General features: G+C 43.7%; 99 protein-coding genes, 1 tRNA gene, 1 rRNA gene, 1 other RNA gene and 1 pseudogene. 18 read left to right on the top strand and 85 right to left on the bottom strand.

What is annotated here, in order from left to right; genetic code table 11:
- Positions 1-154: 154 nt before the first annotated feature.
- From hpf to HMPREF9389_RS11180, 3 genes are all read right to left on the bottom strand, one after another.
- Positions 155-697: a ribosome hibernation-promoting factor, HPF/YfiA family gene (gene hpf, locus HMPREF9389_RS11190; protein ID WP_002903257.1), complete on the bottom strand. Its 543-nt coding sequence runs from the start codon at positions 695-697 to the stop codon at positions 155-157.
- Between the two features lie 81 nt (positions 698-778).
- A complete protein-coding gene (locus tag HMPREF9389_RS11185; protein WP_002927463.1) occupies positions 779-1,444 on the bottom strand; it encodes a ComF family protein in 666 nt (221 codons plus the stop codon).
- Positions 1,441-2,739: a DEAD/DEAH box helicase gene (locus tag HMPREF9389_RS11180; RefSeq protein WP_002927465.1), complete on the bottom strand. Its 1,299-nt coding sequence runs from the start codon at positions 2,737-2,739 to the stop codon at positions 1,441-1,443. Before HMPREF9389_RS11180 ends, HMPREF9389_RS11185 begins: the two co-directional genes overlap by 4 nt.
- A gap of 55 nt (positions 2,740-2,794) precedes the next feature.
- Between HMPREF9389_RS11180 and HMPREF9389_RS11175 the strand changes: the two genes are divergently transcribed.
- Both HMPREF9389_RS11175 and cysK read left to right on the top strand, forming a co-directional pair.
- Entirely contained in the window at positions 2,795-3,427 is a 633-nt protein-coding gene (locus HMPREF9389_RS11175) for a YigZ family protein (RefSeq protein ID WP_002927466.1), read from the top strand.
- A gap of 100 nt (positions 3,428-3,527) precedes the next feature.
- Positions 3,528-4,457 carry a cysteine synthase A gene (gene cysK, locus HMPREF9389_RS11170; protein WP_032906094.1) on the top strand — a complete coding sequence of 310 codons (930 nt, stop codon included), beginning with the start codon at positions 3,528-3,530 and terminating at the stop codon, positions 4,455-4,457.
- Between the two features lie 107 nt (positions 4,458-4,564).
- Here the strand turns inward: cysK and HMPREF9389_RS11165 are convergent, their stop codons facing one another.
- From HMPREF9389_RS11165 to HMPREF9389_RS11105, 13 genes are all read right to left on the bottom strand, one after another.
- Positions 4,565-4,927 (bottom strand): S1 RNA-binding domain-containing protein, encoded by a 363-nt coding sequence (locus tag HMPREF9389_RS11165; RefSeq protein ID WP_002927468.1) that lies wholly within the window; start codon positions 4,925-4,927, stop codon positions 4,565-4,567.
- Complete coding sequence (locus HMPREF9389_RS11160; RefSeq protein ID WP_002927469.1) at positions 4,927-6,327, bottom strand: bifunctional Cof-type HAD-IIB family hydrolase/peptidylprolyl isomerase; 1,401 nt, start codon at positions 6,325-6,327, stop codon at positions 4,927-4,929. The genes HMPREF9389_RS11165 and HMPREF9389_RS11160 overlap by 1 nt, the downstream gene beginning before the upstream one ends.
- A 39-nt stretch (positions 6,328-6,366) precedes the next feature.
- A complete protein-coding gene (locus HMPREF9389_RS11155; protein ID WP_002926512.1) occupies positions 6,367-6,999 on the bottom strand; it encodes a response regulator transcription factor in 633 nt (210 codons plus the stop codon).
- Positions 6,977-7,996 carry a sensor histidine kinase gene (locus HMPREF9389_RS11150; protein ID WP_002927470.1) on the bottom strand — a complete coding sequence of 340 codons (1,020 nt, stop codon included), beginning with the start codon at positions 7,994-7,996 and terminating at the stop codon, positions 6,977-6,979. The genes HMPREF9389_RS11155 and HMPREF9389_RS11150 overlap by 23 nt, the downstream gene beginning before the upstream one ends.
- Entirely contained in the window at positions 7,993-8,688 is a 696-nt protein-coding gene (gene liaF, locus HMPREF9389_RS11145; RefSeq protein ID WP_002893496.1) for a cell wall-active antibiotics response protein LiaF, read from the bottom strand. Before liaF ends, HMPREF9389_RS11150 begins: the two co-directional genes overlap by 4 nt.
- A gap of 144 nt (positions 8,689-8,832) precedes the next feature.
- The gene (pknB, locus tag HMPREF9389_RS11140) at positions 8,833-10,686 is read right to left on the bottom strand and encodes a Stk1 family PASTA domain-containing Ser/Thr kinase (RefSeq protein ID WP_002927471.1); all 1,854 of its coding nucleotides are present in this window, start codon (positions 10,684-10,686) and stop codon (positions 8,833-8,835) included.
- Positions 10,683-11,423 carry a Stp1/IreP family PP2C-type Ser/Thr phosphatase gene (locus HMPREF9389_RS11135; RefSeq protein WP_002927472.1) on the bottom strand — a complete coding sequence of 247 codons (741 nt, stop codon included), beginning with the start codon at positions 11,421-11,423 and terminating at the stop codon, positions 10,683-10,685. Before HMPREF9389_RS11135 ends, pknB begins: the two co-directional genes overlap by 4 nt.
- 18 nt (positions 11,424-11,441) lie before the next feature.
- Positions 11,442-12,758, bottom strand: coding sequence for a 16S rRNA (cytosine(967)-C(5))-methyltransferase RsmB (rsmB, locus tag HMPREF9389_RS11130; RefSeq protein WP_002927473.1), 1,317 nt, complete (start codon positions 12,756-12,758; stop codon positions 11,442-11,444).
- A complete protein-coding gene (gene fmt / locus HMPREF9389_RS11125; RefSeq protein ID WP_002927474.1) occupies positions 12,748-13,683 on the bottom strand; it encodes a methionyl-tRNA formyltransferase in 936 nt (311 codons plus the stop codon). Before fmt ends, rsmB begins: the two co-directional genes overlap by 11 nt.
- An 83-nt stretch (positions 13,684-13,766) precedes the next feature.
- The gene (locus HMPREF9389_RS11120; protein WP_002927475.1) at positions 13,767-16,154 is read right to left on the bottom strand and encodes a primosomal protein N'; all 2,388 of its coding nucleotides are present in this window, start codon (positions 16,152-16,154) and stop codon (positions 13,767-13,769) included.
- 60 nt (positions 16,155-16,214) lie between these two features.
- Complete coding sequence (gene rpoZ / locus HMPREF9389_RS11115; RefSeq protein ID WP_002927477.1) at positions 16,215-16,529, bottom strand: DNA-directed RNA polymerase subunit omega; 315 nt, start codon at positions 16,527-16,529, stop codon at positions 16,215-16,217.
- Between the two features lie 25 nt (positions 16,530-16,554).
- Positions 16,555-17,187 (bottom strand): guanylate kinase, encoded by a 633-nt coding sequence (gmk, locus tag HMPREF9389_RS11110; protein ID WP_002893505.1) that lies wholly within the window; start codon positions 17,185-17,187, stop codon positions 16,555-16,557.
- Between the two features lie 187 nt (positions 17,188-17,374).
- Positions 17,375-18,988, bottom strand: a complete 1,614-nt coding sequence (locus HMPREF9389_RS11105) for a ribonuclease Y (protein ID WP_002927478.1) — start codon at positions 18,986-18,988, stop codon at positions 17,375-17,377.
- Between the two features lie 364 nt (positions 18,989-19,352).
- Here HMPREF9389_RS11105 and HMPREF9389_RS11095 point away from each other — a divergent pair, with 364 nt between their 5' ends.
- Entirely contained in the window at positions 19,353-19,835 is a 483-nt protein-coding gene (locus HMPREF9389_RS11095; RefSeq protein WP_002927480.1) for an S-ribosylhomocysteine lyase, read from the top strand.
- Between the two features lie 95 nt (positions 19,836-19,930).
- On the opposite strand, the gene HMPREF9389_RS11090 is transcribed toward HMPREF9389_RS11095, so the two are convergent.
- The 5 genes from HMPREF9389_RS11090 to HMPREF9389_RS11075 form a co-directional block, all read right to left on the bottom strand.
- Positions 19,931-21,379 (bottom strand): cell division site-positioning protein MapZ family protein, encoded by a 1,449-nt coding sequence (locus HMPREF9389_RS11090; RefSeq protein WP_002927482.1) that lies wholly within the window; start codon positions 21,377-21,379, stop codon positions 19,931-19,933.
- A 12-nt stretch (positions 21,380-21,391) separates the two neighbouring features.
- On the bottom strand, positions 21,392-22,546 hold the full coding sequence (locus tag HMPREF9389_RS11085; protein ID WP_002927483.1) for a THUMP domain-containing class I SAM-dependent RNA methyltransferase: 1,155 nt from the start codon (positions 22,544-22,546) through the stop codon (positions 21,392-21,394).
- A gap of 285 nt (positions 22,547-22,831) precedes the next feature.
- Positions 22,832-23,199: RNase P RNA component class B (gene rnpB, locus HMPREF9389_RS11430), an RNA gene on the bottom strand.
- 21 nt (positions 23,200-23,220) lie between these two features.
- Positions 23,221-23,583 carry a cell division regulator GpsB gene (gene gpsB / locus HMPREF9389_RS11080; protein ID WP_050540623.1) on the bottom strand — a complete coding sequence of 121 codons (363 nt, stop codon included), beginning with the start codon at positions 23,581-23,583 and terminating at the stop codon, positions 23,221-23,223.
- A 71-nt stretch (positions 23,584-23,654) separates the two neighbouring features.
- On the bottom strand, positions 23,655-24,182 hold the full coding sequence (locus tag HMPREF9389_RS11075; protein WP_002927487.1) for a DUF1273 domain-containing protein: 528 nt from the start codon (positions 24,180-24,182) through the stop codon (positions 23,655-23,657).
- Between the two features lie 67 nt (positions 24,183-24,249).
- Between HMPREF9389_RS11075 and recU the strand changes: the two genes are divergently transcribed.
- Positions 24,250-24,852 (top strand): Holliday junction resolvase RecU, encoded by a 603-nt coding sequence (recU, locus tag HMPREF9389_RS11070; RefSeq protein WP_002927489.1) that lies wholly within the window; start codon positions 24,250-24,252, stop codon positions 24,850-24,852.
- Positions 24,845-26,986, top strand: a complete 2,142-nt coding sequence (gene pbp1a, locus HMPREF9389_RS11065) for a penicillin-binding protein PBP1A (RefSeq protein WP_002927493.1) — start codon at positions 24,845-24,847, stop codon at positions 26,984-26,986. The genes recU and pbp1a overlap by 8 nt, the downstream gene beginning before the upstream one ends.
- A 77-nt stretch (positions 26,987-27,063) precedes the next feature.
- On the opposite strand, the gene pepC is transcribed toward pbp1a, so the two are convergent.
- The 13 genes from pepC to rsmH all read right to left on the bottom strand — a co-directional run bounded on the left by pepC (position 27,064) and on the right by rsmH (position 40,652).
- Positions 27,064-28,398: an aminopeptidase C gene (pepC, locus tag HMPREF9389_RS11060; RefSeq protein ID WP_032906098.1), complete on the bottom strand. Its 1,335-nt coding sequence runs from the start codon at positions 28,396-28,398 to the stop codon at positions 27,064-27,066.
- Between the two features lie 78 nt (positions 28,399-28,476).
- A complete protein-coding gene (locus tag HMPREF9389_RS11055; RefSeq protein ID WP_002927499.1) occupies positions 28,477-29,037 on the bottom strand; it encodes a GNAT family N-acetyltransferase in 561 nt (186 codons plus the stop codon).
- Positions 29,038-29,084: 47 nt separating this feature from the next.
- Positions 29,085-29,909 carry an ammonia-dependent NAD(+) synthetase gene (gene nadE, locus HMPREF9389_RS11050; RefSeq protein WP_002927506.1) on the bottom strand — a complete coding sequence of 275 codons (825 nt, stop codon included), beginning with the start codon at positions 29,907-29,909 and terminating at the stop codon, positions 29,085-29,087.
- On the bottom strand, positions 29,906-31,366 hold the full coding sequence (locus tag HMPREF9389_RS11045; protein ID WP_002927508.1) for a nicotinate phosphoribosyltransferase: 1,461 nt from the start codon (positions 31,364-31,366) through the stop codon (positions 29,906-29,908). Before HMPREF9389_RS11045 ends, nadE begins: the two co-directional genes overlap by 4 nt.
- Before the next feature lie 107 nt (positions 31,367-31,473).
- The gene (gene trxB / locus HMPREF9389_RS11040) at positions 31,474-32,388 is read right to left on the bottom strand and encodes a thioredoxin-disulfide reductase (protein ID WP_002927510.1); all 915 of its coding nucleotides are present in this window, start codon (positions 32,386-32,388) and stop codon (positions 31,474-31,476) included.
- 65 nt (positions 32,389-32,453) lie between these two features.
- Positions 32,454-32,678: a DUF4059 family protein gene (locus tag HMPREF9389_RS11035; RefSeq protein ID WP_002893522.1), complete on the bottom strand. Its 225-nt coding sequence runs from the start codon at positions 32,676-32,678 to the stop codon at positions 32,454-32,456.
- Between the two features lie 170 nt (positions 32,679-32,848).
- Complete coding sequence (locus HMPREF9389_RS11030) at positions 32,849-33,592, bottom strand: amino acid ABC transporter ATP-binding protein (protein ID WP_002927513.1); 744 nt, start codon at positions 33,590-33,592, stop codon at positions 32,849-32,851.
- Positions 33,592-34,401 carry an amino acid ABC transporter permease gene (locus tag HMPREF9389_RS11025; protein WP_328262158.1) on the bottom strand — a complete coding sequence of 270 codons (810 nt, stop codon included), beginning with the start codon at positions 34,399-34,401 and terminating at the stop codon, positions 33,592-33,594. Before HMPREF9389_RS11025 ends, HMPREF9389_RS11030 begins: the two co-directional genes overlap by 1 nt.
- A 258-nt stretch (positions 34,402-34,659) precedes the next feature.
- Positions 34,660-36,003: a DEAD/DEAH box helicase gene (locus HMPREF9389_RS11020; protein ID WP_002927515.1), complete on the bottom strand. Its 1,344-nt coding sequence runs from the start codon at positions 36,001-36,003 to the stop codon at positions 34,660-34,662.
- Between the two features lie 104 nt (positions 36,004-36,107).
- Positions 36,108-37,091, bottom strand: coding sequence for a phospho-N-acetylmuramoyl-pentapeptide-transferase (gene mraY / locus HMPREF9389_RS11015; RefSeq protein ID WP_002927516.1), 984 nt, complete (start codon positions 37,089-37,091; stop codon positions 36,108-36,110).
- A 1-nt stretch (position 37,092) separates the two neighbouring features.
- Positions 37,093-39,381 (bottom strand): penicillin-binding protein PBP2X, encoded by a 2,289-nt coding sequence (gene pbp2X / locus HMPREF9389_RS11010; RefSeq protein WP_002927517.1) that lies wholly within the window; start codon positions 39,379-39,381, stop codon positions 37,093-37,095.
- Positions 39,371-39,694 (bottom strand): cell division protein FtsL, encoded by a 324-nt coding sequence (gene ftsL, locus HMPREF9389_RS11005; protein WP_002893529.1) that lies wholly within the window; start codon positions 39,692-39,694, stop codon positions 39,371-39,373. The genes pbp2X and ftsL overlap by 11 nt, the downstream gene beginning before the upstream one ends.
- Before the next feature lie 7 nt (positions 39,695-39,701).
- A complete protein-coding gene (gene rsmH, locus HMPREF9389_RS11000; protein WP_002927518.1) occupies positions 39,702-40,652 on the bottom strand; it encodes a 16S rRNA (cytosine(1402)-N(4))-methyltransferase RsmH in 951 nt (316 codons plus the stop codon).
- A 200-nt stretch (positions 40,653-40,852) separates the two neighbouring features.
- Between rsmH and HMPREF9389_RS10995 the strand changes: the two genes are divergently transcribed.
- The 3 genes from HMPREF9389_RS10995 to HMPREF9389_RS12105 are packed head-to-tail and all read left to right on the top strand — an operon-like array spanning position 40,853 to position 41,831.
- Positions 40,853-41,068, top strand: coding sequence for a helix-turn-helix transcriptional regulator (locus tag HMPREF9389_RS10995; protein ID WP_002903294.1), 216 nt, complete (start codon positions 40,853-40,855; stop codon positions 41,066-41,068).
- 47 nt (positions 41,069-41,115) lie between these two features.
- Complete coding sequence (locus HMPREF9389_RS10990) at positions 41,116-41,658, top strand: DUF3278 domain-containing protein (RefSeq protein WP_002927519.1); 543 nt, start codon at positions 41,116-41,118, stop codon at positions 41,656-41,658.
- Positions 41,655-41,831, top strand: a complete 177-nt coding sequence (locus tag HMPREF9389_RS12105) for a hypothetical protein (RefSeq protein WP_002927526.1) — start codon at positions 41,655-41,657, stop codon at positions 41,829-41,831. The genes HMPREF9389_RS10990 and HMPREF9389_RS12105 overlap by 4 nt, the downstream gene beginning before the upstream one ends.
- A 60-nt stretch (positions 41,832-41,891) precedes the next feature.
- Here the strand turns inward: HMPREF9389_RS12105 and HMPREF9389_RS0111200 are convergent.
- The 25 genes and pseudogenes from HMPREF9389_RS0111200 to HMPREF9389_RS10865 all read right to left on the bottom strand — a co-directional run bounded on the left by HMPREF9389_RS0111200 (position 41,892) and on the right by HMPREF9389_RS10865 (position 72,049).
- Positions 41,892-42,148 (bottom strand): annotated as a pseudogene (locus HMPREF9389_RS0111200) (DUF896 family protein).
- A 20-nt stretch (positions 42,149-42,168) separates the two neighbouring features.
- The gene (gene glyS / locus HMPREF9389_RS10980) at positions 42,169-44,208 is read right to left on the bottom strand and encodes a glycine--tRNA ligase subunit beta (RefSeq protein ID WP_002927531.1); all 2,040 of its coding nucleotides are present in this window, start codon (positions 44,206-44,208) and stop codon (positions 42,169-42,171) included.
- Between the two features lie 2 nt (positions 44,209-44,210).
- Positions 44,211-45,128: a glycine--tRNA ligase subunit alpha gene (gene glyQ, locus HMPREF9389_RS10975; protein WP_002893545.1), complete on the bottom strand. Its 918-nt coding sequence runs from the start codon at positions 45,126-45,128 to the stop codon at positions 44,211-44,213.
- Between the two features lie 199 nt (positions 45,129-45,327).
- A complete protein-coding gene (locus HMPREF9389_RS10970; RefSeq protein ID WP_002927532.1) occupies positions 45,328-46,089 on the bottom strand; it encodes a hypothetical protein in 762 nt (253 codons plus the stop codon).
- A 313-nt stretch (positions 46,090-46,402) separates the two neighbouring features.
- On the bottom strand, positions 46,403-50,923 hold the full coding sequence (locus tag HMPREF9389_RS10965) for a S8 family serine peptidase (protein WP_032906108.1): 4,521 nt from the start codon (positions 50,921-50,923) through the stop codon (positions 46,403-46,405).
- A gap of 328 nt (positions 50,924-51,251) precedes the next feature.
- The gene (locus HMPREF9389_RS10960) at positions 51,252-52,337 is read right to left on the bottom strand and encodes a HigA family addiction module antitoxin (protein WP_002927535.1); all 1,086 of its coding nucleotides are present in this window, start codon (positions 52,335-52,337) and stop codon (positions 51,252-51,254) included.
- Positions 52,330-52,668, bottom strand: coding sequence for a type II toxin-antitoxin system RelE/ParE family toxin (locus HMPREF9389_RS10955; RefSeq protein ID WP_002927537.1), 339 nt, complete (start codon positions 52,666-52,668; stop codon positions 52,330-52,332). The genes HMPREF9389_RS10960 and HMPREF9389_RS10955 overlap by 8 nt, the downstream gene beginning before the upstream one ends.
- Positions 52,669-52,822: 154 nt before the next feature.
- The gene (locus tag HMPREF9389_RS10950; RefSeq protein WP_002927540.1) at positions 52,823-53,236 is read right to left on the bottom strand and encodes a hypothetical protein; all 414 of its coding nucleotides are present in this window, start codon (positions 53,234-53,236) and stop codon (positions 52,823-52,825) included.
- On the bottom strand, positions 53,211-54,044 hold the full coding sequence (locus HMPREF9389_RS10945; RefSeq protein WP_002927542.1) for a hypothetical protein: 834 nt from the start codon (positions 54,042-54,044) through the stop codon (positions 53,211-53,213). The genes HMPREF9389_RS10950 and HMPREF9389_RS10945 overlap by 26 nt, the downstream gene beginning before the upstream one ends.
- A 50-nt stretch (positions 54,045-54,094) precedes the next feature.
- Positions 54,095-55,321 carry a restriction endonuclease subunit S gene (locus HMPREF9389_RS10940; RefSeq protein ID WP_002927544.1) on the bottom strand — a complete coding sequence of 409 codons (1,227 nt, stop codon included), beginning with the start codon at positions 55,319-55,321 and terminating at the stop codon, positions 54,095-54,097.
- Positions 55,314-56,918 carry an HsdM family class I SAM-dependent methyltransferase gene (locus HMPREF9389_RS10935; RefSeq protein WP_002927554.1) on the bottom strand — a complete coding sequence of 535 codons (1,605 nt, stop codon included), beginning with the start codon at positions 56,916-56,918 and terminating at the stop codon, positions 55,314-55,316. The genes HMPREF9389_RS10940 and HMPREF9389_RS10935 overlap by 8 nt, the downstream gene beginning before the upstream one ends.
- Positions 56,918-59,989 carry a type I restriction endonuclease gene (locus HMPREF9389_RS10930; RefSeq protein ID WP_002927555.1) on the bottom strand — a complete coding sequence of 1,024 codons (3,072 nt, stop codon included), beginning with the start codon at positions 59,987-59,989 and terminating at the stop codon, positions 56,918-56,920. The genes HMPREF9389_RS10935 and HMPREF9389_RS10930 overlap by 1 nt, the downstream gene beginning before the upstream one ends.
- Positions 59,990-60,193: 204 nt before the next feature.
- Positions 60,194-61,039, bottom strand: coding sequence for an aldo/keto reductase (locus HMPREF9389_RS10925; protein ID WP_002927558.1), 846 nt, complete (start codon positions 61,037-61,039; stop codon positions 60,194-60,196).
- 80 nt (positions 61,040-61,119) lie between these two features.
- Positions 61,120-61,314 carry a hypothetical protein gene (locus tag HMPREF9389_RS10920; RefSeq protein WP_002893553.1) on the bottom strand — a complete coding sequence of 65 codons (195 nt, stop codon included), beginning with the start codon at positions 61,312-61,314 and terminating at the stop codon, positions 61,120-61,122.
- Between the two features lie 158 nt (positions 61,315-61,472).
- The gene (gene nagA, locus HMPREF9389_RS10915) at positions 61,473-62,624 is read right to left on the bottom strand and encodes an N-acetylglucosamine-6-phosphate deacetylase (protein ID WP_002927561.1); all 1,152 of its coding nucleotides are present in this window, start codon (positions 62,622-62,624) and stop codon (positions 61,473-61,475) included.
- A 240-nt stretch (positions 62,625-62,864) separates the two neighbouring features.
- Entirely contained in the window at positions 62,865-63,215 is a 351-nt protein-coding gene (gene rbfA / locus HMPREF9389_RS10910; protein ID WP_002908941.1) for a 30S ribosome-binding factor RbfA, read from the bottom strand.
- A 176-nt stretch (positions 63,216-63,391) separates the two neighbouring features.
- The gene (gene infB / locus HMPREF9389_RS10905) at positions 63,392-66,184 is read right to left on the bottom strand and encodes a translation initiation factor IF-2 (protein WP_002927563.1); all 2,793 of its coding nucleotides are present in this window, start codon (positions 66,182-66,184) and stop codon (positions 63,392-63,394) included.
- 19 nt (positions 66,185-66,203) lie between these two features.
- On the bottom strand, positions 66,204-66,500 hold the full coding sequence (locus tag HMPREF9389_RS10900; protein WP_002918063.1) for a YlxQ-related RNA-binding protein: 297 nt from the start codon (positions 66,498-66,500) through the stop codon (positions 66,204-66,206).
- Positions 66,493-66,789, bottom strand: a complete 297-nt coding sequence (gene rnpM / locus HMPREF9389_RS10895) for an RNase P modulator RnpM (RefSeq protein WP_002923338.1) — start codon at positions 66,787-66,789, stop codon at positions 66,493-66,495. The genes HMPREF9389_RS10900 and rnpM overlap by 8 nt, the downstream gene beginning before the upstream one ends.
- A gap of 10 nt (positions 66,790-66,799) precedes the next feature.
- Positions 66,800-68,047, bottom strand: coding sequence for a transcription termination factor NusA (gene nusA, locus HMPREF9389_RS10890; protein ID WP_173361641.1), 1,248 nt, complete (start codon positions 68,045-68,047; stop codon positions 66,800-66,802).
- A gap of 59 nt (positions 68,048-68,106) precedes the next feature.
- Entirely contained in the window at positions 68,107-68,595 is a 489-nt protein-coding gene (gene rimP / locus HMPREF9389_RS10885) for a ribosome maturation factor RimP (protein WP_032906113.1), read from the bottom strand.
- Between the two features lie 199 nt (positions 68,596-68,794).
- Positions 68,795-69,433, bottom strand: coding sequence for a tRNA (guanosine(46)-N7)-methyltransferase TrmB (trmB, locus tag HMPREF9389_RS10880; protein ID WP_002927567.1), 639 nt, complete (start codon positions 69,431-69,433; stop codon positions 68,795-68,797).
- Positions 69,430-70,224: a cell cycle regulator CcrZ gene (gene ccrZ, locus HMPREF9389_RS10875; protein WP_002893562.1), complete on the bottom strand. Its 795-nt coding sequence runs from the start codon at positions 70,222-70,224 to the stop codon at positions 69,430-69,432. Before ccrZ ends, trmB begins: the two co-directional genes overlap by 4 nt.
- A gap of 50 nt (positions 70,225-70,274) precedes the next feature.
- Positions 70,275-71,321 carry an ABC transporter permease gene (locus tag HMPREF9389_RS10870; RefSeq protein ID WP_002927568.1) on the bottom strand — a complete coding sequence of 349 codons (1,047 nt, stop codon included), beginning with the start codon at positions 71,319-71,321 and terminating at the stop codon, positions 70,275-70,277.
- Positions 71,318-72,049, bottom strand: a complete 732-nt coding sequence (locus tag HMPREF9389_RS10865; RefSeq protein ID WP_032906116.1) for an ABC transporter ATP-binding protein — start codon at positions 72,047-72,049, stop codon at positions 71,318-71,320. Before HMPREF9389_RS10865 ends, HMPREF9389_RS10870 begins: the two co-directional genes overlap by 4 nt.
- Positions 72,050-72,117: 68 nt before the next feature.
- Between HMPREF9389_RS10865 and HMPREF9389_RS10860 the strand changes: the two genes are divergently transcribed.
- Positions 72,118-72,528 carry an HIT family protein gene (locus HMPREF9389_RS10860; protein ID WP_002927571.1) on the top strand — a complete coding sequence of 137 codons (411 nt, stop codon included), beginning with the start codon at positions 72,118-72,120 and terminating at the stop codon, positions 72,526-72,528.
- Positions 72,529-72,537: 9 nt separating this feature from the next.
- On the top strand, positions 72,538-72,825 hold the full coding sequence (locus HMPREF9389_RS10855) for a hypothetical protein (protein WP_002896907.1): 288 nt from the start codon (positions 72,538-72,540) through the stop codon (positions 72,823-72,825).
- 120 nt (positions 72,826-72,945) lie between these two features.
- Here the strand turns inward: HMPREF9389_RS10855 and brpA are convergent, their stop codons facing one another.
- The 5 genes from brpA to HMPREF9389_RS10830 form a co-directional block, all read right to left on the bottom strand.
- Positions 72,946-74,184, bottom strand: coding sequence for a biofilm formation/cell division transcriptional regulator BrpA (gene brpA / locus HMPREF9389_RS10850; protein ID WP_002927574.1), 1,239 nt, complete (start codon positions 74,182-74,184; stop codon positions 72,946-72,948).
- A gap of 7 nt (positions 74,185-74,191) precedes the next feature.
- On the bottom strand, positions 74,192-74,713 hold the full coding sequence (locus HMPREF9389_RS10845; protein WP_002927577.1) for a GNAT family N-acetyltransferase: 522 nt from the start codon (positions 74,711-74,713) through the stop codon (positions 74,192-74,194).
- The gene (gene tsaE / locus HMPREF9389_RS10840; RefSeq protein WP_002927580.1) at positions 74,706-75,146 is read right to left on the bottom strand and encodes a tRNA (adenosine(37)-N6)-threonylcarbamoyltransferase complex ATPase subunit type 1 TsaE; all 441 of its coding nucleotides are present in this window, start codon (positions 75,144-75,146) and stop codon (positions 74,706-74,708) included. The genes HMPREF9389_RS10845 and tsaE overlap by 8 nt, the downstream gene beginning before the upstream one ends.
- Before the next feature lie 139 nt (positions 75,147-75,285).
- Positions 75,286-76,707, bottom strand: a complete 1,422-nt coding sequence (locus tag HMPREF9389_RS10835; protein ID WP_002927584.1) for an NCS2 family permease — start codon at positions 76,705-76,707, stop codon at positions 75,286-75,288.
- A 145-nt stretch (positions 76,708-76,852) separates the two neighbouring features.
- Positions 76,853-77,482 (bottom strand): DUF1361 domain-containing protein, encoded by a 630-nt coding sequence (locus tag HMPREF9389_RS10830; protein WP_002927592.1) that lies wholly within the window; start codon positions 77,480-77,482, stop codon positions 76,853-76,855.
- 96 nt (positions 77,483-77,578) lie between these two features.
- On the opposite strand from HMPREF9389_RS10830, the gene HMPREF9389_RS10825 reads away from it, so the two are divergent.
- The 6 genes from HMPREF9389_RS10825 to HMPREF9389_RS10800 all read left to right on the top strand — a co-directional run bounded on the left by HMPREF9389_RS10825 (position 77,579) and on the right by HMPREF9389_RS10800 (position 83,327).
- A complete protein-coding gene (locus HMPREF9389_RS10825) occupies positions 77,579-78,391 on the top strand; it encodes a Cof-type HAD-IIB family hydrolase (RefSeq protein WP_002927596.1) in 813 nt (270 codons plus the stop codon).
- A gap of 217 nt (positions 78,392-78,608) precedes the next feature.
- Positions 78,609-79,628 (top strand): alcohol dehydrogenase AdhP, encoded by a 1,020-nt coding sequence (gene adhP / locus HMPREF9389_RS10820; protein WP_002927600.1) that lies wholly within the window; start codon positions 78,609-78,611, stop codon positions 79,626-79,628.
- Positions 79,629-80,088: 460 nt separating this feature from the next.
- Positions 80,089-81,084, top strand: coding sequence for a PTS sugar transporter subunit IIB (locus HMPREF9389_RS10815; protein WP_002893577.1), 996 nt, complete (start codon positions 80,089-80,091; stop codon positions 81,082-81,084).
- Positions 81,085-81,128: 44 nt separating this feature from the next.
- Positions 81,129-81,935 carry a PTS mannose/fructose/sorbose transporter subunit IIC gene (locus HMPREF9389_RS10810; protein ID WP_002927603.1) on the top strand — a complete coding sequence of 269 codons (807 nt, stop codon included), beginning with the start codon at positions 81,129-81,131 and terminating at the stop codon, positions 81,933-81,935.
- An 18-nt stretch (positions 81,936-81,953) separates the two neighbouring features.
- Positions 81,954-82,895: a PTS system mannose/fructose/sorbose family transporter subunit IID gene (locus tag HMPREF9389_RS10805; RefSeq protein WP_002893579.1), complete on the top strand. Its 942-nt coding sequence runs from the start codon at positions 81,954-81,956 to the stop codon at positions 82,893-82,895.
- 69 nt (positions 82,896-82,964) lie between these two features.
- Positions 82,965-83,327 (top strand): DUF956 family protein, encoded by a 363-nt coding sequence (locus tag HMPREF9389_RS10800; protein WP_002927605.1) that lies wholly within the window; start codon positions 82,965-82,967, stop codon positions 83,325-83,327.
- Positions 83,328-83,511: 184 nt separating this feature from the next.
- Here the strand turns inward: HMPREF9389_RS10800 and HMPREF9389_RS10795 are convergent, their stop codons facing one another.
- From HMPREF9389_RS10795 to HMPREF9389_RS10785, 3 genes are read right to left on the bottom strand one after another with little or no spacing between them, the layout of a single operon-like run.
- Positions 83,512-84,144, bottom strand: a complete 633-nt coding sequence (locus HMPREF9389_RS10795; protein ID WP_002927606.1) for a GNAT family N-acetyltransferase — start codon at positions 84,142-84,144, stop codon at positions 83,512-83,514.
- 13 nt (positions 84,145-84,157) lie between these two features.
- Positions 84,158-84,736: an NAD(P)H-dependent oxidoreductase gene (locus tag HMPREF9389_RS10790; RefSeq protein WP_002927607.1), complete on the bottom strand. Its 579-nt coding sequence runs from the start codon at positions 84,734-84,736 to the stop codon at positions 84,158-84,160.
- Entirely contained in the window at positions 84,729-85,286 is a 558-nt protein-coding gene (locus HMPREF9389_RS10785; protein WP_002927608.1) for a TetR/AcrR family transcriptional regulator, read from the bottom strand. The genes HMPREF9389_RS10790 and HMPREF9389_RS10785 overlap by 8 nt, the downstream gene beginning before the upstream one ends.
- A gap of 310 nt (positions 85,287-85,596) precedes the next feature.
- Here HMPREF9389_RS10785 and serS point away from each other — a divergent pair, with 310 nt between their 5' ends.
- Positions 85,597-86,874: a serine--tRNA ligase gene (gene serS / locus HMPREF9389_RS10780; RefSeq protein ID WP_002927609.1), complete on the top strand. Its 1,278-nt coding sequence runs from the start codon at positions 85,597-85,599 to the stop codon at positions 86,872-86,874.
- Positions 86,875-86,994: 120 nt separating this feature from the next.
- Here the strand turns inward: serS and HMPREF9389_RS10775 are convergent, their stop codons facing one another.
- From HMPREF9389_RS10775 to HMPREF9389_RS10700, 16 genes are all read right to left on the bottom strand, one after another.
- Positions 86,995-87,912 (bottom strand): TDT family transporter, encoded by a 918-nt coding sequence (locus HMPREF9389_RS10775; RefSeq protein ID WP_002927612.1) that lies wholly within the window; start codon positions 87,910-87,912, stop codon positions 86,995-86,997.
- 72 nt (positions 87,913-87,984) lie between these two features.
- Positions 87,985-89,049 carry an acyl-CoA dehydrogenase family protein gene (locus tag HMPREF9389_RS10770; RefSeq protein WP_002927614.1) on the bottom strand — a complete coding sequence of 355 codons (1,065 nt, stop codon included), beginning with the start codon at positions 89,047-89,049 and terminating at the stop codon, positions 87,985-87,987.
- 18 nt (positions 89,050-89,067) lie between these two features.
- Entirely contained in the window at positions 89,068-89,616 is a 549-nt protein-coding gene (locus HMPREF9389_RS10765) for a carboxymuconolactone decarboxylase family protein (RefSeq protein WP_009659051.1), read from the bottom strand.
- Positions 89,617-89,815: 199 nt separating this feature from the next.
- Entirely contained in the window at positions 89,816-90,586 is a 771-nt protein-coding gene (locus HMPREF9389_RS10760) for an acetyl-CoA carboxylase carboxyl transferase subunit alpha (protein ID WP_002927615.1), read from the bottom strand.
- The gene (accD, locus tag HMPREF9389_RS10755) at positions 90,583-91,446 is read right to left on the bottom strand and encodes an acetyl-CoA carboxylase, carboxyltransferase subunit beta (RefSeq protein ID WP_002901174.1); all 864 of its coding nucleotides are present in this window, start codon (positions 91,444-91,446) and stop codon (positions 90,583-90,585) included. Before accD ends, HMPREF9389_RS10760 begins: the two co-directional genes overlap by 4 nt.
- 99 nt (positions 91,447-91,545) lie before the next feature.
- On the bottom strand, positions 91,546-92,913 hold the full coding sequence (locus HMPREF9389_RS10750) for an acetyl-CoA carboxylase biotin carboxylase subunit (RefSeq protein ID WP_002927617.1): 1,368 nt from the start codon (positions 92,911-92,913) through the stop codon (positions 91,546-91,548).
- A gap of 18 nt (positions 92,914-92,931) precedes the next feature.
- Positions 92,932-93,354, bottom strand: coding sequence for a 3-hydroxyacyl-ACP dehydratase FabZ (fabZ, locus tag HMPREF9389_RS10745; RefSeq protein ID WP_002896886.1), 423 nt, complete (start codon positions 93,352-93,354; stop codon positions 92,932-92,934).
- Positions 93,351-93,839: an acetyl-CoA carboxylase biotin carboxyl carrier protein gene (accB, locus tag HMPREF9389_RS10740; protein WP_002927618.1), complete on the bottom strand. Its 489-nt coding sequence runs from the start codon at positions 93,837-93,839 to the stop codon at positions 93,351-93,353. Before accB ends, fabZ begins: the two co-directional genes overlap by 4 nt.
- A gap of 6 nt (positions 93,840-93,845) precedes the next feature.
- Positions 93,846-95,078 (bottom strand): beta-ketoacyl-ACP synthase II, encoded by a 1,233-nt coding sequence (gene fabF / locus HMPREF9389_RS10735; RefSeq protein ID WP_002927619.1) that lies wholly within the window; start codon positions 95,076-95,078, stop codon positions 93,846-93,848.
- 64 nt (positions 95,079-95,142) lie between these two features.
- Positions 95,143-95,877 (bottom strand): 3-oxoacyl-[acyl-carrier-protein] reductase, encoded by a 735-nt coding sequence (fabG, locus tag HMPREF9389_RS10730; protein WP_002927622.1) that lies wholly within the window; start codon positions 95,875-95,877, stop codon positions 95,143-95,145.
- Between the two features lie 12 nt (positions 95,878-95,889).
- Positions 95,890-96,810, bottom strand: coding sequence for an ACP S-malonyltransferase (gene fabD, locus HMPREF9389_RS10725; RefSeq protein WP_002927624.1), 921 nt, complete (start codon positions 96,808-96,810; stop codon positions 95,890-95,892).
- Positions 96,803-97,777 (bottom strand): enoyl-[acyl-carrier-protein] reductase FabK, encoded by a 975-nt coding sequence (fabK, locus tag HMPREF9389_RS10720; RefSeq protein WP_002896881.1) that lies wholly within the window; start codon positions 97,775-97,777, stop codon positions 96,803-96,805. Before fabK ends, fabD begins: the two co-directional genes overlap by 8 nt.
- A 136-nt stretch (positions 97,778-97,913) precedes the next feature.
- Entirely contained in the window at positions 97,914-98,138 is a 225-nt protein-coding gene (locus HMPREF9389_RS10715) for an acyl carrier protein (protein ID WP_002893611.1), read from the bottom strand.
- 55 nt (positions 98,139-98,193) lie between these two features.
- Positions 98,194-99,168, bottom strand: coding sequence for a beta-ketoacyl-ACP synthase III (locus HMPREF9389_RS10710; RefSeq protein ID WP_002927629.1), 975 nt, complete (start codon positions 99,166-99,168; stop codon positions 98,194-98,196).
- A complete protein-coding gene (locus HMPREF9389_RS10705; RefSeq protein WP_002901186.1) occupies positions 99,168-99,602 on the bottom strand; it encodes a MarR family winged helix-turn-helix transcriptional regulator in 435 nt (144 codons plus the stop codon). The genes HMPREF9389_RS10710 and HMPREF9389_RS10705 overlap by 1 nt, the downstream gene beginning before the upstream one ends.
- Positions 99,603-99,743: 141 nt before the next feature.
- Positions 99,744-100,535 carry an enoyl-CoA hydratase gene (locus HMPREF9389_RS10700; protein WP_002927631.1) on the bottom strand — a complete coding sequence of 264 codons (792 nt, stop codon included), beginning with the start codon at positions 100,533-100,535 and terminating at the stop codon, positions 99,744-99,746.
- Positions 100,536-100,785: 250 nt separating this feature from the next.
- Between HMPREF9389_RS10700 and HMPREF9389_RS10695 the strand changes: the two genes are divergently transcribed.
- Complete coding sequence (locus tag HMPREF9389_RS10695; RefSeq protein WP_002927634.1) at positions 100,786-102,150, top strand: aspartate kinase; 1,365 nt, start codon at positions 100,786-100,788, stop codon at positions 102,148-102,150.
- Positions 102,151-102,378: 228 nt separating this feature from the next.
- Here the strand turns inward: HMPREF9389_RS10695 and HMPREF9389_RS10690 are convergent.
- Positions 102,379-102,452 (bottom strand) — tRNA-Asn (locus HMPREF9389_RS10690).
- A gap of 5 nt (positions 102,453-102,457) precedes the next feature.
- Positions 102,458-102,573, bottom strand: a 5S ribosomal RNA gene (rrf, locus tag HMPREF9389_RS10685).
- Positions 102,574-102,682: the final 109 nt, after the last annotated feature.

The raw sequence follows: 102,682 nt of genomic DNA on the forward strand, positions 1-102,682 counted from the left end.
TAATATTTTTTACATTTTTTTGAGGTTTATCTTTAAACTCTAAGTATAAAGTTAATTTCTTTGTACGTAGGGTGCTTGTGCCATGTCATCTGACAGTATAACTTTCTATAAAATAAAAAGGTTGAGAAACTTGCTCTCAACCCTCTTTTCTTATTTATTTGACTTCTAACAAGCCAATATCTCCATCCTCACGACGGTATATAACATTTGTGCTGCTGTCCTCTGCATCGGAATAGATAAAGAAATCATGTCCCAACAAATCCATCTGTAGAATCGCTTCTTCCAAGTCCATTGGCTTCAAATCTATGTGTTTTGAACGGACAACTTTTGACGGAACTTCTTCTGCTTCTTCAGCAAAGGAATCTGTGAAAAGCTGACTTGTAGCAACTTTATTGCGATTCTTTCTTTCAATCTTGGTCTTATTTTTGCGGATTTGGCGCTCAATCTTATCTGTGACCAAATCAATTGATCCATACATGTCCTGAGAGATATCTTCTGCACGAAGAGTGATGGAGCCTAGCGGAATTGTCACTTCCACTTTCGCAGTCTTTTCACGGTAAACCTTGAGGTTCACACGCGCATCAAGTTCTTGCTCTGCTTGGAAATACTTCTCAATCTTCTCAAGTTTAGAAACTACGTAGTCACGGAGAGCATCTGTTACTTCTAGGTTTTCACCACGGATACTATATTTAAGCATATAAGTACCTTCTTTCTAAACATAAATGTTTTATTTATAATATCATTATAACGCTTTCATTTCTTTTTTGCAAATTTTTTCCTATCTTGCGATTGAAAACGTCAATACTTCTTTCACACCGGCTTCCAATAAGATTTGCTTGGCTAATTGCAAGGTTTTTCCAGTCGTATAGATATCATCAACCAGCAAAATTTTATCCGGCAAATCAACTCCTTTCTTAATTTTAAATGCTTGCTGCGTCTGCAGACGCTCCTCACGTGTCTTGCTCGACTGTGCTAGGGTGTCTTTTTTCTCTAAGATATTTCTATATGCTACTTTTCCTGCATCTAAAATCCCCTGCACTTGATTAAATCCTCGAACTTGAAATTTTTCGACACTGACTGGAATCGGAACAATGGTATGCTCTCTAAACATTCTGACTGCTTTTCTAGCTGCTTTTGCAAATACAAAGCGCAATGCATAGTCTCCCTGAAACTTATATTGACTGAAATAAGCCTTCATTGCTTGATTATAAGTAAATATTGACTGGTGCTGGACTAGATTCCCTTCTTTCTCCCACTTTTTGCAATCTTTGCATAAATCTGATTTCCCGTCGCGAAAACAGCGAGGGCAATGTTCTTCAGATATGCGTTCAAAATTTTGATAACAAGTGGAGCAGCAGCTTGGTCCTTCTTCTTTTAATAGAAAAAGCCGTAAAAAACTACTTTTGTCCTCAATTTGCCCTTTGCATAAAAGACACTCTGTCATAATCCCGCCTCCTTATTCATATCTCTCATTTCCCGAATTGCCTTTTCCATAGCAAGGGTAGTTCCATCATGAAAAAATAGCAACTGTCCCGTCGGTCTATCCATACTACGGCCAACTCGGCCTGAAATCTGAACCAGAGCACTACGAGTGAACAGGCGATGATTTACTTCCAAGACAAAGACATCTACGCCAGGAAAAGTTACCCCACGCTCTAAGATAGTCGTTGTCACCAAAATAGTGATCTCCTTGCGACGAAACTGTTCAACAATCTCCAGACGATTTTCTGTTGTGGAGGCGACAAAAGCTAGCTTTTCATCCGGCAGAGCAATCTGCAGAGCCTGAGCAACATCCTCTCCTCTTTGAATTTCTGCAGCAAATATCAAGAGAGGAAATTGAGTCTCCCTCTGTTTTTGTATATATTTTAAAAGCTTAGGTGCTATTTTCTTCTTCTGAAGATATTTTTGAAAATCAGATAACCAAACTTTCTGAGGGATAGTCAAGGGATTACCATGAAATCTTCTGGGAAGACTCAGGCGTTTCAGCTCACCTTTTTGAACCCTTTTATCCAGTTCATCCGTGGAAGTAGCTGTCAGAAAAATAGTTGTAGCATCCTCTTTAACTGAACGCTCTACAGCGTGATACAGCATGGGATTATCCACATAAGGAAAGGCGTCTACCTCATCAACAATCAGCAAATCAAAAGCTTGATAAAATTTTAATAGCTGGTGAGTGGTAGCAATCACCAAGGGACTGCGAAAATAAGCTTCTGACTCCCCATGCAGAAGGGCTATTTCACAAGAAAAATCTTCTTTAAGGCGCCGATAAAGCTCTAAACAAACATCAATCCGCGGACTTGCCAAGCAAACAGAACCACCTCTATCAATAACTCTTGCAAGCACTTGGTAAATCATTTCTGTTTTTCCAGCGCCAGTAACAGCATGCACTAACGTATTCTGCCTTTTCTCTAGCGCATCAAGTAAGCCTTTGGAGATTTTCCCCTGAAACTCTGTCAGTTGCCCCTGCCATTTAAGCACCTGATTTTTAGGAAAATACTCTTGAGGAAAATAGTAGAGTTGTTGGTCACTCCGTACCCGACCCAAGATTAAGCATTCTCTACAATAATAAGCTCCAACAGGTAGCTGATTTTCTCGTTCAATCAAGCTGTTGCAGCGTCCGCAGCGGAGCTTGCCTTTTTCTTCTCGGATACTGGGAATTTCTTTTGCTTTTGCTCGCAAGCTAGGCTCTAACTGATTTTCTGTAAATATCCGTCCTAAACAATCTTGTAACTCTAACATACTTATATATTCGTAATTTTTTGGCAAAATTCATCTTTTTTTGTAAAATATAGTTATGGAATTTAAGACAATTAAAGAAGATGGCATGGTTCAGGAGGAAATTAAAAAATCCCGCTTTATCTGCCATGTGAAAAGAGTTTACTCCGAGGAAGAGGCTCGCGCTTTTATCACTGCTATAAAAAAAGAACATTACAAGGCCACCCATAACTGCTCTGCTTTTATCATTGGAGAAAAGAGCGATATTAAGCGGACCAGTGATGATGGGGAGCCCAGCGGAACAGCCGGAGTTCCTATGCTGGGAGTTCTAGAAAAGCATGAATTGACCAATCTTTGCGTTGTGGTTACTCGCTATTTTGGCGGTATTAAACTAGGGGCCGGCGGTCTGATTCGAGCTTATGCCGGAAGTGTTGCTCTGGCTATTAAGGAGATTGGACTGGTTGAAATAAAAGAGCAGGCTGGCCTGTGCCTAAAACTGTCTTACAGCCAATATCAGGATTTTGCGAATTTTCTCAAGGCAGAAAATCTTGTTGAATACGATACTGAATTTACAGATACCGTCTCCACTCTTCTTTTCGTTGACAAAGGTGAAAGAGAGCTACTCAAAGATAAACTGACTGAGTTTTTTAAGGGAAAATTGGAGATGATGGATCAAGGACTGCGCCAAGTAGAAGTCCCCTTGATGTTTTGACATAAAGAAAAGCTATGGCTCTCATAGCTTTTTTATATTTTACAAAGCGCTTGTTTCATTTTATACTAATTCTATTAAATTATATTGAGGTATGTATCCTATGTCACGTATTTATCAAAACATTACAGAACTAATTGGGCAAACCCCCATTGTCAAATTGAACAACTTGGTCCCAGAAGGAGCTGCTGAGGTATATGTGAAGTTAGAAGCTTTCAATCCTGGCTCTTCTGTTAAAGACCGGATTGCTCTCAGCATGATTGAGGCGGCTGAACGCGATGGCCTTATCAAGCCTGGCGATACCATCGTTGAAGCAACCAGCGGAAATACCGGTATTGGACTTTCATGGGTTGGAGCAGCCAAAGGCTACAAGGTTGTCATTGTTATGCCAGAGACCATGAGTGTGGAGCGGCGCAAAATTATCCAAGCTTATGGTGCTGAGTTAGTCTTGACTCCGGGTAGCGAGGGAATGAAAGGTGCTATTGCAAAAGCACAAGAAATCGCACAAGAACGAAACGGCTGGCTGCCGCTGCAGTTTAACAATCCGGCCAATCCAGAGGTTCACGAACGAACAACAGGAGCAGAAATCATCGCTGCTTTCGGTGAAACTGGACTGGATGCTTTTGTAGGCGGTGTCGGAACTGGCGGAACTATTTCCGGTGTATCTCACGCTCTCAAAAAAGTTAATCCGGACATCCAAACCTATGCAGTTGAAGCAGACGAATCTGCTATCCTTTCTGGTGAGAAGCCAGGTCCTCACAAAATCCAAGGACTTTCAGCCGGATTCATTCCAGAGACCTTGGATACAGAAGCCTACAACGGTATTGTCCGTGTGACTTCTGATCAAGCACTGGAATTCGGACGCTATATTGGCGGTCAGGAAGGCTTCTTAGTGGGGATTTCATCTGCTGCTGCTATTTTCGCAGCTATTGAAGTAGCGAAAAAACTAGGAGCTGGCAAGAAAGTCCTTGCTCTGGCACCTGATAACGGCGAACGCTACCTGTCTACTGCCCTCTATGAATTTGATGCTTAGTATTTTTTGAAAAACAAGTCCGTTTCAACTTAGTACTCGGCCATGAATTGAATAGCAAGTCTATCTAAAACAAAAATATCCTGTTCTCTTATCGAACAGGATATTTTTTAAATTTTTTCTTCTTTTAAGAATTTTTTTGCCTCTTTAATCCAGATAGGCAGCTGTCTGCCTAAAGGCTCAAAACCAATTTTACAGCGGTCGTTTGAAAAGCGGTGGCGTCTAGGAAGGCGGTGCTTTTCTTCTTCTAAGGTCCGCATGGACAGACTGGACTTCCCAGAAAATTCATCATAGTCCACAACCTGTACTAATACCTGCTGGCCAATCTTTACACTATCATGGATATTTTCAATATAACCCGGACGAATTTCTGAGATATGAATCAGACCAATCGTACCATTTTCCAGCTCAACAAAAGCTCCATAAGGCTGAATCCCTGTGATTTTGCCTTTTAATTTATCACCGATTTTCATCAGTCTTCTACCTCAATTGTCTCAATCACAACATCTTCCACCGGCTTATCCATAGCCCCCGTCTCAACAGCTGCAATCTTGTCCAAAACTTGGTAGGACGCTTCATCAGCCAGCTGACCAAAGACAGTGTGGCGCCGATCCAAATGCGGTGTTCCTCCCTGACTGGCATAGACTTCAGCGATAGCTTCAGGCCAGCCGCCGCGGCTCAATTCCTTAGCTGAATAAGGAAGATTTTTATTTTGAACAATGAAAAATTGACTGCCGTTAGTATTTGGCCCAGCATTTGCCATGGAAAGAGCCCCACGAATATTGTAAAGCTCAGGTGAAAACTCATCTTCAAATTTCTCACCATAGATAGACTGACCGCCCATACCGGTACCAGTAGGATCACCACCCTGAATCATAAAGTCCTGAATAATGCGGTGGAAAATCACACCGTCATAATAACCATCTTTAGCAAGGGCAATAAAGTTGGCTACTGTTTTTGGTGCCTGTTCTGGAAACAGCTGAACTTTCATGTCCCCATGATTAGTCTTGATAGTCGCTTTTGGACCTTCTGCTGCTACAAGTTCTACTTGTGGAAAATGTAATTCTTTTTCTACCATACCTAACTCCTCTAAAGCGGCAAAAATACCGTCTTCTTCTACTGTTTTTGTAATATAATCTGCTCTTTTTCGCAGTTCTTCATGGGAAACGCCCATGGCAATGCCAATTCCTGCATAGTCAAACAATTCCAAATCATTGAGTCCGTCGCCAAAAACCATGACATTTTCAGGTTTAAAGCCCAGATGCTCGACAACCTTGGAAACTCCGGCTGCCTTGGAACCTTCTGTCGGTACCACGTCTGACGAATGAGGATGCCAGCGAACCAAACGCAGATGCTCTTCTAATGTATCTGGAAGCTGTAGGATATCTCCTCTATCTTCAAAGGTCCAGAGCTGATAAATATCCTGCTCTAGATGAAAGTCTGGGTTAACAGGCAAATCTGGATAAACCACATCAATGGCCTCTGAAATCAGAGAATTTCGATTGGATAAGGCTGCTCCATGGCTGCCGACCAGACCATAGTCAATCCCTTCCTCCTGAGCCCAAGCAATATAGGACGTCACTCTATCGGACGGGATAACCGTCTGAGAAATCACCTTTCCTTTGCTATCTTCGACATAGGCTCCATTCAAGGTAACGAAAAAGTCTGGCTGCAAAGCTCTCAGCTCCGGCACAACACCAAACATTCCTCGTCCAGACGCAATACCCGTCAAAATCCCTTTGTCCTTCAACTGCTTGAAAACTGTCTGGATAGAGTCTGGTATAAAACCTGTATCCTTGACTCGTAGGGTATCATCTATATCGAAAAAGACAATTTTTATCTTTTTTGCCTTATACTTTAATTTTGCGTCCATATCTCCCCTTGTCCAATCTTAATCTTTTCTATTATACCATTAAAAGTCTTCTTGTGGGACAAGATGGTGCTGAAAAGCATAAACAACTGCCTGAGTGCGGTCGCTCACCTCCAATTTGGACAGGATATTGGAAACATGAGTCTTGACCGTTTTGAGGGAAATGAAAAGCTCATCCGCAATCCGTTGATTTTCATAACCCTTGGCTAACAGCCCTAAAATATCACGCTCACGAGCTGTCAAATCTTCGTGGAGCTCAATATGGTTACGATGATACTCCACTTTCTTACTGACCTCTGTTTCAATGGCAAATTCTCCCTTGGCCACTTTTTTGACAGCACGGAGAATTTCTTCAGCACTGGAAGTCTTAAGCATATATCCATGAGCGCCTGCATCCAGAACAGGATAAATTTTTTCATTATCCAGATAAGAAGTCAAAATCAGAATCTTTGCTTCCGGCCACTCCTTTAAAATGGCCAGTGTCGCTTCAATCCCATTCATCTCAGGCATGACGATATCCATGATAATCACATCCGGACGACTTGCCAAAGCCTGCTCAACTCCTTCTTTGCCATTGACTGCTTCAGATACTTCAGCTATATCATCTTGCAGTTCCAGGTAACTTTTCAATCCCAATCTGACCATCTGGTGGTCATCCACTAACAATATCTTCATGATCTTCTCCTTCTAGTAAAGGTATCGTGATTTCAATAGAAAGACCTTTTCTAGGGGCTGTCAAAAGCTTAAAAGTGCCCGCCATATCCCGCACACGGTCTTCCATATTTTTCAAGCCGTAGCTAAGTTCATCCTGAGCCAGCGGATCAAAACCAACGCCATTATCAGATACCTTGATTTTAAGTTCATTAGGTGCCTGATAGAGGTAAATATCCAGCCGACTGGCTTGGGCATGCCGCAGTGTGTTGTTGATAATTTCCTGCATAATCCTGAAGACATGCTCCTCCATCTGTTTGGATAGATGCCCAACCTGATGATTGAAATGAACATCAATGTCGCTTTTATCAGTCAGCTCCTTGATAATCACATCCATACCTTCGACCAGAGTCTTATTTTCCAACTCTGTAGGTCGCAGGTGGAGCAGGAGAATCCGCAAATCCTTCTGAGCTGTGTCCAGAATATCTGCAATCCCCTTGAGCTGCTTTTGCAGTTTTTGTCCATCGAGCCGTTCTACATTTCCAGCCACTCCTGAAAGAATCATATTGGCTGCAAATAATTCCTGACTGACAGTATCGTGCAAATCACGCGCAATCCGCCGCCGTTCTTTTTCGATAATTTTCTCTTCTGTCTGCAGGGTTTGGTTTTCAGACTTTTGGAGATTCTCTGTCAGACGGTGCAGCCTTCTCTCAAGCTGATGCAAAGAGCGATCCAGCTCGGGCTGGTCTGTCGGCTCCAGTCTCCGTCCATCTAGCAAATGCCGAAGATTTTTTTGCACATGGGCTACCGACAGATATTGTATCAAGCGGGCCGCAATCACAATCAGAATAGTCAGTGATAAACCGATAATCACAACAAAGAACACAAAAGACTGCAACAGCTCCAAATCATTAAAGAGCTCCTGCCAAGTAAAATCAAAAATATTGAAAATATAATGAAAGATGATAAATAAGACAAAGAAAGTATAGAGGAGAATGAGAAAATAATTTGATTTCTTCACTTTCTGACAACCTCCACATTTCCTAAGAAGCTGACGAGGACAATCTTCACTGTCTTATTGGCCCGTTTATAGTCTGGTGTCGTTAGCGAAATGGTTTCGTTGCGCAGCTTGCGAGATGGATGATGCAGAAAGTTCAGCTCCCCGTAAAGAGTATTGATTTGCAGCTGAATTTCCACATCCAGTGGCACAATGATCTTGGTATCGCCAAATCCCTTTCGAATGACAATGACGTTATCATGGTTGACCAAAATCACGTCTTCCAAATGAATGGTGTCTTTCCCAACAATGCGCAAGAGATTGATGTCGTGGAATTGACAGCTATCCTTAGAAAAATGCTGCAGGTCCCCCAACCAGCGATTCTTTTCACTCTGAATTTCCACATCTTCTTCGTAAACGAGATGGGTTTCTTGATTTTCCTTATAGATATAAGGGTAGGCCACAATCATTCCATAAACAAGCGCAAATAAAAGGGCAGCAATGACGTAGGGATTGAGCATAATAATGAAAAACAGCATAATCATGGAAGCAACCAGCAGAAAATTTCCTTTTTGCTTGCCGAAGTAATAATAGAGCAGCAGCAAAAAAAGGACCAAGATAATGACAACTCGTGAAAAATCAGCTGCCAACATGGTAACCAATGCCATGGATAATAAGACTGTTTCAACAAAAACAAATAATTGAACCTTCCACATAGCCGTTTCCTTTCTCTACCTTCCTATTTTAACAAAATTAAACCAAAAATCCTCCGTCCAAGGCATGAAATGGGGAAATTTGTCCAGCAAAAAGAAAAAAACATCCGTTTTAAGATAAAAAACTTAAAATGGATGGTTTATTAATCAACTATCAGATGAGCTAGAACTAGTTCCATGTCCGCTATCTTCAGACGATGAGCTGCTCTTTGAGTTGCTACTAGACGATGAAGATGACGAGCTAGATGACGATGGTGTTGTTGCTTCTGTCACGTAAAGAGTGATTTTTTCATTGGACTTGAGGTCAATTGTCTGACCTGCCGCAGGTGACTGGGAAGTTACCAAGTCAGCCTGAGTCGAAGTGACTGAACGGTCAACAACTCGCTCAATTCGAGACGAAGAAATTCCCATTTGAATCAAGTAAGAACGGGCATTGGCGTAGGTGTACTGCATGCTGCCAAAGTCAGGCATGGCCACACTAGTCACTGCTTTCGCCACTGTCAGCTTGATCTTATGATTAGAAGTCAAATCATAGGTCGAACCAGCTGCCGGCGACTGGCGAATGACCTGACCTGGCTCGTACTCGTCCGATTCTTCCTCAACAATCTCAATCAATTTCTCAGAAACATTATAGTTTGTTTTCAGATTTTCAACTACGGCTGATTTTGCTTGACCGACATAATCTTCCATCACAAAGGTCTTGGGTCCCTTGGAGATAATCAGGTCAATCTTGCTGCCTTCGCGGCGCTGACTATTGGCCTGTGGATCAGTTTTAATTACTTTGCCGGATTCGACATTGTCGCTGTATTCTTCCTTTTCCTCTCCGACAACCAGCTTCTTAGCTTCAATAGCGGAGCGAGCCTCTGCTACAGTCTGACCAGAAACATCTGGCACGCTGGTGTTAGACGGGCTGTTATAGAGAAGGACGACAAAGGCAGCCAAAACCAATAGGATAGCAAAGAAAAGAACCTTGTAACGCGTTCTCAAACGGCGTTTCTTTGGAGCTTTCTTAACCGCATCAGATGTCTCTTCCTTGACTTCAGCAGCTTCCACTTTAGGCGGCGTTGACTTAACAGGTGGAACTGCCGGCTGAGGTACAGGTGAGATTTTTGGCAAGGTCTTGGTGTCTGCTTTCGCAACATCATCAAAGACTAATTTCTTTTCATTACGGCGCTCGTAGGATAAGCTGCTGGACAAGTCAACATACATCTCTGCAACTGACTGATAACGATCCGTCAGTTTTTTGGCTGTTGCCTTAATGACCACATTTTCCAAGGCTTGAGGCACATTAGGATTTTCAGAAATGATGGATGGCAGCGGCTTTTGGAAATGCTGCAAGGCAATCGTAACGGCACTATCCCCGTCATAAGGGATATGACCAGTCAGCATTTCATAAAAAATAATCCCCATCGCATAAATATCACTCTGAACAGTTGCTTTAGAGCCACGTGCCTGCTCAGGCGATAGATAATGAACTGAACCTAGCATTGAGTTAGTCTGAGTCAGACTTGTCTCCGCAAAGGCCACCGCAATCCCAAAGTCTGTTACCTTGGCATTGCCATCTGGGGTTAAGAGGACATTTTGTGGTTTCAGGTCACGATGGACAATACCGCGTGTATGCGCTAGGCGCATTGCCAGCAAGATTTGTCCCATGATTCTGACTGCTTCTTCATTTGAAATCGGAGAATTCTCTTTGATATAGCGCTTGAGGTCCAGACCCGCCACGTATTCCATAGCCAGATACTGCTGGCCATCTTCTTCCCCAATATCAGTAATCCGAACGATGTGCGGATGGTCCAAGTCAGCCATCGCCTTAGCTTCCCGCTGGAAACGCGCGACAGCGATAGGATCTGTCTGGTAATTGGTCCTAAGAACCTTTACCGCAACTTCCTCACCATCCAAAATCAAGTCCTTGGCCAGATAGACATCTGCCATGCCTCCGCGGCCAATCTGCTTGATGATTTTATATCGCCCGGCAAAGATTTTGCCGATTTGAATCATGCCTTATCCTCCTTGTCAAAGCGAACCAGAGCAACTGTGATGTTATCTAGCCCTCCAGCATTGTTGGCAAAGCGAATTAAGGTTTGTGTTTTTTCAGACAGGCTGATGTCGCTGCTGACAATGTCACAAATTTCACTGTCTGAAATCATATTAGTCAGACCGTCACTGTTGAGCAGAAGGTAGTCACCATCTTCCAAGGTAATCATGCCATAGTCAGGCTGTACTTCGTCTTTTTGACCAATAGACTGGGTAATGATATTCTTCTGCGGATGACGCTCTGCTTCTTCTGGAGTAATCTGTCCAGCTTTCAACAAAGCATTAACAAGCGAGTGATCATTGGTCAGCTGGCGGTATTCATCACCGCGAATCAAGCCGATGCGAGAATCACCGATATGGGCATAGATGGCTTGATTATCAATGATAGCCAAGGCTTCCAAAGTCGTGCCCATGCCCTTGTATTCTTCATCTTGACCAAATTGATGAATGCGCTGATTTTCCTCTTCCAAGTGCTCCGCAAACCATTCACGCACTTGATTCACCGAATCAATCTGTGTATCAACCCAGGCAGCTCCTAAGTCTGTCACAGCCATTTCGCTGGCAATATTTCCAGCTCTGTGGCCGCCCATACCATCTGCCAAGATAATCAGGGTTTTGCCAGCCCGATTCACAAAAAGATTGGCATAATCTTGGTTATTTGTACGCTTTTGACCAACATCTGTTAATAATGAAATTTCCATACTGTCAGTTTCCTCCTCTTATTCCGATATCTTCCTAAATTGACTGATAAAAAATCCGTCGCTTTCATATAATTCCGGCGTAATCAAGATACAGCCGTCTTTGACGATATCTTTTCTTTCATGGTCTAATAAGACTTGCTCAAAATTCGGATGGCTGGCCAGAAATTTTTCGACAACCTCAAAATTCTCTTTAGCCATAATCGTGCAAGTACTATAAGCTATTATACCACCTTTACGTAGACTTTGACAAACGCTGTCTAGTATATCCAGCTGAATTTTTTGTAAATTCTCAAAATCTGCATTTTCTTTATTATATTTTATATCTGGTTTGCGGCGAATTAAGCCAATACCAGAGCAAGGAGCGTCCACCAGGATTTTATCGAAAGCATCTGGGCCAAAAATCTCAAATACCTTGGTCGCGTCTAGCTTTTTAGTAGTGACTTTATCTGCCAAGCCCAGCCTTTTTGCATTTTCTTCTACGAGCTCTAACTTATGATCGTAGAGGTCCAAGGCTGTAATGTGGCCGCTCGTCAGATAGGAAGCCATGTGGACAGTCTTACCGCCCGGTGCACTGCAGGCATCCAGGATCTGCTCCTCTCCTTCGATGGACAAAGTAGGAGCCACCAGCTGGCTAGACTCATCCTGAATCGTAATCACTCCGCTTTCAAAGAGCTGATGCCCAGCAAAATGCCCCTGTCTCTTAACCAAAGCTGACGGAGATAAGGGAGAGTCCTCAGCCCCTAAAAGCTGGCGAAGCTCTGCCTTGCGCGACATATCTGTCACGCGAATACTGGCCTTGCTGCAAACAAAGAGACTGGCAAAGATAGCTAGAGCTCTTTCTTCGCCATACTCTTCTATCAATGCTTTGACCAGCCAGACCGGCAGAGAATACTGGATCGAATAGCGTTTGTTTTTACGCTTGATTGTTTTAAAATCAGCTACATCCTCACGCTCAATCCTACGTAACAAGGCATTGACAAATTTTTCGCTGCCGCGCTTACGGATTTTCGCAATTTCAACAGCCTCATGAACAACTGCGTGCTGAGGGATTTTATCCAGATAGAGCATCTGATACAGACTGAGCTCAAGCAAAATGTAGAGCCAGTTATCTAATTTGTCCCTATCCTCAATCAGATGGGATAAATACCACTCCAGAGTGATTTTCCGAGCAACTGTGCCGTAAACCAGCTCTGTTACCAGACCTTTATCTGCTTGACTCAGTTGGCTTTGACTCAGCGCTCGGTTTATGGCGATATTGGAATAGGCTCCTTCTTCAAAAACTTCTTCCAAAATTTCCAAGGCCTGCCAACGGGCCTTTTTTTGCTTACTTTCCAAAAGTATCTCCTATGGACAGGCTGCGGCCCAGTCCATTCAAAAAATCAACGATAGCCATCTTGGGCTTACCAGCGGGCTGAACTGTCTTCAGCGAGAGAGCTCCCTGACCAGCTGCGACCACCAGTTCTTTTTTGCTAATAGACAATATCTGTCCCGGCTGACCGCTGCCAGCTGCCATATCTGCTTCGTAAATCTTAAAGCGTTGCCCCTGCAGCAAGGTATGAGCTACCGGCCAAGGGTACATGCCGCGAATTTGATTGAAAATTTGGCGGTTTGTTTTGCTCCAGTCTATCCGCTCTTCTTCTGGGCTGATATTCGGAGAGAAAGTGACCTGGCTAGGATCCTGCGGCTGAGGTGTAATCTGCCCTGCCCTATAAGCTGGCAGAACATCCAACAACAAATCTCGCCCGATAAGCGCCAATTTTTCAAAGAGAGTTCCAACGTTGTCCGTCTCTTCAATCGGCGTCGCCTTGCTGGCTATCATATCTCCGGCATCCATTTCCTTGACCATTTCCATAATCGTAACACCCGCCTGCTCATCGCCGTTAATCAAAGCATAGTGAATAGGCGCACCACCTCGGTATTTAGGCAACAAGGAGGCATGAACATTCACCGCAAAGTCAACACTGTCCAGCAAGCAGCTAGGCAAAAACTGTCCGAAAGCAGCTGTGACAATACCATCTGCTTCTAAGTTCATCAACTCCTCTAAATCCGAGCTTTGAGCCAGCTTTTCCGGTTGATAAACCGGCAGCTTGTATTCCAAGGCTAATTCTTTTACTGGAGTCATGCGAATCTCTCTTTTACGGCCAACGGCCCGGTCCGGCTGCGTCACCACGGCTAACACTTGGTATTGACCATTGTCCAGTAGTCCTTTTAGGACAGTCGCTGAGAAGTCCTGTGTTCCCATAAATATTATTTTCATCATTTTTAACTATTGATTCCTTCTTTGTTCCTTCACTTATTATATCAGAAGTCGCCTGCAACAACCTTAATCTCGGCTAAAAAGCTTTACATAAAATTTTGTGGTTCATTATCAATTATCAGGCGTAAATCTTTATTGTCCCGATTCTGTGTCCAGTCTAATACTTGATTTAGTGTCGCCTGCAGCTTGTCTTCAAAGCGATATTTGAGCAAAATCTGATAATGATAGAGATTGTGGGTACGGGCAATGGGCTTCGGCGTTGGACCTAGGATTTGCACTTTTTCTGACAGACTGCTCCGCAGAATATCCATAACCTCATAGGCTTTTCGCACTGCTGTCTCTTCGTTCTTGTGGGACAGGGTTAGACCGACCGTAAAGTAATAAGGCGGATAGCCTAGCTGCCGGCGAATTCCCATTTCATAAGCATAAAAGCCCTCGTAATCCTGCTGCTTAGCAAACTCAATGGCATAATGATGAGGATTGTAGGACTGGATAAAGACCTGACCAGCCTTTTCAGCCCGACCAGCCCGGCCAGCCACCTGAGTCAGCAGCTGGAAAGTCCGCTCTGAAGAGCGAAAGTCCGGTAGATTAAGAGCTGTGTCTGCATTGAGAACACCAACCAGCGTCACGTTTGGAAAATCCAATCCCTTGGCAATCATCTGGGTGCCTAAGAGGATATCGGCCTGCCCCTGGCCAAAGCTTTCTAAAATGGCTTCATGGCTGCCTTTCTTACGGGTCGTATCTACATCCATCCTCAAAATGCGAGCCTGTGGAAAGAGCTGAACCAACTCATCATAAGCTTTCTGCGTCCCAGTCCCATAATAGCGAATGCTGCGGCTGGCACAGTTAGGGCAAGACTGAGGAATATTCTTAGTAAAACCACAGTAGTGGCAGTTCATGGTCTTGGTGTCCATATGCAGGGTCAGAGAAATATCACAGTTAGGACAGCTGTCAACGGTCCCACATTCCCGACACATAACAAAGCTGGAATAACCCCGCCTGTTGAGCATGAGAACCGTCTGCTCCCCCTTATCTAGACGATCTTGAATAGCCTCTAGCAGGACCGGGGTGAAATTACTGGCCTCATGCTGCCCGATATAATCCCGAAAATCCACCACTTCCACTTGAGGAATCTGCGCCAGCGGATTGGCACGCTTACTGAGCAGCTGAAAATCATAGACACCACGGCTTGCTCGGGCACGGCTCTCCAGGCTCGGAGTCGCCGACCCCAATACTAAAACAGCTTGATTGTACTGAGCTCGCAGGAGAGCCACCTCTCTGGCATGATAGCGAGGATTGGAATCCTGCTTGTAGGAGGATTCATGCTCTTCATCAATGATAATGACTCCAATATTTGTCAGCGGAGCAAAAATAGCTGAACGCGCGCCGACAACAACCTGGGCAGCTCCTCGCTCCACCTTGCGCCATTCATCATATTTCTCACCATCAGACAGACCTGAATGCAAAATTGCAACTTGGTCGCCAAATCTAAAAATAAAGCGATCAGTAACCTGCGGAGTCAGAGAAATCTCTGGAACCAGCATAATAGCGGTCTTGCCTTGGGCCAGTGCCTCTGCAATGACCTGTAGGTAAACTTCGGTCTTCCCACTGCCTGTAACCCCTTCTAAGAGGACTGGCTGAGAATGACTCTGACCAATTTTCTGAGTGATTGCTGCAACCGCTACGGCCTGTTCATCGTTTAAGGTCAGACTTTGCTGCTGCCGCTCCTTTTGGAAATAAGCAGCAGAACGGCTGATTTCTCTATCTTCAATGCTAATTAGATTTTCTTTGATAAAGTAATTGATAATATCGCGCGAAAAGTTTTCTCGCAAATCAGCCAAGAGCTGGCTATCTCTCTGTTCCAGCAAGACTTCTTTTAATGCTTGTTTTTTCTTGGCTTGTCGGGGAAGGTCATGATTTTGCAGAGCGGTATGATTGACCTGATACCATTTCTCAGTCTTAATATGCTTCTTGTCCGTCGCCTGATACTCCAGCCGAATACGGCCAGTCTGGGTCAGTCGCATCAGCTTGGCCTGCCTCTTCTTGTCCAAATCAGAAAAGCGAAGACTGTCCTCCTGACCAAAGATAGCTGAGCGTTCCTCATCATTCAGCAACTCTGTCGGATAGAGCAGTTTATCATAACTGGAGTTGAGAAGACTAGGCAGCATGGCCTTTAAAAGGCTAATCTTATAAGAAAAGACTGACTTGCGCAGCTCATCCGCCAGCCAGAGCTGTTCCTGGTTTAGCACTGGCCTGAAATCAAGGACTTCCGCAATTTCCTTCAGCTCTTCTTGGCCTCCCGTCTCATCAAAGCCGACCACAATCCCCTGAATCAGGCGATTTCCCTGCCCAAAAGGGACATGGACCCGCATGCCAGCTGCCAGCATCCCTGCAAACTCTTCTGGAATAGCATAGCTATAGGGCTTGTCCGTCTGCATCAGAGGAACATCTACAATAATCTTTGCTAGCTTCACATTCTCACCCCACTTTCCTAAACGTCATTACAGAAAAAATAAGATTGAGCATCCCCAACCTTAAATCTTCTCACCTTCTTCTTTTTCTTTAGCGATTTGCTCTTTAATCTTGCGTTCTTCTTCTTCTTTACGCAGGCGCTCTTCTTCTGCCCGACGGCGAACTGCCTCGCGTTTGCCTTCTGGATCTGGATGGATAACGACATTGCCGGATTCAATTTCTTCCAAAGCACAAAGAGTGGATTTGACAGACTTGAATTCCTGCGTAGCAGGAGCTCCAGCTTCAAGCTCATGAGCGCGCTTAGCTTCTAAAATAACCAAGGAATATTTTGACGGAACCTTGTCCAGCAAAGTGTCAATAGACGGTTTTAACATCATAATTTTCTACCTAATTTCTAACTTTCTATCGAATAATCGTTTCATTTTTTGGAAGCATGTCCTGATAACGGCCGATAACACGGTCTACTCGGAAATGCTCTGCTTCAATCACGCGCTTGACACGGTCGGCAGCCAGCGGCACCTGATCATTGACAATGGCATAATCATACTCACGCATAAGGGCAATTTCTTCTTTGGCCTTTTCAATGCGCTGAGCGATAATCTCTGCACTGTCTGTCCCACGACCAACCAAGCGGTCTTTGAGTTCTTCTAAGTCTGGAGGAGTCAAAAAAATAAAGACGGCATCTGGAACTTTTTTCTTGACTTGCAAAGCTCCCTGAACTTCAATCTCTAAGAAGACATCAATACCCTTATCCAGCGTTTCATTGACATAAGTCAGAGGCGTCCCGTAGTAGTTTCCCACATACTCTGCATACTCCAGCATCTGTCCCTGACGAATCAGCTCTTCAAACTCCTCGCGAGTTCGGAAGAAATAGTCTACTCCATCCACTTCGCCTGGACGCTGCGGACGAGTCGTCATGGATACCGAGTACTGGAATTGGTTATCAGTGCTTTCAAAAATTTCTCGTCTAACAGTCCCTTTTCCTACACCAGAGGGGCCTGAAAAGACGATTAGTAAGCCTCGTTCCGTCATCATGTCTCCTTCACAGTCTTTCTATCTAGTGTAACAAAATTAGGCTGATATTTCAAGAGGATAGGAAGAAATGTATGTGTCTAGAGTTTTGAGAAAATAGAAAAAATAAGCAAGCAATCATACGGAAAACAAAATAGACCAGCAGATAATTTAAGAAAAAAGCAATCTGTTACCAGACTGCTTTTTTTCTTTATTTTGCGTAGTCGACGGCACGCATCTCACGAATAACCGTTACCTTGATATTGCCTGGATATTCCAAGTTGTTTTCGATCTTTTCACGCACATCGTGCGCCAAAATCGTAATCTTGTCATCCTTAATCTTGTCCGGCTGAACCATAATCCGGATTTCCCGGCCAGCTTGTAAAGCAAAGCTGTTCTTGACACCCTTGAAGCTATTAGCGATTTCTTCCAAATCTTGGAGACGCTTGATATAGCTTTCCAGGGATTCACTACGAGCACCTGGTCGAGCAGCACTGAGAGCGTCTGCTGCAGCTACGATAACGGCAATGACACTTTCTGCTTCCACATCTCCGTGGTGGCTGGCAATCGTATTAACAACGATTGGATGCTCCTTGTACTTACGAGCTAGTTCTGTCCCGATTTCCACGTGGCTGCCTTCAACCTCCCGGTCAATAGACTTGCCAATATCATGGAGAAATCCAGCACGGCGGGCTAAATTGGCATTTTCACCAAGCTCACTAGCGATAATACCGGAAAGTTTGGCCACCTCAATAGAGTGCCGAAGGACGTTCTGACCATAAGAAGTACGGAACTGCAAGCGACCCATGATTTTCATCAAATCAGGATGCAGGTTAGGAGCTCCGATTTCATAAGCTGCGGCTTCCCCGTACTCACGGATGCGATTATCAATTTCCAGACGGTTCTTCTCAACCAACTCCTCAATTCGGGCTGGGTGAATACGGCCGTCTTTCAAGAGTGCTTCCATAGTCATACGAGCGATTTCGCGGCGAATCGGATCAAAACCTGAGAGAGTAACAACCTCTGGCGTATCATCAATGATGACATCAATACCAGTCAGACTCTCAAAAGTCCGAATATTGCGACCTTCCCGGCCAATAATCCGCCCCTTCATACTGTCATCTGGCAGATGCACCGTTGAGTTGGTTTGCTCGGCGACATAATCACCAGCAATCCGCTGCATGGCTTGGACCAAGATATTCTTGGCAACCTTATCAGACCGCTCTTTGATATCTTGCTCCGCATCCCGAATCCTAGTCGCAATCTCTTTAGAAAGCTTGTCTTCGGTCTGCGTCAAAATAATATCACGCGCTTCTGTCTGCGATAGCGAAGCAACTCGCTCCAGCTCTGCTGCCTTCTGCTTTTCAAGTTCCGCTACTTGTTCTTCACGCGCATCAATGTGTTTAGATTTATCTGAGAGACTTTGTTCTTTTTGCTCCAAAGCCTTTTCTTTGTTGCTTAAATTATCGTCTTTGCGGTCAAGGGTAGAAGCGCGCTCTGTCAAGCGGCTTTCGATTTGTTTCAACTCTTGACGTTCAGACTTAAATTCTGCATCAACTTGTTCACGATATTTTCTGGCTTCTTCTTTTGCCTCCAAAAGTGCTTCTTTTTTAAGCGAACTTGTTTCCCGCTTGGCTTCTTTGATAATCAAATCAGCTTCGCGTTCAGCTTGTCCGCGTAAATTGGTTGCTTCTTGTTCAGCATTTAAAAGAGTAAGCTCTGCAGCTTCTTTAGATGATTTCATCTTAGCCGAGACACTTACATATCCAATCACTAAACCAATGATGGCAGCAAAAACAGACATAATTATAGGAAATAGGTCCATGTTTTTACTCCAAATCTATTTAATTGTTGAATTCAAAATTCCATACTATTCTATCACAAATCTAAAAAATTCACAAACCTATTTTTTGAAATTCAAGAAAGCTTTTGTCCAATTTTCACCGTCAAAATCATCAAAGTTTGTAGAAGCCTGTGCACTAAAACTTTTTCAAACCATAAGCAAGATTGTTCAAATTTTTCATTTTTCTAAAACTTAAACTTTATTCCCAAATAAAATTTTTTTATGCTATAATCAGAGAAGAAAAGGTGTATATGAGACAGGCTTTTTCTTCACTAACAAGACAAACCTATGGCTTGATATCACTAGAAAAACCTTCTCGCACTTGCTACATTGTAAAGGAGAAACCATGTCTAAAGAAGTTATCGTTGAAAGCTTTGAGCTGGATCACACCATTGTCAAAGCGCCTTATGTTCGTCTCATCGGAGAGGAAACCGGTCCTAAAGGAGATATCATTTCCAATTTTGATATCCGTTTGGTTCAGCCTAATGAAGATTCAATCCCAACTGCTGGTCTGCATACCATCGAGCATTTGCTGGCCATGCTGATTCGCAAGCGCATTGATGGTATGATTGACTGCTCACCTTTTGGCTGTCGCACTGGTTTTCATATGATTATGTGGGGCCAACACAGTTCCAACCAGATTGCTCAAGTCATCAAATCCTGTCTAGAAGAAATCGCTGAGTCAACTAGCTGGGAAGATGTCCCTGGAACAACCATTGAATCCTGCGGAAACTACAAGGATCACAGCCTTTTCTCAGCTAAAGAATGGGCCAAACTTATTCTTAGCCAAGGAATCTCAGATGATGCCTTTGAACGCCATGTGATTTAAAAAAGTTCTCGAAATCGAGAACTTTTTTTGTGCATGTATAATGAAATCCATCAACAAACTAGAAAGCCAGCTGCTGAAGAAATATTAACAGATGACTAGAAATCAAGCGAGTCAGCATAGCCCGGTCCATTGCCGACGAAGTATCCAGTTTTACAGTTGATACTGAAGAGATAGGTGCCGTCTGGCTTGAAGAGGTTATAGTAGCCGTTTCCTTTGATAATATTGACGCGTTCCAGGATATAGTTATCTCCAGAAATATAGCCACGCTCACGAGAAGTTTGCAAAATCTTCTCCAAAACGCCAGGATTGAATGTCCAAGCCGGATTATTGACATCATCAATGGCCGCTTGATTATAAGGGACACGACTGAGGTCTCTCTGCAGATTTACTCCGTTGCTTGGAAGACCATAGCCAGAGTAAGAGTTAGAAGCTCCTGAACCAGAAGCAGATGCACTTGAACCGCCGTTTGTACCTGTCCCTCCTTGATCAGTAGCAGGAGCTGGAGTTGGCACCTGTTGGCCGCGTCCTTGGGCAATTGCTGCCTTCAGAACTTCATCTAGCTTAGCATTGCCACTTGATACGTCTGAGAAGGTCGCATTTGTATTCGCCTTGGCTTCCTTATTCAAGACGCCGTCAGTGATAGCTCCGCCGTCAAACTGCGAATTGACACTTTGGATAGCTGAAATCTGCTTGACTAAGGAATCATACTTGCTCTTGGCTGCATCATAGTCTTTGCTTCCTTTTAGTTTTTCAAGTAAGGATTTTAATTTTTCCAAGTCTCCGAATTTACTGTTTTTGACAGCTGTCTGATTGCTATCTGTGAAAAATGCAGCATATTCATCATTAAAGGACTTCAGATTCTTGGCAGTATTATCAGAGCTAGAGGAAGACGAACTCTTTTTGCTGGACTGCGATGTTGAAGAGCTGGAGCTTGTAACGGTCTTGTGACCCCAATTATGCCCCAGAGCAAAGTAGAGCCCTGTTCCCGCTACAGCAATCCCTAGAAGTCCCAAGACAGGATAAAGGAAAGCTTTTTTCTTGTAGAAAGGTGTCTTAGGAACCTCTAATTCCTTCTCATCAAGCGGCTCCGGAATAGGACCGTAAGATGTCTTTTGAACGGGAGCAGCAATCGAATCCGCCTGCTCTGAGCGTTGACTGCGAGATCCTAAGGGGTTTGGAGCTGCTTCTGGCTCACTTGCAGTCTCAGTGGCTGTCGACTGAGCTGTTTGAATCTCCTGTTCACTTTCAACCTCTTGCCGTCTTTCTTTGATGAAGTCGGTCAAATCAGAAGAGGCTTGCTCAGCCTGAGCCGTTTCCTGCTCCTGCAGCTTTCTGATTTTCTGGGTTTCAAATTTTCCAGCTTCGATTTCCTGACGGTGCTGCTTGATATACTTATCCAGCACATTGTCGCTTTCATTCACACCGGCTTCCAGCTCCTCTTTCTTACGAGTAGCTTGACCGACTGTCATTTCCTTGGCCTCTTCAAAATCAAGGACCGACTCTTTCTTTTCTTCTTCCGGTGAGTAGTTTTCTTCTTTCGTCACGGCAAATCCTTTCTAATCTAACTGACGTTTGACTCGCTGGCCAAAATACTGATATAAATCAACTTTTAAAGTACCATTATAAAGTTTGCGTTTTTTATCGGCCTGACTGCCGTATTTGCTTTCAAAAGCTTCATCGCTAGTCAGGATAAATTTGCTCCAGGTTTTGAGCGGAGCAAAGGTTTCTCCCATCTCCTGATAAAGCCGAGTCACAGCCTCATCATCTAGGAGGCGCTCCCCGTATGGCGGATTAGAGATAATCACACCATTGATCTTATCTGTATGCAAATCTTGCAGACGCATCTGCTTAAAGTGAATCTGCTCTGCTACTCCTGCTTGCTCAGCGTTTTTTCGAGCTAGCTCTATCATACGGCCATCGATATCCGAGCCAGAAATATCTAGCTGGATGGTCTGATCAATCTGACTGAGTGCAGTTGAACGAGCCTGGGCTACCAGGTCTTTATCCACCCAATTCCAGTCTTCAAAGGCAAAGGAACGATGGAGTCCCGGCGCCATCTTCATCCCAATCATGGCTGCCTCGATACAAAAAGTACCAGAGCCGCAAGTCGGGTCAATCAAAGGCTTATCTGGATACCAATTGGACAGGAGTAAAATGGCCGCTGCCATATTCTCCTTGATCGGTGCACCGCCTTTATCAGCCCGATAACCACGTTTGAAGAGGCTGGACCCTGTTGTATCAATCATGACTGTCACTACATCTTTTAGGATAGAAACCTCTATCCTAAACTCAGCTCCATTTTCCTGCAGGGGCACCCCTTCCGGACGTGCATAATGCTTCTGCAGCTTCTTGACAACTGCCTTTTTAGAAATAGCCTGAACACTAGGCTCATTGTGAAGTTTTGACTTGACGCATTTGGCCTTAGCAATAGGAAACTTGGCCCCGAGAGGCAGATAATTCTCCCAATCTAGAGCAAAAACTCCCTGAAAGAGCTCTTCGAAAGTCTTAGCTGGAAAACTGCCAACTACAATCTTAATCCGATCGGCCGCGCGCAGCCAGAGATTGGTTTGAATAATGGTACTGACATCACCCTCGAAGCGAACACGACCATTTTCAACCTGACAATCAAGCCCCAGCTCTCTGATTTCACGGCCGACGACAGCTTCTAGTCCTGCCGCAGCGGTCGCAATTAAATTAAATTTTTCTTTCATCTCGGCTTTTTAAATGGATTCCAATCTATACGAACAAAGGGGGTGAGACAAAAATCGTGATTTCGTCACATCGATTTTCCTCACTCTCCCTTTTTAAATTTTGGGCTGAGAAGGTTTCGCTGCCATTTGTCAGCTAGCTCATTACTTGAAATGTCCATCAGACAAATGAAGCAACAGCTAGTTGGACTTGGCAGAGAATAGAGCGCTCAGCCACTCTCTTGCTATTCTATTATAAAATTTAAAGAGGACAGGACTTGCCGTCCCAGCCTCAGCCTATATGCAATTTTCTGTAAGCCATGTTTTGTTCCAGAAATGACTAGGTACCATTTCCTTCGATAATCATCTGTCTACTGTTTCCAGTCAGAGTGCTATGTTCGCTTCCACGCACTCCATGCCCCGACCAAAGTTTGGGTTGCTAGCTTGAGGGGTTTACCGCGTTCCACTTCTTCTGTTTCCAAAAGAACTACGTCACTGTGGCACTTTCAGACCTAATCAGACATATCCAAAGACTTAGCCCTTTCAGTCGCCGTAACGGAAAAATCCGTCCCTAGGCTTATTTCTTCGCCTAGCACAAACACTACCGGCATCACAGCCAGTGCTAGCATGGACTTTCCTCATGAAAATCTAAAATTTCCACGCAATTATCCAAAAATTGCACTGTTTTAAAAGAACCATTATTCACGATCCAAAATTTGTTTCCCAAATACTTCCTTTTCAAGACGGTTCAAGCGCTTCAAGATATCAAAGTTAGTCGCAGAAGTCATCTGAGGAAAGCTTTCCACAGTCGGCTGAGTCGCTTGTGTTGATTGGACGGGCTGAGTCGGCTGAACCGGTGCTTTTTCAACCGGCTTCGCAGCCAACTCTTCCTTGAGACGGCGATTTTCCTCACGCAGCTCCTTTACCAAGGCTGCATAAGTCTCATAATCCTTGATAATATCGTCCAAAAACTCATCCACTTCGGACTTGCTGTAGCCGCGTACTTCGCGTTTAAAATCCTGATCAAAAATATCTTTTGCTGTAAAAATAATACTTGCCATCTTCTCTCTCCAATCTAGTTTGTCATATTCAATTATAAACAAAATGCATTATAAAAATCAAGATTTATCATCTAATTTCCCGAAAAATTTTCGGCCACTTCATTCAGGTCATCAAATGTTAATTTTTTGATAAAATATTGTTCTTGTTTTTTCATTTCTTGGTAAAGATATTTCAGTTTTGTCTCCTGTTCTTCATCGTAAAACAGGTAGGCTCCGTCCGTATTTTGAATGATGAATTGATTGTAATCACGAAACTGACCAGGATTTTGGTAGGTCGGATAAGCATACTTGACGAAATCGGTTTGCTTAAAAGCAGCTAATTTGGCTTGATTGGCTTCGTTCCAATTTTCACCTTGATTCTCAAAGAGAAAGATGGTTGCCGTCTGAAATTCATAGTCCTTTTTCAGGTCATTAGCTAGCTCCAAGACCCAAGACTCAAAGCCCAGATTGCCCATAAAAACCAGCCAGTCCACTCCATCTTCCAAAAAACGGATTAAGTCCCTTTTAGCGGCTTCTTTTATGATGTTTATTCTCATATCTTTTTCCGTTGAAATGCCGATTTCAAAGGCTTTGTAGCCTGTTATTAGTAGACTTGTCATTTATTCTCCCTTAAAAAAGTTTTTTGTGGTATAATAGAGTGATGCTATTGTACCAATAAGGAGTTTTATGGTCAACTATCCGCATAAGCTAAAGGCAAAAAGCAGTATCAATAGGCCAGCTTCCGGCATGATTAACTTTGCCAATCGTGGGATGTCTTTTGAAAAGATGATCAACGAATCCAACAACTACTATCTTAGCAGAGGACTCGCTGTCATTCATAAAAAGCCCACCCCCATTCAGATTGTCAAGGTTGATTATCCGCACCGTAGCCGAGCCAAGATTGTAGAGGCTTACTTTCGGCAAGCTTCCACAACAGACTATTCTGGTGTCTACAAGGGCCATTATATTGACTTTGAAGCCAAGGAAACCCGACAGAAAAAATCGATGCCCATGAAAAATTTTCATTCGCATCAGATTGAGCACATGGAGGCTGTCCTTGAGCAAAAGGGCATCTGCTTTGTCTTACTGCATTTTTCCAGCTTAAGGGAGACTTACCTGCTTCCCGCTTCTTATTTAATTGAGTTTTACAAGATCGACAAGGGAGGGAAGTCCATGCCCTTAAGCTATATTCAAGAGCATGGTTATTTGATTGAAATGCAGCAGCTTCCCAGCATCCCTTATCTTGAAATTATCGAACAAAAACTACTAGGTGGTATTATAAATGAATAAACAAACTCTTATGCAGGCTTTAAAATATCTTGCAAGTGCACTTATAACCCTGCTTATGATTGGATTCGTGATTGGCTGTTTGGTATTTACCTACTATGCTGTCAAGGCTCCCAAGCTTTCTGAAAAAGACCTGATCGCGACCACATCCAGTAAGATTTTTGACAGCAATAACAATTTGATTGCGGATCTAGGCGCTGAAAAGCGGGTCAATGCTGAAACAAGTGAAATACCTACGGATTTGGTTAACGCCATTGTCGCCATCGAAGACCATCGCTTCTTCAACCACCGCGGAGTGGACTTTATTCGGATTGCAGGTGCCCTTATCAGTAACATCCGTGGCGGGGGCCGTCAAGGGGGATCAACTCTGACCCAGCAGTTGATTAAGTTGTCCTATTTCTCAACTTCTTCTTCGGACGCGACCCTTTCACGAAAAATCCAAGAAGCTTGGCTGGCCGCTCAGCTTGAGCGTAAAGCGACCAAGCAACAAATCTTGACCTATTATGTCAATAAAGTCTACATGTCTAACAGTAACTACGGTATGCAGACAGCAGCCCGAAGCTACTATGGCAAGGATTTAAAAGATTTAAGCTTACACCAAACGGCTCTGCTGGCAGGTATGCCTCAGGCACCGAATCAATACGATCCCTACACCCATCCAGAGGCTGCAACCAATCGCCGTAATCTGGTACTTCGTGAGATGCACGATCTCAAATACATCACAGATGAACAATATGAGCAAGCCAAAAACACACCTGTAACTGACGGACTTCAAAGTCTGAAAGCTTCTACTAGCTACCCAGCTTACATGGATAACTATATTAAAGAAGCAATTGAACAGGTTGAAGAAGAAACTGGTTACAATGTCCTGACAACTGGTATGGAAGTCTATACAAACGTCAACACAGAGGCTCAGCAGAAACTCTGGGATATTTACAATACTGAAGACTATGTAGCTTATCCAGATGATGAAATGCAGGTTGCCTCCACCGTTATGGATGTCCAAACTGGTAAAGTCATTGCCCAACTCGGTGCCCGTCACCAGTCTACCAACGTATCCTTTGGTACCAACCAAGCTGTTGAAACCAACCGTGACTTCGGTTCAACTATGAAGCCAATCACAGATTACGCTCCAGCTCTTGAAAATGAAGTCTATACTTCAACTGCTGCTCCTATCACAGATGCTCCATATAACTTCCCGTATTCCAGCACACCAGTTTATAACTGGGATAAGAAATACTATGGCGGGATGACGATTCAATACGCGATTCAGGAATCCCGTAACGTTCCTGCTGTGAAAACGCTGGAAGCCGTTGGTCTGGATGAATCCCTCAAGTTCCTGAATCGTATAGGGATTAACTATCCTGAAATGTTCTATGTTAATGCCTTTTCAAGTAATACCAGCAAATCCGGCAACGAGTACGGAGCCAGCAGTGAAAAAATGGCTGCTGCCTATGCTGCTTTTGCCAATGGCGGTACTTACTACAAACCTCAGTATGTCAATCGCGTCGTTTTCAGTGACGGAACGGAGAAGACCTTCTCCAACAATGGTTCCAAGGCTATGAAGGAAACGACAGCCTACATGATGACCGATATGATGAAAACAGTCTTGCAGTCTGGTACAGGTACAAACGCTGCCATTTCTGGTGTTTATCAGGCTGGTAAGACTGGAACCTCCAACTATGCTGATGATGAATTAGCCAAACTGACCAAGCCTTACTACTACTCTAGCATTGTCACGCCAGACGAGCTCTTCGTTGGTTACACACCTAAGTATTCAATGGCTGTTTGGACTGGCTACTCTAACCGCCTGACACCAATCCTTGATGACGGGGTTAAGGTTGCAACAGATGTCTACCGCGAAATGATGCTTTACCTAGCTCAAGATGGCTCTGCTTCAGAAGATTGGGAAATGCCAGATGGTCTCTACCGCAGTGGCTCTTATGTCTACCTCAATAGTGGTACTGGCTATAACCGTTACTACAATAACCAGCAGTATTATAACTATTCTAGCTATAGCAGTTACAGTACAGAAGCTAGCTCTGACACATCAGCTTCTAGTGAGCATTCTGGCGATTCAAACAATAGCTCTTCTAGCCACAATGACTCATCTTCCGGTGACGGTGGAAATGACTAAAGAGACGAAGATTAGAATACAAACTAAAAGAGTAAGAATGAAAAATTCTTACTCTTTTCTTATTCTCTCATCAAAGCTTACTTTGCCAAAGCCCCCATGGGATCCCAAGGAGCCAAGACAATAGGCTCTGCTTCATAAGCAGCTAATTCTGCGGCTGTCAGAAATTCTTTACGAACGACGATTTGATAGGTATATTCGTCCATCCAAGCGTCAGAGGCTACGAAATAGCCCTTGTTCCCAACCTTTTCACCCCAGGAGTTTTCGACCTTCCATTTCTTAGCCTTGCCATTTTCATCCAAGTCTACCCCTGTCAAGACCATGGCGTGGGTCATGAGGCTTTCGCTATAGTCCAAGCGACCAGCCTTATCCTGAGTTAGTCGAATATCCATGCTGGCAGTGAAATCGTGCATCCCTTCTGCCATAACACCTGCCTTGCGATTGCTAGACTGACCTACATCCGAGCCAAACCAAACGGTCTCGCCAGCCTGCATTTGGGCGATAGCCAGATCTTTTAGTCGGTCCATTTCAACATTCAAATAACGGACTGGCTTGTTGCCAACGACATTGCCCAACATCTCAACTGTATAGGACCGACCATAAGGCTTGTCTGCAGTCGGCGCATTGATGATAGAAACATAGTCATCTAGCTTGAAGTCGACATATTTTTGATAGAAAGTCAGAGGTGTCAATCCGCTCTCGCTATGGAAATGATTTTCCTTATCTCGATAGGCAAAGTCAAACTGGCGAGGCGGCAAGCCTAAATTCATAGCTAGAAAGTTAAAGACTTCCTGTAGGAGTTCTTCTTTCTTGGCCTGAAGTTCAGCCGATTCCGCCCCTTCCGCTCTTAATTCTCGCAAAATCTGCGCATCTTGACGCAGGAGTTTATTGAGAATCTGATTGAGCTCGCGACTGTCACTGGACGAGATCGACTCTGGATAGACAGACTTAGGCACAACTCCGTATTTCTCAAAGAGGGAAACAACCATATCCCATTGACCGCCATCCTGCTGAGGCGTGTCTAAGAGAAACTTAACCTTGCGACTGGTCAATTCTTGGTTAGCCGTTGCCAGTACCTGCTCTAAGAACCAGTTGGATTTTTCATATTTATCCCAAAAGAAGGTATGGGCCTGAGATAGCTCAAAATCTTCCAATTGGAAACCAGCAATCATCTTGTGGCGGAAGGTATTAAGAGCTGCAAACATCCAACAGCGTCCTGAAGCTTTCTGGTCACTGACCTTGTCCTTCGTGAGATCCAGTGAAAAGACAGGTGTATTTTCCACGGCAGCGCTTCGCTTCTCTAAGGAAGCCAAAAGGCCATTGTGACTGATGGCATTTTCCATTGCTGCAAACTTGGGATTTGCCTCATAAGCAGCGTACAGCTTATCTGTAAAATCTTGTTCTAACGAATGCATAGAACCCTCCTTTTCATTATACATCTATTATAGAACTTTAAAAAAGGAGCGCAAGTAAAAAGGCTAGACAAAAGAGTCTTAGCCTTTTTCTAAATCGGATCTTAGGATTCCATAGACGGAAAAATCTTTGACTTGTCCTTTATGAAATACAGCCTGACGGAAAGTGCCTTCGTAGCTCATGCCGGCTTTGGCCATGACACGCCCAGAAGCTGGATTGACTGTTACAAATTTTGCTGTGACACGATTGAATCCTGCGTCTTGCAAGAGATAGATTAAAACAGCTTTCAAAGCTTCTGTCATTATCCCTTGCCCCCAATAGTCTTTACTTAAAATATAGCCGACCTCGCAAGCATTGACTGCCTCATCCATGTCCACCACACTAATATCACCAAGCACATGTTCGGGATTTTCTTTCAGGCAGATGGCCCACTTGTAAAAATCCATGTTTTGATAGTTCTCAACCCAGCGAGCAATGGATTGTTGGGTGACTTCAGGACTCTCGTGAGCATCCCAGGTCACATGCAGCAAATTATCCGGACTAGAAGCCCAGTTGTCATACATAGCTTGTGCATCCGATTCCAGAAAAGGTCTTAGCAAAAGACGTTTGGTTTCAACGGACTGTGTACCTATCTTTTTCATGGCTTCCTCGTTTCTTGGCCCAGACTAAAAAGTTTCGATAGAGATTTTCACTTCCAAAATTCGTCAAAAATCGTAATCGGCAAATGGCGTTTGTGCTGACCTTTATGCCACCAAGATTCGATAGTTTCTTGAGCTTGAGCTGAAATGGACTTACCTTCTAAATAGTCGTCAATTTCATTATAGGTCACGCCCAGAGCGACTTCATCAGCAATTCCAGGTTTTTCTTCTTCCAAGTCAGCCGTCGGTACCTTTTCATAGAGAGCCGGATCCGCCCCTAAGGCGGCCAAAAGCTGCTTGCCTTGACGCTTATTGAGACGGTAAAGTGGTAAGATGTCTGCTCCGCCATCCCCAAACTTGGTGAAAAAGGCCGTGACATTTTCTGCAGCATGATCCGTCCCAATGACAGCCCCACTGTATGAACCAGCCAAAGCATACTGGGCAATCATACGGCTGCGGGCCTTGATATTACCCTTGTTAAAATCAGAGACTTTAGCACCTGTTGCCTCCACAGCCTTTGTCATGGCATCAGCAGATTCCTTGATATTGACTGTCAGACTGACATCAGGCTGGATAAAAGCCAGAGCCTTTTGTGCATCATCTTCATCGGCTTGAACACCGTAAGGCAGGCGGACGGCGATAAAACGGTAGCTATCATCTCCAGTTTCAGAGCGCATTTCTTCTACAGCCAGCTGAGCTAAGCGGCCAGCCAAAGTAGAATCCTGACCACCAGAAATTCCCAGAACATAACTTTTCAAAAAAGGATGCTTCCTCAGATAGGCCTTGAGAAAGTCCACCGACTTGCGGATTTCTTCCTCCGGATCAATGATTGGTTTGACGCCCAGTTGAGCGATGATTTCTTCTTGTAGGCTCATTTTTCTGCTCCTGTCTGGTAGGCTTTCTTGCGCATCTGGTCAATCAAGTCCATCTTATCCTGCCAAATATCTCTAGCCAGGTCAACTGGATAATCCTGTGGATTGAGAACTCGTTTATACTCGTCCCAAAGTTTATCAAATTCCTTACGGGCATAGGTCTGAATCTCAGTCAGACTTGGCTGATTATAGACCAAATTCCCTTCTTGGAAAATCTCCACCAAAAGCGGTACGGCATCAAAATTTTTGACCGTTTTATTGATGTAGGTATAGGTTGGATGGAACATTTCCAGCTCTTCCAAGCCATTGACATCAATGCCATCATAGGTAATGTAGTCTCCCTCAGACTTCCCTTTTTCGCGACTGGTAATACGCCAAACCTGCTTCTTACCTGGGGTAGAAACTTTTTCAGCATTATTGGACAGCTTGATGGTATTGCGCAATTCTCCATTCTCATCTTCAATAGCAACAATCTTATAAACTGCTCCTAAAGCCGGCTGGTCGTAAGCCGTAATGAGCTTGGTTCCCACGCCCCAGACATCAATCTTAGCCTTTTGCATTTTCAAGTTGAGAATGGTATTTTCATCCAGATCATTGGACGCATAAATCTTAGCATCAGGGAAGCCAGCTTCATCTAATTGCTGCCGAACTTTCTTAGAAATATAGGCAAGGTCTCCCGAATCAATGCGGACACCCAGAAACTTAATCTTGTCTCCTAGCTCACGCGCCACCCGAATGGCTGCCGGAACACCTAGACGCAATGTATCGTAGGTATCTACTAGGAAAACACAGTTATGATGAGTCTCAGCATAAGCTTTAAAGGCCTCATAATCATTTCCATAGACTTGAACGAGAGCATGAGCATGCGTTCCCAAGACTGGAATGTCAAAGAGCTTACCTGCCCGAACATTGCTGGTTCCGTTGGCTCCGCCAATCACAGCTGCCCTAGTCCCCCAAATAGCAGCATCCATTTCTTGGGCACGGCGAGTTCCAAACTCCATCAAAGGCTCATCTTCGATAACAGAGCGGATACGAGCTGCCTTGGTGGCAATCAGCGTCTGAAAATTAACGATATTGAGAATAGCAGTCTCAACCAGCTGACACTGAGCCAGTGGACCTTCCACCTGCACTATTGGCTCATTGGCAAAAACCAAATCACCTTCCTGAACAGACCTTACGGTCAGGCTCATTTTGAGATTTCGCAAATAATCCAGAAACTCTCCGTGATAGCCCAAGGTTTGCAAATAATCTAAATCGCTCTGGCTGAACGTCAGATTATTGAGATAGGAAATAATTCTTTCCAAGCCCGCAAAGACTGCGTAGCCGTTATTAAAAGGATTCTTACGGAAAAAAACTTCAAAAACCGCATGCTTGTTGTGAATATTTTGCTTGAAATAAACCTGCATCATGTTGATTTGGTACAAATCAGTGTGTAGAGTTAAACTATCATCTGGGTACATCTTCTTGCTCCTTTACGCTAGATACCTTTTATTATATCATAATTCCAAAAAAGCTAAGCAAATCCTGTCAACTCACTTGAATAGACACACTTGCTTAGCTTATATTTTTATGCTTGCTCTGTAAGATATTTGTAGGCTTCCTGACTGGCAATGGCACCATCGCCAACAGCCGTCGTAATCTGGCGCAGGTCTTTCTGGCGAACATCACCAACAGCGTAAATACCGGCTACTGACGTTTTCATCTGATGATCCGTCAGAATCCAGCCAGCCTCATCAGTGATACCCAAGTCCTTAGCAAATTCACTAACCGGATCCAGGCCGACATAGATAAAGATGCCACCAAAATCTGCTTGACTAGTTTCACCTGTCTTGACATTCTTGAAGGTTACTCCAGTCACCTTACGCTCATTACCATGGATGCTTTCCACCACAGAGTCCCAGACAAAGCGAATCTTTTCGTTGGCAAAGGCGCGATCCTGCAGCACTTTTTGTGCTCGCAGCTCATCACGGCGGTGAACAATGGTCACACTTTTTGCAAAGCGCGTCAGGAAAATAGCTTCCTCTACCGCCGAGTCGCCACCACCGACAACCAGCAAATCTTCATCACGGAAGAAGGCACCATCACAGACCGCACAATAGGAAACTCCGCGGCTGTTGTAGTCTTCCTCGCCAGGAACCCCCAGATGACGATGATTAGCACCAGAAGCAATGATGACTGTTTTAGCTTCAAAACGCTCATCTTCTGTGATGATTTCCTTAAAATCGCCCCGATCTTCAATTTTTTCTACTAGGCCAAAGAGATGTTCTACCCCTAGATTCTCAAGAGGCTCAAACATTTTCTCTGCTAGCTCTGGACCGCTGATATTGGCATAGCCCGGGTAGTTTTCAATGTCAGCAGTATTGTTCATCTGGCCGCCAGGAATACCACGCTCCAGCAGGGCAACTTTTAGGTTGCTGCGGGCTGCATAGAGGGCAGCTGTCATGCCGGCAGGCCCAGCTCCAATAATAATTGTATCGTACATAACTCTTCTTTCTCCTTGTTGTAACTAGAATTATTCTAACAACTTTTCTACAATTTTACAAGCATTTAAGCTTTTAGAACAATGAGCAAGCCCAGTGTCGCAAAAGACAGGACTGGAATCGTCATAATGACAATCAGAAGAACATCGTACAGATGACTCTGGCGCTCCTTAGCTGTCTTGTCCTTGCGGCGAATCATCCGCAGTCCAATCCATAAACCCGCAATGATCCCTACACCGACTGCTGTATAAAGCAAGCTCTCGATATAAAGTGCAAATATTTGATCTAACATGTCAACTCCTCAAAGGTCAATCAGCCTTATTCTACAAAAATAAGAACAACTCCAAACCTAACCGTTAGCATAAAACACCAACTAGATAAGAAGGCCTGCTCCACTGCACGCCAAGACTGAAAACAAACTCAGCTGGTCTAGCCAACTGAGCCTTCACTGTCTCTATTATATCAAATATAGGTCCGTTTGTAACTAGCAAAAAATTCCTTGGTTCTTTCTTCCTTTGGATGATGGATAATCTCATCTGGTGTCCCAGACTCTATGATTTTCCCCTTGTCCAAAAAGAGCACCCTGTCAGCCACCTGAGCGACAAAGGACATATCATGACTGACCAGAATCATGGTTTGGCCAGACTTGGCTGCATCAGCGATTGATTTCTCTACTTCTCCGACTAACTCAGGATCCAAGGCTGAGGTCGGCTCGTCTAGCAAAAGAACATCTGGATTCATAGCCAAAGCCCTTGCCAAAGCCACCCGCTGCTTCTGACCGCCTGACAAATATCTAGGATAGTGATTTTCTCGGTCTGACAAGCCAACCTTTGCTAATTCTTCCTTGGCTATCTTGGTCGCTTCTTGGTCTGACAGTTTCTTAACAACCAGCAGTCCCTCCTTGACATTTTCCAGAGCAGTCCGGCGGGAAAAGAGGTTAAACTGCTGAAAGACCATGGCTAGCTTGCGACGCAGCAGCAAAATCTCATCTTTGGAAATCCTCGAAAAATCTACTTTGAAGCCATCGATGGTGATTTTTCCACTGTCTGGCTGTTCCAGATAGTTGAGGCTACGGAGAAAGGTTGACTTCCCAGCACCAGAAGAGCCAATCAAAGCTACCACTTCGCCTTTTTGAATTTCCAAACTAAGATTATCCAGAACCTTTTGACCTGAAAAAGTCTTACTTAAATGTGAAATATTAATCATCAGATTCCTTCTCCTTCTGCTTGCTGAAGCGATTCAAATTTATCCGGCTGCTTGATATCCATCATCTTTTCGATCCAGCGGCCAAGTTGCTCAATGAGAATATTGACTGCCCAATAAATAAGCGACACTGAGATAAAGCGCTCAAAATAGCGGTAGTCCGCCCCCGCGATAGCCTGTGCCTTGGCAAAAATTTCCACTACACCAGCACTAAAGGCCAGAGAAGTACCCTTGGTCAAGCCAATCAGGGAATTAATCAGACTAGGCGTCGCTACCACTGCTGCATTGGGGATAATGACACGCATATAAACCTGCTTGTTGGTCATCCCTAAGCTGCGAGCAGCCTCGATTTCTCCCGGATCCACGGACAAGATTGCTGCCCGGATGGTCTCACTGGCATAAGCCGCTTCGTTGAAAGCAAAAGCAACAATCGCAAAGACAGATGCTGGAATATCATTGATATTAAAACTTGTGCCATACTGCTGATTGATAGCCTTCAGCAACAAAGGAATTCCAAAATAAGTCAGCATGAGCTGGACCAGCAGCGGTGTTCCTCTCAGAAAGCTGACAAAGAAAGCCTGAATCGGATACAGGACTTTAACCCGATTAATCTTGACGATAGCAAAAACCATGGCAAGCAGAATACCAAAGACTGCACCACCCGCTGTCAAGAGGAGGGTGATCGGCAGATTTTGCAAAATGCCCGGAATGGCCTCAAAAACAGCCCTTAAACTAAATAATTTACCATCTGGAATGATCTTGAGAAACTCCTCATACCAACCAGTTGTCAGAAGATAAGTTGTAACCACTATTATTACTTCCTTTTCTTGATAATGAAATATTTTAACATAAATCTGGAACAAAACAAAGAATTTGCTTCGCTTTGACTAGCAAGCTACGGCCATTTTGACAGTTAAAATATGAGCAGTCTGTGCAAATATTATGTATCCAAATACCAAACAGACCGCACTAAGCCCAATATAAAAATAGACTAGTTTCACTAGTCTATCATATCTATCTCACAAAGACTAATATATTTTTCTTATCACAGCCATAAGAAAAGCATATCACTAAAATGTTTGGCGCTTAGCCTTACGCTCTGCCCGACCACGTGCACGATTCTCTGCTCGCTTAGTCTTGCGGCGCTTCTCGTTCACCGCCCACTGGATTTTTTTCTTGTAGCCTGGTTTGATTTTTTTCTTTTTCTTCTTGACCAGCCCCAGCATTTCCGTATCCAGCTTCTCCCGACTCTTTTCCCGATTGGCCCGGCGGTCTCGGTCGTAGGTATCCTGGAACTCGTCATCTTTTATCATCTTGGGAATGAACTTAATCCCCATCTTTTCCAGCTCCCGAATATCTGAGTCGTCACTCGGCTGGTAGAGGGTAATGGCTGTGCCGGGAAGACCATTACGGCCGGTGCGGCCTACCCGATGGACAAAGAAAGACAAGTCCTGAGGAATGGCATCGTTGATAACATGGCTGACACCTTCAATATCAATCCCCCGCGCGGCCAAGTCAGTAGCGACAATGTACTCAAAATCCAGATTTTTGACCTGATTCATGATACGCTTGCGCTCCCGCGGAGCGATATCCCCATGAATCTTAGCAACCTTGAGTCCTTGGGCTGTCAGATAGCTGTGCAGCTCGTCTGCCCTCGTCTTGGTATTAACGAAAATCATAGCCAGATAAGGCTGCAGGAGCTGACTGATTTGATAAATCTGGGCATTCTTGTCTCGTCCCTTGGTTGATAGGAGCCAGTTTTCAATGGTGTCGGCAATGACCGTCTTGGTCTTAATCTGCTCAATCACTGGATTAGACAGGTATTTTTTCAAAAAAGGCTGAAGTTTCTGTGGAATGGTCGCTGAAAAAACGAGAAACTGCAGGTCTTTTGGCAGCCGGCCTGCAATCTTATCAACCGTCGCCAAAAAACCCATGTCCAGTGTCATATCTGCCTCGTCAACGACAAAGGTCTTGGCCTTGTGAATGGCCAAGTCGCCAGACTCTACCAAGTCATAAATCCGCCCAGGCGTTCCGATGACGATATGAGGCTGACTGGACTCTAACTTCCCAATCTGACGAGCCTTGTCAGTTCCACCGACATAATTGGCCACCCGAATCTCTCTTTCAGAAAAACTAGCCAACTGCCGAGCAGCCTGATAAATCTGCGCTGCCAGCTCTCGACTTGGGGCTGTAATAACAGCCTGCACGCTGTCTGCTTCCTCATCCAGCATTTGAAAGATTGGCAGCAAAAACGTGTGGGTCTTTCCAGAGCCTGTCTTGGACTCACCGACCAAATCCCGACCTGACAATACCACAGGAATCAGCTTTTCTTGGACTGGAGTCGCTTCAACGAAGTTCAAATCCCTAAGCGCTTCCTGAATATAATCTTTAATCTTAAATTCTGTAAATTTCATCTTGTCCTCTATTCTATTATCCTAACTATTATACCAAAAAAATAACCATCCTGCTTACCCTCAAATCTAAGAAGCAGAAAAGCGAGCCAGAGACTCGCTTCTTGCTATAAATATAGGATAGCTAGGGTCAAGAGACTGCTCACGATACCGATTCCCCAGAAGAAGAAATCGACCTTCCACTCGCTCCACTCCTTGCCGTGACCAGTTAGACCTCCCAGCTCAAAGTGGTGGTGAACTGGAGTCATTCGGAAAATCCGCTTGCCGCCGGTCAGCTTGAAGTAGGTCACCTGCATCATGACAGAGGTCGTCTCAAACACATAGACGATACCAATCAAGAGCAGGGTCCACTCTTGGTGAAGGGAAATGGAGATAGCAGCCAGCATACCGCCTAAAGCCAGGCTTCCCACATCTCCCATGAAAATTTTAGCGGGCTTGTGGTTAAAGACAAAGAAGCCTAGCAAGCCGCCAATCATGCTAATGATGACAATCAGAATATCAAAGCGCTTCTGCTCAACAGCAATCACAGCATAGGCTACCAAGCTGATGACCACCGAAATGCTGGCCAAACCATCAATTCCATCCGTCAGATTGACAGCATTGGAGAAGCCAATCAGCCAAAAAAGGACGAAAAAGATGTAAAGGAAGCCCAGCTGGACAGGAACAGTGAAGACATTGAGAGAGTCCCCTGCCCCATGCTGATTATAGAAGAAGTAAAAGACAACTCCGCCGACTAGCTGCAGAAACAGTTTCTGCTTGGGATTAAGGCCCTCGTTGATCTTACGAAACACCTTGAGGAAGTCATCCAAAAAGCCGACAACACCATACAGAACCAAGATAAAAAGAATCATGATTAAGCCGTTGGACAGCTGATGCGAAAACAGACCGATAACAAAGCTAGCCAGAACGGATGTCAAGAGAAAGACTGTGCCACCCATAGTTGGCGTTCCGGCCTTGGCCTGATGCTGCTTGACATCTTCGTGCATCTGTTGGCCTGTGATGCGAGCCTTATGGTAAAAACGAATAAAGGCAGGAATGCCGATGATAGTTAGGATAAAAGTTACGATTCCTGCAATAAGAGCAATAAGCATATTAGTCTCCCATTGTAATTGTTATTTTCTTGAGATTTTTCAGCGAAGTATTGGTCTTCTCGCTCTGCTTGACGACCTTGGAGCCCTCTCCCTTGAAAGTGACTTCAATGTCCTGCCACTTGGCAAAACGTTCGACATTTGCCTTGGTCCAGCCGTACATATCAGGCAGACTTTCTAAATCATCTGACAAGATCAAAACCTGCTGGTTGGCCTTGAGATTTTTGCCCTCTTTGACAGATACTTTTTTAATCTTGCCACCTGTTCCCAGTACAATTGGCTGGACTAGGTTTCGGCGCAATTCATCTGCCAGACCGCCAGGACTGATTTGATTTTTCAGACCTAGTTGCTTGGTCAGTTTTTCTACGGACGGCATTTTATAACTGGTTTCTTCAGTGACTGTCTCAAGAGCCGGAGTCGCTTCCGTTGTCAGATTAAGGCTGTCTTTGAGAGCGACAGCTTCTTCCAAGACCGGATTGACCACTTCTTGCCAGAATATTGGCTGGAATTTTTCCTCAGGCTGCTGAACTGTCACATACATGATAAATTCAGGATTTTCTGCCGGCGTCATGGCAACAACTGAATAGATATAATCGTTCTCGCCCTCTAGATAACCATTTTCAGAAGCGATCTGAGCGGTCCCTGATTTGACGGCGACATTCTGACCAGCCACTTGAATGACGGGTTCTCCACCAACATTCAGGGTTCCTTTGTAGGGGTCTGTTCCGACTTGAACCATATAATCCCGAGTGGTTTGAGCTGCTTTTTCTGAGACAGGATTTCCGATAATTTCCGTCGCAGTCTTACGAGCTGTATTGGTTTTAGGATCATGGATAGCATTGATAAACTTAGGCTCCACCATGACACCATCATTGGCTACAGATGAGAAAGCACGCAGCATCTGCACCTGTGTCACACCAATCCCTTGACCGAAAGAACTCATGGCAATCGTAACATAGTTATCACCTGGTAGGGAGCCATAGGTTTCATTGCCCATCCCAAAGCGGGTCGGCAGGCCAAACTTAAACTTACTCAAGTAGTCCAGCCACTTGTCATTGCCCATCTTCTGCTCCAAAATGGTCATACCGACGTTACTGGAATAGGTAAATCCTTGGGCAAAGGTCAGCGTTTCCCCTTCCGAAATCCCCATGTTGACATTCCAGTCCCGAATGGTCGCATCCATGACCTTATACTCTCTGCTGTCATAGGTATCGTTAGGATTAAAGCTACCATTATCAATAGCTGAAGCCAGAGTCATGACCTTCATGGTAGATCCAGGCTCGTACTGACCTTGATAGAGCATGGTGTTCCAGTTGCCCAGATTCTTCTCATTCAAGCCTTCCTTGGTATCTGCATTATAGGTCGGCCTTTGAGAAGTAGCTAGGATTTCGCCGGTCTTGGCACTGACCAAGGTTGCATTGACAAACTTACCTTTGACTTTTTCCTGAAAGGCGTTCATCCGCGTTTCTAGGTAGGTTTGCAAATCAGCCGACAGCGTTGTATAGACGTCCTTGCCGTCTTCTGCCTGTACAGAGACCTTTTCTGATCCAGGCACAACATTACCATTTCGGTCTTTTTCATAGGTCACAATCCCATTCTGACCAGCAAGAATCCTATCCAGTGCCTGCTCCATGCCAGAAGTCCCTTTCAGCGTCTTATTGCCTTCCTTATCCTCCTGCAGCTGTGCAAGACCAATAAACTGGGAGGCAAACACACCGTTGCTATAACTGCGGTTAGGACTGGTAGTAAAGTCAATTCCTTCAATACCAGCAGCTTCAAAGGCTTCCCGCATAGCATTCATATTACTGTAGGTAATGCCATTGCCCTGTGCCCCGAAGGAAACCTGCTTGAGATTTTTCTGCGACAGCTGGGTTTTGACATAGTCCTTATCCAGCTCTAGGTATTGATTGAAAATCTCTGCCACCTTATCGTACTGGGATTCTTCCACATAGAGAATCTTGCCGGTAGCTGACTTGTAACTCTTGTCAATAATGGCATAAACATTATAAGTCGTGGCATCCTCTGCAATGGGAACACCATTTCGGTCATAGATTGTTCCCCGCCGGGCAGCGACTGTAACCGTCTTTTGATGGACTACTTCTGCTCCCTTTGATAGATTAACACCGAACTTCTGGTCTGTCCCGATAATGATGGCAAAATTAATCAAGAAAACGAAAAAGAGAAAGATAGCTAAGATACTCATGCTCTTTCCCACTTGCCGCCGATTGTATTCAGGGGTTTGCCTATTTTTCAGGGCGTATTTTTTAATTTTTTCAAAAATTCTATTCTTCATCCGTTGAACTCACTGTTTTACGATTTCCCTTCTGGAGTTTCATATCCTGAGAGCTGGCTAGCTGGGACAGTCTTTCATAGCGGGTCAGTTCATTGACTTCCTGCTTGATGTCGGCCAGCTCTGTCTGCTCCGCTTCAATCTGTGTATTGACTTCCGTCAAATCCCGATCTACCTGCAATAGCTTGGTCTGCATAAAGACGATGCTGACTGCTAAAATAATGGCAGTCAAAACGATAGAGCCATAAAAGGCCTTCTCAACTCGGGAAAATTTTCTCATCTGATCTTGAAGCGGGTTTGGTCTTTTTTCTGACATTTCTTCCTCACTTGTGTATCTTACGGGCCACGCGCAGCTTGGCGGAATGAGCCCGGTTATTGCTTTCTAATTCTTCTTTGCTTGGTAAAATTGGTTTGCGGCTGACCAGCTCCAGCTTAGGCTGCAGTTCATCTGGGATGAAGGGCAAGCCTTTTGGAACATCCACTGTTGACGCCTCCTTGAAAAGCTGCTTGGTCAGACGGTCTTCCAGCGAATGAAAAGTAATGACCGCAATCCGGCCGTCCACCGCCAGCAAATCAATAGCTTGCTGAATAGACTCATCCGCCGCTCCCAACTCATCATTGACCTCAATCCGAATGGCCTGAAAAATCTGCTTGGCTGGATGACCTTTCTTCTTCAGCTCCTTAGCTGGCTTAGCCGACTTGATAATTTCAGCCAGTTCTGTCGTTGTTTCAATGGGCTTGACACTTCTAGCCTGCTCAATCTTGCGAGCAATCTGCTTAGAAAACTTATCTTCGCCGTATTTAAAAAAGATTCGTACTAAATCCTGATAGCTATAATGATTGACAACCTCAAAAGCTGTCAAGGCTGCATCGCGGTTCATGCGCATATCCAAAGGCGCATCCTGTTTATAGGAAAAACCACGCTCACGCTGATCCAGCTGAGGGCTGGAAACGCCTAAGTCATAACAAATCCCATCAATTTCTTCCACACCGGCTTCTTGCAAACGGCTCTTGAGGTGGCGGAAATTGTCCTTGATAAAGGTCACCATCCCCCGCTCTACATAAGGAGCCAGGCGCTTTTTAGCATTGTCAATAGCTGTCTGGTCCTGATCAAAGGCATAAAGATGCCCCTCATCTCCGAGCTGACTCAAAAGATATTCGCTGTGACCAGCACCGCCAAGGGTCGCATCGACATAGATGCCATCAGGCTTAACCGCCAACTGGTCAACCGTTTCATGAAGAAGAACAGTAATGTGATGAAATTCGTTTGTCATATCTTACTTATTATATCACATTCAAAAGCAAAAAAAAATTTAAAAGAAAAAGTAAGCGGATGAAATCCTTTTTAAAATTTTTTGTCAGATATACTTGACACTTTTTTCAAAAAGTATTATACTAGCATAAAATAAAAGTCAAATATAACTGACAAACTTACTAAAAGTTATCAGTTATAGAATTAGAAAGGAAGGGTGTAATGAATCGTGTCAAAGAATTTCGAAAAGAAAAAAAGATGTCTCAGCTAGAGTTGGCCAAGTCTATCGGGGTATCGCGGCAAACTATCAATATGATTGAAAACAACAAATACAACCCCACTCTCGAGCTCTGTATCAATCTGGCTAGAGCGCTGGATACTGACCTCAACGCCCTCTTTTGGGAACCCCAGCTGACAGATGAAGAATCAGATGACTAAGAGTTTTTCCCTGCAGCAACATTCATACCTAAAGAAAGGACACAAACATGAAAAAAGAAACATTCTCAGACAAGATGATTAAACGATTTTACGGCATTACTGGACCTTTGGACGAGCAAAAACGCCAACAGGCTGAGCACTTAGGAAATATAGGCTTTATTTGGCTTTTCTTTATCCTGATTTTTGGCAATGCCATCGCCTTTCCCTTAGCCTTTCGCTGGCCCAAAATTATCGCTCTAGCCTATCCTATCCTGCTAGAAATCCTTATCCTCGGCTTCTGTGTCTATATAATCATCCAAGCACGCCGCAAAGGAATTGATGACCTAGAGCTAGGACTTCAGGATGAAAAAGAAGAAAAAGCTATGAAACATGCTGGTCTCAAAGCAGGATTCTCTTATTGGCTGCTCTTTTATCCTCTCTTCGGCATCATGATAGCTGTCATGGAAAAGAAAGATATCCTGCAAATTTTGCTTCAGCCTAAACTCATTATAACTGGATTAGCCGCAGGCCTTGGATTTGGACTGATGATGCATTTCATTGCCAAAGGAAAGATTCGCCAAGCACAAAAAAAGGAGGAAGAAGACCTATGAGACTCAATCTCAAAGAAAAAATGGATCTAGGCATTCTGTCCCTCATTATTGCCATCGCTGCTTATTTCTTTTTCCGTATCACGGAGCCTTGGATTTTCTGGCTGGATGTAGCAATCATCGTTAGCTGCATCTATGTAGCCCTCCGCATTTTGAAAAAACGTAAACAAGAATAAAAGAATCCCTCGACAGGAACTTTCTAGCTTCCTAGCGAGGGATTTTTTATTTATATCTACTTAAGACTCTGGGTCATCCAGACTTCGGCCATGAAGACCTTTCTCGCGCTGAACTTGACGCAACTTCTCAGGTGTCACATCATTGCCATCCTCATCAACAATCTTGATGCCTTCGATGTGATGACGAACAGAGCGACGGTAGCCTTCGATATACTCTTCACGAAGCTTGGCTTGTTCCACTTTTTCCTCAGCAGTTAGGCCTTCCGTTTTTTCTTTTTAGCCAGTTCGTTGATGCGTTCAATTTTTTTAGGATCCATGATTCTACCTCTCTTACCTTTTATTTGGTATTAATCTGATTAAACTGGGCCAGCTGTCCCGCCTTAGCCGTCAATGAAGCTAGGAGAGCTAGGCGGTTGTTACGCACAGCTTCATCTTCTGCCATGACCATGGTATGATCAAAGAAAGCATCGATAACTGGACTGAGAGCAAAGAGTTGGTCCAGATTGGCAGCTAAGTCTGCCGTCAGCTCCACTGCTTCAATAGCAGCTGCCAAATCTTTTTCCTCTTGATTTTCAAAGAGAGCTGGATTGACAGCTGTCTGCCCTTGGGCTTTCTCAGCTAGATTGAAGACCCGAGACAGGCTTTCGACTGCTGACTTGAAGTTGGCTTCCTGAGCTTTTTCTGCTAGAAGCGCAGCTGTTTCTACCAAATCGCGTACAACGAAGTGAGTGCTTTGAAGAACAGCTGTCACGATATCTTTCGGAATACTGCGATCCATCATCTTCTCAACACGGGCACGGAAGAAGTCCAGCACCGCCTCTTGATTGTCATAGCTTAGGCTATCAAACTTGAGTTCGTAAAGTCGACCAAGAAGCTGAGCCAAGTCAATGTTCCAGCCAAACTTGTCCAAGATACGCACGACACCCTGAGTCGCACGGCGCAGTGCATAAGGGTCATTGGAACCGCTCGGAATCAGTCCAACTGAGAAGAAGGACAGAATGGTATCCAGCTTATCAGCCAGAGCCAAGACTGCTCCGACCTTGGTGTCAGGCAATTCGCCATCGGCTGAAGTCGGCATATAGTGCTCCCGAATGGCAGCTGCAACCGCAGCATTCTCACCAGCCAGAAGAGCATACTTCTCTCCCATGATACCTTGCAGCTCATCAAATTCCCCAACCATGCCAGTCAGCAGGTCAAACTTATAAATAGCCGCTGCACGAGCCAAGTCAGCTGTTTCATCAGCATCCAATCCTGCCTCTTGTGCCAAGAGAGCAGCAATCTTGCCAGTCCGCTCCATGTGCTCTGCCAGAGAACCAATCTTTTCGTGGAAGGTCACATTGTTCAGCTTTTCAACCAAGTCAGCAATAGCCAGTTTTTGGTCTTCCCGCCAGAAGAATTCCCCATCTTCCAGACGAGCCACCAAGACTTTTTCATTTCCCTTGATGACATTTTCTAAGTGCTCTGCATTTCCGTTGCGAACAGAGATAAAGTGCGGCAAAAGTTTGCCTTCAGCATCGCGCACAACAAAATAACGCTGGTGCTCTTTCATGGAAGTCACCAAGACTTCTTCTGGCACCTCTAAATATTTAGCATCAAAATTACCTAGGAAAGCAGTTGGATATTCTACCAGATTCAAGACTTCATTGAGCAGGTCTTCGTCAATTTCGATAGAAACACCGTGCTCCTCTTCCAGTGCTCGAATCTGCTCGACAATCATATCACCCCGCTCAAGAGGACTGGCAATGACAAACTGAGCCCGTAGGTCATCTTCATAGGAATCCGCTGAAACAATCTCCGTTTCTTTCCCTAAGAAACGATGGCCACGGCTGGTACGACCGCTCTTGATGTCCAAGAAATCCAAATCAAAGGCCTGCTCATCTAGGAGCACAGTCAAGGTATGAACTGGGCGGATGTATTCAAAGGTGTTGTTGGCCCAGTGCATGCTGACAGGGAAGGTCAGAGCTTGCAGAACTTCCGTCACCGCTGGGATGATTTCCTCTACCGGGCGGCCGATTTCTTCCTTGGTCACATAGACGTATTCTTCTCCCTTGATTTCACGGAAAGTAATGTCCTCAACCGTCAAGCCCTTGCCACGGACAAAGCCTTCGGCAGCCTTGGTAAAGTTGCCATCTGCGTCCAGAGCAATTTTCTTAGAAGGGCCTTTGAAATCTTCGGTCAAGTCGGACTGCTTGTCCGCCAATCCAACCACGCGCACGGCTAAACGGCGAGGCGTGGAGAACATTTCGATTTTCTCAAAGCTCAGACGATGGTCTGTTAGGAAGGCCCCCATCTTGTCGCGCAGCTGCTTCATGCTCGGTGTCACGACATAGGCTGGCATTTCCTCCAAGCCTAATTCAACTAATAAATTTTTCACCATGATTATTCTCCCTCCTCTGCCAAGAGTTTCTCGCGAGTCTCTGCATCCAAAAGCGGGTAGCCCAGACGCTTGCGCTCAGCTACAAAGGTCTTGGCCACAACACGCGCCAGATTACGAATACGAGCAATATAACCAGCCCGCTCTGTCACAGATACAGCGCCACGCGCATCCAAGAGATTAAAGGTATGCGAGCATTTGAGAACATAGTCATAGGCCGGGTGCACCAGATGCTCGTCCAGACAGCGCTTAGCTTCTGCTTCAAACTTCTCAAAATTCCCCAAGAGCAAGTCTTGGTCACTGACCTCAAAGCTGTACTTGGAATGCTCATACTCAGGATGCGTGAAAATTTCGCCGTACTTAACTCCATCAGCCCACTCAATGTCGTAGACTGAGTCTACTTCCTGGATATAAGAAGCCAGACGCTCCAGACCATAAGTCACCTCAGCAGTCACCGGCTGAGTTGGCAGACCTCCGACCTGCTGGAAGTATGTGAACTGAGTGATTTCCATACCATCCAGCCAGACTTCCCAGCCCAGACCAGCCGAGCCAGTTGAAGGATTTTCCCAGTTATCCTCGACAAAGCGGATGTCGTGCTCCAGCGGATTGATACCCAAGAGCTCCAAAGACTGCAAGTAAAGTTCTTGGATATTGCTTGGAGACGGCTTCATAACCACTTGAAATTGGTGGTGTTGATAAAGGCGGTTAGGATTTTCCCCATAACGACCATCTGCTGGTCGGCGAGACGGCTCTACATAGGCCGCATTCCACGGCTCTGGCCCAATAGCCCGCAGGAAGGTATAGGGACTCATCGTTCCCGCCCCCTTCTCGTTATCATAAGCCTGCATGAGCATACACCCCTGGTCATTCCAGAACTGCTGCAAAGTCAAGATAATTTCTTGAAAGGTAAGTTTCTTAGACATTAGTTACTCCTTTAGTTTCTTGAGATTCTTGCGAAGCGTTCAAAAGGGAACAATTACTTCCCTTTTGAAAAGCTAGTACATCGCTTAGACAAACCTCCCCATAGCGGTTGTCGTTAGTCAATCGAACCTTTAGGTTCGCAATTGACTTTAGCGAGGTGAAACGTTAACTTCTTAGACATTTTTTACTCCTTTAGTTTGTTTATATCTCTTTGTCTATTATTTTCTGCTGTATGAACCAATCCAACAAGGGAAGTGTTTTATCTGTATTTTCCCAATGATGATAAGAATTAAAGACCGCTTGCACACTGCCTAGATTTTCTACTAACTTGTCAACTGTCAAAAAACTGCGCCAGTATTCGTAAAAAATACTATCATAATTCCCTTTATAAGTCGAAGTACCGAAATCATTCAATGAGTACCAACCGTGCTTTTTCTGAAAGAGCTCAACAAGAGACTGATTACAAGCTTTTTCCACTCGAAATTCCTCATCTGTAAAGAAATACTTGCGACTAATATACTCAGCCATACCTTCTTCAAACCAGATATAGGCACCGTATCCATCAAAGTCATCTAAAAAATGCTCCGACCAATGAGCTAACTCATGGCCCACAATCTGCAAGAGAGAATTTTCAGACAAAGACTGATAGTTGCTTTCTATTGCTCGAGTTTGGTGAGAGGTCTCGTAATTCTCCAACTGAAGGAGATACAAATCTTTCCAAACCGGCAACTCGGGAGTCATAACCATCCGCTTATCATTTGTATAAGCTGGCACAGGAATTTCACGAATGATCTGCGTAGCAGAATCAAAATCGGACCAAATGATGGCTTGCGGCAAGTCATAAACCGCAAACTCGTCTTTTAAAAAAGCTAGATAATCCTGCAACTTTGCGGCATTCTTTGCGACGAAATCTCGAAAAGCTACTAATTGATTCTCATCTTTTACAAGATAAAGGTTCTCCATGAATCTCCTTTCTTTCGAACAATAGACTCAGTACGCAAAAGAACCACATCCGACACTCCTAGGCTCTTCAACCTAGGGGCGTCAAGACGCGGTTCCACCCTAATTTATTACTTCATTGCTTTTGAAATTATAACCGAAAGCGCCATCTGCACTGCTTCCCTATCCGGCTCACACTATCCCGAACTCGCTAAAAAGTAGACAATGAGAATTCTTTCTAAAAAAGATTATAGCAGAAAATAAGGCCAATGTAAAATACTTATCGAAAAATCCCTCAAGTTTCAACTTAAGGGATTTTAACTCACTTGAAAACCAATTAGACTTGTTTAGGTTTTTTCGGTCTCACAACTCTTGGCTTTCTGCCATCAAGTTTTCTCTTGGCTGCTCTGAGGTTGGCAATGGCTTCTTTGACATCTTCCTGGCTGGCACCTGGATTAGCCAAAACTTCCTTAGCCTGTGCATAAGCCTCTAGATAAGCCGCCTTAACCGCGTCAGTCGCATAGATAAACTTATTGCTGATGGCTTGGTAATGCACTTCATCATCGACTAGCTTCTTGAGATTAGTAAAGTTAGTCGCCTTGCCATCTAGCTTCTTCTCTGCTGTAGTCAGCTGAGCTAGGGCAGTATCGATTTGCTCCTGGGTCACCTTATCCTGCACCAAGAGCAGAGCCACTGCTTGAAAGGCCTTGTCATAAGCGCGGCGAGTTCTATCCTTAGCATTGGCATAAGCACCTGTCTTAGTGGTAGCAGCATAAGCTTCCACAGCCGCCTTAACCGCAGCAATATCAGAGTCCTTGCCGTCTAGATTAGCAGATGCTGTTTCTAGCTTACCTCTTACGGCATCAACTTGCGCTTGGGTCAGTTTGCTTGTCAAAGCTTCCTTGGCTGCTTGATATGCTTGGTCGTAGGCTGTGCGCTTCGCTGCAGAAGCATTGTAATACTGAGCAGTGCCGACCAGACTAGACTGCTGATTAACAGCTGCCAGCAAGCCTGACTTGACGATAACTCCCAGCTTCAGCAGGTTATTCTTACCTTCTTTGACCTCAACAGTCGGCTCACTTTCCCAGAGCTCATAACCAGTCGGCAGGTTGACAAAGACAGAGTAGAATCCAGCTGCTACGGATCTTCCGAAGGCTTGCTTGCCAAACAGTTCTGTTGGAAGCGTATAAGCATCGCCATTATTATTCTTGAGAACCACTTGGGTATTCTTCGGAACAGCTTGATCAAAGGCAACGCTGACCGGTGCAAAGACCAGCTTCTTAACTAGAAACTCAATCGTCTTAAAGCTATCTTGGGCTGTCAGCTCAAACTCCTGAGTCAGAGCGCTGTAGAAACGAAGCTCATCCTTATCATAAGTAAAGATCTCTGCTGTATAGCGGCCAAATGGCAGAGCATTGATTTGCTTGCCCTTGTCCAGTTCAACATACTTACCCTTGCTATCCTTGATTCGATAGACAAAGGTTGAAGATACATCTTGATGCGTATTGGCATCCACCAGAGCGACACGGATACGCCCATCATTTTCAGCACTGACTAGCTCTGACAGAGCTATGGCATCACGGTTGCCTGCATAGTCCTCTACCACATAGAAAATCTTAGACTTGTCCACTCCTTTTGGCAAGGTGTAGCTGCCATCCGCATTGGCTGAGATGTAAACTCGACGCTCGTAATCACGCTCAATGCCAAAATCATCTACGGCTTTATAGGTCTCTTTCCCTTTTTCATCTGCTTGCAGATAGAAAACCTGCTCTCTCAAAATACCGCCGTTGCCGACATCTTTAGGCTTGCGAGCCGTAAAGGTTTCCGCACCATCCTTGGTACTGATATAGCCTGAGCTAATCAAAGGCTTCTGCGTATCAATCTGCAGGTTAAAGGTAATCTGCTGCTCTTTAGCACCTGGTACATCTGGTGTATAGCGAACCACATAGGTATAGAGGCCATCTTCCAGCTTCTCACCCTTGCTGTCACGACCATCCCAGTATGTATCTTCTAGCAGGTAGGACTTAGGATTGTCTGACTGACCACTATAATAGTTCTTGCGGCTTTCTCTAATCGTGCTGCTCTGCCAGATTGGGAAGCGATAGTCCTTATCATCTGCCGTATAAACACTAGCCGTCAGATTATTGATATTGCGATAGAGAACTGTCCGATACTGGATGCTGTCCTGATTGCCATCACCATTAGGTGAGAAGGCCAGACGAATCTTGCCATCCGCTCCCAGCTGCAGCACATGCTTACCATCCGCATTTTCTGCAGTTCCCAGTACAATTGAGCTACGAGCAGCTGTTCGACCGGTAGAGTAGAGTGTATCATTTGACTCTGTCACAAGGGAAGATACATTGTCATCAGATAGGATACTCTTGTCCTCTGGCACTGGGTAATAGAAGCCTGACTTGCCTTCTTGGACTAGATCATAGATTGGTCTTTCTACAGCTGGCAGATCTTGGAATTGCCCACGGAAGCCCATGAATGGCAGACTAACCACATCGCCGTCATCCGCTGGATCGACAAAGCGGACAAAGCCTTCTAGGAAATAGCCATTCGGCATCTGCTTGATCAACTCTTCCGCAAACTTAGCAGTATTTACCTTGACCGTCACTTTCTGGCTGCTGTGAGCCTTGACGGTAACTTCTGGCCAAACCGTTTCGGTTAGTTTGCGAGGTGTCAGGGTAAAGTAGCCATCCTTGACCGCATCCGTGTTGGTATTGACAATCATCTTCAGCGTCCGGTCCTTATCTGTGATATTATGAACCGTAACATCAAAGGTGAAACTGTCTTGGACATTGCCCAAGGAAACGCTAGGATATTGGTTATCCCCTGTCACATAGAGACCGGTAGAAATAGCCGCTGCCGTATCTACGATACCAGCTCCCTGCTGTCGCGGAGAGGTATAGGCACCTGTTTCCTTGTTGACATGCAGCTTGGCTGTAGACATGATGAGCGCTTTGACCAAATCGGCATTCTGGGCAGGTGTCAGGTCTGGATAGTGCTGAAGGAGATATTCCTTGACCAGAGCCGCTACACCAGCCACATGAGGGGTAGCCATACTGGTTCCCTGCATATTGCCATAGGTATTGTCGTTAAGTGAAGAGTAAATATCGCCACCTGGTGCTGTCACATCTGGCTTGAGCAAGCCATCTGTCGTCACACCCCAGCTAGAGAAGTCAGACAGACTACCTGCTCCTGGATGCGGCCGATTGACCTTAAGTCCATTAAAGGCCACCTTGTAGTTACCAGCTGCTAAAGCCTCTCCATATTTCTTACTGATAAAGGCTGACGGAACCTTTTTAGATTCACTGTCTAGGCTCATCGTTAGGTTAGCTCCGTCGACATTATTGTAGATCAGAGCACCAACAGCACCATGGCTAATGGCATTTCTAACTTTTTCAGCAAAGGTAAAGGAACCACGCTGGATAAGAGCCAGCTTACCTGTCAGATCCTTACCAGCAAAGTCCTCTTCACGGCCAAGACCAACATGGACATACTCATATTCCTTGCCCTTTTCAAAGGTTGCATTTGTCTCACCCATGGAGTAGCTGAAATGACCGTTCAAAAGCTTATCATTCTTTTCCAGACCACGCACTTCCATGACTTCCTCTGTCAGAACAGTGTTATTGACAGAGGCGACTGAGATAGAGCTTTCTACTGTTGAAGGACTGCCAACTAGACCATAGTCTGGATTTTCAACCAGCGGTTTAGAGTATTCACTTCCGAAGGTGTTGTCATTACCCGCCGCAATGATCACGCTCACCCCCTTGGCCCGAGCGCGCTCAATAGCGGCCTGCAGACTAGGGCTGACATCAACCGTTGAACCTGTTGCTGAACCTAGACTCATATTGATGGTATCAGCCCCCAAAGCCACCGCATCATCAATAGCTTTGATATAGATAGCGTCGCTAGTTGTGCGTTGACGGTCTGAGAAGACCCGCATAAACATAACTTGTGCTTCTGGCGCAACACCATAGACATACTCATCATTAGGAGCTTTCTTGTTGGGATTTCCCGCTGTAATCCCTGTTACGTGCATACCATGTGAGTAACTGTTCTTTTCCTTGATATTGTCATCACCGTCGATATAGTTATAGGCATAGACAACCTTGCTGTTATACCATTTCCCGTAGTCAATACCAGCCTTTTTCTTAGCTTCTTCCAGAGCTGCCTCTGTCTGATACTTGGCCTTTGACGGGTCAGAAATCTTCAAAACCTCATGGTGGACATCCAGACCTGAATCGATAATGGCTACCACTCGGCCTTGACCTTTATAGCCTTGAGACCAGGTCTGAGGAACCTTGATAATCTCATTGGTACTGATGCTGCTTGGTTTAGCATCCCGAGAAGTTGGTGACTCTGCTACTGCATCAGGATTAGCAGCAGGCTTGTCTGAGTTTACGGCTGCCGGAGACTCTACAGTCGGACTAGCTGATTCAGTTGGCTTGGATTCTGTGGTAGATGGTTGAGTTACCTTCTCAGCACTTGAAGAAGCCTCTTCCGATGAAGAAGTCGCTCCTTTCTCTACAGGAGCTGCAGCTGCTTCCTTAGCCTCTGCCGTAGAAGGCTGGCTCGCCTGCTCTGTACTTGAAGCTACCGATTCAGAAGAAGCTGGTGCTGCTTTCTCCACAGCAGCTGGAGTTACCGGCTGACTCTCAGGTGTAGCTGCTTGAGAAGCGGACTCAGTCGCTGATACCACAGCGGCAGTCGGCTGACCTTGCCCTGACGAACTAACTGTCGCCTGCTCATCCGCCTGAGCCTGTCCAGCACCAAAAACCAGAGCAGTTCCCAGCAGAACAGAAGCCAAACCGAACTTGTATTTACGGAGTGAAAAACGTTGTCTTTGCATAGAAGTCTCCTTATCTTTATTTATAAACCATATTATAATAAAAATTTTCTGACAATTCATACAATCCTAACAAATTTAACCAAAACGTAATAATGACGAATGTTCTATCCAAAAACTGCTATATGATAAAGTTTCAAGCATCTATTTATTTGAAATACAGAACAAATACATCTTAAAATCCGGAAATAAGAAAAACCAATCAGAACTAGCGCGGAATGGACCAGTTTGATTGGTTTGTTATGGGTTGTTTATTAAGATACTATTTCTCATTGATTAATAAGCAAACGGACTACTCCTTGAAATAAGATTCTCATAAAATCAAAAATTCTCAAGAAACAAAGTAATAGTTCTCTTTTAATTCTCTAAATTGCTCATATCCAAGGTACTGTTCCTTCTGCAGACGACCTAAAATAATACTCGGGTGAATATCTATCTCCTCAGAAAAGCGAAGGATGTCTGACTTATCAAAGTTTCCTTTTTTGACAAAAGCTTGATAGTCTTCTGCTCTAATCAAGAAATCTTTTGCAAACTGGTCAGCCTCTTCCTCAGAACGTTGGTAGGATTCACTATTTCCATCATCAGATGAAAAATCGTTCTGTAAAATATGTCCTATTTCATGAAAAAGTGAGAACCAGAAAATATCGGATGCTTTGTTTCTATCCGTGAGTAAAAGCAAGGCACTACCGTTACTGAATTTTTTAGTCGCTCCATTCAAATTGGCATTTGGTAACGCAGGAAGGCCAACTAGGACAACACCACAGTCTAATAAGATATCGTACAAGCGTTGAGGAAAGACTTCTGGGTCCTGTCTGGTCAACTCTCTCAAGGCAGGCAAGCTTTTCTCCAACTTTTTGCGATTGAGCTTGGTAGTTGTTACATCACGCGCTTTTTTAGACGCCAACTCCAGCATGATATTGGAGTTCACTATACTTTTAGTCGTAAACTCACGCGTATTCCGATAGCTGACTAGATGGTTAAAAGATGTAAGATTTTCTAAACTTGCCACACCGAGAATCTTGCGAAGCTCGACAATCTTTTCCTTCAAACTATAGCGTTTGTCTGGAACGTAGCCTTTTTCCTTAAAATACTTGAAATCAATCAGCTCACAGATTTCTTTCTCGCTACCTTCTTCTAGCTCTTTTTGTTCTACAATCTCTGCAACTTTTACATCATAAGCATTTTGAAGATTGAGCCAAGTTTGCATGGAAACTCCGCTTAGCTTGGCTAACTTATGAGCCGTCTCTTTACTAATGGACTCTTCCGCATTGACCAGCTTGCTGACAGTCTTTGCTGAAACTCCTAAGCGCTCCGCAAATTCTTTCTGCGTTACGTTATAATCTTCAATCAATTCCTCAACATACTGACCTGGATGAAAAGCAATCAGGTCTTTGTATTCAACAATTTTATTACTCATAGTGATTGCTGACCTCCTCTATTTTTAGGATTTCGATTTCAACAGGATTTGGAAACACCTTTTTTAAATCCTCTTCACGAAAACCGACAATCAACCGATAGGAACTTTTCCTACCATCTATATCCAAAACAAACTGTCTTTGTCTCTTTCCCTTGAGTTGGTGAAAGTGGTATTTAGGAAAAGCTGTCACACTAGCCAAAGAATCCGCCGCTTCCAAAAAGTTGATCAAGAGATGCAACTTTACCGCAACCTTATCCGAAAAATCCTTTTTCGCTTGCCTTAGCTCTGTGCACTGCTTTTTAACAGTTTTGTTTGTATAGATAAGCTTCATAAGTCCCTTTCTGTTAAATTAAATTACCTTTTAGGTAATTTAATTATACCATCTTTAGACAATAAAAACCAGCCAAAAGTTGATTTGACTGGGATAATGAATACAAAAACAAGACATTAAATTTTGTAATATGATAAAAATTGAATTCAAAAAATTAATCATTTATTTCGACTAAAAGTAATTTAAACAACCCTTTAGTAACTACAATTATTATAATTACAATACTTAGTAAAAAACCTACATTTATAAAATTTGGAATACAATTAATACCTAAAGATAACTCCATCATATAAAGCAAACTAACTACAAATGTATAGAAATATCTAACAATTATTTCTTCCCATTTTGATGAATAAATGTTTGATTTTTTATCATACAAAACAGATCGTATAGGAGAAGAATACAGTATAGCAATAGCAGAAAGTAAGAAACCCATGATTACAGAAATAAAAGATACCGTATCACTATGATTTAGTAGCACATAACCCTTTAATAAATATGATACAAACAGACTTACTACTAAAATACCGCCAGAAATAATTCTATCTTTTCTTCGTAACTTCCTCATTTGACAAACTCTCTATTTCTTTTAGCAAAATATCTTTTACCTCTGGTCCTAAAAATTTCCCAGTTGCCGGTTGTTTCTCGACATTAATTGAAATCTTTTTGATAAACGTACCACGGTTAAACACATGTTCAAATCCAACATCATCGTTTCCTCTAATTAAGATTCCTGAAAGCTGATGATTCTCAGACTCTTTTACAATTCTTCTGAGAAATGTTTTGATTTTATTTATTTTCAGACTAGAGAGCTTTACATTCAAAGTTAAATCTTCTAAACTATCAGTTTCAAATAAATCATATAGAGCTTCACGTTTTTGTGATAAAGTTGAAAAAATATCATCTTTTGAAGTAAACTGAATTTCATCAACACTAGATAATATTTTTAAAAATTCTTCTTTATCTTCGTAAAAACCTTTTATGCTAAACTCAACCCCTGTCGTATCTTTAAGAATTTTTTCTAGCAAATTACGGTGTCTCACATCCGAAAAATACAATAAATTATTATCCAAATCGAATAAGACAAAGAATTGCTTCAAAAACTCCAGCTCTGTTTCTGATTTAGGATTTTCACGTTTTTGATTTGTATAATAGTCTGTAACAGTAGTATCTCTAGGCTCTAACTTTCCAGATTCTATAACTAAAAAAACATAATGCTTATTTTTATCAACTTCTAGATGATATAACCCATTTTCGTGTTTTAAATTACATGGAACCAACTCATCAAAAGTCCTTAAAACGGGCTGTAACCACCGCTCCCCTCTTTTTTCACTTTTAATAAATGGTTTCCATATAGAAAAAGTAAGCTCTGACATTTACTTGTCCTCAAATTCTTTCGACTTTATAATTCTATCTGCTATTTCCCCTACTCCACCTTCACCTGTCCATTCATCAGCATTGGTAAGAGCCAATCACGAAGTTGGGTGAGTTGTTTATTCTCTTCGATTAAATTAAGTTGCTGTTTTTCAATTACTTCTAATTTTTGATTAATCTCAAATAATAATTTCAACGGAATTGCAGGGACTACAATTTTGTTCATATTTTCTTGATTAATTTTCATTTGAATTGAACCTGTTTTAATTTTCATAACCGAAACATCCTTCAATAGCATCATAAGAAGTTTGCAACTATGATTCTTAATTGGTTCTAGAACATGAGCGTGATTGTTTACCCAATTTTTTCCTGAAATACGTTGTAAAATAGGGGTTCCTTTCTCTGTCATTACAGAACCATCTTCAGCCATTAAAACATAGTCTCCGTCAAAAATATAATCATTGACATAATCCATTATGCCAGTAGCACCATAATACGGTATTTCCCCTTTTACAAGCTCTCTATCATTACTAGATAACGGAACTCTTTTTGAATCATGGCATATTGTAATATCCCCCAACTTCTCCACCCCCCACCCTTCTGGAATCTCGCGTTTGAGTTCTGGATGATAGACCATTTTGCCTCCACTTGATTTGTAGGGTTTGCCATTCTGATCTGGGAAGTCAAACTGCACAAACCAGTAGTCATAGAGAGTCTTAGCCATGGCTTCCAACTCTTGGTTGATTTGGCTGTTGATTTGTATTTTTTTATCAATTGATTTTAAAACAGAAATCAATTTTCTTTGATTATCTAATGATGGCAATGTTATTTTTACAGTTTTTAAAAAATCGATTGTTAAAGCTTTCTGTACCGCTCCAATGTTGTTATATCTGATCGTTTTTTGAAATAAGTCAGATTTGAAAAAGTAGTATAGGTAATCTATGTCAATTATGTCAAAATTTATATTTCTTAACCAAATTAAATTTCCATCTTTAAAATAAAAATTAGGATCCTTTACAACCAAAATCTCACCTATCGTCCCTACAGCTGTGATAAGTACATCATTCTCTTGAGGAACCGGAAATTTTGATTTTATTTCAGAGTACTTTTCTGAAGAAATAAATAATTGTTCTGAAATGTTTTTACCACTTGAAATCTCAATCACTTCTTTACTTCTGTAAAATGGTACCCCTTGCTGAACATAATCAGATAAATGTACTCTTTTACTTGAACCAACGATACACAGTTGTTCTAAAGTATAGGTTTTAAACTCACTCATACTTGATCCCCTTCATTTGCTCTTCAATCTCCTGCTCCAGTGCATGCGATTGCTGGAAGAGGTCTGAGAGTTTGTTTTGAAAGGCGGTCATCTTGGCTTCAAACTCTTCTGCTGTGATGTCTACATAGTCGATCTTGATGTCAAAGTATTGACCTGCGCTGAGAGAGTGGTTTTTCTCCTTGATATCCTCATAAGAGACAGTGACAGAAAAGTCTTCGACAGCTTCTTTCTGGATAAAGGTCTCGATGATCTTCTGCTCTTCTTCTGGAGAGAGCACGGTCTTTTGGTTCTTGCCTTCCTTGACCTTGGTTCCGAGGTTTGATGCATCAATCAGGACGACATCGCCCTTGTTTTTCTTATCGATAAAGAGGATGGAGACGTTGGTACCTGTTGTCGCAAAGATATTGGACGGCATGGAAACGACACCTGCCAGCATTTGATTGTCCACCAAGTGCTGGCGGATGGTCTTGTCAATCCCCGACTGGGCAGTGATAAAGCCTGTCGGCAAGACAACGGCTGCTTGACCATCATCCTTGAGAGAATAGATGATATGCTGGACAAAGAGTTCGTAAATAGCCATCTTGTCCTTGGACTTTGCAGGAACCTTTGGCACCCCTGCAAAGAATCGCTCACTGGCCTCTGGCAAGGCCTCCACACGGTCACGCCACTCTGAAAAGTCCAGCTTGAAAGGAGGATTAGACACGATATAGTCCATCTTTTCTGGATGGCGGTTAGCAGTGATGGTATTTCCCTGTACGATATTATGAATGGAGTGTTGGAGGCCATTCAAGATCAGATTGAGACGGAGAAGATTAGAGGACTTCTGCGAGATATCCTGACTGTAGACCGTGGTCTTATCGACACCGATACGACTAGCCAGGTTCATGAGCAAGGTTCCCGAACCAGCTGAGGGATCGTAGATGCGCACATTTGACGGCTGGTCATGTCCCACTAGGATATCCGCAATAATCTTAGCAACAGAGTGAGGCGTGTAGTACTCGGCATACTTGCCACCACCGTCTTTGTTGTAGTCCTTGATCATGTACTCAAAAAGAGTAGAGAAAAAGTCAAAGCCTTGTGAAAAGATATCTTCGTCAAACTTGACACGGGCTAGGAGATTGATGATAGACTTTGCGACCTCGTTGCGCTTACTGCTATCTGAGATGGTATCTGTAATCAAACGCTCGTCAAAGAGACGAATAGCTGTATCCCCGTCGGTATGAACAGAGAAGATATCGTTATTGTCAATGGCGATCTGGTTGAGAGTATTTTCAAATGTCTCATAGAAATCATCTTCATTTTGCTTACGATGCAAAGTCTCAATGAACTGCTCAGGTTTGAGCTGAGCAGTCGCAGTGCCGATATCTTCCAAGAGCCAGCTATAATCATCATGGCTCATCTTAATAAGTTCCTCATAGATATTCTTAGCATCTACTGCCTTTGCCTCATAGAGAAACTTATCATTTAAAAATTTATATAAGAACGATTGGGTAAGAAGCTTGTATTCACCAGCCTCTCCTCCTAAACCAGCATGTGTAAAAACAGCTTTTAAATCATCAACTAAATCTTGGACAAGATTTTTGTATTTCTCATTCATTAATGTTGGTATTCCTCTTCATATTGTTCAAACAGTGATTCCACGAGTTTTTCAAAATTTTCTCTGGTCAAACTACTGTTTAATTTTGTTTTTTTCATTTCCTCGCGAGCTGCCTGACTAATCATCCTTTTTAGAAAAGCCTCATTATCTAGTACGCCTTGATTTTGACCAACCAGTCTATCAATCTGAATCTTAGCTCCCTTGATGACATGATAAACTGCAGGAAAAGCACTGACTTTGGATGAGTTCGTTGCATGCTTATAGCTTCTAGCAGCCATCTCATCTCCATCAAAATTCATTGTCAAACGTCTCATACGAGTTCGATAATCATCAACTGCTCCAAAAAGTTTATGATAAGCCTCTTTGGTATGCAGAATAACATCCATGGTGTATCCTTCTTCCTCATGGATCATATGTTTTTTCATAATTCGCTTGAACTCTTCAAAAAGCTGAACCCATTCAGGATCTTTTTTATCTTTATGATTATTAAGTCCATTGGCGACCCGCCGACGTAAATCGTCCAGGTCATTAGCAGCTAATCGCAATTCCTCTTCTGCAATCTTTACAAAAGAAAAACTAGTTTCCGACATCGCGAGGTTCAGTAACGCCTGGCTAGAAAAGTCATCAGGTCTTTCCATAGCAGAAAGGTTGATCAATCTTCTGGAGATGATGTTCAAAAAAGTCGAAATCATTTTGATATCAATTTGATCCATTAACTCCTTATAGCCTAGGAGACTTGCAATGTTATAGTACTGTTTCACAGATTCTATCGCTTTTTTGAGTTCAATCAACTCTCTTCTGTCCTTCACTTCATCAACAGCTATTGCAAAGGCCGCTCGATTTCCAGTTGGGTAATCCATCAAAATAAGATTTGATTTTTCCAATTCTCGACTAATCTCGTCAGCTGGGACAAAAAGAGACCCAAAGACATCTTCTCCATTTTCACCAGTGACTGTAATATCATACTCATGATTAAGTTCCTCAAGATAGGCTTGATTAGTCTTATCAAACTCTTGGGAAATATCTGCAAAGTCAACTACATAACCGAACAAATAATCTTTATAGGGTCTATTAACACGAGTCAGAGTTTGTAAGAGATTATGAGCTTTTATTTTGCGACCTAAATAAAGACGTTTTAGCCTAGGAGCGTCAAAACCAGTTAGAAGCATAGAGTAGACAATAATCAAATCAATCTTGCCTTCCTTAAATGCTTCCACCCTTTCTTTCTTATAGTCCTTATCCCCTTCATCATGCAAAATGAGAGCTGAACTTAGGTTTGTTTGACCATTTCGCCGTCGTTCCTCAAGTTGACGTTCTAGCTCACGCGCCTGTTTAGAAGAATCGCAAACAATCATCCCTCCGATAGAATCGTCATCAAAAATAAATTCCCTTGCTCTAGTGAAATCTTCTAAGATAAAATCTAACATTGGTGAGACATACTTACGATGGGCAAAGATATCTTCCTTAGACAGTCCACCACGTTGAATTTCTTCATTTATAGCCCGAAGATTTTCCTTATATGAGGTTTCAATATCTTCTCTCATCAGTCGGAGAGTAAAGCCATCGTCAATAGATTGGTTGTAGTAATATTTATGGATGTAATTTCCGAAAATATCTCGCGTCGTTGCATGACTCTCTTTGGTCCGGCCATCTTTCTTGTAAGTAATCAAAGGAGTGCCTGTTAGTGCAATTTTAATAGCGCCTTTGTCCGAGTTGTAAAGATTGGGCAGATAGGATCCTCGTTCATTGTATGACCTATGAGCTTCATCAATAAAATAAACATTTTGACAGTTAAGATCATAGCCAGAACGATCTCTCAAATCAGAACTGTCTTTGAATTTTTGGATATTTACAACAGCAACATCATAGCCATCCTGCTTTTGATTTAATTCTTTTGGTTTATTGATACGTTTAACCCGTAAACCTCGCTTAGCAAACTCTCTATAGGCTTGGTCAGCTAAATCTAGGCGATCAACAACAAAATAGAATTTTGGAATAATACGTTGTTTTGAAAAATAATTCTTTAAATAACGAATATTAAAATAAGCCAAGGCTGTCTTACCCGAACCTTGAGTATGCCAAATAACACCCTTTTTAATACCCTTTGAAATCATATCTTTGATAGCTCGGGTAGCAAAATATTGCGGATAGCGCATTACATGCTTTTGTAGTTGGCGTTGCCCGTCCTTACCTTCTTCCTCGACATAAGCAAGACCAAAACGCAACATAAAAAAGAGACGCTCTTTTTGGTAAATGGAAGTCAGAAACGAATTGCATGGGGTATCCGGCTGCATATTTGTTGCAAACTCTGGAAGGGTTTGAAGCGGGAGCTGATTCATATCTCCTAAAACATTTTCAATATCTTCCTGAGTCAGAGACTGAAAAGCATGAAGAAAATCGGCCTCCCTTTCTTCCTTAAACGCATTGAATTTTGTCTTAGAAAAGGAGTTTGAACAATAATAAGACCCCTGTCTTTGGCCTCCTTGCCCGCTCACATAAGATGAATTATCTGAAAAGGTAATAAATTGTGTTATATTATTGAAACGGCGAAATTTCTTGTTTTCAAAGCGATATCTTGTTCTATCCTGCTCGGATTGAATACCTGTTTTCCCATCTCTAATCGCATTGGGCTGTTTCACCTCAATATAAGAGAGCGGCAAGCCATTAATAAAAACCATCGCATCTGGTCTGAACTCATCATTGCCATTTTTACAAGAAACTTCCAAGGCTACATGAAAAGTGTTCTCCTCCAGATTGTTCCAATCAATGTAGGTTGCCCCTTCATTCCCCTGAATACGATTATAGAAAGCTCGCCCCAAATCATTTTGATTCAATTCTAGCTTAATATTATTTAAATCTCGTTCAAAGTCCATATCTGTTGCATAATTATTCAACTTACGATACTGTTCTCTAAAAATAGATACCAAAATATTCGTTTCAGGATCCCTTTCAACAATTTCTTGGCTTTTACGAGACAGATAGGTATAGCCCATCCGAATTAAGTGAAGTACAGCAGGAATTTGGACGCGAGTTAATTCAGAAAATTTAATTTGATCTGCTCTTGTTCTCATATAATCAACCCTTACTATAAAATCTATTATTTCTTATTATACCATTTTTTCATTCGTTTCTTATTCATTACATAAAATAAATCAGCTAACGAAAAATCTCTCAATATATAAACTGAGAGATTTATTTTATCTTCAATATGTTCGTGTCCTAAATCTAATGACTTAGAAACTAGTATCGAGCAATTTCCTGTTTAGGATTTGCATCTAAAAATCCATCCCATCCGGATTTGGTGCGCCACCGGCCAAACCGCTGACATTTTTGAGCACTTCCAAGTCCGCATCATCTAGCGCAATGTCAAAGCAGTCTAGATTGCTGGCAATCCGGCTCGGAGTGACCGACTTAGGCAGGGGCAGGAAGCCTTCCTGCAAACTCCAAGCTAGCGCGACTTGAGCAATGGTCTTACCATACTTGTCTGCCACAGCCTGCACGGCTGGATTTTGGAAGAGCTCACCTTGGCCAAATGGTCCCCAAGCTTCCAGTAAAATCTCATGTTCACGGCAGAAGTTGACCGCCTCTGTCTGATAGACACCTGGAGCCAGGCGGATTTGATTGACAGCAGGAGTCATACGCGCTGTCTCAAGCAAGGCTTCTAAGTGATGAGGCAGGAAATTGCTGACGCCAATCGCTCGAATCTTGCCGAGATTATAGAGGTCTTCCATAGCACGCCAGACTTCGGCATTGCGATTTTTCCAAGCATCATTTTCCCTCAAGGGTTTGGGATTAGGCCAGTGGATGAGGTAGAGATCCAGATAGTCCAGTCCCAACCGCTCCATTGAGGCAGCAAAGGCCTCTTGAGCCTCCTCATAAGTATGAATGTCATTCCAAAGCTTGGTCGTGATGAAGAGCTCCTCCCGCGGGATGCCGCTGTCCTTGATTGCCCGTCCGACACTCTCTTCGTTCTTATAGATGGCTGCCGTATCAATGTGACGATAGCCTGCCTTGAGAGCGGCTAAGGTTGCCTGATAGGCTTCTTCGCCATCCTGAGCCTTCCAAGTACCGAAGCCCAGCACCGGAATGCCAACACCATTGTTCAAAAGATATTCTCTCATCTCACGTCTCCTTTATAAGTTTCATCTACTGCTTGCCTTCAGTAAGGCAGCTGCTACAGTGATTACAAGAGCAGAACTGCTCACTTCTTTTCTTTTTTCTTCAGTATTGGCTTAGGTTTGAAGATATTTTCCTTGGTCGGCTCCATGCCTTTACTGAAAAAGCTATAGATGATGAAAGCAGCTCCTGCGACAAGGATCAAGATTCGTCCAAAGATCAGTCCCGCCAGTAGCAAAACAAGGCCCATTATCAAAAATTTCGCATCAATTCGTTTCATAGCCTACTCCTGTTTACATTATAGTCTCATTATATCACGCCTAAGAAAGCAATTCAAATCTAGGCGAAGGTTATCAAGTTGTCCGCCAATCAAAAAGAACAGGTTTCCCTGCTCTTTCTGAAAAATATAAGGAGACTAATTTAAAATACCTGCAGTTCTCATACATGGAAACGTTCTTGACCATCAAGATAAGTAGCTACCAGCTCTAAATCTTTATCCAAGACGATAAAGTCAGCGTCGTAGCCTTCCTTGATTTGTCCGCAGACATCATCAATATGGACGGATTTCGCCGGAATCAGGCTAGCCATCATGACTGCCTGATGAGGATTGGCAATGCCCCATTTGACCACATTTTTCAATCCGTCCTTGAGTTTGAGGATCGAGCCAGCTAGATTGCCCGTTGACTTGAGCCGAGCTGTTCCTTCCGCCACAACCACTGGAAATTCTCCCAGCATGTAGTCGCCATCTTCAAGACCTCCTGCGGTCATACAGTCAGTAATGAGAGCAATATTTTCATGTCCCTTCTGCTTGAGCAAGATGTCACAGGCCTTAGGGTCCACATGATGGCCGTCACAAATCAGTTCCGCATAGGTATAGGGCAACTCATACATGGCACCAACCATGCCCAGCTCCCGGTGGGTCAAGCCCCGCATACCGTTATAGGCATGCACCCAGACACTGGCACCTGCTTCGACAGCAGTTTTGGCTTCATCATAGGTTGCGTTAGAATGCCCCAGAGCAACGGTCACACCTTCATCAGTCAGCGTACGGACAAATTCCTCTACGCCTTCACGCTCTGGCGCGAGAGCAATCTTATTAAGCAAGCCATTTGCGGCCTTCTGCCAAGCACGAAACTCAGCCATGCTAGGATCTTTCATATAGGCCGGATTTTGAGCACCTTTATACTTCTCGGTAAAGTAAGGTCCTTCAAAATAGAGACCACGAATCTTGGCTCCGCTAGCTTCTTGATAGCGTGCACCGATATTTTCAGTAACCGCTAAGAGCCGCTCATAGGACGAAGTCAGCGTTGTAGGTAAAAAGCTGGTCACACCAGTAGTCAAGAGACCCTCACTCATAGTATGAAGAGTTCCTTCGATGTTATTGTCCATTACATCAACACCGCCGAAGCCGTGAATATGAGTGTCCACTAGACCTGGTGCAATCGAGTAGCCACTGTAGTCTATGACTTCTGCATCCTGCGGAACAGACTGCACCAGCTTGCCAAACTTGCCGTCAATCAGCTCTAAATAACCTCCCTGGCGGATTCCCTGAGGATAGAAAAATTGATCTGCTTTAATATATGTAGGCATAAGACTGCCTCCCTTGTTCTTGAGTTCTGTATTCTCTGCTATTCAAAGCGGAATTCTGTGATAGAGCTAGCATCTTTCTATAGCTGCTTTCTAACTCCCACTTTTGAATCTCTGAGTTTTCTTGACTATATTATAACTCTTTCTTTTTTATTTGTAAATGGTATATACCTATTTTTATGGAAAATTGTTATATTAAATTAAAAAATAAGAAAACCCAGCCATGACAGCTGAGTTTCTGCTTTACTTTTTATCTAAATCGCGCAGCATCTGGTCGATTTTATTGCCATACTCGATAGATTCGTCCTTGACAAAGGTCAAATCTGGAATCTTGTACATCTTCAGATTGTGACCCAGCTCCCGCTTGATGGTACCGGTCGCTTTTTCCAGACCGGTCTGAGCTTTTTGATTATCAGAGGCCAGATTGCTCATAATCGTGTAATAGACCTTGGCCATGGATAGATCGCCCAGCATTTGGACATCGGTGATGGTCACTCCCTGCACCCGCGGATCACGAACTTTTTTCTGTAAGATTTCATTGACTTCGCGCTTGATTTCCATGCCGACACGGTCTGTACGAAAATTGTTTGCCATGAGATTTCCTTTCTAATTTTTCTCTTCTGCAATATAAGCTAGGCTAGGCCTAGCTTATATTTTAATTTTAATGAATAAAATTTCTTCTAAACTCTTTGTGAAAAAAGATGTGAGACTAAAATTATAGACTTCCACCAACAATGATTTCACTGCGAGTTTTTAACGGACTTCTTATCTTATTTCTTAATTTCTTCCATGATGTAGGCTTCAATCGTGTCATCTACTTGGATGTCATTGTAGCCATCAATCATGAGTCCACCTTCGCGGCCGTTAGTAACTTCCTTAACATCATCCTTGAAGTGCTTGAGGCTGGCAAGCTCCCCATCGTAAATCACGACGCCATCACGGATAACACGAACCTTGGAATCACGGGTAACTTTACCGTTGATAACCATAAATCCACCGATAGTACCAACCTTGGAAACCTTGAAGGTCTCGCGGATAAGAGCTTCCCCGATGATTTTTTCTTCGTATTCTGGATCCAGCATTCCCTTCATGGCATCTTCCATTTCCTCGATAACCTTGTAGATAATGCTGTGGAGACGGATTTCGACATCATCAGCTTCTGCCTGCTGGCGAGCTTGAGATGTAGGACGAACATTAAATCCGATGATGAAGGCATTTGAAGCTTCTGCTAGTGTTACGTCTGACTCATTGATAGCACCAACCGCTGAGTGGACGATGGTAATCTTAACGCCTTCCACTTCAATCTTCTGCAGGGATGCAGACAGGGCTTCTACAGAACCTTGTACATCAGCCTTGATGATAACATTAACAGACTTGACTTCACCAGCTTTGAGGGTATCAAAGAGATTTTCCAGACTGACGCGGTGAGTAGCTTGACGTTGCTTAAGAAGTGCACGTTTGGCACGTTCTTCACCGGCTGCACGCGCAGCTTTTTCATCTTCATAAACCGCAAAGTGGTCACCAGCCATCGGAGTTTCATTGAGACCAGTGATAGAAACCGGTGTAGATGGCCCTGCCACCTTAACACGACGGCCCAGGTCATTGGTCATAGCCCGAACCCGACCGAAGGTATTACCAACAACGATTGGATCCTGCACATTCAGAGTTCCCTGCTGAACCAGAAGGGTTGCGACAGCACCTTTTCCTTTATCCAGACGGGCTTCAATGACTGTACCAATCGCCCGAACAGTCGGATCTGCCTTGAGCTCTTGAATTTCAGCCACCAAGAGGACTGTTTCCAGCAAGCTATCGATATTTTGATTGAATTTCGCTGAAATTTCAACAAATTCAGAATCTCCACCCCAAGCTGTTGACATGACACCATGCTCAGCCAATTCACCAATTACACGCTCAGGATTCGCTCCTGGCTTATCAATCTTGTTGATAGCTACGATGATTGGGACATCAGCCGCCTTGGAGTGGTTGATAGCTTCAATCGTTTGTGGCATAACACCGTCATCAGCCGCCACGACCAGGATAGTGATATCCGTAACAGAAGCACCGCGGGCCCGCATAGAAGTAAAGGCCGCGTGTCCAGGCGTATCCAAGAAAGTAATCTTCTTGCCGCTTTCTTCAATCTGGTAAGCACCGATGTGCTGAGTGATACCACCCGCTTCACCTGTTGCTACGCGAGAGTTACGCAGGGTATCCAAGAGGGTCGTTTTACCATGGTCAACGTGTCCCATGATGGTGACAACTGGCGGACGCTCTACCAAGGCATCTTGGTTGATATAACCTTCTTCTACGAAGAAGCGCTCAATGTCAGCTGTGTCAACTTCCACCTTCTTCTTAGCTTCAATACCGTAGTCCACCATGAGGAGCTCAATAGTATCGCCGTCAAGAGATTGGTTTTGCGTTGCCATTACGCCCATCATAAAGAGTTTCTTGACAATTTCAGCTGGCTCGCGCTTAATCCGTTTTGCGATTTCTGCAACGGTCATTCCGTCTGTATATTCAAATTCAGTTGGCAACTCATGGAACTTACGTTCTGTAACAGGTTTTGGTGCCTGGTTATTGTTGCCCTTTCCTTTTTTGTTTTTCTTGTTTTTATTCCAATTACTATTTCTTTGATTTCTCACTTGATTTTGACTGCTTCGATTCTTTTGTTGTTTTCTTGGACCTTCTTCTTCGCGATCAAAATCATCGCGCTTCTTATCTGGTCGAGCTTGCTTCTTACGACGCGTATCCACAGCGGCTGGCGCTGGGCTTGGATTCGCTGCTGGAGCAGACGAAGCTGGTGCAGGCTGAACTGTTGCACTTGCTTCTGCCTTAGGCTGCTCCTTGCGGCGGTTTTGCCGTTCCATAACTTCTTTAGCTTCTTGTGCTTGCTTAAAGCGTTCCTCGCTGGAGCGAGCGTATTCAGCATTCTGCTCTGCTTTCAAAGCAGCGGCCCGAGCCTTAAAGTCCATCTTCGGTCCTTGAGGCTGTTGGCGGTTTTGACCGTTAAATCCTTGATGATTCTGGCCATTGTGGCGGCCATCTTGACCACGATTATCGCGACGGTCATTTGTACGATTGCTCCTATCTCGGTCGTTGCGGTTTCCGCGATTCTTATTTCGATTATCGCGATCCTCACGCTTGCCTTGCTCTTTGTTTTGTGGTTTGCGGTTGCCTTGCTGCTTCCGACGTTCTGCCTCTTCCTTAGCTCTCGCTTCACGCTCTGCCTTAAAGTTCCGGCTTTGCGGGCGCTTGACAGGCGCTACCGTTTCTGCTTTCACTTCTGGCTTAGCAGCTGCTTTTGCTTCTGTCTGTTCTGCCTTGACTGGCGCAGCCTCTTTGGCAGGAGTTTTTTGCGATGAAGGCTGAGCTGCTGCAGGATTTTCTGCAGGAGCTTGAGGTGCGGCTGCTTTCTTGAAGCTGGATTTGATTCGCTCACCAGCATCAGCTTCTACGCTGGATGAATGACTCTTGACATCCAGACCCAGCTCCTTAGCACGAGCCACTACCTCCTTGCTTTCTTTTCCCAGTTCTTTGGCGATTTCATACAATCTTACTTTAGACAAATCTTGTCCTCCTCTTCTATTACATAAGAGACCTCATTTTCTTTGTAAAACCAGCATCTGTCACGGCGAGCACTTTTCTGGCCTTGCCAATGGCAGAGCTTAATTCCAGTGTTGAAAACACGGTTGATACTTCTACTTGGTAGTAACGACTTTTATCAGTGATTTTCTTGCTGAGATTAGGAGCTGCATCCTGGGCCAAAAAGACCAGATCTGCTTTTCCCTCCTGTATAGCTTTGACGGTCAGCTCCTCACCAGAAATGATGCGGCCGGCCCGCTGAGCCAGTCCCAGCATATTTGCAAGTTTCTCTTTATTCAAGACCTAACTCTCTTCTTTTGACCTTATGATCGACATAAGCGATTAACTCATCATAGAAAGCCTCATCCACTTCCATATTAAAGCTGCGGTTAAAGACCCGCTTCTTCTTGGCTTGAAGAGCTTCCTGATTATCCAGCTTGATATAGGCTCCACGGCCGTTGGCCTTGCCTGTCGGATCGATAAAGACTTGACCTTCCTTGTTCTTGACAATCCGCAGCAAATCACGCTTGTCAATCACTTCGTTGGACACCACTGATTTTCTTAAAGGGATTTTTCTTGTTTTTGCCATTCCAGCCCCCTTAATCTAGTTCTTCAGCTTCGCTTTCTAAACCAGCTGTTTCCAGTACAGTTTCCTCTGCAGCTGCGTCAAAATCTGTTGCTGAAAATTCTGTCTCTAGAACATCCGCATCCGCAAGAATTTCTTCTGCTTCCTGAGCAAATCCGCCCAGTTCATTGGCTGCTTCCATTTCTTCAAACTCTGTGGCAGACTTGATATCAATTCTAAAGCCTGTCAAATGAGCTGCTAAGCGTACGTTCTGTCCGCGACGACCGATAGCCAGAGAAAGCTTGCTGTCCGGTACGACAACCAAGGCCCGCTTGTTATCTTCTTCGTTAAAGATAACTTGGTCAACCTCTGCTGGAGCAATAGCGTTGTAGATAAATTCAGCTGGATCTGCTACCCACTCGATGACGTCGATATTTTCTTCAGTCGGTACCATACGACCGCTCTTGGGATCATATTTGGCAGGATGGAACTTGCTAGTAATTTTCTTGATATTAGCTCCACCGCGTCCGACGATTGTTCCGATGGCATCCACATTAGGATTGTGACTGCGAACCGCTACCTTGGTCCGATCGCCTGCTTCCCGTGACACGCTCATGATTTCCACAGTTCCGTCATAGACTTCAGGGATTTCCTGCTCCATCAAGCGCTTAATCATTTCTGGATGGCTGCGGCTTACAAAGACATTGACACCGCGAGGATTGTCTTCTACCTTGTAGACAAAGACTTCAATGCGGTCATGAGAGGCAAAGACCTCACCAGGAATCTGATCTTGTTTCGATAGCTGCGCTTCAATGCTGCCAAGATTGACATAGATAAAGCGATTGTCAAAGCGCTCCACCGTTCCTGACATGATTTCATTTTCATGCTCTTTATAGGTATTGTAGGTGATAGCTCGGGTCTGCTTGCGCATCTTTTCCATGATGGTTTGCTTGGCAGACTGAGCAGCGACACGGCCAAATTCAGCCGGCGCTTCTTCAAACTTGATCTTATCTCCCAACTCATAGGCTGAACTGATAGCCAAGGCATCTTTGAGGCTGATTTCCAAACGGCTGTCAAAGACCTCGTCCACGACTTCGCGAACAGTATAGACACGGAAATCTCCTGACTTTTCGTCGAACTCAATGGCTACGCTGTCTGCCTGACCATAGCGACGACGATAGGCTGAGCGGAGTGACTCGGTCACCGCGTCAATGATATCTTCTTTCTTGATTCCTTTGTCTTCTTCCAAAATGCGGAAGGCCTCTAGCATTTCTTTACTCATTTTCATATGACTTTTGCCGAAACAAAAGTGTTCCTTTCTTTTCTATATTGCTTCTGCGGCTAAAACTTAACGGCTAATCTGGCTTTGGAAACCAGACTGTAGAGAATTTCGACTTCTTTTCTGCGAGTCTTGTCCAGATATTCCATTCGCAGAACATCCTCTTCAAAGCTCAGCAAGGTGCCTTCAAAGACTTTCTGCTTGTCAACAGCCTTATAGAGACTGACATGGATATAACTGCCGACTGCATCGGCTAGCTGTTCCTTGGTCTTGAGCGGACGCTCCAAGCCTGGACTGGTCACTTCCAGAAAATACTGTTCCGGGAAGGGATCTGGCTTGATTTGATCCAAGAGCGGACTGATAATATCCGTCAAATCCGCTGTATCATTGACCGTAATACCTTCGGGCTTGTCCACAAAGACACTGAGAACGTAGTCCCCGCCCATCTTTCCGTACTCAATATCGACTAATTCATAGGGGGCCAAAATGGCTGGTTCAATAACCTCCCTCACCAATTCAACAATCGTTGCGATATGACGACACCTCCTCACAGATAAGAGGCGAAGATACTTCCTCGCCTCTCTTTCCTTATTCATTACTAGTATTATAGCACGACAAGTCCCAGAATGCAAGGGAAATATGCTGTGCAAGCTTTTAAAGACCGAATGCCACTTAAAATACTCTTATTTTCAAGTAGAATTCTTTCCTAATAATAAAGTCTTCAAGGAGTATTTCCTCGAAGACTCTTTCTTATTCAAACACTGCTTCCACGCGGTAGATGACTTGTCCCTTGTTAGCAAATTTCTGCTCATACTCAGTCAGGACATTGTCTTCAAAGTCGCTGGCATGCAAATCTAACCACACGCCCTTTAACTTCATACCATACTGTGAAAAGCTTACTAGGCTATATTCAAAAAGACCGCGGTTGTCCGTTTTGAAGTGGATTTCTCCATTTTCCGGCAAAATCTGCTGATAGGTCGCCAGAAAGGACTGATAGGTCAGACGGCGCTTTTCATGACGTTTCTTGGGCCAAGGATCCGAGAAGTTCAGATAGAGGCGGTCAATCTCGCCCTCTTCAAAATAATCAGTCAGATCCGAACCGTCCACCCAGAGAAGCTTGATATTGGGCACATCCGTTGCTAGCACCTTGTCCAAGGCATAGCTGAGGACCGATTTCTGGATATCAATCCCAATGTAGTTGATATCCGGATTGGCCTTGGCCATACCGGACACAAAAGCTCCTTTGCCGCTACCAACCTCTACATGAATGGGGTGATCATTGCCAAAAATCTCCTGCCATCTGCCCTTGGCATCTGCCGGATTCAAAATCACATACTGGGGATGCGCCTCTAGCAGTTCCGTCGCTCCCTTACGATTCCTTACTCTCATTGTCCTCTTCCGTATTTGGAACGGAAGTTTCGTAATGCGTAAATCTCCCGGTTCACATTTTCTAAATCATTGTTTTCATAGTATTTGGCAATCTGCATCAGATAAGAATACTGACCAAACCAGTATAGCTTATTGAAAACAGTCTGATTATACTTATAGCCATAAGCGCTCAGCCACTCTTGCCAACCTGAATCAGGCACATAATGGCTTAAAATATGAGCTACATCCATCATCCTGTCTGTCAGACGCACAGAATCCCAATCCACTAAGTAAATAAGCCCGCTGTCGGTCTCTACCCAATTGCTGTGACGCACATCTCCGTGAACGATGGTTGCATAATCCTCACGAAAGGCCGGCACAGTCTGTCGCAGGTCTCGGATAACTGATTGCAGATATTGATTATTTCTCAAAGCAAGCGGCACTTGATTGAGCCAAGCATTCAGCAAATCAGTCGGCGTTTCCAAAGTATAGCCCAGCTTGGTCAGCTGCGTCATCAATGGGCGCGAGCGATGCAGCCGAGTCAAAATATTGATTACTTGCTTTTTGGACATATCATTTGGGGTCAGAATAGTGCCTGAAAGCCATTCCTGCCCGCTCATTACGTTTCCGTCCGGCATCCGGCGGCTCCACAAAAGCTGCGGTGCGATTTGTTCTCGAGCTAAGCCTGCTAAGATAGGGGTTGTATTCATCTTGACGAAAACGCGCCCCCCGTCCGGATAAGTCCCCATATAGGCCTTTCCGCTCTTACCAGCTATCGGTGTCAGGGTCAGCTCGTTATCAACCAAGTCCATGTTTCCCCTCCGTAAAAAGTTTCTTTATCATTTTACTAGTTTTACCTCTTTTAGTCAACCAATCTCCGTAACTTAAACGGCAGATAGAACAGATAGAGTAGGGCAGTTGCTCCCAGCATGGCCAGCACTGCTGTCTTGTCTTGGAAAAAGATCAGAGAAGTCAGCACTTCAGCCAAGAGAACACTGCTGCCAATAGATGTGATAATTTGTCTTGCTCCCTTCAGCTTTTCCCCTCCTTCTATCGGAAAAAGCTGGGTCAAAAACTGATAGTCAAAAGCTTCATACAAGGCCGTCAGCTGGAAGAGCAAGAGGTAATTGAACAAGACCGCAAAAGCCGCAGCAATCCAAGCTTGACTGACAAAAATCAAGGCCAAAAGAGCTAGAAAGAGCAGTCTTAAGGTTAGAGCAAAGAAGTCTCCATTTCGCAAGTAAGAACGCAAAAAGAGATTCTGCCAGGTCTTGCTATGCTGCTTGCCCACAAGTCTCGTCAAACCATCAAGATAGGCCCTGCGCTTGACACTGTTTGAAATACCTTTAACATTGGTAAAGAGAGCAAAGAAGCGCAGAATCATCTGCTTTCGGGCTGCTTCATAAGCCACCAGAGACTGCCAATCTAGGCCATTTTCAGTAAAGAACTTCTTGGCCTTAGCCTGAAACAAAAACCATTTCAAGACTAGCATAAGGAGGCAGTAAAGCCCAAAGCCCCAAACAGGCAATCCCAGAGCCAGAAAAAGCGGAGCCAGTAACAGTAAGATTCCAGTCTGTAAGACTGCGTACAAGAGATAGGAACGCAGAATCTGAGCCTTGATAAAAGCCCTGACTTCTGCTTCTCTGACCAAGAGAAAGAGAACATCCGGCTTTTCCAGATAGGTCGCAATCCGTCCAAAAGGCAGTATAAAGAGCGATAGAATAACTAGACTGGCAATAATGGGGAGGTGATTGGTCGGGAAATGCCGCAAAAGCTGACTGTACTGAACACCTAAAAATCCCATAAAAATCAGAAGAAAGAGCACGAAATGATCATTAAAAACATAACGCAGGTATTTCAAACATTGCTGACGAAAATCCTGCTTTCGTTTGGCAAATAATTCTTTCATAGCGCCGCCTCTTCTGTCAGGGCTAGATAGATGTCATTCAGACTAGCATCCGGCATTTGAAATTGAGCCCGCAACTCAGTCAAGCTGCCCTTGGCCCGTACTTGACCCTTGTGCAAGATTACAAAACTATCGCACATCTTCTCAGCAGAGTCCAGAACATGGGTGCTCATCAGAATGGACTTGCCCTTCTTCTTTTCCTCATCTAAGAGTTGGATAAGGTCTGCAATAGCTACCGGATCCAGACCCAGAAAAGGCTCATCTACGATAAAAAGGCTGGGATCAACTACAAAAGCACAGATAATCATCACTTTTTGCTTCATCCCTTTTGAAAAGTGAACAGGGAACCAATCTAATTTTTCCTTGAGTCGGAACATTTCCAGCAACTTATCCACACGCTCAAAAGCTGTCTCCTGCTCAATGTCGTAAGCCATAGCTACCGTCTCAATGTGCTCGCGCAGGGTTAATTCTTCATAGAGACTAGGCGTTTCTGGAATAAAACCGATTTTCTTGCGGTAATCGCTGGGATTGGTACGCAGCTCCAGTCCATCAATTTGAATCTGCCCCTTATAAGGCGTCAAAAGACCGATAATCTCATTGATGGTCGTGGATTTGCCCGCGCCGTTGAGACCGATCAGACCAACCAGCTGGCCATTGCCCACTTCAAAGCTGACATCCTTTAAAACTGGGATATTAACATAGCCGCCCGTAAGCTCTTTGATTTCTAACATATTTTCTCCGAATTCTGGTATAATGGTTCTTATATTATAACAAAATCTAGCGAATAGAGGTACCATTTATGGCTGATTGTATTTTTTGTAAAATTATTGCCGGAGAAATCCCTTCTTCTAAAGTCTACGAAGACGAGAAAGTCCTTGCTTTTTTGGATATTTCCCAGGTAACACCAGGTCATACCTTGGTTGTCCCTAAAGAGCATTTCCGAAATGTGCTGGATATGGATGCTGAAAGCACCAGTCAGCTCTTTGCTCGCGTACCTGACATTGCTCGAAAGGTGATGAAAGCCACAGGTTCAGCTGGTATGAATATCATCAACAACAACGAAGAAATTGCTGGACAGACTGTCTTTCATACCCATGTGCATTTGGCACCGCGCTATAGTGATGCAGATGACCTCAAGATTACTTTCGCAGCCCACGAACCAGACTTTCCGGCTCTGGCTGAATTAGCTGAGAAGATTGCACAAGCTTAAGGAGGGACTATGAAACTTTCAAATATTTTCCTATTTATCGGTGCCGCAGCAGCCAGCTACAAACTGGTTGAAAACCGACAAAAAATTCAAGAAGAAATCATTGAAACAACAGATAGCCTAGACAAAGTAAAGGACAGTCTAGCCAATATCCAACGAAATATTGCCATCATTCAAGAGCAAAAAGAGCAGGTCAAAGACATTGCTCAAGATCTTACTTATAAATATAAAGTCCTTGAAAACCAAGCTCAAGTGCAGATCCAGCAAGTCAAAGACATCTGGGAAAAGTACGAGTCTTGATAGAGAAAAGGTGGGTGATAGGGAAACAAAAACTCCAATCCACTACCGCGTCAAGAACTTTCCGCCATAACCAAAAGAGACCGAGACATTTTGTCCCAGCCTCTTTTTATATTTAACTTTTTACTCTGTAGTCGCATTGACTACTGGCTGACTTTGTGGGGTGCTGACACTGACATCTGCAGCTGGGGCAGAGGACGCCGCTGGAGCAACCGGAGTCGTATTCGTAGTTCCAACTGTTGTATCTGTCGTCGGATAAGAATAATTCTCATAACCATTATTATAAGTAGGCTGACTATAAGAATTCTGGTAACTGCTATAGCTTTCTGTGCTGCTAGATGTACTGCTGCTATTGCTGCTTCTTAGACTGTTGCCGCCCATAATATCTTCATAGAGAACAGCATTGGTCTTCAGACTCTTAACTGTGTCCAAGCCCAGAGACTTGCGGATTAGATTCTGCATGCTCAGCAGATGCTCTGACGTCACTAGCTGATAGCTTCCACCGTCAGGCAAGGTCGCGTCTTCTCCACGTAGCTGCTCAGACTTGATGTTTTTAAAGGCATCCTGATAGCCTAGCAGTTGAGGAATGCTTTTTGAATCAAGCGCAATATTGGTCTGCATATTGCTGCTGACAGCTTTTAAAATGGCCTGATAATGGCTGACACTGTTGAGACTGAGAACTTTTTCAACCACTTTCTTAATTACTTCACGTTGACGCTTTTGGCGGCCATAGTCACCCTCAGGATCCTGATAACGCATGCGAGCATAGACCAGTGCCTGATCACCATTGATGGTTTGCTTGCCTGGCTCAACCTTGGCAGTATACTCAGGCTCATTATCCTCAATAGAAATTGGGAAGTCAAAGGTATTATTGACCTCAATACCGCCTACTGCGTCTACTAGCTGAACCAAGCCCTGCATATTGATCATCACATAGCGGTCGATGTGGATATTCATCAAGCCCTCAATAGTCGAAATGGCTAACTCTGCTCCGCCATTCGCATAGGCTGCATTCAGTTTGGCTTCAACTGTCTGACCGTTTTCGTCAATCTGAGTCAGAATATCACGTTCCAAACTCATCATGACTGTTTTCTTGGTCTTGGGATTGACACTCAGGAGAATCATGGTATCGCTGTTCCCGACCCAAGTATCCTCGCGGGATCCGCTCCCTGTATCTACACCCATCAGCAAGATAGTCATGGGCTTAGTTGCAGAAATAACATCTGTCTCATTTCCCAAACCCTTATAAGTCTTGGACAGTTCATCTGTTGACTGACCATAAATCGTCCAAGCATAAGTACCGATACCAGCTGTCGTTACGACAAGGAGGCTGAGAAACATCATTATAATCTTTTTAAACATATCTTTTTTAGTCTATCAGTTTACCCATCAGGTAAACATCAAGAAATTTCCCTTCTTTTAAATAGGCTCCTCTTTTTTGTAAGCCTTCAATTTCAAATCCTAAATCTTTATAAAGGTGAACCGCTCGTTCATTTCTAACCTGAACGCTCAATTCCAAACGTCGAATAACTTGAGAATCCTCTGCCCAAGTCAGTGCCTCTTCCAGCAGTATGCGTCCCAGTCCTTGGTTCCAGAATGCTTTCTTCACCACGACAAAGACTTGACCAATATGGCGAATTCGCTCATGGAAATCAGCTGTGATGCTGACAAGACCGGCAATCTCACCATCTAAAAGTGCCAACAGATAAAGCTGATTACTAGAAGCAGCCTGATGCTCAATGAATGAAGCCATCTCCTCTTGATTCATCAAAATTCCAGCTTCATCCAGCGTCATATAATCTGACTCAGACCCGACCTGATTGAGGAAGGCAATCAGCTCAGCAGCATCTGTTTTTTCCGCTTCTCGCAAGCACAATTCATATTCAGTCATTCTGCAGTCCCTCAAGCAGCTCTTGGGCTCGCTTTCCTTTGGCTTCAAAAACCAATTCACGCCCATCTTCCTTTTTCAAGAGGCCTAATTTGAGATAGTCTTCAGGCAGATTTTCTCCCAGGAGCTCTCCCCATTCAATGACCGTCACGCCTTCTCCGAAGAGAAAGTCATCCAAATCAATAGAGTCTGGATCGTCCCCGATGCGGTAGACATCCAGATGATAGAGTGGCAAGCGACCCTCGTATTCCCGAACAATGGTATAGGTTGGACTTTTAATCATCTGACTGATACCCAAACCTAGAGCCAGACCCTTGGTAAAGGTTGTCTTCCCTGCTCCTAAATCTCCCGTTAAAACCAGTACGTCCCCTGCCTGAAGCAATTTGCCCAGGCGCTGGCCCCACTGGATTAATTCTTCTTCATTATGACTAAACATTCTCTTATTATACCAGAAAAAAATTTTTTCTGCTTAATTTTGCAAAAGAAAAATCAGCTAGGAAAAGCTGATTTTTTATACCAAAAACGTATCCTATACAAAGGGTACTAAAATCAAGGAAATCCAGCAATGTTTAAGCCTAATTTAAAGCCAGATTTACGAAATTCAAAATAAATAGAAGATCCAAAATCCAAATCATAGAATGCACATCCTTGGCTTGACCTTTGAAGACTTTGACCAAGGTGTAGGTGATAAATCCAGCTGCTATCCCGTGAGTGATAGAATAGGCAAATCCCATAAAAATAGAAGTAAAGAAAGCTGGGATGGCCTCTGCCATATCATCCCAATGGATATTTTTCAGACTAGCCAGCATCATAATCCCAACAATAATCAAAATCGGTGCAGTTGCAGCGTTGGGAACAATGGCTAAAAGCGGGCTAAAGAAGCTTGACACCGCAAAGCAGATAGCTACGACCAAGGCGGTCAGACCTGTTCGGCCGCCAGCTCCGATACCAGCTGCAGACTCCACATAAGTCGTCACGTTAGAGGTTCCAGCAATGGCTCCGATAGAGGTCCCGATGAGGTCTGCATAAAGAGCCTTATCCAGACCTTCTGATTCATGGTTTTCCCCAGAAGTTGCCACAATCCCGACCTTTTCACCAGTACCGATTAAGGTACCAATGGTATCAAAAATATCTGTCAAGGAGAAAGCCAGAATGGCCATACATGTCTGAGGCCAGCGAGCCGAATCTGCTAAGAGGGCACCCAGACCTTTCGGACCTACTGCCACCCCAAAAATCTGTCCCAATTCACTAACAGCAGTGCCAATGTTATTCTGCCCAAAGTCAATAGCTGACAAATCAACCAAGCCAACCAGAATAGCTACAACTGTCGTGACCAGAATAGATAGGATAACACCACCCTTGATATTTTTCACGATAAAGAAGATTGTGATGGCCAAACCGACCAAGGCTACGATGACCGATGGATTGTTAAAATCTACCAGACCGGGAGTTGCTGCCGAATTAGCCGTAATAGCCGCTGCAGCCTTATCTGCTCCCTTGCCGACTACTGTATAATTGCCTGGATCAATCGAAAACTTGAGTAAGCCAGCATTTTTAATACCTACATAGGCCAAAAAGACCCCGATTCCTGCTGAAATAGCTGCTCGCAAGGAGCTAGGAATGGACTCGATGATCATCTTACGCACCTTGGTCAAAGTGATAATGAGCGAAATAATCCCGCAGATAAAGACCATAGCCAAGGCTTCCTGCCAAGTGTAGCCCAAGGCAAAGACGACCGTAAAAGTGAAAAAGGCATTCAACCCCATGCCCGGTGCCTGCGCATAAGGCAAGTTGGCAAAGAAGGCCATCATCAAGGTACCTGCAACAGCCCCGATAATTGTAGCTAGGAAAACACCCTGCTTAGGCATACCTGTCTGAGCCAGCATAGCCGGATTGACAAATAAAATGTAGGACATGGCAAAGAAAGTTGTCAGACCGGCTAAAACCTCTGTCCGGACATCTGTCCCTTTTTCAGTCAGTTTGAAAAATTTATCCATTTTTCAACAAATCTCCTTTTGAGTAAAATTTCTAATATCTAGTTCAATAACAAATAAAAACAGATTGAATTTCGTTTATTTGCGAACGATGATTTAAATTATAATAAAAAACATTCACTTTTTCAAGATGAATGTCTCGCATTTCTTATTTTTTATTATCTCTCATCAGAAATACCAAACTCATAAACTGCAAAAAGGTAAAACCAAGAATAAATGGCAGACGATCAAGCTGTAAAGTTTGCAAGAGCTTCTGTAGAACCAGCTGAGGATGAAGCAATAAATCCCAGCTATTGAGACGATCATAACGTCCTATGTAGATAGCCAGACCGGACACAGCCGACAGAGCTGCCGTCAGCAATAGATCCAAATACCAGTTAAGCTTCCAGTGTTCCTTGATGACATACCAGCTCTCCATACCACAGAAAATTCCGAATAAAATACTGGAAACAAAAGCTAAAAAGAGCAGGAAAACACTTGACTTACTCAGAACATCTGCCACCCAACTCATATGAATCGAATCAGTAATCATATAGAAAGTGTTGGGGAAGAAAAGCAACCACAGCAGGAAAAGAAGAGGATAAATCCATTTCTGCTTCTTGAATAAAAGCGTCAAGACAGCTGCATCATAGCTGATTAAGGCCAAGGTCATATTCCAGATGAGGTAGGTCGGACCGCCATTTAGAGATTGAATATAGATAAAAAAGGCAATCATCAGAAAAAGAGCATGAATCATGATTGGTTTACGCATACGAAAAGCTCCTCCTTGGTGTGTCATAATTGTGACTGATTAGAGCACCATTATAACATAAGTCGTGTTATTTACACTGAATTCTGTTATAATAGTCTGTATTATCACTGAAAAGAGACTCACATGACAAAAAAAGTAATCGCTGTGGACTTGGACGGAACCTTGCTGGACTCTAATAGCAATCTGTCTGATTTCACCAAAGAAAACATCAAAAAAATTTCCCAAAAGGGCCATAAGGTTATTATCACAACAGGCCGGCCCTACCGCATGGCTTTGAAATATTATAAAGAATTAGAGCTCAATACGCCCATGATCAACTTCAACGGCTCTTTGACTCACATTCCAGAAAAGAAATGGGATTTTGAAAAATCGCTGACGCTGGATAAATCCTTTCTGCTGGATATGGTTAAGCGCAGGGATGAGATTGAAGCGGATTTCATTGCTGGCGAATACCGCAATAAGTTCTACATCACAAATCCCAATGAAGAAATCGCTGATCCCAAGCTCTTTGGCATCGATGCTTTCAAACCAGAAAACCAGTTTCAAGCCAATCTGGTAACGGAGAATCCTAACGCCATTCTCCTGCAGACCCGAGCAGCTGACAAATATGCTCTGGCAGAGGAAATGAATGCTTTTTACCAGCATGAACTTTCTATTAACTCTTGGGGCGGGCCACTCAACATCCTAGAGTGTGCTCCCAAGGGTGTCAATAAGGCCTTTGCCCTTCAGTACCTACTTAATATTCTCAATGTAGACCGTAAAAATCTGATTGCCTTTGGCGATGAACAAAATGATACTGAGATGCTGTCCTTTGCTGGCACTGGCTATGCCATGAAAAATGCTAATGCCGCCCTACTGCCCTACGCTGACCAGCAGTTATCTTTGACCAATGACCAAGATGGCGTCGCCCACGAGCTCAACAAACTCTTTTTATAAAAGTAGACAATTAGGCAAACTCTGTTCGAGAGTTTGTCTTTTATTTTTTTCTTCCCTCAAACTCCGTTAGTTGCAAAAAGCTTTAAAAATAGGAGTTTATCAGCTATGTCAGAATATTAGAGTGAATTCACACTTAGTTTTGTAAGCGTTTGCTATTTGTTTGAGTTTGTGATATATTTAACATAATCAAAAACTAAATAATAGGAGGAAACTTCTTATGAAAGCAGTTGTTGTAAATCCAGAGGGAACTGATGTCCAACTCGTTGAAAATAAAGAAATGCGTCCGCTTGAAACAGGGGAAGCTCTCGTTGACATCGAATATTGCGGTGTCTGCCATACGGACCTGCACGTCGCGCACGGTGACTTTGGCAAGGTGCCGGGCCGAGTTCTTGGTCACGAAGGTATTGGTATTGTAAAAGAAATCGCTCCAGATGTAAAAAGTCTCAAAGTCGGAGACCGCGTCAGTGTCGCTTGGTTCTTTGAAGGCTGCGGCGCTTGTGAATACTGTACAACTGGTCGCGAAACCCTTTGCCGTACAGTAAAAAATGCCGGCTATTCTGTCGATGGTGGGATGGCAGAGCAATGTATCGTAACAGCTGACTACGCTGTCAAAGTCCCTGAAGGACTCGATCCCGCCCAAGCTTCTTCTATCACTTGTGCCGGTGTAACCACCTACAAGGCTATCAAAGAAGCCCAGCTGCAACCAGGCCAATGGACAGTTATCTTTGGAGCAGGTGGTTTGGGTAACCTAGCGGTTCAATATGCTAAGAAGGTCTTTAATGCCCATGTTGTCGCTGTTGATATCAACAATGATAAGCTAGCTTTGGCCAAAGAAGTTGGTGCTGATATCGTCATCAACGGCTATGAAGTTGAAGATGTCGCTGCTCTCATCCAAGAAAAAACTGGCGGTGCGCATTCTGCCGTAGTAACAGCCGTTTCTAAAGTTGCCTTCAACCAAGCTGTTGATTCTGTTCGTGCTGGTGGTCGGGTAGTTGCCGTTGGACTGCCATCTGAAATGATGGACCTCAGCATTGTCAAAACTGTTCTAGATGGTATCCAAGTCATCGGTTCCCTCGTTGGTACGCGCAAGGACTTGGAAGAAGCCTTCCAGTTTGGTGCTGAAGGATTAGTGGTTCCTGTCGTTCAAAAGCGCCCTGTTTCAGATGCTGTGGATGTCTTTGACGAAATGCAAGCAGGTACTATTCAGGGACGTATGGTACTTGACTTCACACACTAATACTTTAAAGCATGTCAGCCCCAACATTTACCAAACTCTTGGAAACGTATGATGAACAGACTTGATATTATTTAGAAACTTTTGCCATTATAGAGGGAGACTAAAGACATAAAATGCGATTTTTTGTCTTTGGTCCTCCTCTTTCTTTTTTGATAAATAAACACTTTCTCAAACAAAATTCTCTTCTGTCATTTCAAAAGTCACTTTCATATTATTTCAATGTTTTTCATATGTTAATCTATTGCATTTTCTATTTTCCTAATTTATTAAAACATTTCTATAGCTAAGGTTTGCTTATACCTATATTTATCAGGGTTTCAGCAAATACTGACATTTTTGAAAGAAAAAGTCGTTTTTAGGAACAAACGCTTGCATTTTTCATGAAAACGTTTTATAATAAACTTGCCTTAAAGTTTTCTTAAAACTTAAGTCAAACATTTTATAAGGAGGAATGTCAATAATGAGTATCGGAATCATTATTGCTAGCCACGGTGAATTTGCTGCTGGTATTCATCAATCAGGTTCTATGATTTTCGGTGAGCAGGAAAAAGTACAAGTTGTAACTTTCATGCCCAACGAAGGACCAGATGATCTCTATGCAAAGTTCAATGACGCTGTGGCTTCGTTTGATGCGGACGATGAAGTGTTGGTCTTGGCTGACCTTTGGAGTGGCTCTCCATTCAACCAAGCTAGCCGTGTCATGGGTGAAAATCCAGACCGCAAGTTCGCTATCATTACAGGCTTGAACCTGCCTATGCTGATTCAAGCTTATACAGAAAGGATGATGGATGCCAACGCTGGCGTCGAAGCTGTTGTTGCTAACATCATCAAAGAAGCCAAGGAAGGAGTCAAAGCTCTGCCTGAAGAGCTGAACCCTGCTGCTGAAGAAGCAAATGCTCCTGCTGCAGCTGCTCCAGTTGCCCAAGCAGCAATCCCTGAAGGGACTGTAATCGGTGACGGCAAGCTCAAAATCAACCTTGCCCGGATCGACACACGCTTGCTGCACGGTCAGGTAGCAACAGCTTGGACGCCAGATTCAAAAGCAGATCGTATTATCGTTGCTTCTGACTCAGTAGCTCAAGACGAACTTCGTAAAGAATTGATTAAGCAAGCTGCACCAGGTAATGTCAAAGCCAATGTTGTCCCAATCGACAAATTGATTGCTGTTTCAAAAGACCCTCGCTTTGGCAACACTCATGCCTTGATTCTGTTTGAAACTCCTCAAGACGCCCTTCGTGCTGTTGAAGGCGGTGTGCCAATCAAGACCCTTAATGTCGGTTCTATGGCTCACTCAACTGGTAAAACAATGGTCAACAACGTACTGTCAATGGATAAGGAAGACGTTGCCACTTATGAAAAGCTTCGTGACCTTGGCGTTGAATTTGACGTACGTAAAGTACCAAATGACTCTAAAAAAGATTTGTTTGATTTGATTAAGAAAGCCAACGTGCAGTAGAATCAAACGTTTTGCTTTTATTAATTTAGGAAAGGATTTAGAACATGTCTATTATTTCTATGGTTTTAGTAGTCTTTGTTGCCTTCTTAGCTGGCCTAGAAGGTATCTTGGACCAATTCCAATTCCACCAACCGCTGGTTGCTTGTACCTTGATTGGACTGGTAACTGGTAATTTGGCAGCCGGTGTTATGCTTGGTGGCTCTCTCCAGCTGATCGCTCTTGGCTGGGCTAATATCGGAGCTGCTGTAGCACCTGATGCTGCCCTCGCTTCTGTTGCCGCTGCCATCATCATGGTACTGGGTGGAGACTTCTCAAGCAAAGGAATCGCTGTAGCACAAGGTGTTGCTATTCCACTTGCTGTTGCTGGTCTCTTCTTGACTATGATTGTCCGTACTTTGTCAGTCGGTTTGGTTCACGGTGCAGATGCTGCTGCGAAAAAAGGCGACATCAAAGGCGTTGAACGCGCTCACTTTATCGCTCTCTTCATGCAAGGAGCACGTATTGCTATCCCTGCAGCACTTCTTTTGATGATTCCTGCTGAGTCTGTTAAAGCTGCTCTTGAAGCTATGCCAGCTTGGCTATCAGAAGGTATGCAAATCGGTGGTGGTATGGTCGTAGCCGTTGGTTATGCCATGGTTATCAACATGATGGCAACTCGTGAAGTATGGCCATTCTTCGCTATTGGTTTCGCTTTGGCTGCTGTCAGCGAACTCACTCTGATTGCCCTTGGTGCAATTGGTGTCGCTATCGCTCTCATCTACCTTGCCCTGTCTAAAAAAGGCGGAAATGGTAGCGGTGGAGCAACAGCTTCATCTAACGATCCAATCGGCGACATCCTAGAAGACTACTAAGAAAGGAGACACACTATCATGACAGAATTAAATACTGTAAAACCTGATGAGTCAGGAAAATTGACTCTTTCAAAGGCTGACCGTCAAAAAGTTTGGTGGCGTTCTACTTTCTTGCAAGGTTCTTGGAACTACGAACGTATGCAAAACTTGGGCTGGGCTTATTCACTGATTCCAGCTATTAAGAAACTTTATACTAAAAAAGAAGATCAAGCTGCTGCTCTTGAGCGTCACTTGGAATTCTTCAACACTCACCCGTATGTTGCAGCTCCAATCATCGGAGTTACACTTGCGCTTGAAGAAGAAAAAGCAAATGGTGCAGCAATTGACGATGCGGCTATCCAAGGGGTTAAAATCGGTATGATGGGACCTCTGGCTGGTATCGGAGACCCTGTCTTCTGGTTCACAGTTCGTCCTATCCTTGGTGCACTTGGGGCATCTCTTGCTTTGACTGGAAATATCATTGGTCCACTTATCTTCTTCTTAGCTTGGAATGCTATCCGGATGGCTTTCCTCTGGTACACACAAGAATTGGGCTACAAGGCTGGTTCTGAAATCACTAAGGACATGTCTGGTGGTATCCTTCAAGACATTACCAAAGGTGCTTCAATTCTAGGTATGTTTATCTTGGCTGTTCTGGTTGAGCGCTGGGTATCTATTAAGTTTGTCTTTAACGTTTCATCTGTTAAGCTAGATGATAAAGCATATATCCATTGGGACAAATTGTCTAGTGGCTATAAGGGTATCCAAGAAGCCTTTGCTCAAGTAGGTCAAGGACTATCTCAAACCCCTGAAAAAGTTACAACTTTCCAACAAAACTTGGATTCCTTGATTCCTGGTTTGATGGGACTGCTTCTAACTTTCGCTTGTATGTGGTTGCTTAAGAAGAAAGTATCCCCTATCACTATCATCATCGCCCTCTTTGTAGTTGGTGTACTAGCTCACGTTGCTGGTTTGATGTAATCAAAAAGAAGGTTTCGGCCTTCTTTTTATTGTGGTATAATAGCTATATTATCTAAAAGGGAGTACTCTATGGCACAGTCACAAAACAAAACAGTTGAGTTTAATACCACTGGCGTATCCTATCTTGGATTAGGCGGAAAGGTTGGGAAATTTTTAATCGGCGAGACAGCTCTGGAGTTTTACGCTGATGCCAATGTAGAAGACTATATCCAGCTGCCTTGGACTAGCATCACTGCTATCGGTGCCAATGTTTCTGGCAAGAAAGTCAGCCGCCACTTTGAAATCTGGACTGACAAAGGGAAGTTTCTCTTTGCCTCCAAAGACTCTGGTAAGATTCTCAAAATTGCGCGGGAGCATATCGGCAATGACAAAGTAGTTAGATTGCCGACTCTGTTACAAAAAATTGCTGGAACCTTTAAGAAGAAAAAATAAGGTTGAAAAAGTTTCAACCTTATTTTTTATATTTTCGACTAAGACAAAGACTGCTTGTATCAACAAAATGGAGCTAGCACAAAAATTGGAAAGTGAAACAATCTGAGAATGCACTATTTCAGCCCCTTGAAATGATAGGGTGGGGTAAGCTAACATTATCAATGCAAGACCGCATCATTAGATTTTAAAAAGTATAAACATCAGCTAAATTTTTCTCGAAAGTCCATGTCTTGACACCTTCAACATCACGGACATCTAGTTGTTTAAATCCGTTCTTTTTGTAAAAATGACAGTTGCTTTCTGTATGAGTAATCAAAGTAAGCCGCTGACATTTCTCTTCTTTGGCAAGTAGCTCAAGTCCCTTTGAGATAAAAAGACCGCCAACTCCCTGTCCTTGATAATCAGGAAGCACACCCAGTAGTTCAAGATAAAGAGTTGAAACACCCCTTTTCTTAGCTTCTTTACTGCCCTCCCCAAAGACTTTTTGAAAGGCTAAAAGCTGGGGAATATATTGCCACATCCTCCATGCTCCTGCCCGCAAAAAGGAAAGTATACCGACAGGATGGCTACCGAGCTTATGAATAGTAGCGACCGCCATAAGACGTCCGTCCACTTCAGCAAGTAGGCAAATATGATGACGCATCGCCGCCTTAACCATAACTGCATGCAATCTATTTAGAAAATCAATATAAGACTGGCTGCTGCCAAAGAGAGGACGGAATTTTTCTCTGTAGACCTCATGCTCAGCAAAAGCAGCAGTTAAAACCGAGACCGCAGCAGCAAGATCCCTTTCATCTGCTCTTCTAAAACGAATCATGATAACTACCTCTTCAAATCTTTTCTGCTAGTTTTTCTAAAAAAGCCTGCCGTTTTTCAGCTGTAGACTGAGAAATATTCCCGAAATTTAACCAACGGCGCTGTCTAGCTCCGATAGACTTAAAGGTATGGCCCAACATAGCTTTCTTGACGACGTCACCACAGAAATACTTAAGATAGAAGGTCGGTGCTGCAGAGGTAGTAATAGCCAATACCTCTTTAATATTGGTCAGACGACCAACTAACTGGCGAGTCTTCGTCTCCTCGTAAATCTTATTTTTCAAAAAGACCTTATCTTCAAAGCCTTTGACAATAGCTGGCATATCTGCCCACCAGATAGGAAAAATTATGATAAGGCGGTCACAGGATGCAAGAGCTTCCTGATATTTTAAAACCAGCGGGTCTAGTGCCTGCCCTTTATTAAAAAGCGCTAGCTCTTCCTTGGTATAGACAGGATTAAAACCATCCTCATAAAGATCAATCAGCTCATAGGTCTGACCTTTCTTCTCCAACAAGTCCTGAACCTGCTCTAAAATAGCATGGTTAAAGCTTTTATCATAGGGATGTGCATAAACAATGAGATTTTTAATCATGTTTGTAACCTCCTAGTAAATCATTGAACATTGAGCGATAGATTTCCTCATCAAAAGGCTCCAAGCCTTTAGCAATAAAATGGCCATAGCCTGTGATGAAGGTATCCAGCTTGAGCAAGAGAATCTTTTTCTCTTTCTGACTCTCAATAGGCAGCCTATCCAGATAAGCCACCGTCTTATTCCCGATTTCCAGAAGCTCACCTTTCCGGTAAGCCTCTGTCGCCACAGGGCTGAAAAAGAGAAAATCCATCATCTGACTGTTAGTCTTATATTCCGATAAAAGAAAGAGTCCTATCTGCCAAATGCAATCCAAAGGAGCAGAGACTCCATCTAGATACTGCTCCTCTAAACGCTTAAGCTGCTTCTGGTTTTCCAAAAGACAGACCTGATAATAAAGATCCTCCTTATTCTCAAAAGCCTTGTAAAAAGCACCAGTCGTAACCCCCAGCAGAGATGCCAGTTTCCTCAGGGGGATATTCTGATAGCCATATTCTCTGATAAGCTGGCTTGCCTTCTCAATCATACGGTCGCGCGTTGTTTGTTTTACCATAAGAACTCCTTTAGGTAACAACGTTACCTTTATTTAAAGATAACATAGTTATCTTTTTCTGTCAAGATTTTTCCTATCCTGGGATTTACATTTTCCGGAAAATCCTGTATAATAGTCGAAACGGATAAGTACTATTGGGCACTTTTCAGAAAGTCTGCGGTGGCTGTGAGCAGATAAGAAGAAAATAGGAAATTCTACCGTTAGTTTAAAAATGAATAATTAAGCAAGTGCACTTTAGTGAAGTTGGATGGAACCGCGGCTCTGCCGCTCCAACAGTTTCATAAAGTGTTTTTTATTTTTGGAGGTACCTATGTTAGATTTAAAACGCATCCGTACGGACTTTGATTCAGTCGCTGAAAAATTGGCCAACCGTGGAGTCGATGCAGCTACACTCAATCAAATGAAATCTATTGATGAAGAGCGACGAGATTTATTGGTCAAGGTTGAGGCACTAAAGGCAGAGCGCAATACTGTTTCTGCTGAAATTGCCCAAGCTAAACGCAATAAAGAAAATGCAGATGACAAGATTGCTGCCATGCAAAAACTTTCTGCTGAAGTCAAGAACTTAGACGCAACCTTGGCTGAGCTAGACGCTAAGTTGACTGAATTCACTACCACTCTGCCTAATATCCCGCACGAAAGTGTTCCTGTCGGAGCAGACGAGGACGAAAATGTCGAAGTTCGTCGCTGGGGGACACCGCGCGAATTTGACTTTGAAGCTAAGGCTCACTGGGATTTAGGTGAAGACTTGGACATCTTGGACTGGGAGCGTGGAGCAAAAGTTACTGGTGCTCGCTTCCTCTTCTATAAGGGCTTGGGAGCAAGACTTGAGCGTGCTATCTACAATTTTATGCTGGACGAACATGGCAAAGAAGGCTATACAGAAGTCATCACTCCCTATATGGTCAACCATGATTCTATGTTTGGGACTGGGCAATATCCTAAGTTCAAAGAAGATACGTTTGAGCTAAGCGATACCAACTTCGTTCTGATTCCAACTGCTGAAGTTCCGCTGACCAACTACTATCGAGACGAAATTCTAGACGGCAAAGAATTGCCAATCTACTTCACAGCTATGAGTCCGTCATTTCGCTCTGAAGCTGGCTCTGCTGGTCGTGACACGCGCGGTCTCATCCGTCTGCACCAATTCCACAAGGTTGAAATGGTGAAATTTGCCAAGCCAGAAGAATCTTATCAAGAGCTGGAAAAGATGACTGCCAACGCTGAAAACATCCTGCAAAAGCTGAATTTACCTTACCGCGTTGTAGCACTCTGTACCGGAGATATGGGCTTCTCGGCTGCTAAGACCTACGACTTGGAAGTTTGGATTCCTGCTCAGAACACCTACCGTGAAATCTCTAGTTGCTCAAACACAGAAGATTTCCAAGCTCGTCGAGCTCAAATCCGCTACCGTGACGAAGCAGATGGCAAGGTCAAACTCCTTCATACTCTCAACGGTTCTGGACTGGCTGTCGGACGCACAGTAGCAGCTATCTTAGAAAATTACCAAAACGAAGATGGCTCTGTGACTATCCCAGAGGTTCTGCGTCCGTACATGGGTGGCTTAGAAGTCATCACGCCAAAATAAAAATCAGATTATTCTGATACTTTGCCTGTATCATTAGGTCTAAGTTCAGACTTATTTTGCTAAAATTAAAAAAATCCGAGATCAACTCAGAGAGAATCAAAAACAGATTTTCAAAGAGTATCATCTCGGATTTTTTGTTATCTTTCTGGCTCGCAATGAGACTGCATAGTAAAAACAAACATAGAGGACGATTACGAAAGCTAGCAGAGCTTCTGCGTGGCTTAGCCAAACAAGCCAGGTCCAACCTAGATAATCAAGTCCCAGTTTCAGGGCAAAAGCTGTATTGACAAGAGGAAAGGTCAAAGCTGACCAGCTAAGCTGAGGCCCCAGTCGGAAAATGCGAGGTAAAAGCCATAGGACCAAGAGATAAAAGCCCTGCGATAAGAGGAGAAGCAAGGCAACAAACCAACCTTCTGCATCAGAACCAGCCAAACGGATATAGCTTCCCAGCAGGAGCGAGAAAGGCGCACAGTAAATGCCCCACTGCGGCTTTAAAGCATCAGGCAGTCTTTGTGACCGCCTAACCTTGTAAAACAAGGGATAGAGAATCAAACTCAGTAGCAGAGCAAAAAACCAAGCCAAATAGCCCAAAAACGGCTGATGAACGACACCCTGAGTCAAGCTTGCCATGGCTAATCCAACATATAGGACCGTCCAGCTCGGGGTCAAAGATAACCTCTCAGCCTTAAGCACATACTTCCAAGTAAAGATAGCTATTAGAACAATATGCAGCAGCAAGGCAAAGTACCAAAGCAGCTGACCCATCCAAAGTAAACCAAGCTTGCTTAGGTAAGAAGCTAAAAGCATACTAGCCATAGGATAAGTCGCAAAGCTCGATAAGAAAGGGGCCTTTTGCAAATCTTGCCGATAGTCCGAAAATGACAGCACTAAAGCCAGTGTCAGATAAAGCCAAAGTATCAAAGCCAGACCATTCAAGAAGTGGAAAAAGATAGAGTGGTAGTTCAGTAAAAGATTACCTAAACCAAATAGGCCTAGAATCAACCCAGATAAGAGGATGGGCGGTCGTTTGCTGTTCACGAAGCAACTCCTTTATAGTAATGTCTTGAAGTCCCTTTTCAATGACAATCAAATGTTTGTTTGCCATCATTTCTATGAAACTTCTAAAATATGCCGCAGCTGGACTGCACTCGGTGAGACAATGGGAAGAAAAGCTCCTTCGTTCCAACGGCGGATAAAGCCAGAAGTCGAATTACTCAAATACCCTCTGCCTCCACTAGCCTGCAGCTCCAAGAGCAGACTTTGGGCTACCACATCAACTATATCAATTCGCAGCTGGAAGAGCTCCTTAGGACGCTCAACAAAATAACCAGGCCGGAGAAGACCTCTATAGAGCTGATCCTGGATCGCAGTCAGAGCAGCCACTTGCTCCTCCCACTCCTCTCTCAAAATAGAGCGGACTGACAGATTAGCTTCGACCTCCGCCAGCGATTTCTCTGCTAGGCCAAGAGCCAGACCAAACTGATAACCGAGAAAAGCTGGGCGATTTTCTGCCAAAAATTCCAGGGCATCTTGTGCAAGAATCCATTCCTCTTGCAAAGGCACATGGTTAAAGGTCAGGGCAGCTGTATTTCCTCCTTGTAGAGATACAAACTCTAAATCCGCTGAACGGGAAAAATTCTCTGCGTCAGATGGCACAGCCAGAACCAGCGGCTGGTGGCTCCCGTCTTCGAAACCAGCAACAAATATGCTGAGGAAGCGATCCGCGCGAGCATTGGTTACCCAAGGCAGACGCCCCTTGAGATAAAGATTCCCGTCTTCTTCTACAATAGAGACATTTAACTCCTCTAGGTCCGACAGGAATTTGACAGCATTGGACAGGGCTGTCGCACCTGCATATTCTCCTGACAGAAGCCCTTCCAAATAATGGTCTCTAAAGTAGGGATTAGCAGACTTTAAGACGTTATCAATAAAGGTTCTTTGCCCCCAAGAGATAAAGGAAGCGGTCAAGGAATGGTGAGCCAGCTCCTTGAGCACTTCAATCACATCCGTATCATTGCCACCTCGGCCTCCTAGCTCTTCTGGAACTCCAACCCGAAAGGCTCCTTCAGTAGCGATACGCTCAATCAATTGATTGCCTGCTGCACAGGATTCTTTGTCAATTTGGTCAGCGTGGTCATCCAACCAGTTGATAAACTCTTCTGAAAAAAATGTCATTTGCCACCTCCTCAAAGACTAGGCATAAGGCTGCAATTCCGGATTAATTGGCGTGTTGGCCAGATTATTGGCATAATTGCAAAGGGTCGCAAGGCTGACACCCAGAACTACATCCAGAGCATTCTCATGCGTATAGCCTGCTTCTAGGAAGTCTGCTAACGCCTCATCTCCGACCCGTCCCTTAGTATTAATGACAGCAATGGTAAATTTAGCAAGCGTATCTAGCTTCGGATCTGTATCAATCGGAGTACGATTGCGCAGAGCCTCCAAAAGATCATCATTCATTTGAATCTGCTTGATTGAAAAAGCTGTATGACCCGCTACACAGAAAGCACAACCGTTGGTAACTGCAGCCGTTATCTGCACTACTTCACGCTCAGTCGGTGTCAGGCTGTTACGGCGATTGATGGCTCCAACCGTCCGATATGTTTCCAAAGCCGTTGGCGCATTGGCTAAAAGACCGATAAGATTGGGAATGTAGCCACCGTTATCTTTTTGAACAGTTTCCAAGACTTCTTTTACCTCGGCTGGTGCGGACTCAATTGTGTGGATAGTAAATTCTGACATATGAAACCTCATTTCTTTTAATTAGAAACTATCTTAACATAGGACCAATAGCTTGTATAATATATATTTTATATAAGTCCTATAAAGAGAATATAATGCGATTTTTCAAACTAAAATATATTTCCCTCGTAAGGTGGCTCCACATCAATTCCAAACAAGAATCCGAAACGAGAAAAAGAAGCCTTTTGGCTTCGATTTTTTAATATTTCCTGAATCTCTGGTAGCGATTTTCCAGTAATTGCTCCAAGGGGAGCTGAGACAAACTATTCAACTCAGTTGCGATTTCTTCTTTCACTGCAGCCAGTAATTCATGGTTGTTAAAGCCTCTTTCAGGAATGACCTTATCTACCACTTCCATCTGCAAGAGCTCGTGTGAAGTAATTTTCATCAGCTCTGCCGCTTCCATAGCTCGGCTGCCGTCTTTCCAGAGGATAGAAGCAAAGCCTTCTGGACTAAGAACTGCATACATAGAGTTTTCCAGCATCCAGACCTTGTCTGCTACAGCCAAAGCCAAGGCTCCGCCTGAGCCACCTTCACCAATGATGATGGCAATAATCGGTACTTTGAGATTGCTCATTTCCATCAAATTGCGGGCAATAGCTTCCCCTTGACCACGCTCCTCAGCACCGACACCAGGATAGGCACCTGCCGTATTGATAAAGGTTACCACAGGACGGCCAAATTTTTCCGCCTGTTTCATGAGGCGCAGGGCCTTACGGTAGCCTTCCGGATGCGGCTGTCCAAAGTTTCGTCGCAGATTGTCCTGCAAATTGCGACCCTTTTGAATACCGACCACTGTTACAGGCTGACCGTTTAGCGTCCCGATACCTCCAATCACCGCACCGTCATCTCGAAAAGAGCGATCCCCATGCAACTCAACAAAGTTATCAAAAATTCCTTGTGCAAAATCCAGCGCAGTCAAACGAGCCTGATCACGCGCTTCTTTAATAATCCGAGTGATTTTTGTCATGCTTGACCTCCATGGAATGCTAATAGGGTAGCAAGTGTATCTCTCATATCACCACGCTTGACGATGGCATCTACAAAACCATGCTCCATGAGAAATTCAGCCTTTTGAAAATCATCTGGCAGCTTCTCACGAACTGTGGACTCAATAACCCGACGACCGGCAAACCCAACAAGAGCCTGAGTTTCAGCCAGAATAATATCACCCTCCATAGCAAAAGAGGCTGTGACACCACCAGTTGTCGGATCTGTCAAGACAGTCAAATAGAAGAGGCCTGCTGCGGAGTGACGCTGTACAGCAGCAGAGACCTTAGCCATCTGCATCAAACTCATAATGCCCTCCTGCATGCGGGCACCACCAGAAGCCGTAAACAGAACGACTGGCAATTTATGCTCTGTTGCATACTCAAAGAGGCGGGTAATCTTTTCACCCACTACTGTCCCCATAGATGCCATGATAAAGTTTGAATCCATGATTCCAAGAGCCGTTTTATGCCCCTTGATACTAGCCGTCCCAGTCAGAACCGCCTCATCCAACCCTGTCTTCTCGCGGGTAAGAGCTAATTTCTCCTGATAGTTAGGGAAGTTCAGAGGATCCTTGGTTTCAATTCCAGTGAACATCTCCTCAAAACTGTTCTCATCCACGGTTAGATTTAAGCGCTCATGAGCAGAAATACGGAAATTATAGCCACAGTTAGGGCACACACTGTCATTCCCAAGATCCTTTTGGTAAATGGTATGCTTACAACCTGGGCATTTCGAAAAGAGTTCGTCTGGTACCTCAGGCTTTGCTTGAGGCTTTTCCCGACTCGCTCGATTAGGATTGATACGGATATATTTATCCTTCTTTGAAAACAAAGCCATCGTTTACGTCTTCTCCTTTTCAAGATTTTATACTCAGGCACATCAAACAGCAAGAGCCGCTGTCTTTCGAGTTTACAGTGCAGCTCTTAAATGTCGTATCTATTGTTTCTCTTGATAAGCCGGAAGGAACTTCTCCATGAGAAAGGCTGTGTCATAATCACCAGCAATTACATTAGGATCTGAGATTAAGTCCAGTTGGAAGCCGCTGTTGGTTACAACACCATCAATTTCTAGTTCATAGAGTGCACGTTGCATCTTCATCAGAGCATCAAAACGATTTTCACCATGAACAATTATCTTCGCAATCATGCTATCGTAGTAAGGGGGGATGGTGTAGCCAGGATAGACGGCCGAATCCACACGCAGCCCCACTCCACCGCTTGGCAGATAAACATTTGAAATCTTACCAGGACTTGGCGCAAAGTTAAAGGCTGGATTTTCAGCATTGATCCGACACTCAATCGCATGCCCTCGGATTTCCACATCATCCTGATTGAAAGACAGTTCTTGACCGTTTGCAATCTTGATTTGCTCTTTTACAATATCCACACCAGTGACAAACTCGGTCACTGGATGCTCAACCTGCACCCGAGTGTTCATCTCCATAAAGTAGAATTCACCCTTGGCTTCATCAAGCAGAAACTCAATTGTACCAGCATTTTCATAACCGACAGACTGAGCAGCCCGAACAGCTGCTTCACCAATCTTCTGACGCAAGGTTTTCCCAATTGCCACAGATGGACTTTCTTCTAGCACTTTCTGATTATTACGCTGCAAAGAGCAATCCCGCTCGCCCAAGTGGACCACATGCCCCTGCTGATCTGCCAGAATCTGCACTTCAATATGGCGCGCTGGATAGATTACTCGCTCCATATACATGGCACCATTACCAAAAGCTGCTTTTGCTTCGCTAGAAGCAGACTCAAAGGCCGCTACTAAATCCTCAGCCTTTTCAACCTTACGAATACCCTTGCCGCCGCCGCCAGCAGAAGCTTTAAGCATGACTGGATAGCCTATCTTTTCAGCGACTTCCAAGGCTTCTTCAGAAGTATGGACTTCTCCATCAGAACCTGGGATAACCGGTACTTTCGCCTTAATCATCTGAGCCCGAGCATTAATCTTGTCCCCCATCAGGTCCATAACAGCACCTGAAGGTCCAATAAACTTAATGCCGACTTCTTCGCACATAGTCGCAAATTTAGAGTTTTCGCTCAAAAAACCAAAACCAGGATGAATGGCTTCTGCACCTGTCAGAACAGCAGCAGACAGGACTGCATTCATATTCAGATAAGAATCAGTGGACTTGGCTGGACCGATGCAGACGGCCTCATCAGCCAGTAAGGTATGGAGTGCTTCCTTGTCAGCCGTTGAATAAACAGCTACCGTATCAATTCCCAACTCGCGGGCTGCACGAATGATTCTGACCGCAATTTCCCCACGGTTAGCAATTAAAATTTTACGAAACATGGTGAAAGCTCCTTTTATCTACTGGCCAATCGCAAAGGTCAAAGTACCGCTGGCTGCAAGTTTTCCGTCAACTTCTGCTTTCGCCTCTACAACCGCAATCGTTCCGCGGCGCTTGACAAACTTAGCTGTCATAATCAGCTGGTCACCTGGTACAACTTGCTTCTTGAACTTAACCTTGTCCATGCCAGCGTAGAAGACCAGTTTGCCCTTATTTTCTTCTTTAGACAATTCCAGCACACCGGCTGTTTGAGCCAGAGCTTCCATAATCAAGACACCTGGCATAACCGGGTATTGAGGAAAATGTCCGTTAAAGAATGGCTCATTGACTGTCACATTTTTCAGAGCAACGATCTCATCTTCACTAACTTCCAAAACGCGGTCTACCAAAAGCATTGGGTAGCGGTGTGGAAGTGCTTCTTTTATTGCATTAATATCAATCATTTGATGCGTACCAGCCCTTTCCCAAATTCAACCATTTCTTCATTCTGAACCAGAATTTCTGTAACCAGACCATCTTTAGGTGCTGGAACTTCATTCATGACCTTCATCGCTTCAATAATCATAAGGGTTTGACCTTTTTTAACTTGGTCTCCAACAGATACAAACGGCGGCTTATCTGGACCAGCTGCTAAGTAAGCTACACCAACCAAAGGACTTTCTACAACATCACCTTCAGCAGCAGGTGCCGGAGCTTCTGAAGCTGTCTCTGGCTCTGCAGGCGGAGCTGCTTGAGGAGTTGGCTCAATCACAGGCGCACTCGTAGCCTGCAAAGGTGCAACAATTGGAGCAGCACTTGCTGTTGGAACTGGAGCCTGACCTTCATTCTTACTAAAAGTCAGCTCATCGCTCTGATTTTTGTAAGAAAACTCACGCAGACTAGACTGGTCAAACTGCGCCATTAAATCTTTAATTTCGTTGATATTCATAGGTTTTTAAGCCTCCCAGCGTTTAAAGGCAAGAACGGCATTGTGGCCGCCAAAGCCAAATGTATTAGAAATCGCATAAGGGATTTCCTGTTCCTTACCTTGACCGTAAATAACGTTGGCTTCAATATAGTCTGGAAGCTCTGTTGTACCAGCTGTTTTGGGCACATAGCTATGACGCATTGCTTCAATCGTTGCAATAGCCTCAACTGCGCCCGCTGCACCGAGCAGGTGTCCTGTAAAGGATTTAGTAGAAGACACTGCTACATCTTTACCAAAGACGGAAACAATGGCTCCGCTTTCGCCTTTTTCGTTAGCAGGGGTTGATGTACCGTGAGCATTGACATAAGCCACATCTTTTGGCTCAATTTCAGCTTCTTCAACCGCTTGTTTGATAGCCTTGATAGCTCCCAAACCTTCTGGATGCGGAGAAGTCATATGGTAAGCGTCACAAGTATGGCCGTATCCTACCACCTCAGCCAAGATAGTAGCTCCGCGTTTCTCAGCATGTTCCAAACTTTCCAGAACCAGCATACCAGAACCTTCACCCATGACAAAACCATTGCGGTCCTTGTCAAAAGGAATAGAAGCGCGTTTAGGATCTTCTGTGGTAGAAAGAGCAGTCAGAGCTTGGAAACCAGCAATCGCAAATGGTGTAATAGAAGCCTCTGAACCACCGACCAGCATCACATCTTGATAACCGAATTTAATTGAGCGGAAAGCTTCACCAATCGCATCGTTTGCTGAGGCACAAGCCGTATTGACAGACTTACAGATTCCATTGGCTCCAAAGCGCATCGCTACATTTCCTGCACCCATATTTGGCAAAGCTTTTGGCAGGGTCAAAGGTTTGATACGTTTAGGACCTTTTTCATGCAAGCGAACAACCTGTTCTTCAATTTCCTGAATCCCGCCGATACCTGAAGCTACAATGACACCAAAGCGATCCTTATCCAGGGCATCTACATCTAAGTGAGCATTGTTGACCGCTTCTTGAGAAGCATAAAGCGCATAAAGAGTGTAATTATCATAACGGTTAGTATCCTTTTTGACAAAATATTTATCAAAAGGGAAATCCTGAATTTCCGCCGCATTGTGAACACTATATTCACTATGATCAAATTTAGTAATTGGACCGATTCCAATGTTGCCTTCTTTTAAATTATTCCAGAATTCTTCTGGAGTATTCCCGATAGGTGAAGTTAAGCCGTATCCTGTTACAACAACTCGATTAAGTTTCATATTGAGCTCCTTTATTTAGATGAATCAACTGATTTTATACTCGTTAATATTCAAAAACTTTGACTTACTGCATAGTAAATCCGCCATCAATCGTGAGGACTTGTCCTGTCAGATATTCTTGACCAGCCAAGAAGAGCGCAACATCTGCAACTTCTTCTGGAGTACCAAAACGCTTCATTGGAATGAGTGCCAGAGACGCAGCCTTTACTTTTTCTGGAAGTACATCTGTCATATCAGATGCGATAAAGCCAGGGGCAATACAGTTGACACGGATATTACGCGCTGCTACCTCACGGGCAACTGATTTAGAAAAACCAATCAGACCAGCCTTGGAAGCTGCATAGTTAGCCTGACCGACATTCCCTGCCAGACCAACGACACTTGACAAACTGATGATAGCACCCTGACGAGCTTTTGTCATCGGTTTCAGGACTGATTGCGTCATATTGAATGCCCCAGTAAGATTCACTTTCAGCACCCGCTCAAAATCTTCTTCCGTCATTTTCAGCATGAGCTTATCACGTGTAATACCAGCGTTATTGATCAGTACATCAACAGATCCCAAAGCCGCAACGGCTTCTTCTACCATTCGCTGTGCATCTTCAGCTTTGGAAACATCTCCAATAACAGTTACAACTTTCCCAGAATAGCCGGCAAATCCAGCCAAAACATCATCAGAAATCTCCGCTAGTCCGTTTAAAATGATATTGGCACCGACACTAGCAAATTTATGCGCAATTGCCAATCCAATTCCGCGAGCGGACCCAGTAATTAATACATTCTTGTTTTGTAATTCCATGATGATTCCTCATTATTTTTCTAGAAGAGCATTTAAACTTTCTACATCTTCAACTTGGCGGACATCCGCAGACTTATCAATTTTCTTAATAAAACCAGACAGAACTTTGCCAGGACCAATTTCGACAAACTCAGTCACACCAGCTTCCTGCATTTTAGCAATGCTGTCATAAAAGCGCACCGGTTCCATTACCTGACGAGTCAAAAGCTCTCTGACTCTCTCTTTTTCCATCACAGTTGCTTCTGTATTTCCGACTAATGGCCGCACAAAATCTGAAAACTCAACTGTTTCCAAGACTTCTGCCAATCGTTCGCTGGCTGGCTTTAAAAGCGCCGTATGGAAAGGTCCAGATACATTGAGTGGGATTAAGCGCTTGACACCGGCATCTTTCAAAAGCTCCACAGCCTTGTCCACCGCTGCTACTTCTCCGCCAATAACGATTTGACTAGGCGTATTATAATTAGCTGGTGAGACTACACCAATAGCACTTGCTTCTTGACAGACCGCTTCGATGAGAGAAACCTCAGCATTTAAAACTGCAACCATCTTCCCTGAGCCAGCTGGAGCCGCCTCTTCCATAAAGCTGCCACGCTTAGCAACCAAGGCCACCGCCGTCTTAAAATCAAGGGCGCCCGCAGCCACCAAGGCCGAATATTCTCCAAGAGAGAGACCAGCTACCATGTCAGGCTCTATTCCCTTATCAGCTAAGAGGCGATAAATAGCTACTGAAGTCGTTAAAATAGCCGGTTGCGTATAGCGAGTTTGATTGAGCTTTTCCTCATCCTGATCGATTAAAGCTCGGACATCATAGCCTAGAACTTGGCTAGCCTCATCAAAAGTTGACCGCACAAGCTCATACTGATCATAAAGCTCGCGCCCCATTCCAAGGTACTGCGCTCCCTGACCGGCAAAGAGAAAGGCTCTTTTAGTCATTTCTAGTTACTCCTGCCCAACGTTTTGCCTCCTGCTGAATCTTCTCAGCAGCACCATAGTAGATATCTTTGAGGATTTCTTCGACTGTTTCTTCCTTACTGATTAAACCAGCAATTTGACCAGACATGACGGAACCATTTTCCACATCTCCACGAACAACCGCATTAGCCAAAGCACCAGCTCCAAGATTTTCAAAAACAGTCAAATCTGGATTTTCTTGCTTGAAGGCTTCTTTTTCTGCCTTTTCGAAATCACGCGTCAGCTTATTCTTAATAGCACGAACCGCATGACCGAAATGCTGGGCAGAGATAGTCGTATCAATATCGCGGGCCTTCAAAATCATGTCCTTGTAGTTCTGATGGGCATTGGATTCCTTAGCGACGACAAAGCGAGTTCCGACCTGAACGGCCTCGGCTCCCAGCATAAATCCAGCTGCAGCCCCAGAACCATCCGCAATACCACCGGCAGCAATAACCGGAATGCTAACTGCTTCTGCAACCTGACGAACCAAGGACATGGTAGTCAATTTCCCGATGTGGCCACCAGCTTCCATACCTTCTGCGATGACTGCATCCGCACCGATTTTTTCCATCCGCTTAGCCAAGGCTACACTTGGCACAACAGGGATAACTGTAATCCCCGCTTCATGGAAACGAGCCATGTGCTTGCTTGGATTACCCGCACCAGTTGTTACTACTTTTACTCCCTCTTCAATGACGAGATCCACAATGTCGTCTGCAAAAGGAGAAAGGAGCATGATGTTAACTCCGAAAGGACGGTCCGTCAAAGACTTAATCTTGTCAATATTAGCCTTTACCACTTCCTTGGGTGCATTTCCGCCACCGATGATACCAAGACCGCCAGCTTTTGAAACCGCGCCAGCCAAGTCACCATCAGCAACCCAGGCCATCCCGCCTTGGAAAATAGGATAATCAATATTCAATAATTCTGTAATACGTGTTTGCATAATACCTTCCTTTTATCATTGCTTAAGTAATAGCTTGATCTCAAACTACCACATGCTAGATGTATTTTCTTTACTTTGACAGTCAAACTATTACCTAAACAAGAGAGAATATCTTTCGATACTCTCAGTTACTTGCTTATTTAGTTTTTTCTTCTACATAAGCAACCAAATCACCAACTGTGTTCAAACCTTCTTCAGTTTCGATTTGGATGTCAAATGCATCTTCAATTTCTGAAATCACTTGGAACAAGTCCAATGAATCTGCTTCAAGATCATCGAAAGTTGACTCAAGAGTAACTTCTGATGGCTCTTTGCCAAGTTCTTCAACGATAATTTCTTGTACTTTTTCAAATACTGCCATGGATAGACTCCTTTAAAAATAATATATTTTTTATCATGTGTTTCCACTTGATTAACTAAATTGTAACAATAAGCGTGCCCCATGTCAAACCTCCACCGAAACCTGACATCAAAATTGTCTGATTTCCGTTCAGTTTGATCAGTCCTTGCTCGACACACTCAGATAATAAAATCGGGATGCTAGCTGCACTAGTATTACCATATTCCATCATGTTGGCCGGAAGTTTCTCCCGAGCAACACCAAGCTTCTTAGCCATTTTATCCAAAATACGGATATTGGCCTGATGCAGCAACAGAAAATCCAAATCTTCCGCTGAAAGCTGACTGCTTTCGATGGTTTCTTTGATAGAACGAGCAACATCACGAATAGCAAAATCGAAAATAGCTCTACCGTCCATTGTCAGATAAGGCTGATTCTCACCTTTTTCAGAAAAAGGTGAAGCCAAACCGATTTTTCCGCAGGTCAGACTATCTCCGCGAGATCCGTCCGTAAACTGACTTTCTGACAAAAAATGCTGTTCTGAAGCACTTTCCAACAGGACACCACCAGCACCATCTCCAAAGAGAACCGCTGTTGAACGATCCGACCAATCTACAGTCTTAGAGAGCGTCTCACTTCCTATGACTAGACCTTTTTGATAACGGCCTGAAGAAATAAATTTTTCCCCAGTAGATAGTGCGAAGATAAAGCCACTACAGGCTGCCGTCAAATCAAAGGCAAAGGCATTCTTAGCACCGATGTTTGCCTGTACTCTAGCAGCTGTTGAAGGCATTAAAGAATCCGGCGTAATGGTGGCAACAATGATAAAGTCAAGGTCTTGAGCAGAAATCCCTGACTTTTGCAGCAAATTCTCTGCTACTTTTGTAGCTAAATCACTGGTCGTTTCATCTGACGATAAATGGCGGTTTTTAATCCCAGTTCGACTTGAAATCCACTCATCACTGGTATCCATAATCTCGGCTAGATCATCATTGCTGACAACCTGACGGGGAGCATAATGAGCCACCTGGCTAATCTTAGCATAGTTCATTATTTCAAATCCTCTAGGAAACTATATAAATTTTGCAGACCCTTTTGCATCACTTGTCTCTCTTCTGGACTCATCCCATCCACTACCTGCATGACCATGCGGTTGTGGAATCGCTTGTGAAGACGATACAAAAGCCGCCCATTCTTTGTCAAATTCAGATGCACCACACGACGGTCAACTTCCGACCGACGCCGCTCAATATACCCCTTACGCTCCAGATTATTCAAACTAGTCGTAACAGTCCCCAAAGTAACCATCAATTCTCGTGATATATCACTTGGAGTAGCATTTGGGGTTGTGCCGATAACATCTATCGTATGCATTTCCTTAATGGAGACATCGTTGAAGCGACTGCTTCTTAGGCTCGATTCTTCAATAACCAAGACATTATTGAAAATAGACGTTAAGTAATCATTTACTAACTGAAAATTCAAAACCATACCTCCTTAAGAAAATACTTTGACAATCAAATTTTATCAGATGGAAAAACAATTTGCAAGCTTTTTTGAAAATTAATTTGATTTTCAAATATTTTCGTAAACAACTTGCAAAATAAGCAACTTTGAACCAATACATTATTTACCTGTGAAGTTTGGACGACGCTTCTCAGAGTATGCCCGAACTCCCTCTTTGAAATCTTCTGTGAAAGCCAGCGATTTCTGAAGCTCCAATTCTAGCTCAGCATACTCAGACCAGCCGCCAAACAAACTCTTCCAGACCATTTCTTTCATGGCTCTGTAAGAATTCAGAGAACCGCGTTTGAGCTTCTTCAGCAACTGTTCCGTTGCTTTTTCCAATTTCTCTGCTTCACAGACTTTATAAAGCAAGCCATAATCCAGAGCTTTCTCTGCAGTCAGAGCTTCACCAGTCATAACCAGATGGGTCGCCCGAGTCACCCCGATAGCACGAGTCAGTAAGAAAAGACCGCCAGCATCTGGCGCCAGACCAACCCCAACAAAGGCCTGAATGAAGCGGGATTTTTCAGTGGCAATACAGAAATCTGCTGCAACGACCATATTAGCAGCCGCACCAGCAACAGGACCATCAACACTCATGATAACTGGCTTAGGCAGACGTTTCATAGCAAAAGAAATATCATTCACCAGTTCGGCGATTTTCACCAAGGATTGGACGTCATCATCACTAACAGCTCTCTGCATCTCAGCCAAGTCACCACCTACTGAAAAAACCTTACCATTCGCATTGATAACTAAAAATTTGACGGACTCATCCTTTGCAGCAAGTTCAATAGCCTCTAAAATTTCCTCACACATAGGAATATTAAAGCCATTTGAAACTTCAGGACGATTAAAAGTAATCGTTGCTACCTCATCTGCTACATGATAGAGAATTCCATTAAATGTCATTTCAGCTCCATTCCCGACCCGATCTCAAATCAGCCGTTTTGTTTTATTATTAAATAATTTGACATTCAAATTATACACAACTTATATTTTATCATAAAATATAAAAGAAAGGAAATAAAAAATGGGAAAAATTAGATGCTCTTCAAATTTGAAGTGTAAAAGTAATAATTTGGATAAAAATAGTATAAAAACTGCGTTTGAATAATTTTCAGAATTTTGTTATAATTTTTAAAATAAGATAGGAGAACCAATGAAAGTTGTAAAATTTGGTGGAAGTTCACTGGCTTCTGCGACTCAATTAGAAAAAGTTTTGAATATTGTCAAATCTGATCCTGAACGTCGATTTGTTGTAGTATCAGCGCCAGGAAAACGCCACGACGACGATATCAAAGTAACCGATGCCCTGATTAAATATTACCGAGAATATATTGCAGGAAATGATGTCACACCAAACCAACAGTGGATTATCAATCGCTATGCAGATATGGTTGCAGAATTAGGTTTGAAACCAAAAGTTCTGGAGAAAATTTCCAAAAGCATCACAAGCCTTGCAACTTTGCCAATTGAAGATAACGCATTTCTTTATGATACTTTTCTTGCAGCAGGAGAAAACAACAACGCCAAATTAATTGCAGCTTATTTCAGTCAAAATGGCGTTCCAGCTAGCTATGTACATCCGAGAGAAGCAGGACTCCTTGTTTCCAATGAGCCAGGTAATGCTCGAATTCTCCCTTCCAGCTATGACAAAATAGAAGAACTCAACAATTCTGATGAAGTTCTAGTTATCCCTGGTTTCTTTGGTGTTACTCAAGGTGATCAAATCTGTACTTTCTCCCGTGGTGGTTCCGATATTACAGGTTCAATCATTGCTGCGGGTGTTAAAGCAGATATTTATGAAAACTTTACCGATGTTGATGGCATTTTTGCTGCCCATCCTGGTATTGTCCACAAACCGCATTCCATTCCCGAGCTAACCTATCGTGAAATGCGTGAATTAGCCTACGCAGGCTTTACTGTTCTCCATGATGAAGCTCTGCTTCCAGCATACCGCGGTAAAATTCCTCTGGTTATTAAAAACACCAACAATCCAGAACATCCAGGTACTCAAATTGTTCATAAACACAGCAAGGACCATCTACCGGTCGTTGGAATTGCTGGAGATGCAGGCTTTGTCAGCATTAACATGTCCAAATACCTGATGAACAGAGAAATCGGCTTTGGTAAACGAGTCCTTCAAATTCTTGAAGATCTGAATATTGGTTGGGAGCATATGCCTACAGGAATCGACGACCTCTCTATTATCTTGCGCGAGCGCGAATTAACTCCTATCAAAGAGGAAGAGATCCTTCGACAACTTGTCCAAAAAGCTGAGGTTGATCATGCAGAAATTGAACACGACCTTTCCATTATCATGATTGTTGGTGAAAAAATGAAAAGTCATATCGGGGTTACAGCCACTGCAACCAAAGCTCTTTCAGAAAACAACATCAACATTCAAATGATGTCCCAAGGCTCAAGCGAAGTGTCCATCATGTTTGTTGTTGAAAAAAATCAGGAAAAAGCGGCCATTCGTGCACTTTACCGAGCTTTCTTTGAACCCCAAACACAGGAGTAAGACCAGACCTAGGAACCATTTTTATCAAATAAACTCTAATCAAAAAAGCAGAAACCAGTCTCAGACTAACTTCTGCTTTTTTCATTCAACTATAAAGAATACAAAGTCAAACTTTAGAATACACTAAGTACTAATAGAAGTTTCATAGCTCATCAATAAGACTATAGAATACCTTGTCTCCATTATATCTATCACTAAAAATAAAAAGAGGTAAAAACCTCTTTGAAACTCCGCCAGTAGGACTCGAACCTACGACATCATGATTAACAGTCATGCGCTACTACCAACTGAGCTATGGCGGATAAACGCTAAGCGACTTCCATATCTCACAGGGGGCAATCCCCAACTACTTCCGGCGTTCTAGGGCTTAACTGCTGTGTTCGGCATGGGTACAGGTGTATCTCCTAGGCTATCGTCACTTAACTATTGAATTAACGTTCCTGTCCTCTCAGACAAGCCTTGTCAACTCAAAATTGAATACAATATCAAATCTCACAATTCTCTAAACCATTCGCTGCACTTTGATGAAGCT

Origin of the sequence: Streptococcus sanguinis SK355, from assembly GCF_000212855.1 — a bacterium.
Classification (GTDB): Bacteria; Bacillota; Bacilli; order Lactobacillales; family Streptococcaceae; genus Streptococcus; species Streptococcus sanguinis_A.

What these genes read in the sequence shown, in the direction of transcription:
- hpf (WP_002903257.1), bottom strand. Translation starts at nt 697, where the DNA reads ATGCTTAAATATAGTATCCGTGGTGAAAACCTAGAAGTAACAGATGCT.
- HMPREF9389_RS11185 (WP_002927463.1), bottom strand. Translation starts at nt 1,444, where the DNA reads ATGACAGAGTGTCTTTTATGCAAAGGGCAAATTGAGGACAAAAGTAGT.
- HMPREF9389_RS11180 (WP_002927465.1), bottom strand. Translation starts at nt 2,739, where the DNA reads ATGTTAGAGTTACAAGATTGTTTAGGACGGATATTTACAGAAAATCAG.
- HMPREF9389_RS11175 (WP_002927466.1), top strand. Translation starts at nt 2,795, where the DNA reads ATGGAATTTAAGACAATTAAAGAAGATGGCATGGTTCAGGAGGAAATT.
- cysK (WP_032906094.1), top strand. Translation starts at nt 3,528, where the DNA reads ATGTCACGTATTTATCAAAACATTACAGAACTAATTGGGCAAACCCCC.
- HMPREF9389_RS11165 (WP_002927468.1), bottom strand. Translation starts at nt 4,927, where the DNA reads ATGAAAATCGGTGATAAATTAAAAGGCAAAATCACAGGGATTCAGCCT.
- HMPREF9389_RS11160 (WP_002927469.1), bottom strand. Translation starts at nt 6,327, where the DNA reads ATGGACGCAAAATTAAAGTATAAGGCAAAAAAGATAAAAATTGTCTTT.
- HMPREF9389_RS11155 (WP_002926512.1), bottom strand. Translation starts at nt 6,999, where the DNA reads ATGAAGATATTGTTAGTGGATGACCACCAGATGGTCAGATTGGGATTG.
- liaF (WP_002893496.1), bottom strand. Translation starts at nt 8,688, where the DNA reads ATGTGGAAGGTTCAATTATTTGTTTTTGTTGAAACAGTCTTATTATCC.
- pknB (WP_002927471.1), bottom strand. Translation starts at nt 10,686, where the DNA reads ATGATTCAAATCGGCAAAATCTTTGCCGGGCGATATAAAATCATCAAG.
- HMPREF9389_RS11135 (WP_002927472.1), bottom strand. Translation starts at nt 11,423, where the DNA reads ATGGAAATTTCATTATTAACAGATGTTGGTCAAAAGCGTACAAATAAC.
- fmt (WP_002927474.1), bottom strand. Translation starts at nt 13,683, where the DNA reads ATGATGAAAATAATATTTATGGGAACACAGGACTTCTCAGCGACTGTC.
- rpoZ (WP_002927477.1), bottom strand. Translation starts at nt 16,529, where the DNA reads ATGATGTTAAAACCGTCTATTGACACTTTGCTGGACAAGGTTCCGTCA.
- gmk (WP_002893505.1), bottom strand. Translation starts at nt 17,187, where the DNA reads ATGATGACGGAACGAGGCTTACTAATCGTCTTTTCAGGCCCCTCTGGT.
- HMPREF9389_RS11105 (WP_002927478.1), bottom strand. Translation starts at nt 18,988, where the DNA reads ATGGACCTATTTCCTATAATTATGTCTGTTTTTGCTGCCATCATTGGT.
- HMPREF9389_RS11095 (WP_002927480.1), top strand. Translation starts at nt 19,353, where the DNA reads ATGTCTAAAGAAGTTATCGTTGAAAGCTTTGAGCTGGATCACACCATT.
- HMPREF9389_RS11085 (WP_002927483.1), bottom strand. Translation starts at nt 22,546, where the DNA reads ATGAAAGAAAAATTTAATTTAATTGCGACCGCTGCGGCAGGACTAGAA.
- gpsB (WP_050540623.1), bottom strand. Translation starts at nt 23,583, where the DNA reads ATGGCAAGTATTATTTTTACAGCAAAAGATATTTTTGATCAGGATTTT.
- HMPREF9389_RS11075 (WP_002927487.1), bottom strand. Translation starts at nt 24,182, where the DNA reads ATGACAAGTCTACTAATAACAGGCTACAAAGCCTTTGAAATCGGCATT.
- recU (WP_002927489.1), top strand. Translation starts at nt 24,250, where the DNA reads ATGGTCAACTATCCGCATAAGCTAAAGGCAAAAAGCAGTATCAATAGG.
- pbp1a (WP_002927493.1), top strand. Translation starts at nt 24,845, where the DNA reads ATGAATAAACAAACTCTTATGCAGGCTTTAAAATATCTTGCAAGTGCA.
- pepC (WP_032906098.1), bottom strand. Translation starts at nt 28,398, where the DNA reads ATGCATTCGTTAGAACAAGATTTTACAGATAAGCTGTACGCTGCTTAT.
- HMPREF9389_RS11055 (WP_002927499.1), bottom strand. Translation starts at nt 29,037, where the DNA reads ATGAAAAAGATAGGTACACAGTCCGTTGAAACCAAACGTCTTTTGCTA.
- nadE (WP_002927506.1), bottom strand. Translation starts at nt 29,909, where the DNA reads ATGAGCCTACAAGAAGAAATCATCGCTCAACTGGGCGTCAAACCAATC.
- HMPREF9389_RS11045 (WP_002927508.1), bottom strand. Translation starts at nt 31,366, where the DNA reads ATGTACCCAGATGATAGTTTAACTCTACACACTGATTTGTACCAAATC.
- trxB (WP_002927510.1), bottom strand. Translation starts at nt 32,388, where the DNA reads ATGTACGATACAATTATTATTGGAGCTGGGCCTGCCGGCATGACAGCT.
- HMPREF9389_RS11035 (WP_002893522.1), bottom strand. Translation starts at nt 32,678, where the DNA reads ATGTTAGATCAAATATTTGCACTTTATATCGAGAGCTTGCTTTATACA.
- HMPREF9389_RS11030 (WP_002927513.1), bottom strand. Translation starts at nt 33,592, where the DNA reads ATGATTAATATTTCACATTTAAGTAAGACTTTTTCAGGTCAAAAGGTT.
- HMPREF9389_RS11020 (WP_002927515.1), bottom strand. Translation starts at nt 36,003, where the DNA reads ATGAAATTTACAGAATTTAAGATTAAAGATTATATTCAGGAAGCGCTT.
- mraY (WP_002927516.1), bottom strand. Translation starts at nt 37,091, where the DNA reads ATGCTTATTGCTCTTATTGCAGGAATCGTAACTTTTATCCTAACTATC.
- pbp2X (WP_002927517.1), bottom strand. Translation starts at nt 39,381, where the DNA reads ATGAAGAATAGAATTTTTGAAAAAATTAAAAAATACGCCCTGAAAAAT.
- ftsL (WP_002893529.1), bottom strand. Translation starts at nt 39,694, where the DNA reads ATGTCAGAAAAAAGACCAAACCCGCTTCAAGATCAGATGAGAAAATTT.
- rsmH (WP_002927518.1), bottom strand. Translation starts at nt 40,652, where the DNA reads ATGACAAACGAATTTCATCACATTACTGTTCTTCTTCATGAAACGGTT.
- HMPREF9389_RS10995 (WP_002903294.1), top strand. Translation starts at nt 40,853, where the DNA reads ATGAATCGTGTCAAAGAATTTCGAAAAGAAAAAAAGATGTCTCAGCTA.
- HMPREF9389_RS10990 (WP_002927519.1), top strand. Translation starts at nt 41,116, where the DNA reads ATGAAAAAAGAAACATTCTCAGACAAGATGATTAAACGATTTTACGGC.
- HMPREF9389_RS12105 (WP_002927526.1), top strand. Translation starts at nt 41,655, where the DNA reads ATGAGACTCAATCTCAAAGAAAAAATGGATCTAGGCATTCTGTCCCTC.
- glyS (WP_002927531.1), bottom strand. Translation starts at nt 44,208, where the DNA reads ATGGTGAAAAATTTATTAGTTGAATTAGGCTTGGAGGAAATGCCAGCC.
- glyQ (WP_002893545.1), bottom strand. Translation starts at nt 45,128, where the DNA reads ATGTCTAAGAAACTTACCTTTCAAGAAATTATCTTGACTTTGCAGCAG.
- HMPREF9389_RS10970 (WP_002927532.1), bottom strand. Translation starts at nt 46,089, where the DNA reads ATGGAGAACCTTTATCTTGTAAAAGATGAGAATCAATTAGTAGCTTTT.
- HMPREF9389_RS10965 (WP_032906108.1), bottom strand. Translation starts at nt 50,923, where the DNA reads ATGCAAAGACAACGTTTTTCACTCCGTAAATACAAGTTCGGTTTGGCT.
- HMPREF9389_RS10960 (WP_002927535.1), bottom strand. Translation starts at nt 52,337, where the DNA reads ATGAGTAATAAAATTGTTGAATACAAAGACCTGATTGCTTTTCATCCA.
- HMPREF9389_RS10955 (WP_002927537.1), bottom strand. Translation starts at nt 52,668, where the DNA reads ATGAAGCTTATCTATACAAACAAAACTGTTAAAAAGCAGTGCACAGAG.
- HMPREF9389_RS10950 (WP_002927540.1), bottom strand. Translation starts at nt 53,236, where the DNA reads ATGAGGAAGTTACGAAGAAAAGATAGAATTATTTCTGGCGGTATTTTA.
- HMPREF9389_RS10945 (WP_002927542.1), bottom strand. Translation starts at nt 54,044, where the DNA reads ATGTCAGAGCTTACTTTTTCTATATGGAAACCATTTATTAAAAGTGAA.
- HMPREF9389_RS10940 (WP_002927544.1), bottom strand. Translation starts at nt 55,321, where the DNA reads ATGAGTGAGTTTAAAACCTATACTTTAGAACAACTGTGTATCGTTGGT.
- HMPREF9389_RS10935 (WP_002927554.1), bottom strand. Translation starts at nt 56,918, where the DNA reads ATGAATGAGAAATACAAAAATCTTGTCCAAGATTTAGTTGATGATTTA.
- HMPREF9389_RS10930 (WP_002927555.1), bottom strand. Translation starts at nt 59,989, where the DNA reads ATGAGAACAAGAGCAGATCAAATTAAATTTTCTGAATTAACTCGCGTC.
- HMPREF9389_RS10925 (WP_002927558.1), bottom strand. Translation starts at nt 61,039, where the DNA reads ATGAGAGAATATCTTTTGAACAATGGTGTTGGCATTCCGGTGCTGGGC.
- HMPREF9389_RS10920 (WP_002893553.1), bottom strand. Translation starts at nt 61,314, where the DNA reads ATGAAACGAATTGATGCGAAATTTTTGATAATGGGCCTTGTTTTGCTA.
- nagA (WP_002927561.1), bottom strand. Translation starts at nt 62,624, where the DNA reads ATGCCTACATATATTAAAGCAGATCAATTTTTCTATCCTCAGGGAATC.
- rbfA (WP_002908941.1), bottom strand. Translation starts at nt 63,215, where the DNA reads ATGGCAAACAATTTTCGTACAGACCGTGTCGGCATGGAAATCAAGCGC.
- rnpM (WP_002923338.1), bottom strand. Translation starts at nt 66,789, where the DNA reads ATGGCAAAAACAAGAAAAATCCCTTTAAGAAAATCAGTGGTGTCCAAC.
- nusA (WP_173361641.1), bottom strand. Translation starts at nt 68,047, where the DNA reads ATGAGTAAAGAAATGCTAGAGGCCTTCCGCATTTTGGAAGAAGACAAA.
- trmB (WP_002927567.1), bottom strand. Translation starts at nt 69,433, where the DNA reads ATGAGAGTAAGGAATCGTAAGGGAGCGACGGAACTGCTAGAGGCGCAT.
- ccrZ (WP_002893562.1), bottom strand. Translation starts at nt 70,224, where the DNA reads ATGGACTTGGTTGATAACGAGCTGACCCTGACACCGATAGCTGGTAAG.
- HMPREF9389_RS10870 (WP_002927568.1), bottom strand. Translation starts at nt 71,321, where the DNA reads ATGAAAGAATTATTTGCCAAACGAAAGCAGGATTTTCGTCAGCAATGT.
- HMPREF9389_RS10865 (WP_032906116.1), bottom strand. Translation starts at nt 72,049, where the DNA reads ATGTTAGAAATCAAAGAGCTTACGGGCGGCTATGTTAATATCCCAGTT.
- HMPREF9389_RS10860 (WP_002927571.1), top strand. Translation starts at nt 72,118, where the DNA reads ATGGCTGATTGTATTTTTTGTAAAATTATTGCCGGAGAAATCCCTTCT.
- HMPREF9389_RS10855 (WP_002896907.1), top strand. Translation starts at nt 72,538, where the DNA reads ATGAAACTTTCAAATATTTTCCTATTTATCGGTGCCGCAGCAGCCAGC.
- brpA (WP_002927574.1), bottom strand. Translation starts at nt 74,184, where the DNA reads ATGTTTAAAAAGATTATAATGATGTTTCTCAGCCTCCTTGTCGTAACG.
- HMPREF9389_RS10845 (WP_002927577.1), bottom strand. Translation starts at nt 74,713, where the DNA reads ATGACTGAATATGAATTGTGCTTGCGAGAAGCGGAAAAAACAGATGCT.
- tsaE (WP_002927580.1), bottom strand. Translation starts at nt 75,146, where the DNA reads ATGTTTAGTCATAATGAAGAAGAATTAATCCAGTGGGGCCAGCGCCTG.
- HMPREF9389_RS10835 (WP_002927584.1), bottom strand. Translation starts at nt 76,707, where the DNA reads ATGGATAAATTTTTCAAACTGACTGAAAAAGGGACAGATGTCCGGACA.
- HMPREF9389_RS10830 (WP_002927592.1), bottom strand. Translation starts at nt 77,482, where the DNA reads ATGACACACCAAGGAGGAGCTTTTCGTATGCGTAAACCAATCATGATT.
- HMPREF9389_RS10825 (WP_002927596.1), top strand. Translation starts at nt 77,579, where the DNA reads ATGACAAAAAAAGTAATCGCTGTGGACTTGGACGGAACCTTGCTGGAC.
- adhP (WP_002927600.1), top strand. Translation starts at nt 78,609, where the DNA reads ATGAAAGCAGTTGTTGTAAATCCAGAGGGAACTGATGTCCAACTCGTT.
- HMPREF9389_RS10815 (WP_002893577.1), top strand. Translation starts at nt 80,089, where the DNA reads ATGAGTATCGGAATCATTATTGCTAGCCACGGTGAATTTGCTGCTGGT.
- HMPREF9389_RS10810 (WP_002927603.1), top strand. Translation starts at nt 81,129, where the DNA reads ATGTCTATTATTTCTATGGTTTTAGTAGTCTTTGTTGCCTTCTTAGCT.
- HMPREF9389_RS10805 (WP_002893579.1), top strand. Translation starts at nt 81,954, where the DNA reads ATGACAGAATTAAATACTGTAAAACCTGATGAGTCAGGAAAATTGACT.
- HMPREF9389_RS10800 (WP_002927605.1), top strand. Translation starts at nt 82,965, where the DNA reads ATGGCACAGTCACAAAACAAAACAGTTGAGTTTAATACCACTGGCGTA.
- HMPREF9389_RS10795 (WP_002927606.1), bottom strand. Translation starts at nt 84,144, where the DNA reads ATGATTCGTTTTAGAAGAGCAGATGAAAGGGATCTTGCTGCTGCGGTC.
- HMPREF9389_RS10790 (WP_002927607.1), bottom strand. Translation starts at nt 84,736, where the DNA reads ATGATTAAAAATCTCATTGTTTATGCACATCCCTATGATAAAAGCTTT.
- HMPREF9389_RS10785 (WP_002927608.1), bottom strand. Translation starts at nt 85,286, where the DNA reads ATGGTAAAACAAACAACGCGCGACCGTATGATTGAGAAGGCAAGCCAG.
- serS (WP_002927609.1), top strand. Translation starts at nt 85,597, where the DNA reads ATGTTAGATTTAAAACGCATCCGTACGGACTTTGATTCAGTCGCTGAA.
- HMPREF9389_RS10770 (WP_002927614.1), bottom strand. Translation starts at nt 89,049, where the DNA reads ATGACATTTTTTTCAGAAGAGTTTATCAACTGGTTGGATGACCACGCT.
- HMPREF9389_RS10765 (WP_009659051.1), bottom strand. Translation starts at nt 89,616, where the DNA reads ATGTCAGAATTTACTATCCACACAATTGAGTCCGCACCAGCCGAGGTA.
- HMPREF9389_RS10760 (WP_002927615.1), bottom strand. Translation starts at nt 90,586, where the DNA reads ATGACAAAAATCACTCGGATTATTAAAGAAGCGCGTGATCAGGCTCGT.
- accD (WP_002901174.1), bottom strand. Translation starts at nt 91,446, where the DNA reads ATGGCTTTGTTTTCAAAGAAGGATAAATATATCCGTATCAATCCTAAT.
- HMPREF9389_RS10750 (WP_002927617.1), bottom strand. Translation starts at nt 92,913, where the DNA reads ATGTTTCGTAAAATTTTAATTGCTAACCGTGGGGAAATTGCGGTCAGA.
- fabZ (WP_002896886.1), bottom strand. Translation starts at nt 93,354, where the DNA reads ATGATTGATATTAATGCAATAAAAGAAGCACTTCCACACCGCTACCCA.
- accB (WP_002927618.1), bottom strand. Translation starts at nt 93,839, where the DNA reads ATGAATATCAACGAAATTAAAGATTTAATGGCGCAGTTTGACCAGTCT.
- fabF (WP_002927619.1), bottom strand. Translation starts at nt 95,078, where the DNA reads ATGAAACTTAATCGAGTTGTTGTAACAGGATACGGCTTAACTTCACCT.
- fabG (WP_002927622.1), bottom strand. Translation starts at nt 95,877, where the DNA reads ATGGAATTACAAAACAAGAATGTATTAATTACTGGGTCCGCTCGCGGA.
- fabD (WP_002927624.1), bottom strand. Translation starts at nt 96,810, where the DNA reads ATGACTAAAAGAGCCTTTCTCTTTGCCGGTCAGGGAGCGCAGTACCTT.
- fabK (WP_002896881.1), bottom strand. Translation starts at nt 97,777, where the DNA reads ATGCAAACACGTATTACAGAATTATTGAATATTGATTATCCTATTTTC.
- HMPREF9389_RS10715 (WP_002893611.1), bottom strand. Translation starts at nt 98,138, where the DNA reads ATGGCAGTATTTGAAAAAGTACAAGAAATTATCGTTGAAGAACTTGGC.
- HMPREF9389_RS10710 (WP_002927629.1), bottom strand. Translation starts at nt 99,168, where the DNA reads ATGAACTATGCTAAGATTAGCCAGGTGGCTCATTATGCTCCCCGTCAG.
- HMPREF9389_RS10700 (WP_002927631.1), bottom strand. Translation starts at nt 100,535, where the DNA reads ATGACATTTAATGGAATTCTCTATCATGTAGCAGATGAGGTAGCAACG.
- HMPREF9389_RS10695 (WP_002927634.1), top strand. Translation starts at nt 100,786, where the DNA reads ATGAAAGTTGTAAAATTTGGTGGAAGTTCACTGGCTTCTGCGACTCAA.